Origin of the sequence: Pseudomonas paracarnis (assembly GCF_904063055.1) — a bacterium.
Classification (GTDB): domain Bacteria; phylum Pseudomonadota; class Gammaproteobacteria; order Pseudomonadales; family Pseudomonadaceae; genus Aquipseudomonas; species Aquipseudomonas paracarnis.
In genome coordinates this window covers 111,127-226,197 of the sequence record NZ_CAJFCN010000009.1, presented here as the reverse complement: position 1 = coordinate 226,197, position 115,071 = coordinate 111,127, and the positions used below count along the sequence as shown (strand labels likewise).

At 60.2% G+C, this 115,071-nt stretch carries 100 protein-coding genes, 1 tRNA gene and 2 pseudogenes (2 of these 103 cut by a window edge); 54 read left to right on the top strand and 49 right to left on the bottom strand.

What is annotated here, in order from left to right; all coding sequences use genetic code 11:
• Positions 1–700, bottom strand: partial view of an AmpG family muropeptide MFS transporter gene (locus tag JMV15_RS20150; protein WP_014719771.1) — the 5' portion only. Its footprint begins 833 nt before the window's first position; the window shows 700 of its 1,533 coding nt (coding positions 1–700); the start codon lies at positions 698–700; its stop codon lies off the left edge, out of view.
• Between the two features lie 43 nt (positions 701–743).
• Positions 744–1,058, bottom strand: coding sequence for an MGMT family protein (locus tag JMV15_RS20145; RefSeq protein WP_020301352.1), 315 nt, complete (start codon positions 1,056–1,058; stop codon positions 744–746).
• Positions 1,059–1,251: 193 nt separating this feature from the next.
• Between JMV15_RS20145 and JMV15_RS20140 the strand changes: the two genes are divergently transcribed.
• From JMV15_RS20140 to groL, 5 genes are all read left to right on the top strand, one after another.
• Positions 1,252–2,259 (top strand): DUF481 domain-containing protein, encoded by a 1,008-nt coding sequence (locus JMV15_RS20140; protein WP_014719769.1) that lies wholly within the window; start codon positions 1,252–1,254, stop codon positions 2,257–2,259.
• Positions 2,260–2,361: 102 nt separating this feature from the next.
• A complete protein-coding gene (locus tag JMV15_RS20135) occupies positions 2,362–3,093 on the top strand; it encodes a HugZ family pyridoxamine 5'-phosphate oxidase (protein WP_201491879.1) in 732 nt (243 codons plus the stop codon).
• A 66-nt stretch (positions 3,094–3,159) separates the two neighbouring features.
• Positions 3,160–3,636 carry an FxsA family protein gene (locus JMV15_RS20130; RefSeq protein ID WP_003193941.1) on the top strand — a complete coding sequence of 159 codons (477 nt, stop codon included), beginning with the start codon at positions 3,160–3,162 and terminating at the stop codon, positions 3,634–3,636.
• A gap of 247 nt (positions 3,637–3,883) precedes the next feature.
• Positions 3,884–4,177 (top strand): co-chaperone GroES, encoded by a 294-nt coding sequence (locus tag JMV15_RS20125; protein ID WP_003193940.1) that lies wholly within the window; start codon positions 3,884–3,886, stop codon positions 4,175–4,177.
• 50 nt (positions 4,178–4,227) lie between these two features.
• Positions 4,228–5,874, top strand: a complete 1,647-nt coding sequence (gene groL, locus JMV15_RS20120; RefSeq protein ID WP_038451395.1) for a chaperonin GroEL — start codon at positions 4,228–4,230, stop codon at positions 5,872–5,874.
• Between the two features lie 404 nt (positions 5,875–6,278).
• Here the strand turns inward: groL and JMV15_RS20115 are convergent, their stop codons facing one another.
• Together JMV15_RS20115 and JMV15_RS20110 are read right to left on the bottom strand one after the other, a co-directional pair.
• A complete protein-coding gene (locus JMV15_RS20115; RefSeq protein ID WP_038451393.1) occupies positions 6,279–7,004 on the bottom strand; it encodes a phosphatase PAP2 family protein in 726 nt (241 codons plus the stop codon).
• Positions 7,005–7,054: 50 nt separating this feature from the next.
• Positions 7,055–9,004, bottom strand: coding sequence for an LTA synthase family protein (locus JMV15_RS20110; protein ID WP_038451391.1), 1,950 nt, complete (start codon positions 9,002–9,004; stop codon positions 7,055–7,057).
• A 201-nt stretch (positions 9,005–9,205) separates the two neighbouring features.
• Here JMV15_RS20110 and colR point away from each other — a divergent pair, with 201 nt between their 5' ends.
• The 5 genes from colR (at position 9,206) to JMV15_RS20085 (ending at position 12,976) form a co-directional block, all read left to right on the top strand.
• A complete protein-coding gene (gene colR / locus JMV15_RS20105; protein ID WP_003193936.1) occupies positions 9,206–9,889 on the top strand; it encodes a two-component system response regulator ColR in 684 nt (227 codons plus the stop codon).
• Positions 9,879–11,159: a sensor histidine kinase gene (locus tag JMV15_RS20100; RefSeq protein ID WP_019817331.1), complete on the top strand. Its 1,281-nt coding sequence runs from the start codon at positions 9,879–9,881 to the stop codon at positions 11,157–11,159. Before colR ends, JMV15_RS20100 begins: the two co-directional genes overlap by 11 nt.
• A gap of 188 nt (positions 11,160–11,347) precedes the next feature.
• Positions 11,348–12,028, top strand: a complete 681-nt coding sequence (locus tag JMV15_RS20095; protein ID WP_019817332.1) for a class I SAM-dependent methyltransferase — start codon at positions 11,348–11,350, stop codon at positions 12,026–12,028.
• Between the two features lie 4 nt (positions 12,029–12,032).
• Entirely contained in the window at positions 12,033–12,752 is a 720-nt protein-coding gene (locus tag JMV15_RS20090; RefSeq protein WP_003193933.1) for a lipopolysaccharide kinase InaA family protein, read from the top strand.
• Positions 12,749–12,976, top strand: a complete 228-nt coding sequence (locus tag JMV15_RS20085) for a hypothetical protein (protein WP_003193932.1) — start codon at positions 12,749–12,751, stop codon at positions 12,974–12,976. The genes JMV15_RS20090 and JMV15_RS20085 overlap by 4 nt, the downstream gene beginning before the upstream one ends.
• A gap of 211 nt (positions 12,977–13,187) precedes the next feature.
• Here the strand turns inward: JMV15_RS20085 and JMV15_RS20080 are convergent, their stop codons facing one another.
• From JMV15_RS20080 to JMV15_RS20070, 3 genes are read right to left on the bottom strand one after another with little or no spacing between them, the layout of a single operon-like run.
• A complete protein-coding gene (locus JMV15_RS20080; RefSeq protein WP_038451389.1) occupies positions 13,188–14,285 on the bottom strand; it encodes a DUF1513 domain-containing protein in 1,098 nt (365 codons plus the stop codon).
• A gap of 2 nt (positions 14,286–14,287) precedes the next feature.
• Positions 14,288–15,352 (bottom strand): imelysin family protein, encoded by a 1,065-nt coding sequence (locus tag JMV15_RS20075; RefSeq protein WP_020301348.1) that lies wholly within the window; start codon positions 15,350–15,352, stop codon positions 14,288–14,290.
• A 31-nt stretch (positions 15,353–15,383) separates the two neighbouring features.
• Positions 15,384–16,823 (bottom strand): di-heme oxidoreductase family protein, encoded by a 1,440-nt coding sequence (locus JMV15_RS20070; RefSeq protein WP_038451387.1) that lies wholly within the window; start codon positions 16,821–16,823, stop codon positions 15,384–15,386.
• 140 nt (positions 16,824–16,963) lie between these two features.
• Between JMV15_RS20070 and JMV15_RS20065 the strand changes: the two genes are divergently transcribed.
• Positions 16,964–17,527, top strand: coding sequence for an NAD(P)H nitroreductase (locus tag JMV15_RS20065; protein ID WP_038451385.1), 564 nt, complete (start codon positions 16,964–16,966; stop codon positions 17,525–17,527).
• 135 nt (positions 17,528–17,662) lie between these two features.
• On the opposite strand, the gene JMV15_RS28780 is transcribed toward JMV15_RS20065, so the two are convergent.
• The 8 genes and pseudogenes from JMV15_RS28780 to gap form a co-directional block, all read right to left on the bottom strand.
• On the bottom strand, positions 17,663–18,418 hold the full coding sequence (locus JMV15_RS28780) for a methyl-accepting chemotaxis protein (RefSeq protein ID WP_370706227.1): 756 nt from the start codon (positions 18,416–18,418) through the stop codon (positions 17,663–17,665).
• 102 nt (positions 18,419–18,520) lie between these two features.
• A pseudogene (locus JMV15_RS28775) lies at positions 18,521–19,660 on the bottom strand (PDC sensor domain-containing protein); the annotation flags it as partial.
• 279 nt (positions 19,661–19,939) lie between these two features.
• A complete protein-coding gene (locus JMV15_RS20055) occupies positions 19,940–20,341 on the bottom strand; it encodes a YbaN family protein (RefSeq protein ID WP_014719757.1) in 402 nt (133 codons plus the stop codon).
• 169 nt (positions 20,342–20,510) lie between these two features.
• Positions 20,511–21,119, bottom strand: a complete 609-nt coding sequence (locus JMV15_RS20050; protein WP_014719756.1) for a biliverdin-producing heme oxygenase — start codon at positions 21,117–21,119, stop codon at positions 20,511–20,513.
• Positions 21,120–21,256: 137 nt separating this feature from the next.
• Positions 21,257–23,821, bottom strand: coding sequence for a TonB-dependent receptor (locus tag JMV15_RS20045; protein ID WP_038451383.1), 2,565 nt, complete (start codon positions 23,819–23,821; stop codon positions 21,257–21,259).
• A 115-nt stretch (positions 23,822–23,936) separates the two neighbouring features.
• Positions 23,937–24,905 (bottom strand): FecR family protein, encoded by a 969-nt coding sequence (locus JMV15_RS20040; RefSeq protein WP_038451381.1) that lies wholly within the window; start codon positions 24,903–24,905, stop codon positions 23,937–23,939.
• A 74-nt stretch (positions 24,906–24,979) separates the two neighbouring features.
• Positions 24,980–25,498 (bottom strand): RNA polymerase sigma factor, encoded by a 519-nt coding sequence (locus JMV15_RS20035; protein WP_003193922.1) that lies wholly within the window; start codon positions 25,496–25,498, stop codon positions 24,980–24,982.
• Positions 25,499–25,693: 195 nt separating this feature from the next.
• The gene (gene gap, locus JMV15_RS20030; RefSeq protein WP_003193921.1) at positions 25,694–26,695 is read right to left on the bottom strand and encodes a type I glyceraldehyde-3-phosphate dehydrogenase; all 1,002 of its coding nucleotides are present in this window, start codon (positions 26,693–26,695) and stop codon (positions 25,694–25,696) included.
• A gap of 221 nt (positions 26,696–26,916) precedes the next feature.
• Here gap and edd point away from each other — a divergent pair, with 221 nt between their 5' ends.
• The 4 genes from edd (at position 26,917) to JMV15_RS20010 (ending at position 32,028) form a co-directional block, all read left to right on the top strand.
• Complete coding sequence (gene edd / locus JMV15_RS20025) at positions 26,917–28,743, top strand: phosphogluconate dehydratase (RefSeq protein ID WP_014719752.1); 1,827 nt, start codon at positions 26,917–26,919, stop codon at positions 28,741–28,743.
• Complete coding sequence (locus tag JMV15_RS20020; protein WP_038451375.1) at positions 28,740–29,696, top strand: glucokinase; 957 nt, start codon at positions 28,740–28,742, stop codon at positions 29,694–29,696. Before edd ends, JMV15_RS20020 begins: the two co-directional genes overlap by 4 nt.
• 138 nt (positions 29,697–29,834) lie before the next feature.
• Positions 29,835–30,569: a response regulator gene (locus JMV15_RS20015; RefSeq protein WP_003193918.1), complete on the top strand. Its 735-nt coding sequence runs from the start codon at positions 29,835–29,837 to the stop codon at positions 30,567–30,569.
• On the top strand, positions 30,559–32,028 hold the full coding sequence (locus JMV15_RS20010) for an ATP-binding protein (RefSeq protein ID WP_014719750.1): 1,470 nt from the start codon (positions 30,559–30,561) through the stop codon (positions 32,026–32,028). The genes JMV15_RS20015 and JMV15_RS20010 overlap by 11 nt, the downstream gene beginning before the upstream one ends.
• Before the next feature lie 123 nt (positions 32,029–32,151).
• Here the strand turns inward: JMV15_RS20010 and JMV15_RS20005 are convergent, their stop codons facing one another.
• On the bottom strand, positions 32,152–33,081 hold the full coding sequence (locus tag JMV15_RS20005) for an AraC family transcriptional regulator (protein ID WP_003193916.1): 930 nt from the start codon (positions 33,079–33,081) through the stop codon (positions 32,152–32,154).
• A gap of 327 nt (positions 33,082–33,408) precedes the next feature.
• Between JMV15_RS20005 and JMV15_RS20000 the strand changes: the two genes are divergently transcribed.
• On the top strand, positions 33,409–33,750 hold the full coding sequence (locus JMV15_RS20000) for an antibiotic biosynthesis monooxygenase family protein (protein ID WP_003193915.1): 342 nt from the start codon (positions 33,409–33,411) through the stop codon (positions 33,748–33,750).
• A gap of 41 nt (positions 33,751–33,791) precedes the next feature.
• Entirely contained in the window at positions 33,792–34,037 is a 246-nt protein-coding gene (locus JMV15_RS19995) for a hypothetical protein (protein ID WP_019817340.1), read from the top strand.
• Positions 34,038–34,162: 125 nt separating this feature from the next.
• On the opposite strand, the gene JMV15_RS19990 is transcribed toward JMV15_RS19995, so the two are convergent.
• The 5 genes from JMV15_RS19990 to JMV15_RS19970 all read right to left on the bottom strand — a co-directional run bounded on the left by JMV15_RS19990 (position 34,163) and on the right by JMV15_RS19970 (position 41,803).
• Positions 34,163–34,795, bottom strand: coding sequence for a flavin reductase family protein (locus JMV15_RS19990; protein ID WP_038451372.1), 633 nt, complete (start codon positions 34,793–34,795; stop codon positions 34,163–34,165).
• A gap of 135 nt (positions 34,796–34,930) precedes the next feature.
• A complete protein-coding gene (locus JMV15_RS19985) occupies positions 34,931–36,250 on the bottom strand; it encodes an MFS transporter (RefSeq protein ID WP_014719746.1) in 1,320 nt (439 codons plus the stop codon).
• A 269-nt stretch (positions 36,251–36,519) separates the two neighbouring features.
• Positions 36,520–37,845, bottom strand: coding sequence for a sigma-54-dependent transcriptional regulator (locus JMV15_RS19980; RefSeq protein ID WP_014719745.1), 1,326 nt, complete (start codon positions 37,843–37,845; stop codon positions 36,520–36,522).
• Positions 37,839–39,605, bottom strand: a complete 1,767-nt coding sequence (locus tag JMV15_RS19975; protein WP_038451370.1) for an ATP-binding protein — start codon at positions 39,603–39,605, stop codon at positions 37,839–37,841. The genes JMV15_RS19980 and JMV15_RS19975 overlap by 7 nt, the downstream gene beginning before the upstream one ends.
• Before the next feature lie 674 nt (positions 39,606–40,279).
• The gene (locus tag JMV15_RS19970; RefSeq protein ID WP_003193907.1) at positions 40,280–41,803 is read right to left on the bottom strand and encodes a fumarate hydratase; all 1,524 of its coding nucleotides are present in this window, start codon (positions 41,801–41,803) and stop codon (positions 40,280–40,282) included.
• Positions 41,804–42,019: 216 nt separating this feature from the next.
• On the opposite strand from JMV15_RS19970, the gene JMV15_RS19965 reads away from it, so the two are divergent.
• Positions 42,020–42,961, top strand: coding sequence for an iron-sulfur-binding ferredoxin reductase (locus tag JMV15_RS19965; protein ID WP_069868748.1), 942 nt, complete (start codon positions 42,020–42,022; stop codon positions 42,959–42,961).
• A gap of 211 nt (positions 42,962–43,172) precedes the next feature.
• On the opposite strand, the gene pyk is transcribed toward JMV15_RS19965, so the two are convergent.
• Positions 43,173–44,624 (bottom strand): pyruvate kinase, encoded by a 1,452-nt coding sequence (gene pyk, locus JMV15_RS19960; RefSeq protein WP_003193904.1) that lies wholly within the window; start codon positions 44,622–44,624, stop codon positions 43,173–43,175.
• Positions 44,625–44,797: 173 nt separating this feature from the next.
• On the opposite strand from pyk, the gene JMV15_RS19955 reads away from it, so the two are divergent.
• Positions 44,798–45,172 (top strand): tetratricopeptide repeat protein, encoded by a 375-nt coding sequence (locus JMV15_RS19955; protein ID WP_003193903.1) that lies wholly within the window; start codon positions 44,798–44,800, stop codon positions 45,170–45,172.
• Positions 45,173–45,394: 222 nt separating this feature from the next.
• The gene (locus tag JMV15_RS19950; RefSeq protein WP_019821226.1) at positions 45,395–45,754 is read left to right on the top strand and encodes a PilZ domain-containing protein; all 360 of its coding nucleotides are present in this window, start codon (positions 45,395–45,397) and stop codon (positions 45,752–45,754) included.
• Between the two features lie 52 nt (positions 45,755–45,806).
• On the opposite strand, the gene JMV15_RS19945 is transcribed toward JMV15_RS19950, so the two are convergent.
• Genes JMV15_RS19945 through JMV15_RS19920 form a run of 6 tightly spaced genes read right to left on the bottom strand, consistent with a single transcriptional unit; the run spans position 45,807 to position 52,477 of the window.
• Positions 45,807–47,138 (bottom strand): DUF58 domain-containing protein, encoded by a 1,332-nt coding sequence (locus tag JMV15_RS19945; protein ID WP_014719741.1) that lies wholly within the window; start codon positions 47,136–47,138, stop codon positions 45,807–45,809.
• A gap of 7 nt (positions 47,139–47,145) precedes the next feature.
• Positions 47,146–48,141 carry an AAA family ATPase gene (locus JMV15_RS19940; RefSeq protein ID WP_032902736.1) on the bottom strand — a complete coding sequence of 332 codons (996 nt, stop codon included), beginning with the start codon at positions 48,139–48,141 and terminating at the stop codon, positions 47,146–47,148.
• Entirely contained in the window at positions 48,138–49,295 is a 1,158-nt protein-coding gene (locus JMV15_RS19935; protein ID WP_201491878.1) for a DUF4350 domain-containing protein, read from the bottom strand. Before JMV15_RS19935 ends, JMV15_RS19940 begins: the two co-directional genes overlap by 4 nt.
• Entirely contained in the window at positions 49,292–50,821 is a 1,530-nt protein-coding gene (locus JMV15_RS19930; RefSeq protein WP_032902737.1) for a DUF4129 domain-containing protein, read from the bottom strand. The genes JMV15_RS19935 and JMV15_RS19930 overlap by 4 nt, the downstream gene beginning before the upstream one ends.
• The gene (locus tag JMV15_RS19925; protein WP_201491877.1) at positions 50,808–51,788 is read right to left on the bottom strand and encodes a stage II sporulation protein M; all 981 of its coding nucleotides are present in this window, start codon (positions 51,786–51,788) and stop codon (positions 50,808–50,810) included. The genes JMV15_RS19930 and JMV15_RS19925 overlap by 14 nt, the downstream gene beginning before the upstream one ends.
• Positions 51,785–52,477, bottom strand: coding sequence for an RDD family protein (locus JMV15_RS19920; RefSeq protein WP_201491876.1), 693 nt, complete (start codon positions 52,475–52,477; stop codon positions 51,785–51,787). Before JMV15_RS19920 ends, JMV15_RS19925 begins: the two co-directional genes overlap by 4 nt.
• A gap of 167 nt (positions 52,478–52,644) precedes the next feature.
• On the opposite strand from JMV15_RS19920, the gene sbcB reads away from it, so the two are divergent.
• Complete coding sequence (sbcB, locus tag JMV15_RS19915; protein ID WP_019821233.1) at positions 52,645–54,072, top strand: exodeoxyribonuclease I; 1,428 nt, start codon at positions 52,645–52,647, stop codon at positions 54,070–54,072.
• 90 nt (positions 54,073–54,162) lie between these two features.
• On the opposite strand, the gene mvaT is transcribed toward sbcB, so the two are convergent.
• Positions 54,163–54,537, bottom strand: a complete 375-nt coding sequence (mvaT, locus tag JMV15_RS19910; protein ID WP_019821235.1) for a histone-like nucleoid-structuring protein MvaT — start codon at positions 54,535–54,537, stop codon at positions 54,163–54,165.
• A 350-nt stretch (positions 54,538–54,887) separates the two neighbouring features.
• On the opposite strand from mvaT, the gene purU reads away from it, so the two are divergent.
• On the top strand, positions 54,888–55,736 hold the full coding sequence (purU, locus tag JMV15_RS19905; protein WP_019821236.1) for a formyltetrahydrofolate deformylase: 849 nt from the start codon (positions 54,888–54,890) through the stop codon (positions 55,734–55,736).
• A gap of 123 nt (positions 55,737–55,859) precedes the next feature.
• On the opposite strand, the gene JMV15_RS19900 is transcribed toward purU, so the two are convergent.
• The 5 genes from JMV15_RS19900 to JMV15_RS28765 all read right to left on the bottom strand — a co-directional run bounded on the left by JMV15_RS19900 (position 55,860) and on the right by JMV15_RS28765 (position 60,940).
• Positions 55,860–56,969, bottom strand: a complete 1,110-nt coding sequence (locus JMV15_RS19900) for a lysylphosphatidylglycerol synthase transmembrane domain-containing protein (protein WP_201491875.1) — start codon at positions 56,967–56,969, stop codon at positions 55,860–55,862.
• Positions 56,957–57,709, bottom strand: a complete 753-nt coding sequence (locus tag JMV15_RS19895; RefSeq protein WP_014719731.1) for a DUF2334 domain-containing protein — start codon at positions 57,707–57,709, stop codon at positions 56,957–56,959. Before JMV15_RS19895 ends, JMV15_RS19900 begins: the two co-directional genes overlap by 13 nt.
• A complete protein-coding gene (locus tag JMV15_RS19890; protein ID WP_014719730.1) occupies positions 57,702–58,823 on the bottom strand; it encodes a glycosyltransferase family 4 protein in 1,122 nt (373 codons plus the stop codon). The genes JMV15_RS19895 and JMV15_RS19890 overlap by 8 nt, the downstream gene beginning before the upstream one ends.
• 227 nt (positions 58,824–59,050) lie before the next feature.
• Positions 59,051–60,058, bottom strand: a complete 1,008-nt coding sequence (locus tag JMV15_RS28770; RefSeq protein ID WP_408003999.1) for a methyl-accepting chemotaxis protein — start codon at positions 60,056–60,058, stop codon at positions 59,051–59,053.
• A gap of 114 nt (positions 60,059–60,172) precedes the next feature.
• Positions 60,173–60,940, bottom strand: a complete 768-nt coding sequence (locus JMV15_RS28765) for a cache domain-containing protein (RefSeq protein ID WP_408003997.1) — start codon at positions 60,938–60,940, stop codon at positions 60,173–60,175.
• A gap of 205 nt (positions 60,941–61,145) precedes the next feature.
• On the opposite strand from JMV15_RS28765, the gene JMV15_RS19880 reads away from it, so the two are divergent.
• Positions 61,146–62,624, top strand: a complete 1,479-nt coding sequence (locus JMV15_RS19880; protein ID WP_014719728.1) for a helicase HerA-like domain-containing protein — start codon at positions 61,146–61,148, stop codon at positions 62,622–62,624.
• Positions 62,625–62,628: 4 nt separating this feature from the next.
• Here JMV15_RS19880 and JMV15_RS19875 read toward each other — a convergent pair whose 3' ends face one another.
• The gene (locus tag JMV15_RS19875; protein ID WP_019821244.1) at positions 62,629–63,084 is read right to left on the bottom strand and encodes a DUF721 domain-containing protein; all 456 of its coding nucleotides are present in this window, start codon (positions 63,082–63,084) and stop codon (positions 62,629–62,631) included.
• A 306-nt stretch (positions 63,085–63,390) separates the two neighbouring features.
• On the opposite strand from JMV15_RS19875, the gene secA reads away from it, so the two are divergent.
• The 3 genes from secA to JMV15_RS19860 all read left to right on the top strand — a co-directional run bounded on the left by secA (position 63,391) and on the right by JMV15_RS19860 (position 68,432).
• Positions 63,391–66,126 (top strand): preprotein translocase subunit SecA, encoded by a 2,736-nt coding sequence (secA, locus tag JMV15_RS19870; RefSeq protein ID WP_014719726.1) that lies wholly within the window; start codon positions 63,391–63,393, stop codon positions 66,124–66,126.
• A 124-nt stretch (positions 66,127–66,250) separates the two neighbouring features.
• Positions 66,251–67,468, top strand: coding sequence for a bifunctional glutamate N-acetyltransferase/amino-acid acetyltransferase ArgJ (gene argJ / locus JMV15_RS19865; RefSeq protein ID WP_014719725.1), 1,218 nt, complete (start codon positions 66,251–66,253; stop codon positions 67,466–67,468).
• A 19-nt stretch (positions 67,469–67,487) separates the two neighbouring features.
• Entirely contained in the window at positions 67,488–68,432 is a 945-nt protein-coding gene (locus JMV15_RS19860) for a Nudix family hydrolase (RefSeq protein ID WP_014719724.1), read from the top strand.
• 140 nt (positions 68,433–68,572) lie between these two features.
• On the opposite strand, the gene JMV15_RS19855 is transcribed toward JMV15_RS19860, so the two are convergent.
• Genes JMV15_RS19855 through JMV15_RS19845 form a run of 3 tightly spaced genes read right to left on the bottom strand, consistent with a single transcriptional unit; the run spans position 68,573 to position 72,154 of the window.
• Positions 68,573–69,151 carry a cob(I)yrinic acid a,c-diamide adenosyltransferase gene (locus tag JMV15_RS19855; protein WP_014719723.1) on the bottom strand — a complete coding sequence of 193 codons (579 nt, stop codon included), beginning with the start codon at positions 69,149–69,151 and terminating at the stop codon, positions 68,573–68,575.
• A gap of 2 nt (positions 69,152–69,153) precedes the next feature.
• The gene (locus tag JMV15_RS19850) at positions 69,154–71,190 is read right to left on the bottom strand and encodes a sensor histidine kinase (RefSeq protein WP_014719722.1); all 2,037 of its coding nucleotides are present in this window, start codon (positions 71,188–71,190) and stop codon (positions 69,154–69,156) included.
• A gap of 46 nt (positions 71,191–71,236) precedes the next feature.
• Positions 71,237–72,154: a putative 2-dehydropantoate 2-reductase gene (locus tag JMV15_RS19845; protein ID WP_014719721.1), complete on the bottom strand. Its 918-nt coding sequence runs from the start codon at positions 72,152–72,154 to the stop codon at positions 71,237–71,239.
• 123 nt (positions 72,155–72,277) lie between these two features.
• On the opposite strand from JMV15_RS19845, the gene JMV15_RS19840 reads away from it, so the two are divergent.
• Together JMV15_RS19840 and JMV15_RS19835 are read left to right on the top strand one after the other, a co-directional pair.
• Entirely contained in the window at positions 72,278–72,763 is a 486-nt protein-coding gene (locus JMV15_RS19840) for a YajQ family cyclic di-GMP-binding protein (protein WP_003193880.1), read from the top strand.
• Between the two features lie 136 nt (positions 72,764–72,899).
• Positions 72,900–73,742 (top strand): mechanosensitive ion channel family protein, encoded by an 843-nt coding sequence (locus JMV15_RS19835; RefSeq protein ID WP_014719720.1) that lies wholly within the window; start codon positions 72,900–72,902, stop codon positions 73,740–73,742.
• Positions 73,743–73,925: 183 nt separating this feature from the next.
• Here JMV15_RS19835 and JMV15_RS19830 read toward each other — a convergent pair whose 3' ends face one another.
• Positions 73,926–75,224 carry an OprD family porin gene (locus JMV15_RS19830; RefSeq protein WP_014719719.1) on the bottom strand — a complete coding sequence of 433 codons (1,299 nt, stop codon included), beginning with the start codon at positions 75,222–75,224 and terminating at the stop codon, positions 73,926–73,928.
• Between the two features lie 740 nt (positions 75,225–75,964).
• Between JMV15_RS19830 and JMV15_RS19825 the strand changes: the two genes are divergently transcribed.
• Positions 75,965–76,390, top strand: a complete 426-nt coding sequence (locus JMV15_RS19825; protein WP_020302709.1) for an HIT domain-containing protein — start codon at positions 75,965–75,967, stop codon at positions 76,388–76,390.
• A gap of 3 nt (positions 76,391–76,393) precedes the next feature.
• The gene (locus tag JMV15_RS19820) at positions 76,394–76,600 is read left to right on the top strand and encodes a SlyX family protein (RefSeq protein ID WP_005790924.1); all 207 of its coding nucleotides are present in this window, start codon (positions 76,394–76,396) and stop codon (positions 76,598–76,600) included.
• Positions 76,601–76,673: 73 nt separating this feature from the next.
• On the opposite strand, the gene JMV15_RS28640 is transcribed toward JMV15_RS19820, so the two are convergent.
• Positions 76,674–77,276 (bottom strand): cold-shock protein, encoded by a 603-nt coding sequence (locus JMV15_RS28640; RefSeq protein WP_003193875.1) that lies wholly within the window; start codon positions 77,274–77,276, stop codon positions 76,674–76,676.
• 427 nt (positions 77,277–77,703) lie between these two features.
• Here JMV15_RS28640 and JMV15_RS19810 point away from each other — a divergent pair, with 427 nt between their 5' ends.
• The 23 genes from JMV15_RS19810 (at position 77,704) to JMV15_RS19700 (ending at position 98,828) form a co-directional block, all read left to right on the top strand.
• The gene (locus JMV15_RS19810) at positions 77,704–78,177 is read left to right on the top strand and encodes a Dps family protein (RefSeq protein WP_003193874.1); all 474 of its coding nucleotides are present in this window, start codon (positions 77,704–77,706) and stop codon (positions 78,175–78,177) included.
• Between the two features lie 181 nt (positions 78,178–78,358).
• Positions 78,359–78,712, top strand: a complete 354-nt coding sequence (locus JMV15_RS19805) for a ribbon-helix-helix domain-containing protein (protein WP_038451345.1) — start codon at positions 78,359–78,361, stop codon at positions 78,710–78,712.
• A 162-nt stretch (positions 78,713–78,874) separates the two neighbouring features.
• The gene (locus JMV15_RS19800; RefSeq protein WP_003193872.1) at positions 78,875–79,096 is read left to right on the top strand and encodes an FmdB family zinc ribbon protein; all 222 of its coding nucleotides are present in this window, start codon (positions 78,875–78,877) and stop codon (positions 79,094–79,096) included.
• A 108-nt stretch (positions 79,097–79,204) separates the two neighbouring features.
• On the top strand, positions 79,205–80,980 hold the full coding sequence (gene aspS, locus JMV15_RS19795; RefSeq protein ID WP_014719716.1) for an aspartate--tRNA ligase: 1,776 nt from the start codon (positions 79,205–79,207) through the stop codon (positions 80,978–80,980).
• Between the two features lie 135 nt (positions 80,981–81,115).
• Positions 81,116–81,862 (top strand): YebC/PmpR family DNA-binding transcriptional regulator, encoded by a 747-nt coding sequence (locus JMV15_RS19790; RefSeq protein ID WP_003193870.1) that lies wholly within the window; start codon positions 81,116–81,118, stop codon positions 81,860–81,862.
• A 171-nt stretch (positions 81,863–82,033) separates the two neighbouring features.
• Positions 82,034–82,558 carry a crossover junction endodeoxyribonuclease RuvC gene (ruvC, locus tag JMV15_RS19785; RefSeq protein ID WP_019821257.1) on the top strand — a complete coding sequence of 175 codons (525 nt, stop codon included), beginning with the start codon at positions 82,034–82,036 and terminating at the stop codon, positions 82,556–82,558.
• A 70-nt stretch (positions 82,559–82,628) separates the two neighbouring features.
• The gene (gene ruvA / locus JMV15_RS19780) at positions 82,629–83,240 is read left to right on the top strand and encodes a Holliday junction branch migration protein RuvA (protein ID WP_003193868.1); all 612 of its coding nucleotides are present in this window, start codon (positions 82,629–82,631) and stop codon (positions 83,238–83,240) included.
• The gene (ruvB, locus tag JMV15_RS19775) at positions 83,241–84,299 is read left to right on the top strand and encodes a Holliday junction branch migration DNA helicase RuvB (RefSeq protein ID WP_003193867.1); all 1,059 of its coding nucleotides are present in this window, start codon (positions 83,241–83,243) and stop codon (positions 84,297–84,299) included.
• 139 nt (positions 84,300–84,438) lie between these two features.
• Positions 84,439–84,894: a tol-pal system-associated acyl-CoA thioesterase gene (ybgC, locus tag JMV15_RS19770; RefSeq protein ID WP_014719714.1), complete on the top strand. Its 456-nt coding sequence runs from the start codon at positions 84,439–84,441 to the stop codon at positions 84,892–84,894.
• Position 84,895: 1 nt separating this feature from the next.
• Positions 84,896–85,591 (top strand): protein TolQ, encoded by a 696-nt coding sequence (gene tolQ, locus JMV15_RS19765; protein ID WP_003193865.1) that lies wholly within the window; start codon positions 84,896–84,898, stop codon positions 85,589–85,591.
• 23 nt (positions 85,592–85,614) lie between these two features.
• A complete protein-coding gene (tolR, locus tag JMV15_RS19760) occupies positions 85,615–86,067 on the top strand; it encodes a protein TolR (protein WP_201491880.1) in 453 nt (150 codons plus the stop codon).
• On the top strand, positions 86,067–87,140 hold the full coding sequence (tolA, locus tag JMV15_RS19755; RefSeq protein ID WP_003193863.1) for a cell envelope integrity protein TolA: 1,074 nt from the start codon (positions 86,067–86,069) through the stop codon (positions 87,138–87,140). The genes tolR and tolA overlap by 1 nt, the downstream gene beginning before the upstream one ends.
• 17 nt (positions 87,141–87,157) lie before the next feature.
• A complete protein-coding gene (gene tolB, locus JMV15_RS19750; RefSeq protein ID WP_032874245.1) occupies positions 87,158–88,438 on the top strand; it encodes a Tol-Pal system beta propeller repeat protein TolB in 1,281 nt (426 codons plus the stop codon).
• A gap of 55 nt (positions 88,439–88,493) precedes the next feature.
• Entirely contained in the window at positions 88,494–88,994 is a 501-nt protein-coding gene (pal, locus tag JMV15_RS19745; RefSeq protein ID WP_003193861.1) for a peptidoglycan-associated lipoprotein Pal, read from the top strand.
• Positions 88,995–89,000: 6 nt separating this feature from the next.
• Positions 89,001–89,831 (top strand): tol-pal system protein YbgF, encoded by an 831-nt coding sequence (gene ybgF / locus JMV15_RS19740; RefSeq protein WP_014719713.1) that lies wholly within the window; start codon positions 89,001–89,003, stop codon positions 89,829–89,831.
• 164 nt (positions 89,832–89,995) lie between these two features.
• Positions 89,996–90,643, top strand: a complete 648-nt coding sequence (gene queE / locus JMV15_RS19735) for a 7-carboxy-7-deazaguanine synthase QueE (protein WP_014719712.1) — start codon at positions 89,996–89,998, stop codon at positions 90,641–90,643.
• A 123-nt stretch (positions 90,644–90,766) separates the two neighbouring features.
• A tRNA-Lys gene (locus JMV15_RS19730) sits at positions 90,767–90,842 on the top strand.
• Positions 90,843–91,425: 583 nt separating this feature from the next.
• On the top strand, positions 91,426–93,120 hold the full coding sequence (gene leuA / locus JMV15_RS19725) for a 2-isopropylmalate synthase (protein ID WP_038451337.1): 1,695 nt from the start codon (positions 91,426–91,428) through the stop codon (positions 93,118–93,120).
• Between the two features lies 1 nt (position 93,121).
• Positions 93,122–93,862: an AraC family transcriptional regulator gene (locus JMV15_RS19720; RefSeq protein ID WP_014719710.1), complete on the top strand. Its 741-nt coding sequence runs from the start codon at positions 93,122–93,124 to the stop codon at positions 93,860–93,862.
• Between the two features lie 206 nt (positions 93,863–94,068).
• Positions 94,069–95,571 carry a TolC family protein gene (locus tag JMV15_RS19715; protein ID WP_038451335.1) on the top strand — a complete coding sequence of 501 codons (1,503 nt, stop codon included), beginning with the start codon at positions 94,069–94,071 and terminating at the stop codon, positions 95,569–95,571.
• Positions 95,568–96,740, top strand: a complete 1,173-nt coding sequence (locus tag JMV15_RS19710) for an HlyD family secretion protein (RefSeq protein WP_038451334.1) — start codon at positions 95,568–95,570, stop codon at positions 96,738–96,740. Before JMV15_RS19715 ends, JMV15_RS19710 begins: the two co-directional genes overlap by 4 nt.
• Positions 96,733–98,280, top strand: a complete 1,548-nt coding sequence (locus JMV15_RS19705; RefSeq protein ID WP_038451332.1) for an MDR family MFS transporter — start codon at positions 96,733–96,735, stop codon at positions 98,278–98,280. Before JMV15_RS19710 ends, JMV15_RS19705 begins: the two co-directional genes overlap by 8 nt.
• Positions 98,281–98,366: 86 nt before the next feature.
• Positions 98,367–98,828, top strand: a complete 462-nt coding sequence (locus JMV15_RS19700; RefSeq protein ID WP_038451330.1) for an SRPBCC family protein — start codon at positions 98,367–98,369, stop codon at positions 98,826–98,828.
• A 36-nt stretch (positions 98,829–98,864) separates the two neighbouring features.
• Here the strand turns inward: JMV15_RS19700 and JMV15_RS28425 are convergent.
• The 4 genes and pseudogenes from JMV15_RS28425 to JMV15_RS19685 form a co-directional block, all read right to left on the bottom strand.
• Positions 98,865–98,951: pseudogene (locus JMV15_RS28425) on the bottom strand (outer membrane lipoprotein carrier protein LolA); the annotation flags it as partial.
• Positions 98,952–98,997: 46 nt separating this feature from the next.
• Positions 98,998–101,421: a hypothetical protein gene (locus tag JMV15_RS19695; protein WP_038451328.1), complete on the bottom strand. Its 2,424-nt coding sequence runs from the start codon at positions 101,419–101,421 to the stop codon at positions 98,998–99,000.
• Between the two features lie 482 nt (positions 101,422–101,903).
• A complete protein-coding gene (locus JMV15_RS19690; protein ID WP_038451326.1) occupies positions 101,904–106,859 on the bottom strand; it encodes a hemagglutinin repeat-containing protein in 4,956 nt (1,651 codons plus the stop codon).
• A 106-nt stretch (positions 106,860–106,965) separates the two neighbouring features.
• Positions 106,966–108,636: a ShlB/FhaC/HecB family hemolysin secretion/activation protein gene (locus JMV15_RS19685; protein ID WP_231125724.1), complete on the bottom strand. Its 1,671-nt coding sequence runs from the start codon at positions 108,634–108,636 to the stop codon at positions 106,966–106,968.
• A gap of 517 nt (positions 108,637–109,153) precedes the next feature.
• Between JMV15_RS19685 and nadA the strand changes: the two genes are divergently transcribed.
• Positions 109,154–110,212 (top strand): quinolinate synthase NadA, encoded by a 1,059-nt coding sequence (nadA, locus tag JMV15_RS19680; protein WP_003193840.1) that lies wholly within the window; start codon positions 109,154–109,156, stop codon positions 110,210–110,212.
• A 135-nt stretch (positions 110,213–110,347) separates the two neighbouring features.
• Here nadA and JMV15_RS19675 read toward each other — a convergent pair whose 3' ends face one another.
• The 5 genes from JMV15_RS19675 to gcvP form a co-directional block, all read right to left on the bottom strand.
• Positions 110,348–110,836 carry an RDD family protein gene (locus tag JMV15_RS19675; protein ID WP_032902749.1) on the bottom strand — a complete coding sequence of 163 codons (489 nt, stop codon included), beginning with the start codon at positions 110,834–110,836 and terminating at the stop codon, positions 110,348–110,350.
• 94 nt (positions 110,837–110,930) lie between these two features.
• Positions 110,931–111,152 carry a cold-shock protein gene (locus JMV15_RS19670; RefSeq protein ID WP_014719702.1) on the bottom strand — a complete coding sequence of 74 codons (222 nt, stop codon included), beginning with the start codon at positions 111,150–111,152 and terminating at the stop codon, positions 110,931–110,933.
• Positions 111,153–111,544: 392 nt separating this feature from the next.
• The gene (gene gcvT / locus JMV15_RS19665) at positions 111,545–112,669 is read right to left on the bottom strand and encodes a glycine cleavage system aminomethyltransferase GcvT (protein WP_038451322.1); all 1,125 of its coding nucleotides are present in this window, start codon (positions 112,667–112,669) and stop codon (positions 111,545–111,547) included.
• A gap of 39 nt (positions 112,670–112,708) precedes the next feature.
• The gene (locus tag JMV15_RS19660) at positions 112,709–114,085 is read right to left on the bottom strand and encodes an L-serine ammonia-lyase (protein ID WP_020303147.1); all 1,377 of its coding nucleotides are present in this window, start codon (positions 114,083–114,085) and stop codon (positions 112,709–112,711) included.
• A gap of 160 nt (positions 114,086–114,245) precedes the next feature.
• Positions 114,246–115,071 carry the final stretch of an aminomethyl-transferring glycine dehydrogenase gene (gene gcvP / locus JMV15_RS19655; protein WP_038451319.1) on the bottom strand. It continues 2,012 nt past the right edge of the window, so the window shows 826 of its 2,838 coding nt (coding positions 2,013–2,838); its start codon lies off the right edge, out of view; it ends in the stop codon at positions 114,246–114,248.

Here is a 115,071-nt window from a genome sequence, read left to right as displayed (position 1 = left end):
ACACCAACTGGTGCATGAAACTGTAGCGGCCGGCCTGCAACTGGGTGCGCAGTGGCACATCAGGTTCACGCATGAGGAAGGTGGTGAGCAACGCCGGCACCATCAACACGCCGAACAGCACATAGGTGCCGGTCCAGGCCGAGTGTTTATAGTTGAAGCCGGTGGAGCCAAAGCCTTCGGCAAAGAACAGCGCGCCGGCCGTGGCCAGCAGGGCGGCAATGCGATAGCCGGACATGTAGCTTGCCGCCAGGGCGGCCTGACGGCTGTCGTCGGCGATTTCCAGGCGGTAGGCATCCACGGCGATATCTTGGGTGGCCGACGCGAAGGCGACGATCACCGCGATGGCGATCAACCAGGACAGGTGCTTTTGCGGGTCACAAAAACCCATGCCGATCAATCCGAGGATCACCAGCGATTGGGCCAGCACCAGCCAGGAGCGACGACGCCCCAGTTTACCGAGCAACGGCAAGCGCCATTGATCGAGTAGCGGCGACCAGACCCATTTAAAGGCGTAGGCCAGGCCGATCAGGCTCGCATAGCCAATGGTCTCGCGAGCCACACCGGCTTCACGCAGCCACACCGAAAGCGTCGAAAACACCAACATGTAAGGCATGCCGGCGGCGAAACCGAGCAACAACAGCACTAACGTCGAAGGGCTGGCATAGGCGGCGAGCGCGGCGCGCCAGGTTTTACGGGGCATGGGCTGGAGTCTGCCTCAGATTTGCGGAAACAAAGCGCGCACTCTAACCGCTGTGCTCTACCGGGCGCCAGCCATGACGCTGAATATCAACACGATTGTTCAGGATAGTGACGCCTTCGCTACGTAAACGCGCACGTTGTTCGTCGCCCGAGGCACTGCCCACCGGCAGGCTTATCCGACCACCGGCACCCAGCACCCGATGCCAGGGCAACCGCGTGTCTTGCGGCAACTGGCTCAGGGTGCGCCCGACCCAGCGGGCAGCACGGCCCAGACCCGCCAGGTGGGCCAGCTCGCCGTAACTCACCACGCAGCCTTCGGGCACCTGCGACAGCGTCAGGTACAGGGCGGTGCGGCGCATCTCGGCGGGGCTTTGTGGTGCATCTGCAGGTGGGATCACTGTGGAGATATCCGTTGAGATCGTCGTTGTTTTGTCAGAAACGTCTGTAAACATGACGATGAGTATTGAACTCAATATAAATCCTTGAGTCAGTTCTAGCCATGTAACACTATAACGCCCCTTTTTTCGCCTATCCTGAGCCCCGTACCTGCTTATGTTGTCCAGAACCCTGTTGTGCCTTGCTGTTTTCAGTGCTTCCACGCCCTTGCTCGCCGATACCGTCTGGTTGAAAAACGGTGACCGGCTCACTGGCAAGATAAAAGTCTTCGACGGTGGCAAGTTGCTGATCCAAACCACCTACGCAGGCTCCATTCCGGTGGACTGGAAGCAGGTCAAAACCCTGGAAAGTGACCAGGAGCTGCTGGTCAAGCAGGACGCCTACAGCGGTGAAAAGGCCAAGTCCTTGCAGGCATCGGATGACGGCAAGGTGGTGCTGGCCAATGGCGAGGCGCCCAAGACGGTGGAACTGGCAAGTATCCAACAGATCATGAAGCCCAAGCCCGTGATCGAAGACCTGGTGTGGAAGGGTAATGTCGACCTGGCGCTGGACTACAAACGCGCGGACAAAGACACCAACGACTACGATATCGACTTCAAGACCTCGGCCCGTCACGGCCAGTGGCGTCATACGGGCAAGGGCGAATATAACCGCGAGTTCCAGGACGACGTCACCACCACCGACAACTGGGCCCTGGAATACGACCTGGACCGTTTTATCACCGAGCACTGGTTCTGGCAGGGGCGCCTGACTTATAAGCGCGACAAGGTCGAAGACCTGGCGCGCCAGCGCACCGTGGGTACCGGCCCGGGCTACCAGTTCTGGGACGATGAGTTGGGCGCGTTCTCCCTCGGGTCGCTGGTCAACCGTACCGATTACGAATATGCCGACGGCGGCAAGGACAACTTCTACTCTCTGGCCATGAAGTGGAACTACAACCGCTACCTGGTGGGCAAGACCGTGGAGTTCTTCACCAACGGCGAATTGGGCAAGCCTCTGGACGGCCCGGCCGATTACTCCCTGGATGCCGAGATGGGCCTGCGCTACAAAGTCACCGAATGGGCGTCCCTCAATCTCAAGGCCGAGCGTGACGTCATCAGCGGCGACTCCGATAGCAGCTTGAGCAAGACCCGTTACACCGCAGGCTTCGGCGTGGCCTGGTAAATCGGCGTCGGCCACTCTGGCAACCTGCGCAGATATTGATTACCTTGTGTTGAGATCCATTCCCATATGCCATGGGCGGCGGAACACCCGAGGAGTCATCTATTGAGCACGCAGGTTGCCAAGAACGCCCGAGAGCTGTTGCTCAAGGAATACCGTGGGGCGCTCGCCACACAGTCCAAAGCCATGCCCGGCTTTCCCTTTGGCTCGGTGGTGCCCTACTGCCTGGACGAGCAGGGCCGCCCGCTGATCCTGATCAGCCGCATTGCCCAGCACACCCACAACCTGCAAAAAGATCCCAAGTGTTCGATGTTGGTGGGTGAGCGCGAGGCCGATGATGTGCAAGCCGTGGGGCGCCTGACCTACCTGGCCGAAGCCGAGAAGCTGGAAGACTCCGCCGCCATCGAAGCTGCGGCCGAGCGCTACTACCGCTACTTCCCTGATTCGGCCAACTACCACAAGGCCCACGATTTCGATTTCTGGGTGCTCAAACCCGTGCGTCACCGTTACATCGGTGGGTTTGGCGCGATCCATTGGGTCGACCAGTTGACCTTGGCCAACCCGTTTGCGGGCAAGGCCGAGCGCAGCATGATCGAGCACATGAACAGCGATCACACCAAGGCCATTGCCCATTACGTCGAGCTGGGCGGCTTGCCGACCACCGAGCCTGCACAGTTGGCCGGCATCGACAGCGAAGGCATGCACCTGCGCATTGGCCAATCGTTACATTGGCTAGGGTTTGCCGAGCCCTGCAATACGCCGACACAAGTGCGTGAAGCCCTGGTTTCATTGGCGCACGCTGAAGTCTGGCCGAAAAAAACCGCGGCTACTGCTTGAATTCACACAACGGCGACGTCATCTAAGGTGAACTGGCAAGGCATTCTTGCGTTGAGGAACCATTTGATGCGCCCTTTTTTATTGCTCTTTCTGCTGTTTCCGGTGTTGGAGCTGTTCGTATTCGTTAAAGTCAGCGGTGCGATCGGTTTCTTCCCGGCGCTGTTGCTGATCATCGTAGGCTCCATGCTCGGCGTCCTGGTGCTGCGTGTCGCCGGCCTGGCGACCGCGCTGCGTGCCCGTGAAAGCCTGAACCGCGGCGAACTGCCGGCCCAGACCATGCTTGAAGGCCTGATGATGGCCCTGGCCGGTGGCTTGCTGATCCTGCCGGGCTTTATCAGCGATGTGCTCGGCCTGGTGCTGTTGCTGCCGTTCACCCGCAAGCTGTTGGCCGGCAAAATGCGCCAGCGTGCTGAAGAGGCCGCGATGCGCCAGCGTGCGTTCGCCGACGACCTGCAACCCCGTGGCGGCCCGGCGCCGCGCCAACCCCTGGGGCGTGAAGGTGATGTGATCGAAGGCGAATTCGAACACCGCGACCCCAAGTAACCACTTCACTGGCACGGCACCTTCGGGTGCCGTGTTGCATTTACCCTTGAGCCGACACAAAAAATTTCATCCTCGGCCCCTTGTAATAAGCCTGGGCGCCCTTATGTAACGGTCACCGCAAGGTTTCTGGTGGTGACATCAGACAGACTTCCGCGTCTCGCCCCGCGAGCCGCGACCGGCACCGCCGGAATTTAACCCGCCGGAATTGATACCGGCCGATGAAAAACACAATTAGGAGAGATCGACAATGAAGCTTCGTCCTCTGCACGACCGCGTCGTAATCCGTCGCAGCGAAGAAGAAAAGAAAACCGCTGGCGGGATCGTTCTGCCAGGTTCGGCTGCTGAAAAAGCCAACCATGGTGTCATCGTCGCTGCGGGCCCAGGCAAAACCCTGGAGAACGGTGATGTACGCGCACTGGCCGTGAAAGTGGGTGACAAGGTTGTTTTCGGCCCTTACTCCGGCAGCAACACTGTGAAAGTAGACGGCGAAGACCTGCTGGTAATGGCTGAGAACGAAATTCTCGCCGTTCTGGAAGACTGATTTCCTCGCTCATTTTCCCGTTACTACAAAGTATTTAAGGAATATCGATCATGGCTGCTAAAGAAGTTAAATTCGGCGACTCCGCCCGCAAGAAAATGCTCACTGGCGTCAACGTTCTGGCTGACGCAGTAAAAGCGACCCTGGGCCCGAAAGGCCGTAACGTGATCATCGAGAAGAGCTTCGGCGCTCCGACCATCACCAAGGACGGCGTTTCCGTAGCAAAAGAAATCGAACTGGAAGACCGTTTCGAAAACATGGGCGCGCAGCTGGTCAAAGACGTTGCCTCCCGTGCCAACGATGACGCAGGCGACGGTACCACCACCGCTACCGTACTGGCTCAGGCTATCGTCAACGAGGGCTACAAGGCCGTCGCTGCCGGCATGAACCCTATGGACCTCAAGCGTGGCATCGACAAGGCGACCATCGCCATCGTTGCCGAGCTGAAAAACCTGTCCAAGCCATGCGCCGACACCAAGGCCATCGCTCAGGTAGGCACCATCTCCGCCAACTCCGACAGCTCCATCGGTGACATCATTGCCGAAGCCATGGAAAAAGTCGGTAAAGAAGGCGTGATCACCGTTGAAGAAGGCTCGGGCCTGGAAAACGAACTGTCGGTTGTAGAAGGCATGCAGTTCGACCGTGGCTACCTGTCTCCGTACTTCGTCAACAAGCCAGAGACCATGGTTGCCGAGCTGGACAGCCCGCTGATCCTGCTGGTCGACAAGAAGATCTCCAACATTCGCGAAATGCTGCCAGTACTGGAAGCCGTGGCCAAAGCCGGCCGTCCATTGCTGATCGTTTCCGAAGACGTTGAAGGCGAAGCCCTGGCGACCCTGGTTGTGAACAACATGCGTGGTATCGTCAAGGTTGCAGCCGTCAAGGCTCCAGGCTTCGGCGACCGTCGCAAGGCCATGCTGCAGGACATCGCCGTATTGACTGGCGGTACCGTTATCTCCGAAGAGATCGGCCTGAGCCTGGAAAGCGCCACCCTGGAAAACCTGGGTAGCGCCAAGCGCGTGACCATCTCCAAGGAAAACACCATCATCGTTGACGGTGCTGGCGTTGAAGGCGACATCGAGTCCCGCATCGCGCAGATCCGTGCCCAGGTTGCTGAAACCTCCTCGGACTACGACCGTGAAAAACTGCAAGAGCGCCTGGCCAAGCTGTCCGGCGGCGTTGCAGTGATCAAGGTTGGCGCTGGCTCCGAAGTTGAAATGAAAGAGAAGAAAGCCCGCGTTGAAGACGCCCTGCACGCAACCCGTGCAGCCGTTGAAGAAGGCGTGGTACCTGGCGGTGGCGTTGCGCTGATCCGTGCTCTGGAAGCCCTGACTGAGCTGACCGGCGACAACGCTGACCAGAACGTAGGTATCGCTGTACTGCGTCGTGCCGTTGAAGCACCGCTGCGCCAGATCGCTGCCAACTCCGGCGACGAGCCAAGCGTTGTGGTCAACGAAGTCAAGAACGGCAAAGGTAACTACGGTTACAACGCTGCGACTGGCGTGTACGGCGACATGATCGAAATGGGCATCCTGGATCCAACCAAGGTGACTCGTTCCGCGCTGCAAGCAGCATCCTCCATCGGCGGTCTGATCCTGACCACCGAAGCTGCGATCGCTGAAGCACCGAAGAAAGAAGGCTCGGCTGGCGGCGGTATGCCAGACATGGGCGGCATGGGTGGCATGGGCGGCATGATGTAAGCCAGCCTACCCGGCGCTATAAAAAGCCCCGCCTGCAGTGATGCAGGCGGGGCTTTTTTATGCACGGCTGTACCCACCCGACGGCGGCCTGACAGCCACGCTTATCTAACTGATGCACGGCGGTCAAAATGTGGGAGCTGGCTTGCCTGCGAAGACGGCCTGCCAGCCTGCAGGAATGTTGGATCAGAGCGCGTTCATATCCGTTAGTCGGGCAACGGCCATCTAGGGGCCGCCCTGACGGCGGCTAACCCGGCATCCTGCCGGGTTAGCCAGGAGTTCAAGCCTGCGTTCGGCCAGCGTGGTTATCGAGGTTGTAGTTGCCGTCGACCGCTGCAAAGTTGTGTCGATACTTATGGCCAATCGCAGGCAAGCCAGCTCCCACATTTGATCTTCGTTGCATTCGCTTAACTGACCGGCATTACGGCTTGCCGTGAAGGCCGGTACAGCAACAAGCAATACAGCCCCAGGCAGATCAGCCAGCAAAAGATCGCTGTCCACACATTGTGGGAAAAGAAATGCGCCCCTTGCAGCATACGGCTGACTGAAAACACGCTGCCCAGGCTGACAGCAAAGATGAACGCGTAGCGCGCCAGCCGCGGCCGTCGATCCCGCAGCGCGAAGAACCAGGCGAACAAGGCAAACCCGGTGGCTGCATGCCCGCCGGGCCAGCAGCGGCCGGGTTTATCGGTCGGCGGGCGCGGGCTGAGCAGTTCGCTGTAGGTTTCCTGGCCGCCGAACTCCTTGAGGCTCCAGGGGCATTGCACGGCGGTGATGGTTTTCAATGGCGACACGAACGCCGTCGCCATTCCCAGCGACAGCACCAGGCACACCAGTTCACGGCGGTACGGCTTGAGCCGCTGCAGGATGAAGCTGCCGACCAGACCCAGAATCGCCAGCACCGAAAACAGGATCACCAGTTGCTTGGCACGGTCATGCAGGATGTCTTCAAGGAAGAAGCTATAGCGGCCAATGAAGCCGCCAGCCTCTGCGCTATAGAAATGCCTGGCCAGGTCCATGTCCAGTGACGTCAGTTCAAGCAACAGCAAGGCCACCGCAGCGCTGGCAGGCAGGCCCAGGCACAGCCAAAAATCAAGCGGTTTGGAAACTGGTAAAGAGGAGGGGGATTTCATCTCGAACCTTGGTAAAAAAGCCCCGTGCTCACCTGCACGGGGCTTTTTGATTAGCGTTTGCTTAAGACTGGAGCCTCTTCCTTGGGCGCTTTCCAGCTCAGCAGTTGCTGTTTATAGTCATAACTGGCGGCCTGGTAGTAGGTGATCGCCCGTTGAATCAAGGGGTCATCGCTACCGACGCGCAGCTCCTGGCTCTCGCCCAAGGCCTGGTCGTGGCGACGCAAGCCTTGGCGCGGGCTGAGGATTGCCAGGTCCTTGCCATCGAACAGACCCAGGTGCTGGTAATTGCCCACCACTACCCGTGCAGGCAATGGGTTGTCTTGCAGCAGGTTGCGGCCAAAGAATGTTGATTCGTAGCTCAGGTTGAGCAGGCCCAGCAAGGTCGGCGCCAGGTCGATCTGGCTGGCCAGTTGGGCGGATTCCCGTGCGTCGATCAGCTTGGGCGCGTAGATAAACAGCGGAATCTGGTAGTTGGTGATCGGCAGGTCTTCCTTGCCTGCGCTGCCGGCGGTGTGGTCGGCGACGAACACGAAGATCGTATTATTGAACCACGGCTTCTGGCGCGCCGCCTCAAGGAACTGGCCGATGGCGTAGTCAGTGTATTTCACCGCGCCGTCGCGGCCCTTGCCGGACTTGATGTCGATACGCCCATCCGGGTAGGTATAAGGGCGATGGTTGGAGGTGGTCATCAGTTGCAGCAAGAACGGCTGTTGCTTGGCGTAGTCGGCGTCGGCCAGTTTCAAGGTCTGCTTGAACAGGTCCTCGTCCGCCATGCCCCAGGCGTTTTTGAATGAGATTTCTGACTCGGGCACGCTGCTCTGGTCCACCACCCGATAACCGTTGCCGCTGAAGAACGCGTTCATATTGTCGAAGTAACCGCGCCCGCCATAGACAAACACGCTGTCATAACCGATGGCCGAGAGCTGTTGCCCCAGGCTGGCGAACCCGCTTTCGCGGCCGATGCGCTTGACGATCGAACGTCCCGGCGTCGGCGGGACTGCCAGGGTAATGGCTTCCAGGCCTCGGTCGGTGCGCGTACCGGTGGCGTAGAAGTTATTGAAGTACAGGCTCTGTTGGCGCAATGCATCCAGATTGGGCGTGAGGTTGCGCGCATCGCCATTGCTGCCCATGTACTTGGCGCTGAAGCTCTCGATGGTCACCAGTACGATGTTGGGCTTGCGCAGTGTGCCGGGGTTGGTGATGGCACGGCGAATATCCAGCGGGTCCGGGTCGATAAAGCGGGCGTTGGGCTCACTCAGTTCGGCGCGCAACTGCTTGGCGACGACGTCGGTCGGCAGGCTTTTGTAGAACTGGGTGTAATCCAGTTCGTTGTTACGGAAGGCGGCGAAGAACTGATAAGGCCCGTTGCTGGCCAATTCGTTGTTGTACGCGTTACCGCCTTGGGTGCGTGGGCTGTCCTGGCTGACCAGTTGCAGGCTGAGGCCGGCGAGCACCAGCAGGCCCAGGGCGTTGACCAAACGGCCACGCAGCGCAGGCACGGGCGCTGCCATCGCGGCATTGAAGGGCTTGCGCAGAGCCACGCTCAGAATCAGTGCAAGCATCGCCAGCAGGCTCAGCAGCTTGCCGATCGGGTAAGACTCCAGCAGGTTGTTCAGTACCTCATCGGAGTACACCAGGTAATCGACAGCGATAAAGTTGAAGCGCACGCCAAACTCATCCCAGAACAACCATTCGGCCACCGAGGTGAACAGCATGGCGAACAGGCTGACAGTCAGCACCGCTTGCAGGAACCAGCGATGGCCACGGCGGCGCCACAGGGCTGGCGGGCAGAGCAGCAAATACAGGCCAAGCGGCAAGGCTGCGTAGGCGAGGAAGGCCAGGTCGTAGAGCACACCTACGCCAAACACCGGCAGCAGGTTGCCGCCGACTTCATCCAGGTGAGTGATGAGCAGCACACTGCGGGTGAGCAGGAAAACCACTAACCAGGCCCCGGTGATCAATAGCAAATAACGCATTGGCGCGGTTTTGAAAAAACCCATGTCTATGTTCCTTAGATCAATGGGGGGCGATCTTCTTCCTGAGGCTGTAGTCAGTTTGTGAAGCTATAGTGAAAAACTTGTTTGGCTCTAAAAACAGTTGAAAAGCTTTATCGGCGGGGCTCTGCGCTCTATCCCTGAGCCCCGCTTGGCCTTAAGCTGCGCGAGCCAACACGGCCGTTACCGCGTACGGAGACACTGCCCATGCGAATTCTATTGGTTGAAGACAACCGCGATATCCTCGCCAACCTGGCCGACTACCTGGGGCTCAAAGGCTACACAGTGGACTGTGCGCAGGACGGTTTGTCGGGCCTGCACCTCGCGGCCACCGAGCATTACGACCTGATCGTGCTCGACATCATGTTGCCCGGCATCGATGGCTACACCCTGTGCAAACGCCTGCGCGAAGACGCGCGCCGCGACACGCCGGTGATCATGCTTACCGCTCGCGACCAACTGGACGACCGGCTGCAGGGCTTCAAGTCTGGCGCCGATGACTACCTGCTCAAACCCTTCGCCTTGTCGGAACTGGCTGCGCGTATCGAAGCGGTGTTGCGCCGTGCCCAGGGTGGCGGGCGTCGTGCCCTGCAAGTGGGTGACCTGAACTACGACCTCGATACGCTGGAAGTCACCCGCGAAGGGCGCCTGCTCAAGCTCAACCCCGTGGGTCTGAAACTGCTCGCCGTGCTGATGCAGAAAAGCCCGCACGTTCTGCGTCGGGAAGTTCTCGAAGAAGCCCTGTGGGGAGACGACTGCCCGGACAGCGACAGCCTGCGCAGCCATGTTCACCAATTGCGCCAAGTGATCGACAAACCCTTCGCCAAGCCATTGCTGCAAACGGTGCATGGTGTGGGTTATCGCCTGGCCGAGGGTCGTGATGGAGTTTAAGCAAAGCCTTGCCCAACGGATCATCATCGCCTTCGCCTTGATGAGTGCGTTGGTGGCGGGGGCCTTCGCCATCGGCATCATTGCGACCGTGCACCTGGTGGAAGAGAAGTTGATCTCGGCGGGCTTGGGCGGCGACTTGCAACGCCTGCTGTTGATGGACAGCGTCGAAGACTGGAACCATCGGCCGGAGCCGGACCAGCTGTTCTATTTCAGCGGCGGGCGTGGCGATTTTGAACTGCCCAAGGACCTGCGCCATCTGGACCCGGGGTTTCATGAGGTGTTTCGCGAGGCGCTGTCGTACCACGCCATGGTTGAAGTGGTCGATGGCCGACGTTATGTGTTGCTGCAAGACCAGAGCGATTTCGAAGAGCGTGAGCGCGTGCTGTTTGCGGTGGTGCTGGTGGGGTTTGTACTCAGCCTGGCGCTGGCGGCGTTCCTCGGCTGGGTGCTGGCCCGCAAGGTGATGGCGCCGGTGGTACGCCTGGCCCGCCAGGTCCGTCATCGTGACCAACTGTTGGGCCTGGCACCGCCCCTGGCGCCGGATTACGCCGCCGATGAAGTGGGCGAACTGGCGGTGGCGTTCGACGCCACCCTGGGGCGTTTACGCCAGGCGCTGTCACGTGAGCAATTGTTTACCAGCGATGTGAGCCATGAGCTGCGCACGCCCTTGATGGTCCTGGCCAGCTCCTGCGAACTGTTGCGCGAAAACCCGGCCATCGATCAGCGCGGTCGCAATCAGGTAGAACGAATTGCCCGTGCCTGTGAAGAAATGCGCGAGCTGGTGCAAACCTTCCTGATGCTGGCCCGCGCCAAACACGACGACGCTGCCAGTTCACCCCAAGGCAACCTCACCCAGGTGGCCGAAGACCTGCTCGGTATCTGGCGCGAGCCCATCGAGAAAAAAGGCCTGGCGTTGATCTACCTGCCGGGTAACCCCCTGGACACCCGCTACAACACCACCTTCTTGCACGCGGTGATGGGCAACCTGCTGCGCAACGCACTGCATTACACCGAGCACGGGTTTATCCGCCTGACCCTGGAGCCCAGTGGTTTCACGGTGGAGGACTCCGGTGTCGGGATCCCCGAAGAGAAGCGCGAAGCGATGTTCGAGCCGTTCGTGCGCGGTAGCGAGAAGCGTGGCGAGGGCCTTGGCCTTGGGCTCTCACTGGTGCAACGGATCTGCGAAAGCCAGGGCTGGAGCGTAAGCCTGAGCACTATGGAGCCCAATGGCTGCCGTTTTCACGTGGAGCTCAGCCCAGTCAAAACCTGACCCTTCAGTCTGTCGTTTTGCTGATGCAGACTGCCCGCTTTTCGGCGAAGATGGCCCGGTGCTACTGAATGTTTCTGTAAAGTCTTGAAATGTATGCAATTGGACAGGACAAGATTTTCACAACGAGTTGACCTGTTGATCACAGTTCGCTGCTTAAGGTCGTAGGCATCAGTTACTGGAGACGTAAGATGCCTTCCCCGATCAAGCTGGAATTTTCTGACAAGTACGACGATCAACACGCGCAGAAATATTTGCTCAAGCATCAGGACAATCTGGCTCGCCGGTTGTCCCACAAACGCGACGAGCAGTTGGCGCGCGGCGCATTGGCCATGGCCGGTGAGCCGGGCCTGGTGTTGGACCTGCCGTGTGGCGCTGGACGTTTCTGGCCGTTGCTGGCCGAAAAACCCAACCGTGTGATTATCGGAGCTGACAATTCGGCGTCGATGTTGAAGATCGCCACCGCTGCCCAACCGGCAGAGGTGGTGAAACGGGTACGCCCTTTGCAGACGTCTGCCTTTGATATCGATTTGCCAGATAACTCCGTCGACAGTATTTTCTGCATGCGCTTGATGCACCACATCGGTGATCCAGAGCATAGATTGACGATATTGCGCGAGTTTCAACGTGTTACCCGCGACAGCGTGATTATTTCGCTGTGGGTAGACGGTAATTTCAAGGCCTGGAAGCGCAAGCGCAGCGAAGTGCGTCGTCGCAAAAAAGGTGAGCAGGAAGGTTACCAAAACCGGTTTGTGTTACCGGCTGCTACTGTCGAGGCAGAATTCGAGCAGGCCGGTTTCCGTGTTCAGGAATCCCTGGACTTCATACCGCTCTACGCCATGTGGCGAGTGTATGTATTGCGCAAGAGGTAACAGGATGGCAGTTGAGTGCGTAGTAGGCAGTCATGTAGCTCCCGAAGAACGATTTGATTTTTTCTGGCGTCAACAGGGTGAATGGGTGGAAGAACCCAACCGTCGCCGTGGTGGTGAAAGTGGCGTGCAACGGGTCATAAGCCCTAATGGCCGTTTGCTCTATTGCAAGCGCCAGACCGGCCACATTTACCGCAGTTGGCTGCACCCCTTTGGGCGTCCGACCGTGCTGCGTGAGCGTGATGCCCTCAAAGGCCTGCGTTTGCTGGATGTGCGTGTGCCGGAACTGGTGTTTTGCGAGGCGCGTCGCGACCCGGAGCACCAATGGAAAGCCCTGTTGGTGACCGCGTCCCTGGACGGTTTCGACGAGATCGAAAACTGGTACGCCGCCGGTGGCCGCCAACAGTATGGCGAGGCGGTCCACGAGCGCCTGCTGCAAGAGTTGGCCGGCACCTTGGCTCGTATGCACAAAGGCCGCTGGCAACACGGTTGCCTGTATATCAAGCACATCTTCGTGCGGGTGACCGGTGAGCCTGATGCGGCGACAGTGGAAGTGGCCCTGCTGGATTTCGAGAAATGCCGTCAGCGCCTGACCGCTTATCGGGCCGCGTCCCACGATATGCTGCAATTGCGCCGCCATTCGTCGTGGAATGATACCGACTGGAAAAAACTCAGCTACTTTTACGAGACGGCGTTTGGCAGCGCTATCAAGGGTTTAACCAGATGAAGCTAGAAATAGCACGAGGTTTGTTTCTGGTCGGGGCATTGGGTGTTGCAGCCCTGGCCCTGGCGGTATGGGAACAACCTCGTACACAAGTGTTGAGTGCGGTAGACGGTGGCGGGCAATGCCTGCTGCCACGCATTGCCAAGACGAGTGTGGCGGCCAAGCCCGACCATGAATTGCTGTTATTCATGTTCGGCATGTCTCAAGCGATGAGGCCGCAAAGTTGAAACGATTGACCCCGAAAAGGGCCTTGCCATGCGAGGCCCTTTTTTTATGGTGCGCCAGGCATGATCATTCCCACGCTCTGCGTGGGAATGCCTCTTGAGACGCTCTGCGTCTCGTCCGTTAGCGCCAGTGACGCAGAGCGTCACGGGTTGCATTCCCACGCAGAGCGTGGGAACGATCAAGCCCGCTCCCACATTTTGATGTCGTCGGTCTTTAGACCAAGTGCAGGTGGTTATCCCAGAACCCTGCCGGTAACTCCAGTGGTGTTGCCAGTAACTTTTCCTGGCGGCAGTCATAGAAGCGGCAACGCCCCTGTCCTGATGTCACGATAAACCCATCCGCCACCGCACCCACCCCCGCACAGTCCGGCAAGGGCCCATCCAGGCGCAGTTCGGCGGTGTCCATGTCCCAGATAAAAAAGCGATTGCCACGAGGTGCTGTCAACGCCACCAGGCGCAGTTCGCTGTGCACCGCCACGCTGGCGGTGTAATGCCCCATCGCCTGCAACTGTTCATCCGCCACTGGGAACGCCACGAACGGCTGCCCCGGGCGCTTGATCGCCAGCAACTCGGAACGCTCCTGGGACGGGCCCATGAACTGTTGCCCGGTGAGGATGGTGCCATCGCTGGCGATGCCCATGTGCCGCACGCTGTTCATCTGCTGGGCCAGGGTTTCCTTGCTGATCAGGCTGCCGTCACGGCGCATCAGCACCAGGCTCGGCTCCATGGCGTTGAGGTTCATTTCTACCCGGCTTTCGGCTTCGGTGCGAATGCCACCGTTGGCCACGATCAGCGTCTCGCCGTCGGGCATCCACGAGACTTGATGCGGGCCGATGCCGTGGGTAGAGATCTCGCCGCTGTGCACCAGCCGCTCACCTTCGAACTTATACACCCCCAACAGGCCCCGACCGGGGTCGGAGGTGTCGTTCTCGGTGGCGTACAGCCAGTCACCGCTCTTGTGGATCACCGCATGCCCATAGAAATGGCGGTTGGCGTTCGAGGTGATAGTTTGCAGCAGCCTGCCGTCGCGCAGGTCGATCAGGTAGCTCTCGGTGCCTGGGCGACGGGCGACGAACAGTGCAATCGGCAAGGTCGGGTGGTTGATGATGTCATGGCAGCGCTGGCCGACCTGGGTGGCAAATACCGGCTTGCCATCCAGGCGATAGCCGACAGCGTAGTGCTTGCCGTCGGCATTATCGCGCGCCGACAGCAGCAGCGGGCCTTTGTCTTTGTGCTTGAACAGCGTCCAGCCACCCAAGGTGATAGCGCTGAGCAGCACGCTGCCCACCGCCAAAGCCTGTCGCCTGAGCATCATCAGTCACCGTCGTTGGCGTTAAAGCCCAGTTGGACGCCCAGCGCCTTGGCCAGTTCACCTTCATGCAGGCGATGGACTACGTTGAGGCTGTCGTAGATGTCGTTGAGTTGCTGGCGCCCGGCGTCGTCGTTCAACAGTTCGTTGAGGGTGCGCTGGTTGCTGGCGAACAGTTTCAGCGACGCTGCGTAGGCGGCGTCGATTTTCTCGGCCAGGGGCTTCTGGTCCGCCGGCAGCAGGCCACGCAGGCCTTTGTTATCGACGCCCACCCACACGGTCTGCGCTGCGGCGAGGCTGGCTTCCAGGCTCTGCAGGGACGACTGGCTGCGCCAGGCATCGGCCTGGAACGGTTGCGGGATGCCCTTGGTCTGGCGGCCCATTGGGGTGCCGAGTTTTTTCTTCAGGGTGTCCAGGGCGGTCACTTGCACGCGCAGCAGGTCGGCGATGGCTTCGTGGGAATCAGCGTAGCGCTGGTTCGGAAACTTGGTCATCTGCGCGAGCATGCCGTCGGTGCTGTTCCAGCTGGCCAGGATCTCTTCGGCCAGGACTTTCTGGCGCTCGCCGATGGCCATCAGTAACGGGCAATAGCGGGCTTTCTGGGCTTCGTCGGCGACGTCGGGCTTGGCGTCGTAGAGGATGTATTCGTAGGCCGACAGGCCCTGCACTACCACGCTGGATTTCGCCAGGGCCGCGGCGTCGATCTGCGGCTGGGCGCTGACCAGTTGCTCGACCTGGCGGCCGACCAGGTTCTTCTTGTCTGGCCAGAACTGCACCTGCCACGCCCGGTTGCCTTCGGCCAGCGGGCCGATCAGCAGCGGTTGCAGCTCGGCCCAGGCTTTTTGTGCGTGCAGGAAGTCAGCGCGGGCGGTGTCCAGGCTTTCCTTGCCTTGGCAGTAGGCCAGGGCGCTGACGGCCAACTGACGGTCGGCCTCAACCCAACGGCTGTAGGTCGGCAGGATCACTTGCTTGGCGATGGCTGCCGAGGTCACTGCTTGCGGGTCTTGGGGCGAGCAGGCGCCCAAGGCCAGGGCGGCGAGGCTGGTGAACAACAACTTGGGACGAAACATGTCGAGCTCCCTTCTGTAAGTGGGGCAAAGCTTATAAAGAATTCAGGAACGCCAGCAACGCGGCACGCTGCTCGGCATTGAACGACAACACATGTTGCTGCGCCGCTTGGGCTTCACCGCCATGCCACAGCACGGCTTCAAGCAGGTTGCGGGCGCGGCCGTCATGCAGGAACTGGGTGTGACCACTCACGGTTTGCGTCAGGCCAATGCCCCACAGCGGCGGGGTGCGCCAGTCGCGGCCAGTGGCTTTGAATTCGCTACGGTTGTCGGCCAGGCCTTCGCCCATATCGTGCAGCAGCAGGTCGCTGTAGGGGCGAATCACCTGGTTGGCCAGTTCAGGTTCGGCTGCATTGGCGGCGGTGGTGAAGCTGGGCTTGTGACAGCCTTGGCAACCGGCCTGGTAGAACAGGTTCTTGCCGGCCAGCACTTGCGGCGTATCAACGTCCCGACGTGCGGGCACCGCGAGGTTGCGGGTGTAGAACAGCACCAGGCGCAGGATGTTATCGCTGACTTCCGGTTCACCCTGCGGGCCATTGCCGTTGGGCGCCTGTTTGCAGGCCACTTGGGCGTCGGTGCAGTCATCGAAGGGTCTCAGGGACGTGGTGAGGCCCATATCACCAGAAAACGCGTGAACGTTTTGTTGATTGAGGTTGGGCTGCCCGGCTTTCCAGCCAAAACGCCCGAGGACAGTTTTGGCCTGAGCGTCATCCCAGACCCAATTGGCGCGGCCGACAATAGCCTCTTTGTCGGCGGTCTTGGGGTCTGTGTTGCGCAGGATATCGGCATCGCTGATCGCTTCGAGCAGGCCCAGGCCGATCATCGGCGGGGCGATACGCGCCGAGAAGCGTGTGCCGGGGTGCATCGGGCCGTAGCCGAGTTGGGTGATCTGCAGGTCGGGCTTGCGTAATTCAATCACCGTACCGTCCTTGAATCTGACGTTGACCGGTGTGTAGTCGACCCGCACCTTGCCTTCCGGCGCAACGCCGGGCACCGCCATGTCCTGGAGTTGCCCGCCGTAGACCGGCTCGGGTACCACGCCGATCTGTTCGATGAGCTTGGCGTAGGCTGGCTGCTCTGTAATAGAGGGATGGATGGACAGGCGCACCAGCATCGACACGGCATTGGGCGCGTCGGGCAGCGGCGGGTGGCCACGGCCATCCTTGATATGGCAGTTCTGGCAGGCGTTGGTATTGAACAGTGGGCCCAGGCCATCGCGCGCCGTGGTGGTGGACGGCGCAATCACCCACGGGTTGCGAAAGAAACTGTTGCCGACGCTGAAGTCCAGGCGCCGCGTCGGCGCGAGGTTGGCCGAGGGCAGGGAAAAGGCGTTCTGGTCGCGCTTGTTTACCGTCGCCGCGCCACCGGCCCGCGATTCACCCGGCTCTGCTTTCGTGAAGCGAGGGGCGTCATCGCAAGCAGTCAGGCTTAAAGCCATCAACGCTGCAGGCAGGTACAAAAGCGCACGGAACATCGAGATTCCTGGACGAGGGCAGAAAATTAAGGCGCAAAGTCTAACAGGGCAGGGCAGATTGAATAAGAGCAATTATCGTTTGGTGGCATCCCGATTCTTTCCCGCTAGAATGGCTGCACATTTTTTTATGGAGGTGGCCAATGCAGGCTCTCGACGCTTTGCTCAACCGTGTTTCCGTGCCCCGTTTGCTCGACCCGGCACCGACCCAGGAGCAGCGCGACCTGCTGTTCGCCGCCGCCATGCGCGCGCCCGATCACGGTCAACTGCGCCCGTGGCGTTTCCTCACCGTCGAAGGCGCAGCCCGTGAACAGATGGGCACGCTGTTGGCCGAAGCCGCCCGCCTGCAAGACGCCGACGCACCGCAAGCCGCCATCGATAAAGCCCAGAACGGCCCGCTGCGTGCGCCGCTGGTGGTGGTGGTGATTGCACGTGTGCAAGAGCATTTCAAAGTGCCCAAGTCCGAGCAATTGCTGGCCGCCGCCTGTGCGGCCCACGGCATTCTGCTGGCGGCGTATGCCCAGGGTATTGGCGCGGTGTGGCGTACTGGCGAATTGTCCTACTCGGCCCATGTCGCCAAAGGCCTGGGGTTGGCGGCGAATGAAGAAGTGATTGGCTTTCTCTACCTGGGCACACCGCAGAACCCACCGCGTACGGCGCCGAAGGAAGACCTGACGCCGTTCGTCCAGGCCTGGCCCGGCCGGTAATTCACCGCTGTTCTGCTCTATGTGAGAGCTGGCTTGCCTGCGATGGCATCGACTCGGTTTCACAGATACACCGAGTTGTCTGCATCGCGGGCGAGCCCGGCTCCCACCCAGATGTTTAGTGTTTTCAGAACCGAGTCAGACCCTGAACTGATCCATCAACTTCATCTGCTGGCTGGCCAGCGCATTGAGCTGGCTGCTGATCGCCGCCGACTCGGTGGCCTGGCCCGTGAGGGTTTCGGTCACGGTGCGAATCGCCGAGACGTTGCGGTTGACCTCTTCGGCCACCGCGCTCTGCTGTTCGGCCGCGCTGGCGATTTGCAGGTTCATGTCGCTGATCACGGTGACCGCGTCGCTGATCTTGCCCAGGGCTTGCACGGCTTGATGGATCTGCCCGGCATTGCTCTGCGCCTGATGCTGGCTGGAGTGCATGGTCGCCACTACGCCACGGGTGCCGCTCTGGATACGCTCGATCACCAGGCGGATTTCTTCCACAGAGTCCTGGGTGCGTTTGGCCAGGTTGCGCACCTCGTCGGCCACCACCGCAAAGCCCCGTCCGCTTTCCCCGGCGCGTGCCGCTTCAATCGCCGCATTCAACGCCAGCAGGTTGGTCTGTTCGGCAATGCTGCGGATCACCTCCAGCACTGAACCGATTTGCTCGCTGTTGACCGCCAGGGCTTCGACTTCGCCCACGGCTTTGCTGACTTCGTCGGCCAGGGTGGTGATATCGCGGGTGCTCTGCTCGATGATCGACATGCCTTCGCGAGCCGACTGGTCGGCGCCGCGTGCCGCGCTGGCGGCATTGGAGGCGCTGTTGGCCACGTCGTGGGCGGTGGCGCTCATTTCGTTCGACGCGGTGGCGACCTGGTCGATTTCACGGAACTGCACCTGCATGCCTTCGCTGGTCTGGCGCGCAATGGCGGACGACTGATCGGCCGTCCCACGAGCTTCGGTGATGCTTTGCTTGATCTGCGCAATGGTCGGCTGCAGCTTGTCGAGGAAGCGGTTGAACCAGTTCACCAGCTCGCCCAGTTCGTCCTTCTTGGCGTAGGCCAGGCGCTGGGTGAGGTCGCCGTCACCGCTGGCGATGTCCTTGAGCATGGCGGCCACGCTATTGATAGGGCGGGTCACGCCAGTAGCGGTCAGCCAGATCAACAGCAAGCCCAGCAGGCCAGCGGCGGCGGCCACCAGCAGGGCTTTTAGCGTGCCTGTTGCCTGGGCCTCGTCGAGTACGGCTTGCAGTTTTTCGTTGTCGGCCAGCATCACCGCTTTGGGCAGCTTGATCACCACGCCCCAGGATTTGGCACCGGCAATCGGCTTGAGCGGGTACACGGCACGAATGGTGTCGTCCTGCTCACGGATCACCGGACGGTCATTGGCCAGCAGTTGCACGATCTCCTTGCCTTCGGCGCCGATGCTGTCGATCAGGTTCTTGCCGACTTTGGCTGGTTCACCGCTGTAGGCGGCGATCAGGCCGGTGCTGGACAGAATCTCCAGGTGGGCGGCACCGTTGAACAGGTCTTTCTGCGCAGCATCGGTGGTCGCTTGCAGGGCGGTGAGGGCGATGTCCACGCCGACGACACCGATGACTTTGCCGTCGACGATCAGCGGCAGGGAAATGGTAGTCATCAGTACCGGTTTGCCGGCCACCGTGTCTTCGTACGGGTCCAGCAGGCACGTACTGCGCGTGTCCCGTGGGCAGGTGTACCAGATGTTGTAGGGCGTGCCGCTGAGGTTGAGGGTGGTCTTGGTCAGGTCATCTTCGACCATGATGGTGTTCTGGCCTTCGCCGCCAGCACGACTCCAGTAGCTGGAAAACCGGCCTTTTTCATTGGAGACGCGTGCCTTGTCGTCGATGAATTCGCTGTCCTTGCCATCCAGCCCGTTGGGTTCGAACGACAACCAGATGCCCAGCACTTTGGTGTTGCGCTCGAACGCGGTTTTGACGCTGCGGTTGAGCTCTTCACGCAGGGCCCCGGCTTCAAGGGCGCGTTGGGTGCCCAACTGACGCAGGTCTTTGATCTGGTCGGCCAGGGCTGTGACCACCAGCAGGTTTTCGCCGAAGGTCTGCTGCAAGTGGCCGGCCTGTTCGGCCGCTTTGGATTGCAGCAACTGCTCCACGCTGGCGGTGAGCATTCGTGAGCTTGAATCACTGACCAACCGATCGTTCTGGTTGGTGTTGTAGATATTGATGCCGACCACCAGTGCAATCACACCCAGCAGGCACAGGCCGGACAGCAACACGATTTTCAAGCGGATGGAGAGGGTGTCGAACATAGGTTCACTCACGAATGGACTTGTTGGAATGCACGCAGAAGAGCCAAGTCCATTCGGCGCCGTACCTGAAACATCGGCGTCACAAATCAATTCATGAGAAATAGGCGATGAGCGGTAGGAAAATGCCTACACCGGCCGTTATACGGGGCGTGCGAGCTGCTCGGGGCGGGACCAGATCCACAGGTTGCCCAGGCTCATCCCGGCAATCGCCAGGTACACCGGCCAGCCGTGATCGAGCATCACCAGCATCAGCACGGCGCACAGCAACATGCTCACCGTGGCGCTGACCTTGGCGCGGCGGGCGATGATCTTGCCATTGCGCCAGTTGGACAGGATCGGCCCGAACAGGCGATGGTTTTCCAGCCAGGCGCTGAGGCGCGGCGAGCTTTTGGTGGCGGCCCAGGCGGCGAGCAAGATGAATTCGGTGGTGGGCAACCCCGGTATGACAATCGCCACCAAGCCGATCCCCAGGCTCACGTAGGCCAGCAGGCCAAAGAGGACTTGGGCGATTTTGGAGGAGGATTGGGGTTTGCCGGTCATGCTGCAGTTTTCTGGTGGGAAGGTTTACACATTATCAGCCATGAAATGCACCCAAGTGTGGGAGCTGGCTTGCCTGCGATGGCGGTGTATCAGGTTAAATATCTGGAGCTGACCCACCGCCATCGCAGGCAAGCCAGCTCCCACATTGAACCGCTGATTACCAGAACACTTACGCCAGTTCTGGGGCGCTAGCGTACGCCTGTTCCAGCAACACGGTGAAGCGCACAAACGCATCAATCGCGCCTTTTTCCACGGCAGCTTCTTCTTCGGCACTGAATGCCAGGCCGTCGAGGGTGCGGGTGAAGCTTTTCCAGCCTTCGGCGCGACCACCGGCCGGCTCGCCCAGGTGGCGGGCACCGAAGGTTTCGCTCAGGCCCAGGCCCACGGCGCGCTTGATCAGGAACGCAGCGCCCAGCTTGGAGCCTTCGGAGACGAACAGCCAGCCCAAAGCTTCGGCTTTGCTGGGGTTATTCACCGCACCGGCAACCGGGGCCGGGATTTCGGTGTCCAGGTCTGCCAGGTCGAGCTTGGCCGCTTCGGCGCGGCAGCGGGCGGCCAGGTCAGGGATGATCTGGTTCAACTCGGCATCGTTGTACAAGGCCACCAGTTCCGATTGGAACAGGTACTGGGCCACCACGAAACGGGCGAAGTTGGCTTGGGTTTCGAACGGCGCGTGAGCTTTCACCAAGGCGTCGAGCTTGGTGTGCGGCGCGTTGGTGATCTGGTTCAGGCGTTGGGAGCGCAGGCTTGGGCGTTCTGCGGTGGAAGAAGCGGTCATGAAAAAAGTCCTTGAGAAGAGAAGCGCCTGGGCGCCCTGAAGAGAGCTGTTATCAACTAGACGAACAAGAAGACGCGGCACAGTAAAAAATCCTCACCTCGCCGCGGCTGCAAGGGCGGCGAGGTGAGGCGGATGGGTCAGATGTCCCAGATCACGTTGATCGCAAAGTTGCGACCGGGCTGGGTCAGGCGGTCGAGGTTGGCCGGGCCGGTCACACCGGCTTCGCCGACGCTGTCGTAGCTGCGCACGTCATCCCAGTTCCAGTACTTCTTGTCGGTGAGGTTGTAGAGGCCGCCGTTGACGGTCACGTCTTTGCTCACCTTGTAGTAAGCGGTCAGGTCGAGGATGCCGAAGCCCGGGGTCTTGAACGGGCCGTCGGTGCCGCCGTCGGGCGCGTGGAAGGTGGTGCTGTCGACGCGGTTCTGTTTTTTCACCACGGTCCAGCTCACCAGGCCACCGTAGTTGTCCTGGTCGTAGCCCAGGCCAAACACGCCCTTGAGCGGGTTGACGCTGTTCAGCGGTTCGCCATTGTCGTCGTTGCGACCATAGGTGTAGGCAACCGAGCCTTGGGTATACAGGCCCTTCGGCGCGCCGAAAGTATCCAGGTTCAGGCGGCCCTTGGCTTCCACGCCCTTGATGGTGGCGCGCTTGATGTTGACGGCCTGGAACTGCTCCACGGTGCCGCCGACCACGGCGCTGTCTTCGTCGATAAAGTCACGGTACTTGTTGTAGTACACCGCAATATCGAAGGAGCCTTCGTCGAATTTGCCACGAATCCCGGTTTCGATGCCTTTGCTGGTTTCCGGCTTGAGGTCGGGGTTGGGGGCGACGGTGTAGCCGATATCGAGGTTTTCGAAGCGACCGTACAGGGCCTTGGCGGACGGCGTGCGGAAGCCCTCGGCGTATTGGCCGAACCAGGTGTAGTTGTCGGTCAGGGCATAGGTAAGGCCAAACTTGGGCGTGACGCGGTTCCAGGTCTTGTCTTTGCCATCAACCGCATATTCACCGGTGGGGTTGACGGTGCTGAGGAACTCCTGGGTCAGCTTGGGCTTGAGCCGGGTGTAGTCATAACGCACGGCGGGCAGGAAGGTCCATTTGTCCCAAGTGATCTGGTCCTGGGCGAACAGCGAGTAGGTATTGATGGTCGGGTCGGGGAAGTCGCTGGCCTTCTTCACGCTGTCGCCGGGTGACGGGCTGGGCGCGCCGATGGCGGTGCAGCCGGCGCCAATGGCCAGGCACGAGGCCGAGCCTTCGCGTGAGCCGGTGACTTTCTGCTGCTTGAGGGTGGTGCCGTAGGTCACTTGGTGGTCGGTTTCGCCGAGGCTGAATGCTTTGTCCAGTTGCGCGTCGAAGACCCACTGTTTTTCTTCGTAAAGGGTGTCGCGGGTACGCAAGACGCGACGGCCGGCCTGGTAGATTTCGGCGGTGGTCTGGTCGGTCTTGGCGATCTGGTAGTTGAGGCTGGTCTTGATGCGGTCGGCAATCGGCGACTCCAGGGCGAAGGTGTTTTCCAGGCCGAAGCGCTCGCGGGTAATGGTGTCGTTACCGCGACGGTCGCGGTACAGGTTCATGCCCCGACCACCGATGAACGGGCCGCCCACTGCGTTTTTCAGATTGACGTCGCGGTCATCCTTGAACTTCTCGTAGGTCAGGCCCAGGCGGTTGTCATCGCCATAGTTCCAGCCCAGCTTGGCCAGCACGTTGGTGGTGCGCGCATCTTCCGGGTTGGCGCCGGTACGGGCCAGGCCGGTGGCGTTGTTGCCATCGTAGGATTCGGTTTCGTGGCCATTGCGCTGGCTCAGGTGCAGCAAACCGTCGAAGTCTTGCACACGCCCGGCGAAGGTGCCGGAGGTCAGCCAGCTCTCGTCGGCGGAGCTGTAGCCGGTCTTCAGGCGGGCACCGACGTCCTGGCCTGGCTTGATGATGTCATCCGGGTCGAGGGTGAAATAACTCACCGCGCCGCCGATGGCGCTGCTGCCGTACAGGGCCGAGGCCGGGCCGCGCAGGATCTCCACGCGCTTGACGATTTCCGGGTCGACGTAATTGCGGCGGGTCTTGGCGTAAGGGCCGTTGAAGAAATTGTCCGGCACTTCGACGCCATCCACCTGGGTGAGGACGCGGTCGCCGTCGATACCGCGAATGTTGTAGCCCCCGTTACCCGAGCGCGTACCGGCGCCGCCTACGGAGACGCCGGGTTCGTAGCGCACCAGTTCACGGATGTTGTTGACGTGCTGGCGGTCCAGTTCTGCGCGGTCGTGCACGCTGACGGTGCTCGGTACACTGTTCACATCCTGTTCATTGCGGGTGGCGCTGATGGTCACCTGTTGCAGGGCGAGGGCGCTGCCGGCGCTACGTTTTTCCAGCACGATGTTGTTGGTGCCCAGTTTGCGATAGCTCAGGTTGGTCCCCACCAACAGCCGCTCGAGGGCTTTTTCCGCTGGCAGCGGGCCGCGCACGCCAGGGGACGACACGCCCTGGCCCAGTTCGGCCGGCAGGCCGACTTGCCAGCCGGTCACTGCGGTGAAGGCGTTGAGTGCCGACACCAGTGGCTGCTGTTCGATGCTGAACGTGTAGTTGGCGTGGCTGCGAGCGGCAGGTTCCGCTGCGGTGGCGCTCATGACGGGCGCACCAGCCAGCAGGATCGCGGCGGTCAGCAAGGACAAAACGGGCGAAGCAGACCGGCGGTTGAAACGAGAGGACATCGAGAGCGCTCCGGGATACGAATCTTATAGTTGCGAACCGAACCAAATAGGAATCAGTTGCATTGGCTATAACGAGACGTATCGCCGGTTAACATCGAGTAAAAATAATTCTCATTTAGTTCAGGATCACCAGCGCCGGGTACTCCGACAGCTTGGCCGAGGTGATGTGAGCCAGAGAGCGCACCACGTCCAGGGGCTGGTCGAGGCGGTAGTTGCCGGTGACGGCGACGCTGGCCAACTGCTCGTTGTTGTTGACGATCCAGCCGGGGTAATAGCGGCGCAGCTCAGCCAGCACTTCGCTCAGCGGGCAGTTTTCGAATACCAGCCGGCCCTGCACCCAGGCCAGATCCTTGCTGGGGTCGAGCTTGGCCGGTTGGCCGAAACCCTTGGGGCCGATGCGGATGCTTTCACCGGCGCTCAGGCGCACGCGGGCATCGTCGAACGTGTTGCTCAGGTCGACATCGCCGCGCTGCACTTGAACCTGGGCTTCGCCATTGAGGTAGCGCACGGCAAAGGCGGTGTCGCGCACGCTGGCGCGCACCGGGCCCGCGTCGATCTCCAGCGGCAGGCCACGGGTGGGTGCTATTTCAAAGTACGCTTCGCCCTGGTAGAGGCGGGCAATGCGCTGGTGGTCCTTGATGGTGCTGGAAAACGCCGAATTGGTGTTCAGCAGCACCTTGGAGCCATCGTCCAGTTGCAGGCGCTGGCGCTCGCCCACCACCGTCAGATGGTCGGCCTGCAAACGCACCGGCAGGTTGCTGAAACTGAACAGGCCGACCAGTAACACGGCGGCGGTGGTCAGGGGTTTCCAGTGCGGTCTGATCCGGCGCCAGCCGCTGGGCTTGCGCGGTGCGGCGAGGGCCACGGCGGCGCTGTGTACCGGCGCGTCACCCCAGGCGGCCTGGGCCTTGCTGAAGGCGTGGACATGCGCCGGGTCCTGGGCCAGCCAGGCGTCGAACGCGGCCTGCTGCCCAGGTTGCGGGCACTGCAAGGCGATCAGCCAATCGAGGGCTTGGTCCATGGCCGCGTCTTGCAACACCTCATGAGCCAACGCATGGGGGCGCAGTTTATTCGGGTCCGTCACGGTGTTCCTCGGGTCTTCGCCACGTTTTATTCATTTTTCCTACAGCTTGGATCGACACCTCTGTCGGGTGAAGCTTAAGGCTGATCCAGCCGTTCGGCCACACCCACACAGATAGCCATGATCAATTTGAGTTCCTTTTGCACCGTGCTCAAGGACACGCCCAATTGATCGGCAATCTCTTGGTAGCTGCAACCGTGCAGGCGGCTGAGGATGAAAATCCGCTGCTGGCGGGCGCTCAACTGGCCGAGGCTGACACTCAGGTGCTCCAGCAGCTGCTCTGCCTGGGTAGCTTCCTCCGGCGTGCTGGCCGGCGCGGCGACGCTTTGCAGGACATCCAGTGGGACATCCTCCTGCAGGGTACGCGCCTGAATCCTGCGCGAACGCAAGTGATCCAGCGCCAGGTTGCGGGCTGTCTGGTAGACAAAGGGTTCAAGGTGGTCGATTGGCCGCTCGCTCAGGGCCCGAGTCACGCGCAGGTAGGTTTCCTGCAACAGGTCCTCGGCAGTGCTGTGGTTATGCACCATGCGTTGCAGAGTTCGTAGCAGGATCACCCGTTGGGTGAGGAAGACGTGGTTGAAGCGAGATTGGCTCACAGTGATACCAGACCGATTTGCAGTGAATGATAATGCTTATCATCAACTGAAATGGCAAGTGGCTATTTCTGTGGATTGCCGCTCGTTCCCATGCTCTGCGTGGGAACACATCCTGTGACGCTCCGCGTCACAACGGAGCGTCCAGGGTGGCATTCCCACGCAGAGCGTGGGAACGATCTGGTCGATCTTGTGGAGTTACTCGGCGTTACACAACGCCAGGCAGTTATCCAGCATACGGTTGGAGAAGCCCCACTCGTTGTCATACCACGCGAGCACTTTGAGCAATTTGCCGCTGACCTTGGTGTGATTAGCGTCGAAGATCGACGACAGCGGGTTATGGTTGAAGTCGCTGGAAACCAGCGGCAGGGTGTTGTAGCCGAGGATCTTCGAATGCTGGCTGGCGTGTTTGAGCAGGGCGTTGACTTCATCGGCCGTGGCTTCTTTCTTCAACTGCACGGTGAGGTCCACCAGCGACACGTTGATCACCGGTACACGCACCGCCATGCCGGTCAGCTTGCCTGCCAGTTCCGGCAGCACCAGGCCCACCGCTTCAGCGGCGCCGGTCTTGCTCGGGATCATGTTCTGGGTGGCCGAACGCGCGCGGTACGGGTCGGTGTGGTACACGTCGGTGAGGTTCTGGTCGTTGGTGTAGGCGTGAATAGTGGTCATCAGCCCGCTTTCGATGCCCAGCTCGCGATGCAGCACCTGGGCGACCGGCGCCAGGCAGTTGGTGGTGCACGATGCGTTGGAAATGATCTGGTGGGATTGACGCAAAATGTCATGGTTTACCCCGTAGACCACAGTCGCGTCCGCGCCTTTGGCCGGGGCGGAGATGATCACCTTGCGCGCGCCAGCGCTAATATGCGCGGCAGCTTTGTCACGGTCGGTGAACAGGCCGGTGCATTCGAACACCACGTCAATCTTGTGCGCAGCCCACGGCAGGTCGGCGGGGTTGCGAATGGCACTCACGGCAATCCGGTCACCATTGACGGTCAGGCTTTCCTGATCGTGGGCAACCTCTGCGTCGAAAGTGCCGTGTACGGTGTCGTACTTGAGCAGATGGGCATTGATCGAACTGTCGCCCAAATCGTTGATGGCGACGATCTGCAGATCCTGGCGATAGCCTTGGGTATACAGTGCGCGCAGGACATTACGGCCGATACGGCCAAAACCATTGATTGCGATTCGAAGAGTCATCGGAAAGTGCCTGTCGTCGATTTGTTGTAAGAATTACAAGATTATTCGCATAAAAATAGAAAACAAGCCTTTTTAGTGGCAATATTTTGTTCAATCTACAACGAGTGACCTGAATCAACTGGTCCGATGATCCAAACGACCCCCTGCCATCCCATGAGCCGTGGGCGTTTGATCAGCATAGACTCTCAGGTCGCCACATCCGTTAGCCTGGAGTTCTATACATGCATCCCCGCGTTCTTGAGGTCACCGAACGGCTTATCGCCCGCAGCCGCGCCACCCGCGAGGCTTACCTTGCGCTCATTCGCGGCGCAGCCAGCGACGGTCCGATGCGCGGCAAGCTGCAATGCGCCAACTTCGCCCACGGCGTGGCCGGTTGCGGCACCGAAGACAAAAACAGCCTGCGCATGATGAATGCCGCCAACGTGGCAATTGTTTCTTCTTATAACGACATGCTCTCGGCGCATCAGCCCTACGAGCATTTCCCCGAACAGATCAAAAAGGCCCTGCGCGAAGTCGGCTCGGTCGGTCAGTTCGCCGGCGGCACCCCCGCCATGTGCGACGGCGTGACCCAGGGCGAGCCGGGCATGGAACTGAGCCTGCTCAGCCGTGAAGTCATTGCCATGTCCACGGCGGTAGCGCTGTCCCACAACATGTTCGACGCCGCGCTGATGCTGGGCATCTGCGACAAGATTGTTCCTGGCCTGATGATGGGCGCGCTGCGCTACGGCCACCTGCCGATGATTTTCGTGCCAGGCGGGCCGATGCCCTCGGGTATCTCCAACAAGCAGAAGGCCGATGTGCGCCAGCGCTATGCCGAAGGCAAGGCCAGCCGCGAAGAACTGCTGGAATCGGAGATGAAGTCCTACCACAGCCCCGGCACCTGCACTTTCTACGGCACCGCCAACACCAACCAGTTGCTGATGGAAGTCATGGGCCTGCACTTGCCCGGCGCTTCGTTCGTCAACCCGTACACGCCGCTGCGGGATGCGTTGACCCGTGAAGCTGCGCACCAGGTCACGCGTTTGACCAAGGCCAATGGCAACTTCACGCCGATTGGCGAGATTGTCGACGAGAAGTCCATCGTCAACTCCATCGTTGCGCTCAACGCCACTGGCGGCTCCACCAACCACACCCTGCACATGCCGGCCATTGCCATGTCGGCAGGCATCATCCTGACCTGGCAGGACATGGCCGACCTTTCCGAGGTGGTGCCGACCCTGTCCCACGTGTATCCAAATGGCAAGGCTGACATCAACCACTTCCAGGCGGCGGGCGGTATGTCGTTCCTGATCCGCGAACTGCTGGAAGCCGGCCTGCTCCACGAAGACGTCAACACCGTGGCCGGCAAGGGCCTGAGCCGCTATATCCAGGAACCTTTCCTGGTGGATGGCGAACTGGTCTGGCGCGACGGCCCGATCGAAAGCCTCGACGAAACCATCCTGCGCCCGGTGGCCCGTGCGTTCTCGCCGGAAGGCGGCTTGCGCGTGATGGAAGGCAACCTTGGCCGTGGCGTGATGAAGGTTTCGGCGGTAGCGCCGGAGCATCAGGTTGTCGAAGCGCCCGCGGTGGTGTTCCAGGACCAGCAGGACCTGGCCGATGCCTTCAAGGCTGGCCTGTTGGAAAAAGACTTTGTCGCGGTGATGCGCTTCCAGGGGCCGCGCTCCAACGGCATGCCGGAACTGCACAAGATGACCCCGTTCCTGGGCGTGTTGCAGGACCGTGGTTTCAAGGTGGCGCTGGTGACAGATGGGCGAATGTCCGGCGCGTCGGGTAAGATCCCTGCCGCGATCCACGTCAACCCCGAAGCCCAGAGCGGCGGGCCGCTGGCGCGGGTCCAGGATGGCGATATCATCCGTGTGGATGGCGTTACCGGCACCCTGGAGCTTAAGGTGGACGCCGAAGTATTTGCAGCGCGCACGCCTGCCACGGGCCTGTTGGGCAATAACGTGGGAGCCGGTCGCGAGCTGTTTGCATTCATGCGCTTGGCCGCAAGCTCCGCAGAGCAGGGCGCCAGCGCCTTTACCTCTGCCTTGGAGACGCTTAAGTGAAGCTTGCGCTGGTCGGTGACATCGGGGGGACTAACGCCCGTTTTGCGTTATGGCGGGATCAGGAACTGCATTCGATCCGCGTGCATGCCACGGCGGATCACGGCAGCCCTGAAGAGGCGATCAAGGTCTATCTCAAAGAGGAAGGCCTGGAAATCGGCGACATCGGTGCGGTGTGCCTGTCGGTGGCCGGGCCGGTGAGTGGCGATGAATTCAAGTTCACCAACAACCACTGGCGCCTGAGCAAAACCGCGTTTTGCAAGGCCCTGCAGGTGGATGAACTGTTGCTGGTCAACGACTTCTCGGCCATGGCCCTGGGCATGACCCGGCTCAAGCCCGACGAATTCCGCGTGGTCTGCGAAGGCACGCCGGAGCCCTTGCGCCCGGCCGTGGTGATCGGCCCAGGTACGGGTCTTGGTGTCGGCACCTTGCTGGACCTCGGCGCAGGCCGTTGGGCAGCATTGCCGGGGGAGGGTGGGCATGTCGACCTGCCCCTGAGCAGCCCACGGGAAACCCAGCTGTGGCAACACATCTACAGCGAGATCGGGCATGTCAGCGCCGAAACCGCGTTAAGCGGCGGCGGCCTGCCGCGGCTGTACCGGGCGATTTGTGCGGTGGATGGGCACGAGCCGGTGCTCGACACCCCCGAAGCCATCACGGCGGCGGGCCTGGCCGGCGATCCGGTGGCGATGGAAGTATTGGACCAGTTCAGCATCTGGCTGGGCCGGGTGGCGGGCAATAACGTCTTGACCACCGGTGGACGCGGTGGCGTGTACATCGTGGGTGGGGTGATACCGAGGTTTGCCGACTTCTTTATCGCCAGTGGTTTCGCTAAAAGCTTCGCGGATAAAGGCTGCATGAGCGACTACTTCAAAGGTATTCCAGTGTGGTTGGTGACGGCGCCGTATTCCGGGCTGACTGGGGCGGGTGTGGCGCTTGAGCAAGCTTTTGCATAGGTCATAATGGCGCCATCGCAGGCAAGCCAGCTCCCACAGTCTGGAATGCATTCCAAGTGTGGGAGCTGGCTTGCCTGCGATGACGGCCTAAAGCGCACCCGATGATTTAAGCCAGGCCATAACAACAAGGAGGCCCCCGTGAGCGTAATCAGTAAATCCATTCTCCTCGTCGACGACGACCAGGAAATCCGCGAATTGCTGCAAACCTACCTCAGTCGCGCCGGCTTCCAGGTCCGTGGCGTGTCCGACGGTGCGGGGTTCCGCCAGGCAATGAACGAGGCGCCGTGCGACCTGGTCATCCTCGATGTCATGTTGCCAGACGAAGACGGCTTCAGCCTGTGCCGCTGGATTCGCCAGCACCCGCGCCAGGCGCAGGTGCCGATCATCATGCTCACCGCCAGTTCCGACGAAGCCGACCGCGTGATCGGCCTGGAGCTGGGCGCCGATGACTATATCGGCAAGCCGTTCAGCCCCCGCGAGTTGCAGGCGCGTATCAAGGCACTGCTGCGCCGCTGCCAATTCGGCCAGGAGCGCAGCAGCGGCGGTGATGTGTGGGTGTTCGATGAATGGCGCCTGGATATGATCAGCCACCGCTTGTTTCATGTGGATGGTGAAGAGGTGATCCTCTCCGGTGCCGACTTCGCCTTGCTCAAGTTGTTTCTCGACCACCCGCAACAGATCCTCGACCGCGACACCATCGGCAACGCCACCCGTGGCCGCGACCTCATGCCCTTGGACCGTATCGTCGACATGGCCGTCAGCCGCTTGCGCCAGCGCCTGCGCGACACCGAGAAACCTCCGCGGCTGATCCGCACCGTGCGCGGCAGCGGCTATCAACTGGCAGCCAGCGTGGTTGCCGGCAATGCCCACTGAAGCGCTGAACGAACGCCGTCGCCGCTTCCCGGTACCCCGCTCGCTGCTGGGGCGCATGTTACTGCTGACCTTACTGGCGGTGCTGTTCGCCCAGGCGCTGTCCAGCGTGATTTGGGTGTCGCAATTGCGCGCCACCCAGCTTGAGGGCTTGGTCACCAGCGCCCGCAGCCTAGCGCATTCAATGACTGCCAGCGTGAGTTACTTCCGGTCGCTGCCGGTGGCCTATCGCCCGTTGGTGCTGGACCAATTGCGCAGCATGGGCGGCACGCGTTTTGTGGTGACCCTCAATGATCGCCCGCTGGACATGCAGCTATTGCCCGAAACCCCACGCAAGCAGGCGGTGCTGGTGGCAGTGGATGAAGTGCTGCGCCAGACCCTGGGTGCCGACGTGCATATCTCGGTGGAGTTCGTCAGCGCCGAAGACCTGCGCATCTTCAATGCCGGCCTGAAGCTCGACGAACTGCCACGCTCCTGGGCCCATTACGCGTTGACCCTGGAGCCGGTGAACCCGCCGGTGCTGGTCACCCAGATCCAACTGGCACCCGGTGAATGGCTGTACATCGCCTCGCTATTGCCCGAGCCCTACACCAGCCTGGAAGAGCAAGGCCTGCCGTCCCAGCAGGTGTGGTTCATCGTGCTCACCAGCGGTTTTCTGCTGCTGTTCATCGGCCTGCTGGTGCACTGGCAAAGCCGACCGCTCAAGCGCCTGGCGCGAGCGGCGCGGGACATGTCCCTGGGCGCCGATGTGGAGCCGGTGGCTGAAGGCGGCGGCAGTGAAGTGGTGGAAGTGGGCCGTGCGTTCAATGCCATGCGTGAACGCATCAGCCGTTACCTGACCGAGCGCAGCCAGTTGTTCAGCGCGATTTCCCATGACCTGCGCACACCCATCACCCGCCTGCGCCTGCGCGTGGAATTGCTGGAGGACGAGAACCTGCAAAACAAATTCGGCCGTGACCTGGATGAACTGGAATTGCTGGTCAAGGGCGCGTTGCAATGCGTGAAAGACACCGACATCCACGAAAACATCCAGCCGGTGGACCTCAACCACGTCCTCGAATGCCTGGTGGAGCCATACCTGGCCCCCCATGGCAATGGCCGAGTGACCCTCGATGGCGCGGCGCTGTCAGCCTACCCAGGCAAGCCGCTGGCGCTCAAGCGTTGCATCGGCAACCTGATCGACAACGCGCTGAAGTACGGGCAGAACGCGCATTTGCATATCGAGGACGATGGCGCGCAGTTCATTCTGCATGTGGATGACGAGGGGCCTGGTGTGCCGCAGCAGCGGCTGGAACAGGTATTTGAACCGCACTTTCGACTGGCCGGCCAGCAGCAGGGTTACGGGCTGGGGTTGGGCATTGCGCGCAATATTGCCCATAGCCATGGGGGCGAAGTGAGTTTGCAGAACCTGCGCGAAGGCGGCCTGCGCGTCACCCTGCAACTACCAAGAACCTTGGACTAACAAACACCTGAGATCAAATGTGGGAGCTGGCTTGCCGGCGATAGCGGTGGTTCAGTTGACTCATTAGTGACTGACACACCGCCATCGCAGGCAAGCCAGCTCCCACATGTTGCTCTGCGTACATCAGATGCTCTGGCGCAACCGGGCCAGGTCGCGCAGCGGCGGCGCACCGAACAACCGGCTGTACTCCCGGCTGAACTGGGACGGGCTTTCATACCCCACCCGATAGCCCGCCGCCGAGGCCTCCAGCCCTTCGGCAATCATCAGCCGCCGGGCTTCCTGCAAGCGCAGTTGCTTCTGGTATTGCAGCGGGCTCATGGCCGTGATCGCTTTGAAGCGATGGTGCAAGGTCGAGACGCTCAGGTTCACTTCCTTGGCCAGGTCGTCGATACGCAGCGGCTGTTCATAGTTGCCGTTCAGCCAGGTGATCGCCTGGCTCACCCGATGGCTCTGGCTGTTAGCCACAGCGATTTCATACAGGCGATAACCCTGCGGGCCACGCAGCAAGCGGTAGAGAATTTCACGGTTGATCAAGGGCGCGAGCATCGCGATGTCTTTAGGCGTGTCCAGCAAGCGGGTCAGGCGCAGCACCGCGTCGAGCAGTGCGTGATCGATGCGGTCGACGTACATGCCTCGTGAGGTCGGGCGCGAGGGCACGCCCATCGGCCCGGCCTCTGCGATCAGCGCGGTGAGCTGCGCCGGGTCGATATTGATACGCACCGAGAGGTTCGGGTCCTCGGCGGTGGCGTCAATAATGCGGCCGGCCACCGGCATCGCCACCGAGAACACCAGGTAGTTGAGCGGGTCGTAGGCAAAGATCTCGTCGGCCAGGCGCACTTCCTTACTGCCACTGGCTAGGATGCACAGCGCGGGTTCCACCAGCACCGGCATGAAATCCCGGGGCGCGTTGTGGCGGTTCAGGTACAGCGAGGTGATCGCCGTGCCGTAGGAGCCGTCCTCCCAGGTATGGCGGTGCACGATACTGGCCAGCTCGGCGCGTTGTTTCTCCATCTCGGCATCGAGGGGAACGGGCTTGGATTCGGGCGACGGCATGGGGCGTCCTCTACACGCGGCTTTGATGGGCTCAGCTTAGCGGCGGCTTTTCAAAAAGTGTTACGTCGATTCTGCAGCATCCTTGCCTGATCCTGCGAGATCGCGTGAATCAGGCAAGTACGCAGCCTGTCATCTGCCTGAAACATGGGGCCTGGGCCTGGAATAAATTCTGAGACCGAACGTCCTCCCTACGCTTCTCGCAGGATTGTGCAATAAGCCTGCAGGAATTGACTAACCGCGCTTACCGCCGCGCCGTTATCTTTGATCCTGTGGCAACACGCCCTCATTGTGCTTGCCGAGCATCACTTCTCAACGGGAGAGTCGAACATGTCCACCCCCATTCCCGCGAGCCATATGGCCTTTATCCGCGCCCGTAGCGGGTGCAGCACCGAACTCGGTGCACGCTTGAGCAGTTTGATCGAACCGGGTCGCCAGGCCCAGGGTTGCCTGCAATTCTCGTTGCAGCACTCCCAGGTCGACCCCGATGTATGGCTGGTATCCGGGTTCTGGAGCAGCGAGCAGGCCATGAGCGCCTACTTCAACTCTCCGGCCCTGATGATCTTCACTGAGCTTCTGAACGACATGGTCGTGCGCAGCATGGACTTCCAGACCTTCACCGACGCATCGGCGGCACAGGCCTACGGCGAGTACCTGCAACTGGCCGGTTAACGGTTAGAATGGCCGACTTTCCATTGGCCAGGACTTGCAACATGGCACGTAAACAATTTGCCCACCACGAAGCCGTTTCCGCCGTAGTACCGGGCGAAGGTGGCTACAGCGCCGCCGTCGCCGTCAAGGCACTGGATGGCATGGGCGCACCCAGGTTTCACAAGATCCTTGATGGGCAGACGTTCAAGACTGCGTCCGATGCCGATGATGCGGCGACGTTGCAACTCGAGCATCTGGTCGATGTGGATGCAGAAGGTCAACTGACCTGGGCGACTGCTGAACGCTGAGGCAGCACACCTAACCAATGTGGGAGCTGGCTTGCCTGCGATAGCGGTGTATCAGTCACTCTTGGGTTAACTGACCCACCGCTATCGCAGGCAAGCCAGCTCCCACAGTTTTGATTGCATTGCAGTCAGGGTTTGGTGGCGCCTGGGCGGTACATCTTGAACAGCGCTTCTGGCCCCAGCTGGAAATAATCCGCCGGGCCACCCCCGCGTAAAATCGGCTCGGCGGCAGCGGTGTCGTAGATCCCGTCCTTGAGCAACCATTTGGCGATGTGCACCGCAACCACCTCGCCCAGCACCAGCCAGCTCGGCACCAACTGTTGGTCGGCACGTTGCAGCTGGATGATCTGCGTCACCTTGCACTCGAACGACACCGGGCTCTCGCCCACCCGTGGTACGCCAACGATTTTCGAAGCCACCGGCGTCAAGCCGGAGAGTTCGAATTCATTCACCTCGGGCGATACGGCCGCGCAACTCTGGTTCATCTGCTCGGCCAGCGGGCGGGTGGCCAGGTTCCAGACGAATTCGCCGGTCTGTTCGATATTGTTCAGGCTGTCTTTACGCCCGACACTGGAAAACCCAATGATCGGCGGAATGTAGTTGAATGCGTTGAAGAAACTGTAGGGCGCCAGGTTCAGGCGGCCTTCGCGGTCGTGCGAGGAGATCCAGCCAATCGGGCGTGGGCCGACGATGGCGTTGAACGGGTCATGGGGCAGGCCGTGGCCGTTGGCGGGTTCGTAAAAGTGGATATCGTCGGACATCACCTGCTCCATATGGAATTCTGGGGCACGCATCATAACGAATGTGGGAGCGGGCTTGCTCGCGAATGCGGTGGGTCAGTTGATACAACTTTGACTGATCCTCCGCTATCGCGGGCAAGCCCGCTCCCACATTTTTTAGTCGGTGGTGATGCGTGAGTGTTTACGCGTGTCTTTCATGGTCACGTAGACCATCAACGACACGGCGATACACGCGGTCACGTACCAGTAGTAGCCCGTTTCCATACCGATGCTCTTGAACCACAGCGCGATGTATTCAGCGGTACCGCCGAAGATCGACACGGTCAGGGCATACGGCAGGCCCACGCCCAGTGCGCGGATTTCGGTCGGGAACAGCTCGGCCTTCACCACGGCGTTGATCGAGGTGTAGCCGCTGACGATGATCAGCGCCGCCATGATCAGGAAGAACGCGCCCCACCAGCTCTGGATGGTGTGCAGGGTGGTGAGGATCGGCACGGTGAACAGGGTGCCAAGCACGCCGAAGGCGATCAGGATCGGGCGGCGGCCGATTTTATCCGACAGCCCGCCGATGATCGGTTGCAGGCACATGAACAGAAACAGCGTCGCCGCCGAGATGGTGGTGGAGTCGGAGATGCTCATGCCGACCGTGTTCACCAGGTATTTCTGCATGTAGGTGGTGTAGGTGTAGAACGCCAGGGTGCCGCCCATGGTCAGGCCGACCACGGTCATCAGTTCCTTGGGGTGACGCATCAAGGTGCGCATTGCGCTTTCCTTGGCTTTTTCTTTCTTGGTGAACGACTCGGTTTCTTCCATGCCGCGACGCAGGTACAGCGCGACCACTGCGCACAGGGCGCCGATGGCGAACGGGATGCGCCAGCCCCAGGCGTACAGTTGTTCGGTAGTCAGCACCTGTTGCAGCACGATCAGCACCGCCAGCGCGATGAGCTGGCCGGAGATCAGGGTCACGTACTGGAAGCTTGAGTAGAACCCGCGACGTTCCTTGGTGGCCATCTCACTGAGATAGGTGGCAGAGGTGCCGTATTCGCCGCCGACCGACAGGCCCTGCAGCAGGCGGGCAAACACCAGCAGGATCGGCGCACCGATACCAATGATTTCATAGCCTGGGCTCAGGGCAATCAGCAGCGAGCCGAAGCACATCAGGTACACCGAGGCCATCAAGGCTTTTTTACGCCCGACTTTGTCGGCGTAGAGGCCCATCAGCCAGCCACCGATCGGGCGCATCAGGAAGCCCACGGCGAAGATCGCGGCGGTGTTGAGCAGTTGGGCAGTGGTGTCGCCTTTGGGGAAGAAGGCTTTGGCGAAGTACAGCGAGAAGGCGGCGTAGACGTACCAGTCGTACCATTCGACCATGTTGCCGACCGATCCGCTGAAGATCGACTTGATGCGGCTGGAGGTGGTGCGCTCCTGCGCTTTTGCGGCCGTCGATCCCAGAGGCACGGTGTTGGAGTTATCCATTGAAGGATCCTTCATCTAGTTGTTTTTATGGAGCGGCGCGTGCGCAGCCTGTTGGGGCTATAGCAGGAGCTGTGCCAGGTAGAGGAAGGCCCGCAATAGAAGGGTTGCGGGATTTTATTGAGCGGAAAGTCGCTGATGGTTTTTGGGTGATGAGCGGAAATCCGCTTATGGCTGCCGACGCCATCGCAGGCAAGCCAGCTCCCACACCTGCTGTGTTCACAGACCAAAATGTGGGAGCGGGCTTGCCCGCGATGGTGATCCAAATATCGCTACACAAACATCTCCCTTACCAACCCATGCCGCTGCATCTTCTCATTGAAGGTACGGCGCGGCAGTTGTAACTCGGCCAGCACCGCCTTGATATCGCCCTTGTGACGCGTCAACGCGGCCTTCAGGCAGTGTGCCTCGAACGCTTCTTGCTGCGCTGCTAACGACTGCCCGGCCTCGATCCCTTGCGGTTCCGGCTCGTCCAGCCCCAACACCTGGCGCTCGGCGACGTTGGCCAGTTCGCGCACATTGCCCGGCCAGTCATGGCTGAGCAGGCGCCCCAACTGTGGCCCACTCAAGGGCTCGACCTGGCGGCCCAGACGCTCGGCGGCGCTTTGCGCAAAATGCTCGTACAGCAGCGGAATATCTTCGCGACGTTCACGCAATGGCGGCAGGCGCAGTTGCGCGACGTTGAGCCGATAGGCCAGGTCTTCGCGAAAGCGCCCGGCACGGGCTTCTTCCAGCAGGTCGGGCTTGGTGGCAGCGATGATGCGCAGGTCCACTTGGATACTCTGGTTGGAGCCCAGCCGCTCCAGCTTCTGTTCCTGCAATACGCGCAGCAATTTCACTTGCTGGGCCAGGGGCATGCTTTCGATTTCATCCAGGAACAAGGTGCCGCCGTGGGCATATTCCAGTTTGCCGATGCGTTTGCCGTGGGCGCCGGTGAAGGCGCCGCTTTCATGTCCGAAGAGTTCGGCTTCGAACAACTGCTCGGGGATTGCCGCGCAATTGAGGGCCACGAACGGCTTCTTTGCGCGTGGGCCGAAGTCGTGCAGGCAGCGGGCGACCAACTCCTTGCCGCTGCCGGTTTCACCGCGAATCAGCACATTGACCGGCAAACTCGCCAGGTCCAGCACTTGGCGGCGCAAGCTTTGAAGGCCCTTGGACACACCCAGCAGGCTGGACTCCAACTGCGCGCGATGATCGGCCTGTTGATGCAGGCGGCGGTTTTCCAGGATCAGGCCACGCTTGTCCAACGCCCGGCGCAGGCTGTTGAGCAAGGCGTCGGGGCTGAAGGGTTTTTCCAGGAAGTCGTAGGCGCCGTCGCGCATGGCTTCGACGGCCATTGGCACGTCGCCATGGCCGGTGAGCAAAATCACCGGCAAATCGGCATCGCGGCGCTGCACCTCGGCCAACAGTTCAAGGCCGCTGAGCCCTGGCATGCGCACGTCGCTCAGAATCACCCCGGCAAAGTCCTTGGGCAGTTGCGCCAGGCACTCTTCGGCGCGGCTGAACAGCTGCACGTCAAACCCCGACAGGCTCAGCCATTGCTCGACGGCCGTGCGAATACTGGCTTCGTCATCGACCACAATCACCGCGTTCAACATAGGTCTGGCGTCTCCAGGGCGATAGGCAGGGTCAAGGTGAAAGTCGCGCCATCGCCACGGTTGGCGGCACTCAGGCGTCCGCCCAGTTCATGCACGATAGCGTAGGACACCGCGAGTCCCAAACCGAGCCCGTCGCCCACCGGTTTGGTGGTGAAAAACGGGTCGAACACGCTGCTCAAATGTTCTTCGGCAATCCCGCCGCCGCTGTCGCAGACGCTCAACTGCCACAGCTGCTGATCGGCGTGCAGGCGGATTTCCAGGCGCTTGCGCGGTTTGTCGGCCATGGCGTCGAGGGCGTTGCGCAACAGGTTGATCAGCACCTGTTCCAGGCGGATCGCGTCGCCACGTACCCAGGCCGGGCGGGTGAGGTCCAGCACCACACCGATGGCTTCGTCACGCAGGCGCGCGTCGAGCAGGTGCAAGGATTGGTCAACCACCGTCGCCAGGTCCAGCTTTTCGCGCAGGCCACTGGGGCTCTTGCGCGCGAACGTCTTGAGGTGGCCGGTGAGCGCGGCCATGCGCGTGAGCATGTCATCCAATGGCGTGAGCGCCTTGTAGGCATCGTCCACGCGACCATGGTCGAGCAGCAGCCGCAGCGTCGCCAGTTGCATGCGCTGGGCGGTCAGCGGCTGGTTGATTTCATGGGCGAGGGCGGCCGACATCTGCCCCAATGCCGCCAGCTTGGCCGACTGCACCAGGCCATCCTGGGCGGTGCGCAGCGCCTGGGTGCGTTCTTCGACCAATTGCTCCAGTTCTTCACGGCTGCGCTGGCGCAAGCGGGCCAGGCGCCAGCGCTGGCTGAGGAACAGCACCAGGAACACCAATGCCAGCCACGAACCCGCAGCGGCAAGGCCCGCGTTACGTTGGTCTTCAAAGGCAAACTGGGGTTTGCGCAACAGGTGCAGGGTCCAACCTTCGCGCTTGAGCGGCAGCGACTCCCAGATGTAATTGGCGTTGCCGTCGGGGCCGTTGACGCGGATCAAATGGCTGTTTTCGTCAAAGCGTTGCAGGGGCTGGGTGTCCAGCGGCTGCAGTTGCTTCTTGTCGTATTGGCGGGTGGTCTTGAGTTCAGCCAGGTCATTTTCGGACAACGGCCGCAGGTTGCGATAACGCCAGCCCGGCTGGTTGGCGATAAACACGATGCCCCGCGCATCGCTGACCAACAGCAGGTCATTGCCCTGGGCCCACTCGCGCTCCAGCTCGGGGAACTCCAGCTTGACCACCATGGCGCCGAGGAACTGCTCGTGCTCATCCACGACCGCACTGGAAAGAAAGTAGCCCGGAATACCCGTGGTCACGCCCACTGCATAAAAGCGCCCGGTGCCGTGGCTCAAGGTCTGGCTGAAATACGGCCTGAACGCGTAGTTGTGGCCGACATAACTGCTGGGCAGGTTCCAGTTGCTGGCGGCCACGGCCAGGCCGGTGCGGTCCATCAGTTCCAGGGTCGAAGACTGCGCAGCGCCGTTGATGCGCTCCAGCTTGCGGTTGAGCCGGTCTTGCGTGGTGGCGTCCAGCGGGCCCTTCAAGGCGCTGATCATCTCCGAATCCAGCGCCAGCACGGCGGGCAGGGCACGGTAGCGTTCGATCAGGGTGTGCAGCGAGTTGGCATACAGCGCCAGCTGCTGATTGGCACGGGCGGCGTCGTCTACCAAGGCCTGGCGTTCGGCATGGCGCGTGGCCAAGGCGGCAGCCAGCACCGCACCGGCGATGATCAACAGAGAATAGAAGGTCAGGCGCAGGGGGCGAGGGATCACGATCATACGATGATGAACAGGCACGGTAAGGGGCGAGCACCATAGCATGGGCAGCTCATATCTTGTGACCAAGGAGCTTGTGGGGGAGCTGGCTTGCCTGCGATGACGGCCTGACAGCCGACATCTATCTACCTGACACCCCACGATCCAACTGTGGGAGCTGGCTTGCCTGCGATGACGGCTTGCCAGCCGACGGCTATCTACCTGACACCCCACGATCGCAATGTGGGAGCGGGCTTGCTCGCGAAGGCGGCCTGACAGCCGACCGGGATGTGGGATCAGATTGAGTACATATCCGTTAGTTAGGTAACGGCCACTTAGGGTTCCGCCCTGACGGCGGCTCACTTTGCAAAAGCCGGGATGCCGGCCCAGGCCAAAGTAAGCAAAACGCTCTTGCCCCACCACTCGGCACCTCGCCTAGGCTCGGTGTGCCCGAACGCAGGCTTGAATCCGTGGGCCGCCGCCACGCGCCATCCATGGCGCGGGGCGGCTAACCCGGCGTCCTGCCGGGTTACCCACGAATTCAAGCCTGCGTTCGGCCAGCGTGGTTTAACGGGGCGCCTGAGATCAAGATCAAAAGCAGATCAAGAGCAAGATCAGGAGCAGTCCCTTGCTCCAGGCATAAAAAAGGCGACTGGGCCGTGGGGCCGCAGTCGCATTTATTTTTTTGGATGAGGTGCTTACTGCACTTCTACCGCCAGGCTGTCACTGATCTTTTTCTGCCAGATGGCAGGACCGGTGATGTGGACGGATTCACCTTTGCTGTCTACTGCAACGGTGACCGGCATGTCTTTGACGTCGAACTCGTAGATGGCTTCCATGCCCAGTTCGGCGAAGGCAACCACGCGCGACTTCTTGATGGCCTGGGCCACCAGGTAAGCGGCGCCGCCCACGGCCATCAGGTACACGGCCTTGTGATCCTTGATCGCTTCGATGGCGGTAGGGCCGCGCTCGGATTTGCCGATCATGCCCAGCAGGCCGGTTTGCTCCAGGATCTGGCGGGTGAACTTGTCCATCCGCGTTGCAGTGGTCGGGCCCGCTGGGCCAACCACTTCTTCGCGCACCGGATCAACCGGGCCGACGTAGTAGATAAAGCGGCCCTTGAGGTCCACCGGCAAGGTTTCGCCCTTGTTCAGCATCTCGACCATGCGCTTGTGCGCCGCATCGCGACCGGTAAGCATCTTGCCGTTGAGCAGGACGGTTTCGCCCGGCTTCCAGCTCTGCACTTCTTCCGGGGTCAGGGTGTCGAGGTTGACGCGGCGAGCCGATGGGCCGGCTTCCCAGACGATTTCCGGGTAGGCGTCCAACGGTGGCGCTTCCAGTGACGCCGGGCCCGAGCCGTCGAGCACGAAGTGCGCGTGACGGGTGGCGGCGCAGTTGGGGATCATGCACACCGGCAGGGACGCGGCGTGGGTCGGGTAGTCCATGATCTTCACGTCGAGCACGGTGGTCAGGCCACCCAGGCCCTGGGCGCCGATGCCCAGTTGGTTGACCTTCTCGAACAGCTCCAGGCGCATTTCTTCGATACGGTTTTGCGGGCCGCGCTTTTTCAGCTCGTGGATGTCGATGGACTCCATCAACACTTCCTTGGCCATTACCGCGGCTTTCTCGGCGGTACCGCCGATGCCAATGCCGAGCATGCCCGGTGGGCACCAGCCGGCGCCCATGGTCGGAACAGTCTTGAGCACCCAGTCGACGATCGAGTCGGACGGGTTGAGCATGGCCATTTTCGACTTGTTCTCGGAGCCGCCACCCTTGGCCGCCACGTCCACTTCCACGGTGTTACCCGGGACGATGGAATAGTGGATGACCGCAGGGGTGTTGTCCTTGGTGTTCTTGCGGGCGCCGGCCGGGTCGGCGAGGATCGAGGCGCGCAGGACGTTTTCTGGCAGGTTGTAGGCGCGACGCACGCCTTCGTTGATCATGTCGTCCAGGCCCATGGTTGCGCCGTCCCAGCGCACGTCCATACCCACGCGCACGAACACGGTGACAATACCGGTGTCCTGGCAGATCGGGCGATGGCCGGTGGCACACATGCGCGAGTTGATCAGGATCTGGGCGATGGAGTCACGGGCTGCCGGCGATTCTTCGCGCAGGTAGGCTTCGTGCATGGCCTGGATGAAATCAACGGGGTGGTAGTAGGAAATGAATTGCAGGGCGTCGGCAACGCTCTGAATCAGGTCGTCTTGCTTGATCACGGTCATGAGTCGCGCTCCTCTATAAGGGAACATTCAATAAAGATGGCCTCAGTGTTGCATCGGTCGGCTGAAGCCATCTTTCCAAGGCACGCCAGAATGGTGCAGGCGCGACGCTAAAAAGGCGCGGCAGTATAACCCGGCACGGTGGCCGATACACCCGACTATGGTCAAACTGTCGCAGGCATGATTCCCTGTGCGCGCTCCTTATGATCGAGTCTTTATATGCCTGAACTGTATGTCGGCGAACGCCACTGGTCGGTCACCCCCGGCAGCAACCTGCTGGATGCCTTGAATCAGGCCGGTGTGGCCGTGCCCTTCAGTTGCCGGGCCGGCAGTTGCCATGCGTGCCTGGTGCGTTGCGAGGGTGAGGTTGACGACCAGCAGCCCGAAGCCCTGAGCCCGACGCAGCGCCAGCAAGGTTGGCGCCTGGCGTGCCAGTGCCGGGTCATTGCGGACCTGAAGGTCGACGCGTTTGATCCCCAGCGCGATGGCTTGCCCGCCCAGGTGGTGGGCGCCGATTGGCTGAGTTCGACGGTACTGCGCCTGCGCCTGCAACCAGAACGTGCCCTGCGGTACAGGGCCGGGCAGCATTTGGTGCTGTGGGCAGGGCAGGTGGCACGCCCTTATTCCCTGGCGAGTTTGCCCCAGGAGGAGCCGTATCTGGAGTTCCATATCGACTGCCGTCAACCCGGTGCCTTCAGCGATGCCGCGCGACAGTTGAAGGTCGGTGATCCTGTATGCCTGGGCGAACTGCGGGGTGGAGCGCTGCACTATGATCCTGACTGGCAATCACGACCCTTGTGGCTGCTGGCCTCCGGTACTGGCCTGGGCCCCTTGTGGGGCGTGTTGCGCGAGGCACTGCGCCAGGATCATCAAGGCGAGATTCGCGTGATTCACCTGGCCCATGAGGCCGAGGCTCATTATCTGGCTGAACCCCTGGCAGCGCTTGCCGCGCAACATGGGCACCTCACCGTGGAGCTATGGACCGCGGCGCAGTTGCAGCAGGCATTGGCGCAACTGCGGCTGGTTTCCCGGCACACCCTGGCCTTGCTTTGCGGGCACCCTGCCAGCGTCGAGGCCTTTTCCAAGCGCTTGTTCCTGGCGGGACTGCCGCGTAATCAATTGCTGGCGGATGTGTTCCTGGCTCGCCCTTTTACGTTATGAAAAGCCTGGTCAAGTCGGTATCGGAGCTTATCGTCCGGAGCCGATGACGCCATCGCAGGCAAGCCAGCTCCCACAGTAGACCGAGTTGTCTGACTATTGTGGGAGCTGGCTTGCCTGCGATGAGGCGCTGAAATTCAACACAGTGGCCTGCACTGAAATGCAAAAAGCCCCGCCATTCACAGGGCGGGGCTTTTGTTTTTCAGCTTGTCACTCAGACCTGCGGGTCGCCCACATGCAGGATCTTCATGCCATTGGTGCCACCGGTGGTGTGGTAGCTGTCGCCCTTGGTCAGGATGACCCAGTCGCCTTTCTCCACGACGCCGCGTTTGACCAACTCGTCGATCGCCTTCTGGCTGACTTCGTTCGGTGCCAGCGACGCCGGGTCGAACGGGATGGTGTACACGCCGCGGAACATGGCCGCGCGGGCCTGGGCTTCGCGGTGTGGGGTGAACGCGTAGATAGGCACCGAGGAACGGATGCGCGACATGATCAACGGCGTGTAGCCACTTTCGGTCAAAGCGATGATCGCTTTCACGCCCGGGAAGTGGTTGGCGGTGTACATGGCAGCCAGGGCGATGCTCTGGTCACAGCTTTCGAAAACCTTGCCGATGCGGTGGCTGGAGGTCTTGCTGGTCGGGTGCTTTTCGGCACCGACGCAGATACGCGCCATGGCCTGCACGGCTTCCAGCGGGTACGGGCCGGCGGCACTTTCAGCCGAGAGCATCACGGCGTCGGTGTAGTCGAGCACGGCGTTGGCCACGTCGGACACTTCGGCACGGGTCGGCATCGGGTTCTGGATCATCGACTCCATCATCTGGGTCGCAACGATCACCGCTTTGTTATGACGGCGTGCGTGCAGGATGATCTTCTTCTGGATACCGATCAGCTCGGCGTCACCGATTTCCACGCCCAGGTCGCCACGGGCAACCATCACGGCATCGGAGGCCTTGATCAGGCCGTCGAGGGTTTCATCATCGGCCACGGCTTCAGCACGCTCGATCTTCGCTACCAGCCAGGCGGTACCGCCGGCTTCGTCGCGCAGCTTACGGGCGTATTCCATGTCGGCGGCGTCGCGCGGGAAGGACACGGCGAGGTAGTCCACTTCCATTTCGGCGGCGAGCTTGATGTCAGCCTTGTCTTTTTCAGTCAGGGCCGGCGCCGTCAGGCCACCACCGCGACGGTTGATGCCTTTGTGGTCGGACAGCGGGCCGCCGATGATCACGGTGCAATTGAGTTCGGTCGGCGTGGCGGTGTCGACGCGCATGACCACACGGCCGTCGTCCAGCAGCAGTTCGTCACCGACGCCGCAGTCCTTGACCAGGTCCGGGTAGTCGATGCCCACCACGTCCTGGGTGCCTTCGGTCAGCGGGTGGCTGGTGGAGAAGGTGAACTTGTCACCGATCTTCAGCTCGATCCGCTTGTTGGTGAATTTGGCGATACGGATTTTCGGGCCTTGCAGGTCGCCCAAGAGTGCAACGAAGCGGCCATGCTTGGCGGCGAGGTCACGCACCAGCTTGGCGCGAGCCTTGTGCTCGTCCGGGGTGCCGTGGGAGAAGTTCAGACGGGCGACGTCCAAACCAGCCAGAATCAGCTGTTCGAGGACTTCCGGCGAGTTACTGGCCGGGCCAAGGGTGGCGACGATTTTGGTACGACGGACGGACATGCACGGACTCCTGAGTTCAAGCGCTGGGGAAGGCTACTATGCTCTTTCGTTGTAGTCATTGTTCGTTTGCACTACTTATCGACGATTGGCTTGTTTTGGCTGCGGTTGAATGGGCAAACGCCTTGAAGATTTTCGACCAGGGGTCGATACACTGCACAAGACAGGAGAACCCCATGCGAATTTTGCTCGTTGCTGCCCTGGCCGTCAGTGTTGTCGGCTGTACCCGCTGGTCGATGGACCACCATTTGAACAACGCTTACCGTGCCTATGGGGTCGGTGATTGCCAGCGTGTCACCCTGGAGTTGTCCCAGGTCGATCGCGAGAGCCGTACCCGCCGCTACGTGCAACCGGAGGTTTCGATGTTGCGCGGGCAGTGCCTGGAACGCCAGAAACTGTTTGTCGATGCCGCACAGACCTATCAGTTCATCATCGGCCACTACCCGTCGAGCGAGTACGCCTATCGAGCCCGTGCGCGGCTCGATACCTTGCAGCAACTGGGGCATCTGCCGGCTGCAGGCCTGGCAAAACCAAGGCCTGCGTCGTTGTAATGGTATTTGTCATTTTATAGCTGGCCTGTCGCCAGTCTTGGGCTAATCTTTGAATGTCTGTTTGTGCAGTTTCCCATTCGAACGGATGCAAGGCCCGGATTCGGCAGCTGTTTGGTGACAAGCGGTAGGTTTTGTCACACCGAAATCCAGGGAGAGCGAGCGATTGCTTGTTCCGAATCACTGGCACGGCCAGATTTTTGGCTATTGGATGGCGACTTCACCATGTTTACCGAACGACGGATCGAGCGGCATCAACTGCCGTATTTTCTGCAGGTGTTCAATCGTATTACCGACAAGCCAATCGGCTATCTTGGAAATGTGTCTGAAAACGGTCTGATGCTGATCAGCTCGTTACCCATGATGACCGAGGTGGATTTCGAGCTGCGCTTGAAAGTGCCGGTGGCGCAAGGCGAGTTCAAGGCGATTGACCTCACGGCAACCTGCTTGTGGAGCCACGAGGATGTCACCCCGCAGCATTACGACTCGGGGTTCAGCGTGCTTGAGGCGCCCGAGGAATACCGGCACCTGATCAACGCGCTGTTGCAGTACTTCAGCTTTTATCCTTTGCAGGCCTCTGTCTGAATTATGCGTGGGGTCGTGGCCGTTTCCTGGCCATACCCCTGCGCAGTCATCCTCAGAATACCCCGGCCTTTTTCCACTCCAGATAGCGTGTGACCAGCCCGGCACCCAGCGCCGATGGCAAGGTATCGAGCACCGACAGCCCATGGGCACTCAAGCGATCATGGCGTTGGTTGCGGGTGTTGAGGTAATCGATCGTGCCGCTGTAAGCCAGGGCTTCGGGCAATGTCTGCACAGGCGTCTGACGTAGCTGGTCGAGGACCTCTTCCCTCAGGCTGGCCACCAGTACCCGGTGATGCCTGCCGATACGCTGGACGGCAGCCATCAGCGCTTCATCCTCCTCATCCCGCAGGTTGGTGACGATGATCACCAGCGCCCGGCGTTTTTGACGTGCCAACAACTGGCTGGCGGCCGCCTGGTAGTCGGCGGTTTTTCGCGTGGTCTGTAGGTCATAGACCGCATTGAGCAACAGGTTCAATTGGCCACTGCCCTTGACCGGCTTCAGGTAGCGCGGCTGGTCGCTGGCGAACGTGCACAGCCCTACCGCATCGCCCTGTCGCAAGGCGACATAGCTCAGCAGCAGGCAGGCATTGAGCGCGTGATCAAAATGGGAAAGTTCGTCATCCTGGCTGCGCATGTGCTGGCCGCAATCGAGCATGAACACGATTTGCTGGTCGCGTTCGTCCTGGTATTCCCGGGCAATGGGCGTTCGTTGGCGGGCGGTGGCTTTCCAGTCGATCTGACGCAGGCTGTCACCTTCACGAAACTCGCGCAGTTGGTGAAATTCCAGGCCCAACCCTCGCCGCTGATGTTGGCGCACGCCCAGTTGGCTCAGCCAGTTATCCACACCCCGTAACTGCGCACCGTATAAGCGCGCGAAATCCGGGTAAACACGGGTGGAATCGCGGGTGTCGACCCATCGTCGTGCCGACCACAGCCCCAATGGGCTGGGCAGCAGCAGCTCGCAGCGACTGAAATGGAAGTGCCCGCGCCGCAAGGGGCGCACGCGATAGCCCAGCTCAGCACGTTCACCGGGGCGTAGTTGAATGAATTGAGGCAGGTTCTCCACAGCCAGGCCATCGGGCACGTGATCGAACACCTGCACGGTCAGTGGTTGCGGGTAGTCGTGCTCCAGGCACAGGCGTATTTCTTCCCAGCGCCCCAGCGCCAGGCTGCCGGGCAGTGTCCTGTATACGCGGACCGAGGGGCGGCGGCGCAAGCGTGCGGCATCCAGCATCGCCAGCAGCAACAGGGCCAGCAGCAGGCCCCAGGCTACCGAATGCAAGGTGGCGGGCACTTTGAACTGCAACGCTGCCGAAGCGCCCAACAAGATGTTCAAGCCGAGCAGAACGCCCAGCCAGGTCAGCAGCAGACGAGTCGGTTTCATGGCCGCGTCATTGCCTTGGTGCCGCAATCTGGTCGAGTAACTGCTGGAGCACCTGGTCGACCTCCAAGCCGTCGATGTCCAGCTCTGGTGCGATGCGTACCCGGTGACGCAGTACCGCCAGGGCGCAGCCCTTGATGTCATCGGGGGTGACGAATTCGCCACCGCGCAACAGCGCACGGGCACGGGCACCGCGTACCAGAGCGATGGAGGCCCTGGGGCCGGCACCGATGGCCAGCCCCGGCCAACTGCGCGTGGCACGGGCCAGGCGCACGGCATAGTCGAGCACCTGTTCATCCAGTGGCAGGTCACTGGCAATTTGCTGCATCGTTACTACGTCCTCGGCTTGCAGCACAGTACGCAACGGCTGTACCTCCAGCATGTCGGCCTTGGACGAGCGCGTCACTTCGCGGACCATATCCAGCTCTTGTAGAGCATCCGGGTAGTCCATTCGCACCTTGAGCATGAAGCGGTCCAGTTCGGCCTCGGGCAGTGGGTAGGTGCCTTCCTGTTCGATAGGGTTCTGGGTCGCCAGGACCATGAAGGGCTGGCCGATGGGCAACGCCTCGCCCTCCAGGGTCACTTGGCGTTCCTGCATGGCCTCCAGCAGCGCTGCCTGGGTCTTGGCGGGTGCACGGTTGATCTCGTCGGCCAGCAACAGGTGGGTGAACAACGGCCCCTTGCGCAGTTTGAACTGTTCGGTCTGCAGGTCGTAAACGGCGTGGCCGGTGACATCGCTGGGCATTAGGTCCGGGGTGAACTGGATGCGGGCGAAATCACCGCCAAAGCAGCGGGCCAGGGCCCGTACCAGCAAGGTCTTGCCCAGGCCAGGCACGCCTTCAAGCAGGACGTGGCCGCCTGCGATCAGGGCGGTGAGCACGTCGTCAATCACCGGGTCCTGGCCAATCACGGCCTTGCGCAATTCCACGCGCAGCGCCTGGGCCTGCTGGCTGGCCTGCTGAAGGTTTTCGGCGGTCAGGGCGGTGGCCAGTGGAGAGTCGCTCATAAGGCATTCCTGAGGGTTTGCAGGTGCGCCACCTGACGGCTGAAGTCGGCGCTGGAAAGCCGCTTCAGCGCAACGGGCTCAAGCGCCTGGCTGATGATGTGAGGGGGTTGTCGCGTAAGGTGTTCCAGCACTTGGCGTTGCTCTGACGCATCGAGGTGTTCGAACCCTGGATGGCGTCGCCGGGCTGCGCGCAGGATGTCGTGTCGCAAGGCTTGCAACAACGTGCCCTGGCCGCTGCGGCGCAATAGGAAGTCCGCGCTGGCCTGCAAGTGTTCCTGCAGCTGGCGACGTGCCTTGGGCGCCGGTGTCTGGATCGGGCCCTGGCGCATGCCTGCCTGCCACAGCCCCAAAGCAAGCAGCGCAACCAGGGCGACGAGGGCCTGGGGGAAATAACGGAGCAACAGAGTAAACAGATCGTCTGTGTCGCTGTTGAACAGCAGGGTGACGTCAGTGCCCTGGTTCAGGTACCACAGCAACCAGGCGTTATCATGGTTGCCGATATCTGTGGTTTTCCATAGGTCGCTGTCGGTGATCACCGTGACGCGACCTTGCCCCAGGTCGAGTTGCATCAGGTGGCTGGACTGGGCGCTGTTGGCGGAAAACTGCGCCAGGTGCTTGGGGTCGGTGAGGTTGAAGTAAGTGTCAAAACTAAAGTACGCCGGTGCGGTTTCGTTGTCGACATAGAGCTTGGTCAGATCCGGTTTGGTTTTTTTACGCGGTGGCACGGGTTCGTCGAAGGTGTCGCTCAAGGTTTGGCGGATAGTGAGGCGATCAAGCAGCAGGTCACCGCTTGTGCCGGCTTCTTCATCCCATAATGCCTCGGCGACCAAGAGCAGGTGGCCACCGGCTTTTGCCCAGCCCAGCAGTTGGTCGACCTGGCGTGGGGTCATGTGGCTGCGCTCTCCCAGCAACAACAGGCTATGGCCTTTGGCGGGCAGTTCGGCGAGTCGTTCAAGGCCCTTGGCGTGTGCCACGACCAAGCCGTGCTCGCGTAGAAAGTGCTCGGCGGCCAGATAGGGATTGGCGCGAGCCTCTGGCGACGGGCCCCGGTCAACCACTTCCTCGTAGGGAATTGCCTTGTGCCAGGCATATAAGCCGCCCGCACCCACCAGGCACGCCAACAACAGCGCTGTCCACAATAGCGCGCGATTCATTGGCCCGCTCCGTCACTGAAAAGAGCACGCCAGTCGCTGCACAGTTTTTGTTGGGCTGAAGAAGGCGGCAGACGGTGACCATAGGCCAGGTTTTGCCAGTGGCGTGTCAGTTCGTCGCTGAACGCCAGTAACTGCGGTTGTTGCAAATGATGAACACGCTCCAGTACCTGCCCCTCGGTATCGGCGCTTGTCAGTGGCAGGTCGAACTCGTGCAACAGCCGGCTGAGCAACCCGCGATACAGCAGGCCTAGGGCTTCCCGTGGATGGGTGGGCCATAGTTGTTCGGCGGTGCTGGCGATGTCTTCGGGCAATGTCTCGGTGCCCAGTTCCAGCCCGAACAACTGAGCGGGAACGGGCGAGGGAGCGGCCGTGCGAGTAGGCCCAAGGCGGCTGACGAACGTGCGCAACCATTCACGGTAACGCCAGCACACCAGGGCCAGGCCGCCAATCACAAGGCTCCAGAGCAGTATTTCCAAAGTTTTGGCGACGTATTTGAAGGTGTCGCTGTTAAGGTTGTCGAGCAGTGCCTGGAGCCAGCCAGGTAATTTGCCGTCGCCCGTGGCCTTGTTTTTAACCGGCGCTTTTTCTTCGCCAAACCGATAGCGTGTGACGGTTTCCGGGTTCTTGAAAGGTGGCTTTTCCAGCAACGCCTGGATGGATTGGCTGGCGGCCTGGGTGCTAAGTGGCTTATGGGCTGTGGTTTCATCTGCCATGGTCGGTGGGCTGATGTGTAGCAACGCCAGGCCAACCACCAGCAACAGCAGCGGTGCGACATTGCTCAGGCGCTGGCGCAGCCGACGGAATACCAGTTCCAGGTCCCAGGCCTCCAACACTGTGCGGCGGTTGAGGTACAGGCTGAAGCCACAGGCGACGTAGATGGGTTCCCAGAACACCAGGACCAGGGCATAGAAGGCATTGCTCAGGTGCTCAAGCCAAAGCACGTCCGAGGCTGACGCGAATATTAGCCGTTGCCAGTCCCAGTCCAGTTCAACCTGTTGCGGGATGAAGAGATAGAACAGGGTCATGCCGCCAAACCAGAGGCCGATTTCCATGTGCACACCGATGGTCGTCAGCCAGCGTGCGGCGCCAGCGTTACGTTGCAGCAACACTCCAAGGCGTCGTTGACGTGCGTCACCGTCCAGGCCTTCCAGTTGGCTGACGGGCAGGGTGAAGCTGCGGCTCATGCTCAGCCGCCGCCACGTCAGGCTTGCGAACAGTTGCCCCTTGAGCAATTGCGGCCACTGGCGAACGGCCTGTTTGAGGCTGGGGGGCTCACCAAACAGGGCCTTGGACAGAATGTACAGCGGCAAGCGGTCGAAGGCCGGCTTGAGCCACCAGAACAGGAACATGACCAAAGACGGGTAATTCCAGAGCAGCACCGTCAACAGGCTGAATACCGGCAAGCTTACGAGCGCCCAACTGCCCATCAGCAGGACACGGTGTTCCCTGGCCATCAGTACGCCCAGGTCCATGGCTTCCCAGGAAGTACGCGGGCGAATCACCACGCTGGCGTCAGTCAGGCGCATGGCGACTCCGCCCGGCCAGGGACAGGTAAGCGGCCACCAGCAGCCAGAGCGCGGCGCCTACTGCGTATTTGATCCAGGGCTCAATGCGAGTGGTTGAGGACCAGTAGGCTTCGATAAAGGCTGCGATCAACAGGAACACCATGACACCGCAAAGCATCCGTACGCTTTTGCGGGCGGCCAGGCGCAGGGCCTCGCTGCGTGCCAAGCGCCCGGGGACAACCAGTGACCAGCCCAGTTGCAAACCTGCGGCACCGGCCAGCGTGATGGCGCTCAACTCGAATGCGCCGTGACCAATGACAAACGACCAGAAGGTCTGGCCATAGCCAATGTCGGTAAGGTGCCCGGAGACTGCACCTATGACCAGGCCGTTGAAAATCAGGAAGAACACACTGCCCAGGCCGAACAACAGGCCGGCGGCAAAGGTCTGGAAGGCGATGCCGATGTTGTGCATCACGTAATAGCCAAACATCATCCAGTCTTCGCTGGCGGCCCGTTCGGCAGCACGGCCCAGACGGCTGGCGTCGGGGTTGTACATGCCCTGCATGTCGGCCACCTGCTGGGGGCTGATGATGCTGTAGATAAGATCGGGGAACAGGTACACCAGCAGGGCTATCCCCACCAGGCTGCCAAAGAACAGCAGGCCAGCGATCAGCACGAAGCGCCATTGTTCGCGTACCAGGTGCGGGAAGTCGGCGAGAAGAAACGCCAGTATGTTTGCCGTCAGTTGGCTGCGATGGCGATACAGTTGTTGATGGCCGCGCAGTGCCAGTTGTTGCAACGTGTCGACCAGGTAACTGCTATAGCCGCGTTGCTGAGCCAGGGCCAGATGTTGGCACAGGCGTCGATATTGATGCGGGAAGTCGGCAACATCGGCGGCCTTGGCTTTACCTTGCTCCAGTTGTGTCAACTGCTCGGCGAAGGTATGCCATTGGCGCTGGTGGCGGCTTTCAAAAAGGCTCTGCTTCATGTCGGCCCCAACAAACCACGGGCTACCCCGTTGAGTTGCTCCACGGCGCGCGGCGCAGACACCTGCAGGGGCTCTGCGAGGATGGCGGCCAGTTCATGCACCCGTTCGGCCGAGAGTTCGGCCTGGCGTTCGGCGAAACCGAAGATGGCCCTCTGTTCGCTCAACTCCAGTGCGAAGGGTAGGCGCAGGGCGGGCGCTTGAGGGATGCTTGGGCGTACCAGCGGCAATTCCCGGTAGACCACCAGCGTACCGGCGGCCAGGTCGCCGAGCCGCTTGAAGTGCGGATGTTGCAGGCAACTGATCGCGCCCAGGAAATAACCGAAGGGCAGCATGTCGACAAAACGCAGCAGGTTGCGGATCAGCGATGCCGACCAGCCAATGGGCGTGCCGTCATCTTGTACCACGCGCAGCCCCATGACCTGCTTGCCTGGCGAGCAGCCCTGGTTGAGCACTTCGAACAACACCATGTACCACCAGCTCACCAGGAACAGCAGCAGCGAACCCAGCCCGATCCCCACATTGCCGAGCAGCGCCAGCGGCACCAGCAGGATACCCATGATGATCCCGCGCACGCCCAGGTCGAATGCAAACGCCAATGCCCGGGAGGGCAGGCCAGCAGGGCGCAGGGGCAGGTCGATGCCCTCGGGCGTTTCTATCTGATAGTGGGTATCCAGAGGGGTTGATGGCATTGCGATCCTTGGCACTGCGAGGCGACTTGAGAGACACGGATGCTAGCAGTGTCGAGGATGGAAGCAACCACCCGAGGTTTTTCTGGATATTTATACAGTAAGGTATCGCTGGCCCCGGACGCCTTGCAGCGCCTAGACTTTGTCGGTCTTCAGCACAGGAATAGCCCGTGACCTCGATTTTCTGGTACGACTATGAAACCACCGGCATCAACCCGCGCAACGATCGCCCGCTCCAGGTAGCCGGTATCCGCACCGACCTTGAGCTCAATGAGGTCGGTGCGCCGATCAACCTTTATTGCCAGCCCAGCGACGATATCCTGCCTCATCCGGCAGCGTGTGCGATCACGGGTATTACGCCGAGTATCCTCGCTGAGAAGGGCCTTGCCGAAGCCGATTTCATGACTCGGGTGCACGCCGAATTGGCCGCGCCAGGTACCTGCGGCGCCGGCTACAACACCCTGCGATTCGACGATGAAATGACGCGCTACAGTCTGTACCGCAATTTTTTCGACCCCTATGCGCGCGAGTGGCAGGGCGGCAACAGTCGCTGGGACTTGATCGATGTGATGCGCACCGCCTACGCCCTGCGGCCGGAGGGCATCAACTGGCCCGAGCAGGAAGGGCGCGTGACCCTCAAGCTCGAACGCTTGACAGAGGCCAACGGCATAGACCACGGCCAGGCCCATGACGCGTTGTCGGATGTGCGTGCAACCATCGCCCTGGCGCGGTTGGTCCGGGAGAAACAACCGAAGTTATATGAATGGTTGTTTCAACTGCGCAGTAAACAACGGGTCATGGATCAGGTGCGGTTGCTGCAACCGATGGTGCATATCTCCGGGCGTTTCTCCGCCGAACGCCATTACCTGGGCGTGGTCTTGCCCCTGGCCTGGCACCCACGCAATCGCAATGCCTTGATAGTCTGTGACCTGGGGCTCGATCCGCAAGGGCTGTTGGACCTGGATGCGGCGACCCTGCGCCAGCGTCTTTACACGCGCCGCGATGAGCTGGCCGAAGGTGAGCTGCCGGTTCCGCTCAAGCTACTGCATATCAACCGCTGCCCGGTGGTTGCGCCGTTGAAGGTGCTGCGCCCGCAAGATCTTGAGCGCCTGCAACTGGATAAGGAGGCTTGCCTCGCGCGGGCGCTGCGACTAACTGACGCACAGGAAGTTTGGCGGGACAAGTTAGCGGCCATTTATGCCGAGGAAGACTTTGCGTCGAACGCGGACCCGGAGCAGCAGCTCTACGAGGGTTTTATTGGTGATCGTGACCGCCGTTTATGTGAGCAAGTTCGCATGGCAGAGCCCGCGCAATTAGCCCGTCAGCAGTGGCCGTTCGATGATCATCGTTTGCCGGAATTATTATTTCGCTACCGGGCGCGTAACTTTCCTGAAACCTTGAACAATGACGAGCAACAACGCTGGAAACTTTTCTGTCAGCAACGTTTGTCGGAGGCGCAGTGGGGGGCGCCGAATACCCTGTTGGCATTTAAGCAGGCGCGTGAGGAGTTGGCGGTTAGTGCTACATCGTTTCAGTGCCAGGTGCTGGCGCAATGGCAGGACTATGTGGATTCATTAGCGGCGCGCTTGAGTCTGTAAGCGCATAACTACAGAATATTCAGACAATAAAAAACGCCAGCAAGCTGGCGTTTTTCATGTGTGACGTATCGGGTGAACGTCCGACCGGGCTTAGCCCAGCAGGGTTGCCCAACCTTCAACTACGTCACCGCCCCACTTGGCTTTCCACTCTTTCAGAGTTTTGTGGTTGCCACCTTTGGTTTCAATCACTTCGCCGTTGTGTGGGTTTTTGTATTGCTTGACCTTGCGAGCACGCTTGGTGCCGGTAGTTTTCACAGCGCCGCGCGGTGCTTTAACTTTCGACTCTGGATCCAGCAGCGCGATGATGTCACGCAGGGATTTGGAGTATTCACCCATCAGGGTGCGCAATTTGCCTTCGAATTCCAGCTCGGTTTTCAGCTTGTCGTCTTCGGACAGGTTCTTCAAACGGGCTTGCAGCTCTTTGATAGCTTCTTCGGTGGCGCGGTATTCGTTGATCAGTGACATGTGGACTACCTTATGTAGAACGCTGAATGACAGGGTGAGTGGCCTAATAATAGTCAGGCAATTTCATCAAGTAAACATTTAAGACGTTATTCAGGTGAATGACATTGAATGTGTGTGAGAAAACCTGGCCGATGAGTTAATTAGTCAGCGTTAAGCGCAAAGATAATCGCGTTAATTTTTTGCTACTGACCTCAGCATGCCGTTGTACCGTCATATAGCGGTGGTAAAACCTTACACGATTAAGGGGGGGGCCACGGCCATGCCTCAAGATAAGGTGCAAGGGAATACTGCAGTTTTTCTGCGTAATCGCTAGAATAGCGGCCTTTGTGAAGTTCTGGAGTTTCCCCCTAATGCGCACTTTTCGGCTGGTGATTGCTTGCCCGGACCGGGTTGGCATCGTTGCCAAGGTCAGTAACTTTCTGGCTTCCCATAATGGCTGGATCACCGAGGCGAGCCATCACTCGGACGATCTCAGTGGTTGGTTTTTCATGCGTCACGAAATCCGTGCCGATACGCTGCCCTTTGGCCTGGAAGCATTCCGCGAGGCGTTTGCGCCGATTGCCGAAGAGTTTTCGATGACCTGGCACATCACCGATACAGAGCAGAAGAAACGCGTGGTGCTGATGGCCAGCCGCGAATCCCACTGCCTGGCAGACCTGCTGCACCGCTGGCACAGCGACGAACTCGATTGCGAGATTGCTTGCGTGATCTCCAACCACGATGACCTGCGCAGCATGGTCGAATGGCATGGCATCCCTTATTACCATGTGCCGGTCAACCCACAGGACAAGGAACCGGCATTTGCCGAGGTGTCGCGTCTGGTCAAGCAGCATGATGCAGATGTAGTGGTGCTGGCGCGCTACATGCAAATCCTGCCACCGGAACTGTGCCGCGAATACGCTGGCAAGGTGATCAACATCCACCACAGCTTCTTGCCGTCCTTTGTCGGTGCCAAGCCGTATCACCAGGCTTCCCTGCGTGGCGTGAAGCTGATTGGTGCAACCTGCCACTACGTGACCGAAGAGCTGGACGCCGGCCCGATCATCGAGCAGGACGTGGTGCGCGTCAGCCACAGCGACAGCATTGAAGACATGGTGCGCTTCGGCCGTGACGTCGAGAAGATGGTGCTGGCCCGTGGCTTGCGCTATCACTTGGAAGATCGCGTGTTGGTGCACGGCAACAAGACCGTGGTCTTCTGACCCAGCGATTTTGATTGAAAGACACCGGGGCCTGGAGGTAAAACTCTCCAGGCCCTTTTTTATTTCTGTTTCAGGAGATTCACATGAGCGACCCTCTGGATAAAGCCACCTCACGGGCGCCTGCTACCTTGGGCGAGGGCTGTTTGAGCCGTTACGACCCGGACGCGCTGGATGCCGAGGATGGTACTGATTTTCCAGGCGCGGCGCGTTTATGGGAGCAGACACAGGCGCAGGACCAGCCGCCTGCCGCCCCTGAAAAAGACGCTTGAGCAGCGGTTTGCCGACCATCAATAGAAACACTGGCGCACCGGCCAGCAAATAGAAGTAGTAGGTCACCGCGCGCCAGATCAGAATTGCCGCAGCCGCTGTGGATGTGCCCACCATGGGCGCCAGCAGTGCCGCTGACGTCAATTCCGCAGCGCCGGCCCCGCCTGGCGCCAGGCTGAACTGCCCCGCAGTCAAGGATAACATCTGGATCAGAAAGCTCCAGGCCCACTGTACCTCGCCCCCCAACCCGCGCAGCGCCAGGTACAGCACGCTGTAACGCAGCAGCCAATGCAGGCTGGTCAGCGCAAAGACCCCAAGCAAGGTGCTCCGGGGTAGTTTCAGGGTGGCGCTGAACGCCGCAAGAAAACGCAGCAACCGGCGTGCCCAGCGTCGGCGGCTGGTAGCGCCGACCTTCATGGCCTTGAGTGCCAAACCCGCCAGGCGAATCAGCCGCCGGTGAACATGCACCACGGCCCAGCCACTGATTACCCCACCCACCATCGACACGGCGCTAAGCCCCAGCAACCACTCCAGACGCGGGCTGAGGCTATGGAACAGCGCATACAGCAAGATCCCCACCAGTGCGCAGAGAAAAAACATCAGGTCGCTCAATTGGTCCATGGCGAACACCGCGCTGCCATGGGCGGGGCGGATACCATTGCGCGCCAGCAGGGCCATCAGGGTCAACGGCCCGCCGCTGCCGCCGGGAGTTGCACACATGGCGAATTCAGTGGATATCACCACGCCAAGGCTTTTGAGCGGCCCTAACTGGCCGCGATGCTCGCCAAGCAACAGGCGGATGCGCAGGCTGTTGATCAGCCAGCAGCCGATGATCATGGCGAACATCCCCAGTAACTGGGGCAACGGAAACTGGCGCAGGCGCGCAATGCTTTCGCCGCCGCCCAGCCACAATGGAATCACCAGCGCCACCAAGAGCGCCAACACTAACCAGATCAGTCGGCCCATGGCTGCGTCGCCAGCCAGGCGGCCTTGGTTTGGGGGACGCGCCCCGCGTTGAGCAGGCGTTGCAGGGTGTCTAGCCAATAATCGCGGGAAAACCTGTGGCGCATGTCCACCGGATGCAAACCCAGTCGGATCAGCGGGGCGGCCTGCCATCGCTGTTCACGGCGATCAGTGAGGATTTTGGACAATCCCCGGCGCCATGCACTGCGGGCGCTCCACACCAGGCCAGGGGCGTTGATAGGCGTGAAGTCCGGTAGGCGATAAAAATGTTGTGGGTCGCTGGTGTAGCTCAGCGGCAACTGGCGCAATGCCTGCCGGGTGCCATCGCTCATCAACCAGGCTGGCGCAACAAAGCCATGCAGCGGCCAGCCATTGCGCTGGAATACCTCAATGCCGGCGGTCAACCGCCGCAACGCCTCGGCTTCGGACAGCTGGTAAAACTCGCCTTCGTGGGTATAGATGCGTCGCATAAACCATTCTTTTGGCGTACGCGGCCGAGGTTGGTCGTCGCAATGGTAATAACCATGCAAGGTGAGTTCATCGCCCTTGGCGACACGGCTATCGAGCAGGCGCCGAAAATCGCGGTGGGCGGCCAGGTCGTCATGGTGATGGAAGTCCGGCACCACCAGCCAAGTGATGGGCACGTCGCCCAGTGCATCGACGGCCTCGACGAAGGGCCGGTAGTCGGCCCAGGTGTGCGGTGCCACGTCGTGCAGTACCAGCATCAGCGCGCGCTCAGCCATGGGCGAGCATCGGTTCATGGCTGCCCAGCACGGCGCAGTAATGCCCCAGCAGGCTGTCGACTACTGTGTCCCACGCATAATGCTGCTCGACATGGCGCCGAGCCTGAGCACCCAGGCGTCGGCTGTCGGTACTGAACAACTCGCGCACCGCATCGGCCATGGCCTTGGGGTTGTTTGGCGCACACAGCACGCCACAACGCTCGTCGATAATCTCGGTAAAGGCCCCGGCCGCCACGGCGACCACTGGAATACCGCAGGCCATGGCTTCCAGGATCACCAGGCCGAAGGTCTCCTGGTCGCCACCATGCAGTAAGGCGTCGGCGCTGGCCATCAGCCGAGCGACATGTTGGGCGGGCCGGAATCCGTCAATCACGGTGACATTGTCTGGCACGCTGGCCGGCATGCCGGAGCCCACCAACAGCAAGTGGTAGCCTTCCCCCAGGCGTTTCATGCAGTTGAGCAGCACCGGCAGGTTTTTCTCCTTGGAGCCGCGCCCGGCGAAGATCAGTAGTCGAGTGTCTTCGCCAATCCCCAGTTCGGCGCGCAGGCCGGGGTCACGTACCTCAGGGGTGAAGGTTTGCAGGTCTACACCCAGGGGTTGCACGAAGACATTTCTGACGCCAAGCCCGGTGAGCTTGTCGGCCATTACCTGGCTGGGGGCGAGCACTCGGTCGAAATTCCCATAGAGTTTGCGCACATAGGCTTCAACATTGGGGGTAAACCAAGGCCCCATGCGATTGCTCACCAGCAGTGGCAGGTCGGAGTGGTAAAAGCCGATGACCGGCACATCCAATTGGCGTCGGGCATCCAGTGCGGCCCAGGCGGTCAGGTAAGGGTCGCCAACTTCGATCAGGTCAGGCTGTAAATCGTGCAGGACATTTCGCCAAGGCGCCAAACGAAGGGGGAAGCGATAGCCTTTGCCGAAGGGCAGGGCGGGCGCCGGTACTTTGAAGATGCCGTCCTGCTCGCTCAAGTGTGCACCGGGTATCAACAGGCTGTGGCGAATGCCCGGCTTGAGCGCCAGACGCCGGTGCTTGGCGTCAAGGTAAGTGCGTACGCCACCGCTGGCCGGGGCGTAGAACATGGTTATGTCAGCGATATGCACGATGAACATCCCTCCGATCCATTGCTCTCCCTAGATGGACCTGAGGTAAGGATAGATGTTCGATTGGGATTGGTGTGTTATGCCGGTCTGTTAAACGCAGGTCCCCTGTGGGAGCGGGCTTGCTCGCGAAAGCGGTGAATCAGTCAGTACATCTTCAACTGATAGACTGCTTTCGCGAGCAAGCCCGCTCCCACATTGGATCGCATTGCGTTCGCTGTAATGGTCGGTATTGCCCCTCAGATCCGGAAGCTGCCCACCAATTGCTTCAAACGCGAGGCCTGTTGTTCCAGGTCCGAGCAGGCGCGCAAGGTCGATTGCAGGTTTTCCACCCCTTCCTGGTTGAGGGTGTTGATCTCGGTGATGTCCATATTGATCGACTCCACCACCGAGGTCTGTTCTTCAGTGGCGGTGGCGACCGACTGGTTCATACCGTCGATCTCGCCAATGCGCTGGGTCACGCTGTTCAGGCGCTCGCCGGCCAGGTTGGCGATTTCCACGCTGTCCAGGCTGTGGCGTTGGCTTTCGCTCATGGTAGTCACCGAGTCCCGGGCGCCCACCTGTAGCTCTTCGATCATCGTCTGCACCTGTTGCGCCGACTCCTGAGTGCGATGAGCGAGGTTGCGCACTTCATCGGCCACGACCGCAAAGCCACGCCCGGCTTCCCCGGCGCGCGCCGCTTCGATCGCCGCATTGAGCGCCAGCAGATTGGTTTGCTGGGAAATGCTGGTGATCACCTCAAGAATCTGGCCGATATTCACCGTTTTGCTGTTAAGTGCTTCGATATTGGTGCTTGAGGTGCTGATCATGCTGGATAACTGCGTCATCGCCTTGATATTGCGTTCAACCACCTGCTGGCCGTCTTCGGCCAAGTGCCTGGTATCGCTGGCCTGACTTGAGGCTTGGGCGGCGTTGCGTGCGATCTCCTGGGCCGCGGCCCCCAGTTGGTTGATGGCGGCGGCGACGCTGTTAGTGCGGTTGGCCTGTTCGTCGGAGTTGACCATCGACGAGTTGGAGGCGCTGACCACCCGCAGGGCCACTTCATTGACGTGCTCGGTGGCTGAAGACACTTCGCGAATCGAGGTATGAATGCGCTCGACGAAGCGGTTGAAAGCATTGCCCAGGGTGCCGAATTCATCATTGTTCTGGATGGTCAGGCGGCGGGTCAGGTCGCCTTCACCGTCGGCAATGTCCTGCATGGCTCGGGTCATCAGGTGCAAAGGTTGCAGCAAGACGCGGATGAGCATGCCGAGCAGGGCGATGATGATCACCACCGCGATGATCGTTGCGATCACCGCCGAGGTGCGAAACTCACTGAGCATGGCGAAAGACTTGTCTTTATCCACCGAAACGCCCAGGTACTAGTTTACCGAGGGCAGGCCCTTGATCGGTGTAAACGTCACGATATTGGTCTTGCCGTTGGCTTGCACTTCGCTGAAATCGCCGCTGATCTTCGGCGTGTCTTTTGGATAAACGTCCGCCAGGGTCTTCATCACCAGGGCTTTATCCGGGTGCACCAGCACTTTGCCGTCGGCGCTGACCAGGAACGCATAACCCATGCCGCCAAAATCCAGCGCGCCGATGTTGTCCACCAGGGTCTGCAGGCTCAGGTCGCCGCCGACTACGCCGATGCTCTGGCCACCCTTGGCGCTGGGCGTGGCGACAGAAATGATCAGTTGCCCGGTCGCCGCGTCGATATAGGGTTCGGTCAGGGTTGAACCGTTGCTGGCCTGGGCGCCCTTGTACCAGGGGCGAACACGCGGATCGAAGCCGTCGGGCATCTTGGTGTCAGGACGAATGGTGAAGGTGCCCTGGCTGTCACCGACGTAGGTGGCCATGAATGACGAGGTCAGCGCTTTCTGTTCCAGCAGGCTGGCGACCACGCTTTGTTCAGGGTTGATGGCGATGTTCTGTGCGGCGTTTTCCACCAGGGCGATACGCCCGGTGAGCCAAGTCTGGATGTTGCTGGCGGTGACGTCGCCCATCTCATGCAGGTAGTTATTGAGGTCGTCACGAATCGCGTTGCGCTGCAGGTAGTCGTTGTAGAGGGTAAACAACGCGAAAGCGGCGATGACGATAAGGGAGGCTGCAAGCAGGATCTTGTGGCTGAAGCGCAGATTTTTGTTCATGGCTTGAAGGGTCCGCTAAGGTCTTAATATCCGAGGCGCATCCTATGCGGGAGGCGCAAAATGGCAGCGTCAAAAAAGGTGTGGTATTTCTGGTGATAGCTCCGTTGGTCCATATCGGAATTATCTGACCGTTTTTTAGTCTTTGTCGGGCTTACATCCGTCTATATCGACCTCGCGGCACTAAAGATTAACCATAGGTGACGAAATGCCTGACTCCACACAACTGCTTATCGGTGCTGGCCTTGACGGCCTGCCCATCGCCCAGTCCATGCGCCTGGCCAACCGTCATGGGTTGATCGCTGGCGCCACGGGCACCGGCAAGACCGTCACCTTGCAGCGCCTGGCGGAAGCCTTCAGTGATGCGGGTGTGGCGGTGTTCGCTGCCGACATCAAAGGCGACCTCTGCGGCCTGGGCGCCGCCGCCAACCCCCAGGGCAAAGTGGCCGAGCGCATCGCCGGTATGCCCTTCCTTAATTACACGGCCCAGGCGTACCCGGTCACCCTGTGGGATATCCACGGCCAATCCGGTCATCCGTTGCGCACCACCATCAGTGAAATGGGCCCGCTCTTGCTCGGCAGCCTGTTGGAGCTCACCGACAGCCAGCAATCGGCGCTCTATGCGGCGTTCAAAGTGGCCGACCGCGAAGGCCTGTTGCTGCTGGACCTCAAGGACCTCAAGGCACTGCTCAATCACCTGCGCTATCACCCGGAGCTACTGGGCGAAGACGCCGCCTTGATGACCACCGGTTCCAGCCAGGCCTTGTTGCGGCGTCTGGCAGTGCTGGAGCAGCAGGGCGCCGAAGCCCTGTTTGGCGAGCCGGCCCTGCAATTGGAGGATATTTTGCAGCCCGCCAGTGATGGGCGTGGGCGCATCCACCTGCTGGACGCCAGCCGCTTGGTGCATGAAGCGCCGAAGGTCTACGCGACCTTCCTGTTGTGGCTGCTGGCAGAGTTGTTCGAACAATTGCCGGAACGCGGCGATGCCGACAAACCGTTGCTGGCGTTGTTTTTCGACGAGGCGCACTTGTTGTTCGCCGATACGCCAAAAGCCTTGCAGGAGCGCCTGGAGCAGGTAGTGCGCCTGATCCGTTCCAAAGGCGTCGGCGTGTATTTCGTCACCCAATCGCCGGGCGACTTGCCGGATACGGTGCTGGCGCAACTGGGCCTGCGCATCCAGCACGGTTTGCGCGCGTTCACTGCCAAAGAACAGAAGTCCCTGCGAGCGGTGGCGGACGGTTTTCGTCCCAACCCGACATTCGATACCTTGTCGGTGCTTACAGAGTTGGGCACTGGTGAGGCCTTGGTGGGAACCTTGCAGGAAAAGGGCACGCCGGAAGTCGTCCAGCGCGTACTGGTTGCTCCTCCGCAATCGCGGATCGGGCCGCTCACCGAAGCCGAACGTAAAGCGTTGGTTGCCAGCTCGCCGCTGTTGGGGCGCTATGACAAGCCGGTGGATCGTGAGTCTGCCTATGAAGTGCTGATGGCCCGCAAGGAGCTTGGGCCTGCCGAGCAGGCTGCTCCGGCCGCCGAAGAGCCGAGCTTTACCGACAGGGCCGGTGCCTTCCTGGGGACCACGGCGGGCAAGGCGTTGAAGTCAGCCATGCAGCAGGCCGCCAATCAGATGGGGCGCCAGTTGGTGCGTGGTCTGCTGGGTTCGTTATTGGGCGGCAGCAAACGCAAATAACGTTTCAGGCTTTGGGCCGGGCATGGGCGGCCAGCCGTTCCAGGGCGGCGCGCAAGCCCGGGTCGTTGATCCCTTCGGCGGTGGCCTGAAGGGTTTCGGCGGCCGTTTCCGACAGGTCCAGGGTATGCCCCACTGCGCCTTGCGGCACGGTGGGTGGCTGTACCTTGAACTGAATGCGCGTCAAGCCGGCGAATTCTTCAAACGCCATCAACTGGCGCTGCAAGCGTTTTTGCTGATAACGCAAGCGCGTGGCCCAATGACCATCGGTGACAATTAATAGCAGATTGCCTTCTCGCCAGGACGCCACATGACAGTGCTCACGTGCGGCAGGTTGCAGCTGGCTTTCCAGCAGGCGTTGCAAATGGCCCAGGCGTTTGGCATGGCCAAAGATGGCTTTCAACGGCTTGGCTTCGCGAAGCAACACGCCGGGCGCGCGGGCTGTAAGAGGGCGAAATGCCATGTTTAGACACCTTAGGTAACAGAGCGGTTATCTTAACAGAAAGCGCCGGTACACCCCGCGGCCGTGCCTCGGCTGGGCTTTGCCCATGAAATCAATAAGTAACTTCTGCGCTCCATGGGTTGAAGTTCGCGCAAAAGCCCTTATTTTAAACAGGCCCTCTCACAGCGCCGTGCCTGCCTCGGGGAACAACGCCACTTTCCTCACCCACGATTCCGGGTAGAATGCGCGTTCGCAATGCGGCCGTGAGGGCTGCTCGGGCCACTCACGGTGCGCCCTCCATCCCTATGTGTGGAAGAACCTGCCGATATGTTTGCGCCTTTGTTAAAGAAACTTTTTGGAAGCAAGAATGAGCGCGAAGTCAAACGCATGCTCAAGACGGTGCAGCTGGTCAATGCCTTCGAAGAGCAGATGGTTGCTCTGTCGGACGAGCAATTGCGCGCCAAGACCCAAGAGTTCAAGGCCCGCATAGCCAAAGGTGAAACCCTCGACAAGCTGCTGCCCGAAGCCTTTGCGGTCGCCCGTGAAGCCGGTAAGCGCGTCATGGGCATGCGCCACTTCGACGTCCAGTTGATCGGCGGCATGACCTTGCATGAAGGCATGATTGCCGAAATGCGCACCGGTGAAGGCAAGACCCTGGTGGCAACCCTGGGCGTTTACCTCAACGCACTGTCCGGCAAGGGCGTGCACGTTGTGACGGTGAACGACTACCTGGCTCGCCGGGACGCCAACTGGATGCGCCCGCTGTATGAATTCCTCGGCCTGACCGTCGGCGTGGTAACGCCGTTCCAGCCGCCGGAAGAGAAGCGCGCCGCGTACGCCTGCGACATCACCTACGGTACCAACAACGAATTCGGTTTCGACTACCTGCGCGACAACATGGCGTTCAGCATGGATGAAAAATTCCAGCGTGAACTCAACTTTGCCGTGATCGACGAAGTCGACTCCATCCTCATCGACGAAGCCCGTACCCCGCTGATCATCTCCGGCCAGGCCGAAGACAGCTCGCGCCTGTACACCGAGATCAACAAGTTGATCCCGCGTCTTGAGCAGCACATCGAGGAAGTGGAAGGCGTGGTGACCAAAGAAGGTCACTTCACCATCGACGAGAAGACCCGCCAGGTCGAACTCAACGAAGCCGGTCACCAGTTTGTCGAAGAGATGCTGACCCAGATCGGCGAATTGGCCGAAGGTGAAAGCCTGTACTCGGCGCACAACCTGGGCCTGTTGACCCACGTGTACGCTGGCCTGCGCGCCCACAAGCTGTTCCACCGCAACGTCGAGTACATCGTGCAGGACGGCCAGGTCGTGCTGGTTGACGAGCACACCGGTCGTACCATGCCCGGTCGTCGTCTGTCCGAAGGCCTGCACCAGGCCATCGAAGCCAAGGAACACCTCAACATCCAAGCCGAAAGCCAGACGTTGGCGTCCACCACTTTCCAGAACTACTTCCGTCTGTACAACAAGCTGTCCGGCATGACCGGTACGGCCGACACCGAAGCGTTCGAATTCCACCAGATCTACAACCTGGCCGTGATGGTCATCCCGCCGAACAAGCCGTTGGCGCGTAAAGACTACAACGACCTGGTGTTCCTGACCGCCGAAGAGAAATACGCGGCGATCATCAATGACATCAAGGATGGCATGGCCAAGGGCCGTCCGATCCTGGTGGGTACCGCCACCATCGAGACCTCCGAGCACGTGTCCAACCTGCTCAACAAGGAAGGTATCGAGCACAAGGTACTGAACGCCAAGTTCCACGAAAAAGAAGCCGAGATCATCGCCCAGGCCGGTCGCCCAGGCGCATTGACCATCGCCACCAACATGGCCGGTCGTGGTACCGACATCCTGCTGGGCGGCAACTGGGAAGTGGAAGTGGCCTCGCTCGACAACCCGACGCCTGAGCAGATCGCCCAGATCAAGGCCGACTGGCAGAAGCGTCACCAGGCTGTGCTGGAATCCGGTGGCTTGCAGGTGATCGCGTCCGAGCGTCACGAATCGCGCCGTATCGACAACCAGCTGCGTGGCCGTGCCGGTCGCCAGGGTGACGCCGGTTCCAGCCGTTTCTACCTGTCGCTGGAAGACAGCCTGATGCGTATCTTCGCGTCGGACCGGGTGAAGAACTTCATGAAAGCCCTGGGCATGCAGTCCGGTGAGGCGATCGAGCACCGCATGGTGACCAACGCCATCGAGAAGGCCCAGCGCAAAGTAGAAGGCCGTAACTTCGACATTCGTAAGCAACTGCTTGAGTTCGACGACGTCAACAACGAACAGCGTAAAGTGATTTATCACATGCGTAACACGTTGCTGGCCGCCGACAACATTGGCGAGACCATCGCTGATTTCCGTCAGGACGTGCTCAACGCCACTGTCAGCGCCCACATCCCGCCACAGTCCCTGCCTGAGCAGTGGGATGTTGCCGGCCTGGAAGCGGCATTGAAGAGCGACTTCGGTGTGGACTTGCCGGTTCAGCAATGGCTGGACGAAGACGATCACCTGTACGAAGAAACCCTGCGCGAAAAACTGATGGCCGAGCTGCTGGCGGCGTACAACGAGAAAGAAGAGCAAGCGAGTGCCGAAGCACTGCGCACCTTCGAAAAACAGATCGTATTGCGCGTGCTGGATGACCTGTGGAAAGACCACCTGTCGACCATGGACCACCTGCGTCACGGTATCCACCTGCGTGGCTACGCCCAGAAGAACCCGAAGCAGGAGTACAAGCGCGAGTCGTTCACGCTGTTCTCCGAATTGCTGGATTCGATCAAGCGCGATTCGATCCGCGTGCTGTCCCACGTTCAAGTGCGTCGCGAAGACCCGATCGAGGAAGAAGCACGCCTGCGTCAGGAAGCCGAAGCACTGGCGGCGCGCATGCAGTTCCAGCACGACGAAGCGCCGGGCCTGGATGAGCCTGAAGCATTGGGTGAAGAGGTCGATGTGGCCCTGGCCCAGACCCCGGTTCGCAATGACCAGAAGCTGGGCCGCAACGAGCTGTGCTACTGCGGTTCGGGCAAGAAATTCAAACACTGCCACGGCCAGATCGAATAAGATTTTCGCCTGACGCTGCAACACCCCGCGCCGCGACCGGCCTTTGCCGTCGCGGCGTTTTGCCATTAATTCCCACCGTCGATAGCGACGGCACAGACATCACCTATTTTTAAGGAGCGCATTCATGGCTGTTGGTCTTGGTCCTTTGCCCACGTTGCACCCGGTTGCCGGTTTTGAACTTGGTATCGCTTCGGCCGGCATCAAGCGCCCGGGGCGCAAGGATGTGGTGGTGATGCGCTGTGCTGAAGGCTCGACCGTAGCGGGCGTGTTCACCCTCAACGCCTTTTGCGCCGCGCCGGTGATTCTGGCCAAGCAGCGCGTGGCCGGGTCGATTCGCTACCTGCTGACCAATACCGGCAACGCCAACGCGGGCACCGGCGAGCCCGGCCTGGTGGCGGCGGCGCGCACCTGCGCCAAGCTGGCCCAGTTGACCGGCGTCGATGCCAGCCAGGTGTTGCCGTACTCCACCGGTGTGATCGGTGAGCCGCTGCCGGTGGAAAAAATCGAAGGCGCCCTGCAAGCCGCGCTCGATGATCTGTCTGTGGATAACTGGGCGGCTGCGGCCACTGGCATCATGACCACCGACACCTTGCCCAAAGGCGCGAGCCGCCAGTTCGTGTATGAGGGCGTGACCATCACCGTCACCGGTATCAGCAAAGGCGCAGGCATGATCCGCCCGAACATGGCCACCATGCTCGGCTATATCGCCACCGACGCCAAAGTTTCCCGTGATGTGCTGCAACGCCTGATGCTGGACGGCGCCAACAAGTCGTTCAATCGCATCACCATCGACGGTGACACCTCCACCAACGACTGCTGCATGCTGATCGCCACCGGCCAGGCCAACCTGCCGGAAATCACCTCCACCGAAGGCCCGTTGTTTGCGGCGTTGAAACAGGCGGTGTTCGAAGTGTGCATGGACGTGGCCCAGGCCATCGTGCGTGACGGCGAGGGCGCGACCAAGTTCGTCACGGTTGAAGTCAACGGCGGCGGCAACCATCAGGAATGCCTGGATGTGGGCTACACCGTGGCGCACTCGCCGCTGATCAAGACCGCGCTGTTTGCTTCGGACCCGAACTGGGGCCGTATCCTCGCGGCTGTCGGCCGTGCCGGCGTGCCGGACCTGGACGTGAGCAAAATCGACGTGTTCCTGGGTGACGTGTGCATCGCCAGCCGTGGCGCCCGCGCCGAAACCTACACCGAAGCCCAGGGCTCGGCGGTGATGCAGCAGGAAGAAATCACCATCCGTATCGAACTGGGTCGTGGTGACTGCAGCGAAACCATCTGGACCACCGACCTGTCCCACGAGTACGTGAAGATCAACGCGGAATACCGTACCTGATACCAAGAGGAAACTGGCGGTGAAACGAGTACATGTAGCAGCAGCGGTGATCCGCGGTGTCGATGGCAGGATCCTGCTGGCGCGCCGTGCCGATACTCAGCATCAAGGCGGCCTCTGGGAATTTCCCGGCGGCAAGGTGGAGGCTGATGAGTCGGTTGCCACGGCCTTGTCCCGTGAATTGCAGGAAGAGCTGGGCATCCAGGTCACCACGGCGCGGCCGCTGATCAAGGTGCAACATGACTATCCGGACAAGCAGGTATTGCTGGATGTCTGGGAAGTCTCGGCTTTTACCGGCGAGCCCCATGGCGCTGAAGGGCAGCCGTTGGCGTGGGTGGCACCGCGGGACCTGGTCAACTATGAATTCCCGGCGGCGAATGCGCCGATTGTCGCCGCGGCACGCTTGCCCGCCGAGTACTTGATCACCCCTGGCGAGCTGGAGACCCCGACGCTGTTGCGCGGTATCCAGAAGGCTATTGCCGGTGGCATCAAGCTGGTTCAACTGCGTGCGCCCAACGGCTATGACCCCAAATACCGTGACCTGGCGGTGGATGCGGTGGGCCTGTGTGCTGGCAAGGCGCAACTGATGCTCAAGGGGCCGTTCGAGTGGCTGGGGGATTTCCCTGCTGCGGGGTGGCATATGACCTCGGCGCAGTTGCGCAAATACGCAAGCAAGGGCCGGCCGCTGCCCAAAGACCGCTGGTTGGCGGCGTCTTGCCACAACGCGGAAGAACTGGCGCTGGCAGAGTTGATGGACGTGGATTTTGTCACGCTGTCGCCGGTGCAGCCGACTCAGACCCATCCGGATGCGCAGCCGTTGGGTTGGGAACAGGCGGCTGAGTTGATCGCCGGGTTCAGCAAGCCGGTGTTTCTGTTGGGCGGGGTTGGGCCGGCGCAGCGGGAGCAAGCTTGGGAGGCTGGTGCGCAAGGTGTGGCAGGTATTCGGGCGTTCTGGCCGCAGGTGTGATGAGCGTTCCCACGCTCTGCTGATCGTGCTGATCGTTCCCACGCTCTGCGTGGGAATGCCTCCTGCGACGCTCTGCGTCACGCTTTGGGACGCGGAGCGTCCGTTGATGCATTCCCACGCAAAGCGTGGGAACGATCTGCTCAGTGTGGCTTGGCCGCCGCCTGCCACAACACTTCCGCAACACCTTGGCGTTTGGCAATCACCCTGGCCGCCACAAACAGCAAATCCGACAACCGATTGATGTACGCCAACCCCACACCCTCCAACGGTTCCACCGCATTCAGGTGCTGACAACGGCGTTCGGCGCTGCGCGCCAGGCTGCGGCACACATGGGCTTGAGCGATCAACGCTGAACCGCCAGGCAGGATGAAATTCTCCAGCGGCCCGACTTCCTCGTTCCAGCGATCAATCGCAGCCTCCAGCCGATCCACTTCCGCCGCATTCAACGCCTTGTACACAGGCATGGCCAGCTCACCGCCCAAGTCAAACAGACGGTGCTGGCAAGGCGTGAGCACTTCAATCACATCCTTCAACCCCGGATGCTTGCCGCTTTGTTCTTCAAGGTTAGCCAACAGCAGGCCGAGTTGGCTGTTCAGCGTATCCACCTCGCCAATCGCTTCCACGCGTGGATGGTCCTTGGGCACGCGGCGGCCGTCGCCGAGGCCGGTCTCGCCTTTGTCGCCGGTACGGGTGTAGATCTTCGACAGGCGAAAGCCCATGGTCAGTGCTCCAGTTGGGTAAGTTCAGTGGGGGGCAATTGGCTGCCGGCCAAAGGCAGGCGCAAGGTAAAGCAGGTGCCCTGGCCCAGGGTGGAATGCACTTCCATCTGGCCCTTGTGGTTGTTGGTGATGATGAAATACGACACTGACAGCCCAAGCCCGGTACCTTGGCCGATTTCCTTGGTGGTAAAGAACGGTTCGAACGTGCGTTTGCGCACGTTTTCGCTCATGCCGATGCCGTTGTCTTCCACCTGGATTTCCGCCCACGGCGGGTTGAGGCGGGTGCGCAGGATGATGCGCCCCGGCTCGCTGTCGTCCTCGCGCAGGTGAATGGCCTGGGCAGCGTTTTTCAGCAAATTGAGCAGCACTTGCTCCAGCTCGTTGGCGGTGCCGGGCACCGGGCCCAGTTGCGGATCGAACTGGCGGATGATCGCCTGGCCCTTGAAATCGAAACCGATGGTCAGGTCAAAGTCGTTACCGGCGATTTCCACGGCCTGGTCGATCAGCGCCGGCAAATCGCAGGGCGCCATCTGGCGATTGCTGCGGCGGCTGAAGCTGAGCATGTGGGTAACGATTTTCGCGGCACGCGCCCCGGCCTGCTGAATGCCGTCGAGCAGTTGCGGGACTTCGCGGCCTTGCAGGTATCGGTTGACCGTCTCCAGCTCGATGCCCACCTGTTCGGCAAGTTCAAGGTTCTTGGGCAGCTCGGGGGACAGGCGCCGCCGAATGTTCTGCACGTTATGCAGGATCGCGCCCAACGGGTTGTTGATCTCATGGGCCATACCTGCGGCCAGGCCGCCCACGGAGAGCATTTTTTCCGATTGCACCATCATTTCTTCCAGGGAGAGGCGCTGGGTGATGTCGTCGATTCGGATCACCACACCGCGCCCGGCGCCGCCCATCAACGGGTAGAACGTCAGCGCATAATGCTTGGGCTCGTCGTCCTTGATCCAGGTGACCCGTTCTATCCGCTCCACTGTGTGCTGCTCCACGGTGGCCTTGATCTGTGGCAGGTACGGCTTGAGCGGCTGGAAGGCCAGGAACACCGGCTGGTTCAGGGCTTCGTCCAGACGCGTACCGGAGAGGGCGGTAGCTTCCTGGTTCCACTGGGTGACATAGAGTTGTTCGTCCAGGGCGATCAGCGCCGAGGGCATCGAGTCAATGATGCTGTTCAGGTAGTTCTGGAAGCCCGTGAGCTTTTTCTCGATCTTGCTGCGTACCTGGACTTCCAGTTCCAGCTTGCGGTTGGTATGCCGGGTTTCTTCGGCCAAACCCTGGGCCTGGTCATACGCGGCCTGAGAGTCGTCGCGCGCGCGTTTGAGCTGCTGCTCGCGAGCTTCGATGCGCGACAACATGGTGTTGAACGCTTCGGCCAGGCTGCCGATTTCATCACGGTTGCCACGCCCGGCGCGTAAAGCGTAGTTCTCCTCGCGGGTCACCTGGCGGGACAGTTCTTCAAGTTCATGAATCGGTCGTGTGATCAGGCGTTTTATTTGCCGGGCGATGACCAGCCACAGCAACACACTGAAAATCAGGATGCCCAGGCTCGCGGTCAGCGTGCCGGTATAGAACGCCACCGGCAGCTCACTGCTGGCCACCAGCAACAAATGCCCCGAAGGCTGAGTGCCACGGGGCAGGGTGATGATCTGGTTGCTGCGAAATTCGGTGAGGCGCCACGCTTCGATATGCCGGTAGTGGTCCGGCAGGTGCAGGCGGTCGCCGTGCTGCATCTGCGCCAGGCGGTTGCCTTCGCCGTCGTACAGCGCGGCGGCGCGCAACGGTGAATAGCTGGTCAATTCATTGAGCAGCGCCTCGGCCTTGGTCGGGGACTCAAGCGCCTCGGCGGCGAGCGAGGGGTTGGACACCAGTCGACCAATAGCCTGCAAGGCCTGGGGGGCCATGCTTTCCTGGGAGATCCAGTAGGCGGCGCTGATAAACGTCAGGTTGGCCACCAGCAATACGGTGGTGAGAAGCACCAGCAGGGCCGCCAGCAGTTTTTGTCCTACTGGTAGATTTTCAAGACGCTGGCGCAGTGGCATCAGAGTTTTCCCAGGTGATAGACAGGTAGGCAGGGTAGCGCGTGCCTCAGTCGCTGGCCAATCCGCGTGCAAGCAGATGCGCCACCAACCGCGTGTGTACCTGTTGCAGGTGCGGCGCTGCCAACTGATGGCGGGCCGCGGCCTGGCAAGCGTAGCCCAGCAGGTAACTGATCTCGGTGCGTCGGGCGTTGGCGACGTCCTGGTACATGGAGGAATAGTTGGCGGCGGTGGCCTGGATCACCCGCTCGACTTCACTGTGCAAGTCCTGTGCAGCCGCAGGCTGGCCACAGCGCTCCAGCAGTTCGGCCAGTTCGGCGCAGAGCGTGGCGACCTCGCAGTGGTGGGCGCTCAAACCGCCGTTGCGGCAGTGGTACAACACGGTCAGTGGGTTGATGGCGCAATTGAGCGCGAGCTTGCGCCACAGGCGCGTCAGGATATCGGTGGCCCATTCATGGGGGATGCCTGCCGCTTGCAAATCATCCAGCCACAGCGGCGGGGTGGGATGGCTCGCGTCCCCCAGCCAGGTGTAGCCATGGCCGGCAAATACCACCCGCCAATCGCCATCGCGAAATGCGCCCTCGGTGCTGGAGGCAAAGATGCAGCGCGCCGACGGCCATTGCGCAGCCACGGCGTCCTGGCTGCCGAGGCCGTTTTGCAGCAGGATCAATTCGGCGTCCGGCGCCAGTCGATGCTGCAACTGTGCGATGGCGCTTTGAGCGTCGTAGGCTTTGCACGCTACCAGCAGACGCCGAATCGGCTCCGAGCTATCAGGCGTTTCGCCGATGACCGGATAAGTCTGTTCCACGCCGTGCTCCACCAGGGTCAGCCCTTTGCCTGCGCGATAGCTGGCCAGGCGCGCCTGGTTACGCAGGATCAGCCTGACGGGCACCCCCGCGCGTGCCAGCCGCGTGGCCCAGAGGGTGCCCAGGCTGCCAGCGCCAAGAATATGCCAGGGGGTCGACATCAGTGTGTACTCCATAAGGTCGCCAGCGGTGAACGGCGCGAAAGAACCGCTATAATGCCCCGGCATTTTAGCTCGGGCGCGCTCCATCTCTACTGAGCCCGCCCCTTATATTGGAGAAATCACATGCCTTCGTTCGACGTGGTATCTGAACTGGACAAACACGAAGTCACCAACGCCGTCGAGAACGCCGTCAAGGAACTGGACCGTCGCTATGACTTGAAAGGCAAGGGCAGCTTCGAATTCAAGGAAAAGGAACTGACCGTCAACCTGACCGCTGAAGCCGATTTCCAGCTGGAAGCGATGATCGAGATCCTCAAGCTGGCCCTGGTCAAGCGCAAGATCGACGTGCAATGTCTGGAAGTCAAAGATGCCTACGCCTCCGGCAAGCTGATGAAGCAGGAAGCCGTGCTCAAGGAAGGCATCGACAAAGAGCTGGCCAAGAAGATCGTGGCGCATATCAAGGACGCCAAGCTCAAAGTCCAGGCCGCCATCCAGGGCGAGCAGGTTCGCGTCACCGGCAAGAAGCGTGATGACCTGCAAGAGGCTATCGCAGCTCTGCGCGCCAAGACTTTCGACATGCCGCTGCAGTTCAATAACTTCCGCGACTGATGGCACTTTGGGGAACCTGTGGGCACTTTTGACGTCCCACGCCCCAGCAGCAGTGCCTACCATTGAGCCCTTCGGGGCTCAATTGCGTTTTCAGGCAGTCAATACAGCCTTATCGCCGCACAACAGGAGAAAGTAGATGGATTTGAACGCTGAAATGGATCACCTGATCAAGACCTCCCAGTCTTGGCTCCCCATGATCATGGAATACGGCAGCCGCGTATTGCTGGCGTTGGTCACCCTGGCCATCGGCTGGTGGCTGATCAACGTCTTGACTCACCGCGTGGGCCGTCTGCTGGCCATGCGTAACGCAGACTTGGCACTGCAACACTTCATCACCAGCCTTGCGAACATCGCGCTCAAAGTCATGCTGGTGGTCAACGTGGCCTCGATGATCGGTGTGGCAACCACCTCGTTCGTTGCGGCGATCGGTGCCGCTACCCTGGCTATCGGCCTGGCCTTGCAAGGCAGCCTGGCGAACTTTGCCGGCGGCGTGTTGATTCTGTTGTTCCGCCCGTTCCGTATCGGTGACTGGATCGAAGCCCAGGGTACCTCGGGTACCGTCGACAGCATCCAGATCTTCCACACGGTGCTGCGTACCGGCGACAACAAGACGGTGATCATTCCCAACGGCAGCCTGTCCAACGGCCTTATCACCAACACCAACCGCCAGCCGACCCGCAAGGTCGTGTTTGACGTGGGTGTGGACTATGAGGCGGACCTGCAAAAGGCCCGTGAAGTATTGCTGGCTCTGGCCGAAGACCCGCGTGTACTGAAGGACCCTGCCGCCGTGGCGGTGGTGTCGACCTTGGGCGACAGTTCCATCACCGTCTCCCTGCGTTGCTGGACCAACACTCCGGATTATTGGGACGTGATGTTTATGCTCAATGAACTGGCGCGTGACCGTTTGAAAGCGGCCGGGATTGATATTCCGTTTCCGCAACGGGTTATTCGGGTGATGCAGGAAAGTGCGCCGAAGTAACTTGGCGCGATGCTATCGAAGTTGGCCGAAAGGTCAGCTTTGAAAAAACTAGTTACTTAGCTTGCTAGTTGTTTTGTTGGTTGAAGTAAAACTGCAATAAAAAAGCCGCTCCCTGTTTAAACAGAGGAGCGGCTTTTTGTTTAAGGCCGAGGCCTCAAGTCATCGTTGTAATTGAACCGGCAATTACAAGATGTTCAGCGGGTAGTTGGCGATCAGACGCAGCTCGTCGATCGACGGCGAACCGTAGTACACGCCATCACCGGAACGGTAAGTCGCTTGACGCAGGCGCAGGCTCAGGTTTTTCGCCGGGCCGCTCTGGATCACGTACTTGGCTTCGATGTCGCGTTCCCACTCTTTGCCGTTCGAGGTGGTGCCGGTGTTGGCGCCGCTACCGGTGACGTAACGGGTCATGAAGCTCAGGCCCGGAATGCCAAAGGTCGCCATGTTGATGTCATAACGCGCCTGGTAGGACTTTTCGCCTTCGGCGTTGAAGTCGGAACGGGCGATGGAGTTGGCCAGGAACACAGTGCCGCCGCCGTCTACGCCGTAACCGTAGTCGCCGTCACCGGTGACTTTCTGGGCTGCCAGGGTGAAGGTGTGAGCACCGATGGTGTACGCACCCTGCAAGCTGAAGGCGCGGTTGTCGAGCTTGGTCACGCCATCTTTCTCTGCGCGTTGCAGGCCGGCGCCGTCGCTCTTGGTGTCGTAGATGTTGAAGTCCAGGGCGAACGACTGATCATCGCTCAGGGCGTGGGTCCAGTTCAGGTTGCTGTAGTACTTGCGGAAGTAATCTTCGGTTTTCGCGTAGTACAGGCTGCCGGTGACTTCTGGAGTGAAGGCATACACACCGCCGACAAAGTCGGTTTTGGTCAGGCCCAGGCTGTCGTGGTAGGTCTGGTTCTGCGCGACGCTGGAAGTGAAGTGACCGCCTTCAAGCTTCAGGCCCTTGATTTCGTTGCTGGTGATGGAGATACCTTGCGGCAGCTCTGGCAGCAGGCGGCTGTCGTCGGAGGCAAACACTGGGGCTGTGGTGTATTGGTCACCGATTTTCAGCACTGTGTTGGAGATGCGGAACTTCACCGCGCCGCCGCCTTTGGAGTAGTCGTCTTGCGAGCGACCATCGGAACCGGTTGGGAACAGGCCGGTGCCGGCGCGGCCCTTGCCGCTGTCGAGCTTGACGCCCATCAGGCCGATCACGTCGACACCGACACCAATGGTGCCCTGGGTGAAGCCAGATTCGTAGAGGGCATTGAAGCCCAGGCCGGTTTCTTCAGCACGGCTTTTACGCTTGCCGTTGACGGTGCTGTAACCGCCCCCTGGCTCATTTCGAAAGTCACGGCTGAAGTACAGCGCGCGAGTATTGATGCTGAACGTGCTGTCTTCAACAAAGCCCTTGGAATCGTCCTGGGCGGACGCCATTGCGAACTGCGAGGTGCCTGCTGAAACAGCCAGGGCGATCATGCTCCACTTCATCACGCGCATCGTGATTTGCTCCTTTGGTTTTAGGAAGAGTACTGCCGTCCCACCTGTATTTTTATCTGGGCGGCTCTTTCTTTTTGTGTCGGCGCAAAGTTAGCTCACGCAGACCCTATTGACGATACTTACTCAACTATCCTTTCAGCTTCTTTACGAGGCTGTCGTAAATCGCTAGATCCATGTCGCAAATTCACAGCCCAAAATGTATCCAGGCTGACAACTTCAATGCTGTTTTCAGACTTCGTTCAAAGTTTGAACACTTCCCTGATACACATTGAAACGCCACTGTTTTTATCGCGAAACACCTGTGTCCAGACGGGTGCCGTTGCCGACGATATGGAGGTGAATGCAACAAGCGTGCTCAAACCGCTGACCGAATGTCATTTTTTCGTGAAAAGTGTGATGAACCTGTAAAAACCGCATAAGCACGGGGGGTTTACGCCATTTGGGTTGGGCTTGACGCCAGGGTGTTACCCCGGTTCGGTGGTACCTGAATGCTGTACCTGGGTAAAACGTTACCGGTTGACCCTTATCAGTGGGTAATCGGCGGATCCCTTTGAGGCACAGGTGGGTCATTTTGGTGCATCCCGTTGAGGCCCGGCCTAGCGTTGCTCTCTTGAGTTACTGCCTCTAAAGGGTGCATTTTTTTGCCCGGCTGCCTCAAGGCCGCCAGCATTGCCCGTGAAGCCTTGGGCATTCGAAGGTATGCTGGGCACCTGTTACCGACCTGCCGAACGGAGTGCCACGTGTTCGCCTTAGATCAACGCCTGCAACAAGATACCTTGGCCATTGGGGACTTCCCGCTCTGTCGCCTGCTGCTGTCCAATGACGCCAATTACCCCTGGTTCATTCTGGTGCCACGCATCGACGGTATCAGCGAAGTGTTTCAACTGGATGTCGCCGATCAACAAACCTTGTGGCAAGAAACGACAGCCTTGGCGCAGTTGCTCAACGAGGGCTTGGCGGCCGACAAAATGAACATCGGCGCGTTGGGTAACGTGGTCAGCCAGTTGCATGTGCATGTGATTGTGCGCAAGCGCGACGACGCCGCCTGGCCAGCCCCCGTGTGGGGCAAGCACCCGGCCCAGCCCTATACCGAAGAGCAGGTGGCCGCGATTCGCAGCCGATTGCGTGAGCTATTGCCTGCCGACTTCATCTTTACCCAGGACTGAACCATGGACCTGCAAGAACGCGTCACCGACCTGGAAAGCCGCCTGGCCTTCCAGGACGACACCATTGAAACCCTCAATGACATTCTGGTCACCCAGCAGCGGGCCGTCGAACGCCTGCAATTGCAGATGACTGCACTGCTCAAGCGCCAGGAAGAAATGGGCGGGCAATTCGAGTCATCCGAAGAAGAAGCGCCGCCGCCCCACTATTGACTGCGCACGCAATAAAAAACCGCGACCCAGCCAAGGCTGGATCGCGGTTTTTTTTGCTGCGAAAGCTGGGGAATCAGCGACGCGGCAGGGCAGCGATGACGTCTTCGGCTTGCAGGCCCTTGTCACGGTTCATCACCGAGAACTCCACGCGCTGGCCTTCGACCAGGACGCGATGGCCTTCGCCACGAATGGCTCGGAAGTGGACGAAGATATCGTCGCCCGAATCGCGGGAAATGAAGCCGAAGCCCTTGGAGGTGTTGAACCACTTGACGGTCCCGGTATCCCGGTTGGTCATGTCATAGTTTTGCGACGCGGCCGCTGGAGACGAGCGGTAGAAGCTGATGGCCAGGTGAAGAACGATGGCGACCACAGCAATCACCAGGCTGAGCAGGATGGCCGGATGGCCCCCGACTTCAGGCATGGGCGCCAGGAGGGTAAGGGTTTGTACGACAACAGTCAGCACCAGCAGCGCACTGACCAGGTTTTGCAGTTGATGACGCGTGCCTTTGTTCCAGTAAGGGATTACCGGTGCGAGCGTCAGGTTAAGAAGGCCGAACAAGGCCAGGTACAGGGCGTCGTGTTGTTCCAGGTAGGGCAGGCTTTCAGGCTGCAGGCTCGGAATAAAGGACAGCAGCAACGCTGCAACGCCCGTTAGCAGGTGGACGATTTTCAACATTTTGGTTAACTCACGTTAAGACGGATCACAAGGAAGAGCTGACTGGCACGGTTCGCTTCTGAACAATGGGAGGCGTTGAGCACGTGCGCGGGTATCAGCCTATGTGACGTGCCGCAGGAATAAACGGCAGCCACACCGCGTCTATTTAACAGCAAAGGCTGTGCCTACTCAAATCAAGCATTTCGGGGTGTTGCCACGGTCACGGCATTTCTGCGTCAAACGCTTGTCCTAGACAGGTGCGGGATTTTTTCAGTGGCAGCCAAGACCCTTCCTACAGGTAAACAGGCTTGCCAACTCAGATCTCGCAGGCGGTGCGGGGCGATTTGCCGCATGCCGTCCGAGTGTGTCGGGCTGCACGTGGCGCACTCTCTTGCTAGAGTGGAGCTGCACCTGATCAATGAATGCTCGTCAATTGAAGGGGAAACACATGGCAATCGATATTGGTATCAGTGAAGAAGACCGTAAATCCATCGTCGACGGACTTTCCCGCCTGCTCTCCGATACCTATGTTCTGTATCTGAAGACCCACAATTTCCATTGGAACGTCACAGGCCCCATGTTTCGTACACTGCACCTGATGTTCGAAGAGCAGTACAACGAGCTGGCGCTGGCAGTGGACTCCATTGCTGAGCGTATCCGTGCCCTGGGCTTCCCGGCGCCGGGTGCCTATTCGATTTACGCCCGCCTGTCTTCCATCAAGGAAGAAGAGGGTGTGCCGAGCGCCGAAGAGATGATCAAGCAGTTGGTCGCCGGCCAGGAAGCAGTCACGCGTACCGCGCGGGGCATCTTCCCATTGCTCGACAAAGTCAGTGATGAGCCGACGGCGGACCTCTTGACCCAGCGTATGCAGGTTCACGAGAAAACCGCGTGGATGCTGCGCTCCCTGCTCGAAAACCAGTAATCGTCGAACCCTGGCGGCGCCTTTTGGGCGCCGCCTGCTGGTTTCCCTGCGCTTCCTGGCGTTGTCCTACGACTAACAACTCCCCGTCTTCTGGCTGCTCTGTGCTGGCTGCTGTTTTATAGGCCCATCGTCCAATGGGAGAAACCTGTTGGCTGTTGTTTGGCAATGGAGTGTCAGCTGTATGTCACGTGGAGTGAGTAAGGGAGTGATGGAAACCTGTGGTTTTCACAAGATAAAGGTCGACCCTTTTGCCAAGGGTTTTGATATGGGGCTCGCCAAGCCACTGTCCCGGTCCGTCAGGCTCAATGGGTTTTCTACCTGCCTGCGGCTTGAACAGATCTATTGGAACATCCTGACGGAAATCGCCAGGCTCAATACCTGTTCGGTCAGTGCGTTGTTGTCCTACGTCGATCGGGAAGTGCATTTGCGTTACGGAGGCGTGAAGAACTTCAGTGGGCTGGTGAGGGTGGTGTGCGTGGTCCATGTGCTCAAAGGCCGGGACGCCCTCACGTCCGCGGACACGCTCGCGCAGTAGTGCGGTGGTCGGTCCGTCATCCCGGCGGGCCGGGCCCTGGGCACAAAGCCGGCTGCGCTGTGTTGATTTACCAGATATAATCCCGCGCTTTGCTGCGCATGCCGGGCTTTAAGCACAGGGCAGGGCGTGGCGCTGTAACGATCTGATCGCCGAGACATCTCCATGCCCATGTACGACTATCAATGCGCTTCCTGTGGTCATCAGTTGGAAGCCATTCAGAAGATCAGCGCCGCGCCGCTGGTCGATTGCCCTGCCTGCCAGGCACCTGAGTTGAAGAAGATGTTGTCCATGCCGGGCTTCCGCCTGAGCGGCAGCGGCTGGTACGAGACCGATTTCAAGACCGGCGCCAAGAAGAACCTGGCGGGCGGCGACAAAGCAGACTGAGTTGAACTCTACGCGCAGGCTCCTGCATTATCCGTCCCCTGCTTTAATGTACGGTGACGAGGCGGGCCTGCCACCGAATTTCGAATTACGAGAAGTGAAACCACGACCATGATGCGCAGCCACTATTGCGGCCAACTGAACGAGACCCTGGAAGGTCAGGAAATCACCCTTTGCGGATGGGTTCACCGTCGCCGCGACCACGGCGGGGTGATCTTCCTCGATATCCGTGACCGTGATGGTCTGGCCCAGGTGGTGTTCGACCCGGACCGCGCCGAGAGTTTTGCAGCCGCCGACCGCGTGCGCAGCGAATACGTCGTCAAGATCACCGGCAAGGTACGCCTGCGTCCGGCCGGTGCCGTGAACAAGAACATGGCGTCCGGCGGCATCGAAGTGCTGGGCTATGAGCTGGAAGTGCTGAACGAGTCGGAAACCCCACCGTTCCCACTCAACGAATACTCCGATGTGGGCGAAGAAACCCGCCTGCGCTACCGCTTCCTGGACTTGCGTCGTCCGGAAATGGCCGAGAAGCTGCGCCTGCGTTCGCGCATGACCACCAGCATCCGCCGCTTCCTGGATGAAAACGGCTTCCTGGACGTCGAAACGCCGATCCTCACCCGGGCCACCCCGGAAGGCGCGCGTGACTACCTGGTACCGAGCCGTACCCATGCCGGCAGCTTCTTCGCCTTGCCGCAATCGCCGCAGCTGTTCAAGCAACTGCTGATGGTGGCCGGTTTCGACCGCTACTACCAGATCGCCAAGTGCTTCCGTGACGAAGACCTGCGCGCTGACCGCCAGCCGGAATTCACCCAGATCGACATCGAGACCAGCTTCCTCGATGAAAAAGAGATCATGGGCCTGACCGAGCAGATGATCCGCAACCTGTTCAAGGAAGTGCTGGGCCTGGAGTTCGGCGAATTCCCGCACATGACTTTCGAAGAAGCCATGCGCCGCTACGGTTCCGACAAGCCAGACCTGCGTAACCCGCTGGAACTGGTGGACGTGGCCGACCAGCTCAAGGACGTCGACTTCAAGGTGTTCAGCGGCCCAGCCAACGACCCTAAATGCCGCATCGCCGCCCTGCGCGTGCCTGGCGGCGCGAGCATGCCGCGCAAGCAGATCGACGATTACACCAAGTTCGTCGGCATCTACGGTGCCAAGGGCCTGGCTTACATCAAGGTCAACGAGCGCGCCAACGGCGTCGACGGCCTGCAATCGCCGATCGTGAAAAACATCCCTGAAGCCAACCTGAACACGATCCTTGATCGCGTCGGTGCGGTTGACGGCGACATCGTGTTCTTCGGCGCCGACAAGGCCAAGATCGTCAGCGAGGCCCTGGGCGCGCTGCGTATCAAACTCGGCCACGACCTGAACCTGCTGACCTGCGAGTGGGCGCCGATGTGGGTTGTGGACTTCCCGATGTTCGAAGAGAACGACGACGGCAGCTTCAGCGCCTTGCACCACCCGTTCACCGCACCGAAGTGCTCCCCGCAAGAGCTGGAAGCCAACCCTGCAGGCGCGCTGTCCCGTGCCTACGACATGGTGTTGAACGGTACTGAACTGGGTGGCGGTTCGATCCGTATCCACCGCAAAGAGATGCAACAAGCGGTATTCCGCCTGCTGGGCATCAACGAAGCGGAACAGGAAGAGAAATTCGGCTTCCTGCTCGACGCCCTGAAATACGGCGCGCCGCCGCACGGTGGCCTGGCGTTCGGCCTGGACCGTCTGGTGATGCTGATGACCGGCGCCCAGTCGATCCGTGAAGTGATCGCCTTCCCGAAAACCCAGAGCGCTGCGGACGTCATGACCCAGGCGCCGGGTGTGGTGGATGCCAAGGCCTTGCGCGAGCTGCACATCCGCCTGCGCGAGACGCCGAAGGCTGAGTAAGGCTGCAGCGTGAAAGCGCGATAAGGTTGTACGCAGTCAAAAAGGCGCATCTTCGGATGCGCCTTTGCGTTTAAAAGAGGGAAATCTCGCCTGGGGCGGGATTGATAAGGTTTCTAGAGAATTCGGAGTTGTGTTATGGCTGGCCATTCCAAGTGGGCGAACATCAAGCACCGCAAAGAGCGTCAGGATGCCAAGAAGGGCAAGATCTTCACCAAGTGGATTCGCGAACTGACCGTCGCGGCCCGCCAGGGTGGCGGTGACCCGGGCTCTAACCCGCGTCTGCGCCTGGCGCTGGACAAGGCGCTGGGCGCCAACATGAGCCGCGACATCATCGACCGCGCCGTGGCCCGTGGTGCTGGTGCGGCCGACACCGACGATATGGTCGAGCTGACCTATGAAGGCTACGGCCCGGGCGGCGTGGCGGTGATGGTCGAATGCATGACCGACAACCGCAACCGTACCGCGGCAGCCGTACGTCATGCGTTCAGCAAGTGCGGCGGCAACCTCGGCACGGATGGTTCGGTGGCCTACCTGTTCGAGCGCAAGGGGCAGATCACCTTCGCACCGGGCACCGATGAAGACGCGCTGATGGAAGCCGCAATGGAAGCGGATGCCGATGACGTCGTGACCAACGAAGACGGCTCCATCGACGTGTTTACCTCGTTCGCCAGCTTCTACGCCGTGCGCAACGCCCTGGAAGCCGCTGGTTTCAACGGCACCGACGCAGAAATCGTGATGCTGCCGACCACCAGTGCCGAACTGGACCTGGACGGTGCGCAGAAGGTGCTGAAGCTGCTGGACATGCTTGAAGACCTGGATGACGTGCAGAACGTGTATTCGAATGCTGACATCCCTGAGTCTGTGGCCGAGCAGCTCACTTAAGAACGATGAATAGCCACTGTGGGAGCTGGCTTGCCTGCGATAGCATCACCTCGACTTGACAGAAGCACCGAGGTGCACGCATCGCAGGCAAGCCAGCTCCCACAGGGGTTCTATGCTGTTACACAAATGTGTGCCTGGCACATACCTTTGTAAATCCAACCCGCAGGCGTTATGACTTTAATCCTAGGTATCGACCCCGGTTCGCGCATCACCGGATTTGGCGTGGTGCAGCAGACCCCGCGTGGCTGTGTGTACGTCGCCTCGGGCTGCATCCGCACTGGCGCAGGGGAATTGGCCGAGCGGCTGCAGATCGTCTATCGCGGCGTGCGTGAAGTCATCCAGACCTACGGCCCGGTCACCATGGGCATCGAAAAAGTCTTCATGGCCAAGAATGCCGACTCGGCGTTGAAGCTTGGCCAAGCCCGTGGCGCCGCCATCGTGGCGGGTGCCGAGGAGGGCATGGAGATCGCTGAATACACCGCGACCCAGGTCAAGCAGGCCGTGGTCGGCACCGGTGGCGCCAACAAGGAGCAGGTGCAGATGATGGTCATGCACATGCTCAAGCTCACTTCAAAGCCACAGATCGACGCCTCGGATGCCCTGGCCATCGCCATTTGCCATGCCCATACCCGCTCCAGCCTGTTGCCTCACGGCTTGGGCGCAGCACGTAGTCGTGGCGGGCGCCTGCGTCTCTGATAGCATCAGCGCAATCGTTATTTTTGCGGTCAGGCTCCGATCTGACCCCCCAGCTTTAAGGATCTGAACCGTGATTGGACGCTTGCGCGGCACCCTGGCTGAGAAACAGCCGCCGCACCTGATTCTGGATGTGAATGGGTTGGGTTATGAGCTGGAAGTGCCCATGACCACCTTGTATCGCCTGCCGTCGGTCGGCGAGCCGATAACCTTGCACACTCATTTAGTGGTGCGCGAAGACGCGCAACTACTCTATGGTTTCATCGGCAAGCGCGACCGCGATTTCTTCCGCGAGCTGATTCGTCTCAATGGCGTGGGGCCCAAATTGGCCCTGGCCTTGATGTCGAGCCTGGAAGTGGATGAGTTGGTGCGTGCTGTATCGGCCCAGGATACCTCGGCCCTGACCAAGGTGCCGGGCGTCGGCAAGAAAACTGCCGAGCGCTTGCTGGTCGAGCTCAAGGACCGCTTCAAAGCCTGGGAGGTGGTACCGAGCATGTTCGCCTTGGTACCGAACCAGCCGGATATGCCGGCGGCCCAGGTCGCCAGCGCCGAAAGCGATGCGGTCAATGCGCTGATCTCCCTGGGCTACAAGCCTCAGGAAGCCAGCAAGGCCGTATCGGCCATCAAGGACAAGAACCTGAGCGCTGAAGACATGATTCGCCGTGCCCTGAAGGGAATGATTTAAGTGATTGAAGCCGATCGTCTGATCGCGGCCACCGGCCCGCGTGACCGTGAAGAAGTCCAGGACCGGGCCATCCGCCCGCTGAGCCTGGCCGAATACATCGGCCAGCCCACCGTGCGCGAACAGATGGAGTTGTTTATCCAGGCCGCGCGCGGGCGCAGTGAGTCCCTGGACCACACCTTGATCTTCGGCCCGCCCGGGTTGGGCAAGACCACCCTGGCCAATATCATCGCCCAGGAAATGGGCGTGTCGATCAAGTCCACCTCCGGCCCCGTGCTGGAGCGTCCTGGAGACCTGGCGGCGCTGCTGACCAATCTTGAACCCCATGACGTACTGTTTATCGACGAGATCCATCGGTTATCACCGATTGTCGAGGAAGTGCTGTACCCGGCGATGGAAGACTTCCAGCTTGACATCATGATCGGTGAAGGCCCGGCGGCCCGTTCGATCAAGCTCGACCTGCCGCCCTTTACCCTGGTGGGCGCGACCACCCGTGCGGGCATGCTGACCAACCCGCTGCGAGACCGTTTCGGCATTGTTCAACGTCTAGAGTTCTATAGCACCGCCGATCTGGCGACCATTGTCAGCCGGTCGGCGAGTATCCTCGGCTTGCCCCTGGACCCGGAAGGCGCCTTTGAAATCGCTCGACGCGCTCGCGGTACGCCACGAATTGCCAACCGTTTGCTGCGCCGCGTGCGAGACTTTGCCGAGGTGCGTGCCAAGGGCCACATCACCAAGGCCGTGGCGGACCTTGCCTTGAACCTGCTGGATGTGGACGAACATGGTTTTGATCACCAGGATCGACGCCTACTTTTGACCATGATCGAGAAATTCGACGGTGGCCCGGTGGGCGTGGACAGCCTGGCCGCAGCCATCAGCGAAGAGCGCCATACCATTGAGGATGTGCTGGAACCGTACCTGATTCAGCAGGGCTACATCATGCGAACCCCGCGGGGCAGGGTCGTGACGCGTCATGCTTACCTGCACTTTGGGCTAAACATTCCGTCACGATTGGGAGAGATGCCCGTGGTAGACGAATTCCTCGATGCGGTAGACGATTAAAAAGCTTACGCCGGACGATTTATCTGAGCTTTGTGCTGTCCCAGTGTCTGGCGTCGTCATTTGATTCACTGCAAAAGCGTTCAGGAATGAAAAAACAGTTGCCCAGCCAATTGGCAACCTGAGGAGTAAGCACTAGAGTATGCGCGCGCAAAACGGGGATCAGTCGTTCGCACATCGCTGTCGCGTTTATTACGAGGACACCGATGCCGGCGGCATCGTTTATTACGTCAATTACCTGAAATTCATGGAACGGGCTCGAACCGAGCGGCTGCGGGAGTTGGGTTTTGCCCAGTCCGAGCTTGTAGGCGAGGACCTGTTATTCGTCGTGCATTCCAGCGAGGCGCGGTATTACGCGCCGGCGCGACTGGACGATGAGTTGCTGGTCAGCGCTGAAGTCATCGAATTGAACCGTGCCAGCCTGCGTTTCAAACAGCAGGTCAGGCGGGCCACGGATGCAACGCTGCTCTGTGAGGGGCAGTTCCTGGTGGCGTGTGTGCGCACCAACAGCTTGAAACCTCGGGCCATTCCCGAAACTCTACGCGCGGCCTTTGCCGCCGTGAGCGGCGCGGGTCAACAATCAAAGCAGGAGATTTAGCGTGGAACCTACCGTCGTCGACCATTCCTCCATGTGGAGCCTGGTCAGCAATGCCAGTGTCGTGGTTCAACTGGTCATGCTGACACTGGTAGCCGCATCGGTTACCTCTTGGGTCATGATTTTTCAGCGCAGCAACATGTTGCGCGCCGGTCGACGTGCCCTGGAGAGCTTTGAAGAGCGCTTCTGGTCGGGTATCGACCTGTCCAAACTGTACCGCCAGGCCGGCAGCAACCCGGACCCGGATTCGGGCGTCGAGCAGATCTTCCGTGCCGGCTTCAAGGAGTTCTCGCGCCTGCGCCAGCAGCCGGGTGTCGATCCTGAAGCGGTGATGGAAGGTGTGGCCCGTGCCATGCGCGTGGCCATCTCCCGCGAAGAAGAGAAGCTTGAGCAGGGCCTGCCGTTCCTCGCCACCGTGGGTTCCGTCAGCCCGTATATCGGCCTGTTCGGTACCGTATGGGGGATCATGAACTCCTTCCGCGGCCTGGCCCAGGCGCAGCAAGCCACACTGGCCACCGTGGCCCCGGGTATTGCCGAAGCCCTGATCGCCACCGCGATCGGCCTGTTCGCCGCTATCCCCGCAGTAATCGCCTACAACCGTTTCGCCGCAACCAGCGAAACCTTGATCGGCCGTTACTACACCTTCGCCGATGAATTCCAGGCGATCCTGCACCGTAAAGTGCACACCAGCGAAGAATAAGCAGGTAATTCCCAATGGCTTTAATCGCTCGAGCTCGCAAAAAGCGCAAGCCGGTCGCCGAGATGAACGTAGTGCCTTACATCGACGTGATGCTGGTGCTGCTGGTGATCTTCATGGTGACCGCGCCGATGCTCAACCAGGGCGTGAAGGTTGATCTGCCCAAGGTTTCCAGTGAAGCCTTGCCGCAGGACAACAACACTCAGGTCCTGACCATTTCGATCAAGGCTGACAAGACCTATTACTGGAATCTTGGCAGCGAAGTCGAGACGCAAAAGCAGCAGGACAAGGCCCTGACGTTGCCGGCCATGACCGATGCTGTGACCAAGATCATTCGCTCCGGCAACGAAGGCGGCAAGCACACCCAGGTGTTTATCCGGGGTGACAAATCGGTCGACTACGGCTCCGTCATGGGCGCCATGGGCGGGCTGCAGAAGGCCGGCGTCGGTAACGTTGGCTTGATTACCGAGGCGCCCTGATGCAGCAACAGCGAGAGCCGTCCGCCTCGGAAAGCTACTTCTGGCCTGGCGTGTGGGCAATAGCCCTGCACGTCCTGGTGTTCGGCATGCTGTTTGTCAGCTTTGCCATGACCCCGGACCTGCCGCCAGCCAAGCCGATCGTGCAGGCGACCCTGTATCAGCTGAAATCGAAAAGTCAGGCCACCACCCAGACCAATCAGAAGATTGCGGGTGAGGCCCAGAAGTCGGCTGCGCGCCAGACTGAAGTCGAGCAGATGGAACAGAAGAAGGTCGAGCAGGAAGCGGTGAAGGCTGCTGCGGAACAAAAGAAAGAAGAGGCGGCTCAAAAGGCCGAGGAATCGAAAAAGGCTGACGAAGCCAAGAAAGCCGACGAGGCGAAAAAGGCTGATGAAGCCAAGAAAGCCGAGAAAGCTGCCGAAGCCAAAAAGGCCGAAGAGAAACAATTGGCTGATATAGCCAAGAAGAAATCGGAAGAAGAAGCCAAAAAGGCTGCCGAAGAAGAGGCCAAGAAAAAGGCCGCTGAAGAAGCCAAGAAAAAGATAGTCGAAGACGCGAAGAAGAAAGCCGCCGAAGACGCCAAGAAAAAAGCTGAAGCAGACGAGGCGAAGAAGAAAGTCGCCGACGAAGCGAAGAAGAAAGCTGCCGCCGACGCCTCCAAGAAGAAGGCCCAGGAAGCAGCACGCAAATCCGCCGAAGAGAAAAAGGCCCAGGCCCTGGCAGATTTGCTTTCCGACACGCCGCAGCGTCAGCAAGCCTTGGCCGATGAGCGTGGCGATGAAGTCGCGGGCAGTTTCGACGACCTGATTCGGGCGCGGGCAGCGGAAGGCTGGACACGTCCACCTTCGGCACGTAAAGGCATGACAGTAGTGCTGCAGATCGGCATGTTGCCGGACGGTACGGTGACTTCGGTCAGCGTGGCCAAGTCCAGTGGTGACGGTTCGTTCGACAGTTCGGCGGTTGCCGCGGTCAAGAATATTGGCCGGTTGACCGAGATGCAGGGAATGAAACCAAGTGACTTCGCTCCCTATCGTTCATTCAAGATGACATTCACACCTGAGGATCTAGCCTTGTGAGAAACCTTCTTCGAGGAATGCTTGTCGTTATTTGCTGTATGGCAGGGATAGCGGCGGCGGATGAAAAGAACATCCTGGTTACCAGCGGCAGTGATCGGGCCACACCGATTGCGGTAGTTCCGTTCGGTTGGCAGGGCGGCAGCGTGCTGCCGGACGACATGGCCCAGATCGTCAGCGACGACCTGCGTAACTCCGGTTACTACGCGCCAATTCCAAAAGGCAACATGATCAGCCAGCCAACCCAGGCCAGCGAAGTCATCTTCCGTGACTGGAAGGCCGTCGGTGCCCAGTACCTGATGGTCGGCAGCATCACGCCGGCCGGCGGTCGCCTGCAGATCCAGTACACGTTGTTCAACGTGGCCACCGAGCAGCAGGTGTTGACCGGCAGCGTATCGGGTACCGCCGAGCAACTGCGCGACATGGCCCACTACATCTCGGACCAGTCGTTTGAAAAACTCACCGGTATCAAGGGGGCGTTCTCGACGCGCCTGTTGTACGTCACCGCTGAGCGTTTCTCTGTAGACAATACCCGCTACACCCTGCAGCGCTCGGACTACGACGGTGCTCGTGCCGTGACCTTGCTGCAGTCCCGTGAGCCAATCCTGTCGCCCCGCTTCGCGCCGGATGGCAAGCGTATTGCCTACGTATCGTTCGAACAGCGTCGTCCGCGCATCTTTGTGCAGCACATCGATACTGGCCGTCGTGAGCAGATCACCAACTTCGAAGGCCTCAATGGTGCGCCAGCCTGGTCGCCGGATGGTTCGCGCCTGGCTTTCGTGCTGTCCAAGGACGGTAACCCGGATATCTACGTGATGAACATGGCCTCGCGTCAACTCTCGCGTGTGACCAGCGGCCCGGGCATCAACACCGAACCCTTCTGGGGTAAGGATGGTTCGACCATCTACTTCACCTCCGACCGTGGCGGCAAGCCTCAGGTCTACAAGGCAAATGTGAACGGCGGCGGTGCGGAACGTGTGACCTTTATTGGTAACTACAACGCCAACCCCAAGCTTTCGGCCGATGAAAAGACGTTGGTGATGATTCACCGTCAGGATGGTTTCACTAATTTCCGGGTTGCGGCCCAGGATTTGCAGCGCGGAACCGTAAAAATCCTTACAGATACCAACCTTGATGAGTCAGCCACTGTTGCGCCCAACGGCACCATGGTAATCTACGCCACCCGCCAGCAGGGCCGGGGAGTCTTGATGCTCGTGTCCATCAATGGACGCGTAAGGCTCCCACTTCCTACCGCACAAGGCGAAGTCAGAGAACCATCCTGGTCCCCTTACCTGAACTGACGCGGCGCTACAAAAAGAAGTACTTAACACACTGGGGTTCATTAGGAGTTTCACGATGGAAATGCTGAAGTTTGGTAAGTTTGCTGCTCTGGCTCTGGCTCTGTCCGTAGCCGTTGGTTGCTCCTCTAAAGGCGGCGACAATGCCGGTGAAGGCGCAGCTGTTGATCCAAACGCTGGTTACGGCGCCAACACTGGTGCGGTCGACGGCTCCCTGAGCGAAGAAGCTGCTCTGCGCGCAATCACCACTTTCTACTTCGAATACGACAGTTCGGACCTGAAGCCAGAAGCCATGCGCGCTCTGGACGTTCACGCCAAGGACCTGAAAGCTAACGGCGCTCGCGTTGTTCTGGAAGGTAACACTGACGCCCGTGGTACTCGTGAGTACAACATGGCACTGGGCGAGCGTCGTGCGAAAGCCGTTCAGCGCTACCTGGTACTGCAAGGTGTTGCTCCAGGCCAACTGGAACTGGTTTCCTACGGTAAAGAGCGTCCAGTTGCAACTGGCAACGACGAACAGTCGTGGGCTCAGAACCGTCGCGTCGAACTGCGTAAGTAATTCGTCATGCGAACGTGCCGTCGTGCTCTGACTGTATTGGCTCTCAGCTTCGCACCGCTTGCGGTGTGGGCTGCGGTTCCTGTAACGGATAGCAACTCAGGCTATAACAATAGCGGGAGCAGTTATCCGCCAGCAGGTTATGGCACGAACGGCGCCTATGCGGGGGGAGCGGCTACGTCCGCTCCCTCGGCACAGGGCGAGCTGTTCAACCAGCTGCAACGCATGCAGGATCAATTGGCCCAGCAACAAGGCGCCATTGAAGTGCTGCAGAACCAGGTGAACCAGCTCAAGCAAGAAGGCCTGGAGCGTTACCAGGATCTTGATCGTCGTATTGGAGCCGGTGTTGCACCTGCCGCTACTCCTGATAATTCTGCTGCCGGTGGCGCGCCAAGCGCCGCTGCCGGTGGCGCAGCAGCAGGGGCCGCCGCGGCTGCCCCTGCCGCCAGCAGTGAACCGGGTGATCCGGCGAAGGAAAAACTGTATTACGATGCAGCCTTCGACCTGATCAAGGCCAAGGATTTCGATAAGGCCAGTCAGGCCTTCACCGCTTTCCTGCGCAAGTACCCCAACAGCCAGTACGCGGGCAATGCCCAGTACTGGTTGGGTGAGGTCAACCTGGCAAAGGGTGATTTGCAGGGCGCGGGCCAGGCTTTTGCCAAGGTCAGCCAGCTGTACCCCAAGCACGCCAAGGTGCCGGATTCGCTGTACAAACTCGCTGACGTAGAACGCCGCCTGGGTCATACCGACAAGGTCAAAGGCATTCTGCAGCAGGTGGTTGCCCAGTATCCGGGTACCTCCGCGGCGCAGTTGGCCCAGCGGGACCTGCAACGCTTGTAAGCAATGCAGCCCGTTCAGAAGAAACCCGCGCTTGTCGCGGGTTTTTTCGTTAGAATCCACGCCCTTTTATGAAACACGCTTCATGGGGTTGACGCGTTGGCGCAATCCCTTGAAGTGCCTGACGGAGGCGGACAGCCTGTTTAGCTGTTACGCCCGTGGCGACTATGCAAGACACATTACGTATTACCGAAGTCTTTTACTCGTTGCAGGGTGAAACGCGCACTGCTGGCCTGCCCACCGTATTCGTACGGCTCACCGGCTGCCCATTGCGTTGCCAATACTGCGACAGCGCCTACGCCTTCAGCGGCGGTACCGTGCGCACCCTCGACGACATCCTGGAACAGGTTGCCGGCTACCGGCCGCGCTACGTCTGCGTGACGGGCGGTGAGCCATTGGCGCAACCCAATGCCATCCCATTGCTCAAGCGGCTGTGTGACGCGGGTTACGAGGTCTCACTGGAAACCAGCGGCGCCCTGGACATCTCTGCGGTCGACCCGCGTGTCAGCCGAGTGGTCGACCTCAAGACCCCGGACTCCAAGGAAGCCCACCGCAACCGCTACGAGAACATCGACTTGCTGACGGCCAACGATCAGGTCAAGTTCGTCATCTGTTCCCGCGACGACTATGACTGGGCGACCTCCAAGCTGATCCAGTATGGCCTGGAGCGTCGTGCGGGCGAGGTGCTGTTCTCGCCCAGCCATCACGACCTGAATGCCCGCGACCTGGCCGACTGGGTAGTGGCGGACAATTTGCCGGTGCGCCTGCAATTGCAGCTGCACAAGTACCTGTGGAACGACGAGCCAGGGCGCTGATCAGGCGGCTGCGAGAGGCGTTCTACCCACCGAATTACCGTTCAAATGCGTTTTTTCTGATTTATTTCAAATAAGGTGTTGAATAATCCTTAGAAATCAGTATTATACGCGCCACCACACAGCGGGTCGTTAGCTCAGTTGGTAGAGCAGTTGGCTTTTAACCAATTGGTCGTAGGTTCGAATCCCACACGACCCACCATTTTTGGCGGTTTAGAAAATCCGGAAGGCCCACGTAAGTGAGGATTTCCGGGTTTTTTTTTGCCTGTTATTTGGCATCACCGACTGGACGGTGAGCCGTCCCTTGCTCAGATTCCCGCTCTCGTCCAAAAAAAAAGTCCTGTCAGTACTTTGAAAGAGCGAACTATAGAAAAGGGCTCAGCTAATCGGCTGATATGAATAAAGAAAAATAAAAAGGACCGACCTTGATTCACGGTGACCTGTCCCGTCCTGTGCGTAACCCACAGGTATCAAATCACGTGTGTTTAGAAATCCCGAGAGCCTCACACCAGTAAGGCTCTCGGTTTTTTTTTGCCGTCAGAAATGTTTTCCCTGGCTCCTTGCCGGTAACTCGTGCTTTTAAGTCTTCGATTGTTGACTTTCATGCCTTTGCGCAATTTTTTTTGGTTTTTTCAGTCTGCTTGGGTTTTTTTTGGTTTTTCTTATTCCACAAACTCAACAACGCAATTTGTATCAAACTATGTTCGTTTAGTATTGGATCCAATCAGTCGGCATCGCCGACGGTGTGTCTGACACAAACAAACTGCTGAAAAAGGAGAAACGCCATGATGCTCAAGGACCCTTCCCGCAAATATCGCCACTTCACCACGGTCAACCTGCCGGATCGCACATGGCCCAGTACTGTCCAGGTTGCCGCTCCTACCTGGTGCAGTGTGGATATGCGCGATGGCAACCAGGCGTTGATCGAGCCGATGAATGCCGAGCGCAAGCGGCGTTTCTTCGATTTGCTGGTGAAGGTCGGTTTCAAGCAGATCGAGGTGGGCTTTCCTGCCGCTTCGCAGACCGACTTTGACTATGTCCGTGAGCTGATTGAAAGCGGTGCGATTCCTGATGATGTGACGATTCAGGTCATGACCCAGGCGCGCAGCCACCTCATCGAGCGCACGTTTGAGGCGTTGAAGGGCGCGCCTCGCGCCATCGTGCATGTTTACAATGCGACGGCGCCGGTGTTCCGGGACGTTGTCTTCAATGTGGACAAGGCGGGCTGCATCGAGATTGCTACCCAGGCAACTCGGGAGATCAAGCAGCACATGGACGCAAACCCCGATACGCAGTGGACGTTCCAGTATTCCCCGGAAACCTTTTGCTTCACCGAGCTGGATTTTGCACTGCAGGTGTGTGAAGCGGTGACAGATACGTTCGGCCCGACCCCGAGTAACAAGATGATCCTGAATCTGCCTACCACTGTGGAGGTGTCTACCGCCAATGTCTTCGCCGACCAGATCGAATGGTTCTGCCGGCACTTCAGTCGCCGGGACAGTGTGGTCATCAGCGTGCATCCGCACAATGATCGGGGCACTGGGGTCTCCACCGCGGAGCAGGCGTGCCTGGCTGGTGCCGAGCGTGTCGAGGGCACGTTGTTCGGTAACGGTGAGCGCACTGGCAACGTAGATATCCTCACGTTGGCGATGAACCTCTACACCAGCGGCATCGATCCGCAGTTGGATTTCTCCGACATCCTGCACGTCCAGCGTGAGGTGGAATTCTGCAATCAGTTGCCGACCCATCCTCGTCACCCTTACGCCGGTGAGTTGGTGTTTACCGCATTCTCCGGCTCGCACCAGGACGCGATCAAGAAAGGCTTTGCGGCGCGCCAGGCCAATCCACAGGGCATGTGGGAAGTACCGTACCTGCCTATCGATCCTGCCGATATGGGCCGTAGCTATGAAGCGGTAATTCGCGTAAACAGCCAGTCGGGCAAGGGGGGCGTGGCCTATCTGTTGGAGCAGCACGGCATTGTGATGCCGCGTCGCTTGCAGATGGAGTTCAGCAGCCTGGTACAACAGGAAGCGGATGGCTCCGGCCAGGAAATCAGTGGCGAGATGATCCTTGCCTGCTTCACCCGGCATTACCTGGAGCAGGGCAAGCCTTACGCGTTACGAGCCCCCAAACTGGTGAGCGAGGGCGATGTGACTTACCTGGAGGCCACCCTTGAACAAGGCACACAGCGCATCGACTTGAGTGGCGAGGGCAACGGCCCGCTTGCGGCGCTGGTCGATGCGTTTGCCCAACGTGGCATTCATTTTGATATCGCCGATTACCACGAACATGCCACCCGTGACGGTGCCCAGGCTGAGGCGTTGGCCTATGTGGAAATTCGCGTGGGCAACCAGTTGCTGTTCGGCGCCGCTCGTGATGGCAGTAGCCTGCTCGCTTCCCTCAAAGCGGTCACCAGTGCGGTCAATCGTGCATCGCGCCTGGGCTTGCTCAGCCTGGTGAATGCTGCGGTGCCGTCCTGAGATGAACGCGCATACCGCATTGGCGGCACTTGCCGGTAATTATGGCCACGGTGACATCGTGGCCTCGCATCGACATGACGAAGGCCAACTGGTCTACGCCATCAACGGTGTGATGCTTGTGTCGGTGGAGGAGACCACCTGGGTGGTACCTTCCGGGCATGCGCTGTGGGTGCCTTCAGGTTTGGAGCATCAGATCCGCATGACCGGCGAAGTGCGCATGCGCACTTTGTTGATCTCGCCGGGAGCGCACCGTCGTTTGACGGAGGAATGCGAGGTCATCAGGGTTTCACCCTTGTTGCGCGAGCTGATTGTGGCTGCGGGCGATGAGCCTGACAGCCAGGCGGCGTCGTTGCGTCATGTGCAGATTGTGGAGCTGATTTTCTCGGAACTTGACCGTGCGCAAAGGGTGCTGGCTCACGTGCCGATACCGGACGAGCCGAGGCTCAAGTCACTGTGTGCGGACTTTATCGACAACCCTTCTCAGGAGTCGAAACTGGAGAGTTGGGCGGTGCAGCTCAATATGAGTTCACGCACCCTGGCTCGGCTGTTCCAGAAAGAGTTGGGCATGAGTTACGGCGAGTGGCGCAAGCGCACGCGGCTGCTGCTCAGCATGCAGCGGCTTGCCAGTGGCGCTTCCATCCTGGAAGTGGCATTGGAGCACGGTTACCAGAGTCCGAGTGCATTTACCGCGATGTTCAAACGCACCATGGGCTACACCCCGAGTAACTGTCGCTTGGTCTGAATCTACCTGGCGATAGCACCACCTCCTTTTGAACATGGCCCCGCCTCCAGGCAGGGCCATGTTTACCTGTGCCTGGTGGAGCCTGCGGCCCAGAGGGCGCGCCGGCACATTGTCCCAATCGAAACGATGGTTGTCTGGAACTCGGGAGATGCGCAACCGGTTGCTCTCTTACCCTGCGTCTCTACTTGGCATTCTGGATTTCTTCGATGGGTTCGCCTTCTCTTTTCCCACGGCATTGCCGTCTTTCGCTGCTTGGCATGGCGGTGGCGTTATTGGCGGGTTGTTCGTCCTGGGTCGCCCATACACCGGCACAGCCACATCCGGAACGCATCAATGCCCTGAGTCACCTGCCCCAAGGTGTCTCGGCCCAAGCGTTACCTGAGCGCTGGTGGCAGTTGTACAACGATCCGCAACTCGACGCGCTGGTGCAAAAGGCCCTGCTGCACAACCGCGACCTGGCGGCGGCCCAGGCCCATGTGCAGGCGATGCTGGCCGGGATCCAGCAGGCCGATGCCGAGCGCTGGCCGTCCACCCAGGCGTCGCTGGGGGCCGCTTATGGCAAGACGGCCGATGACCAGACGCTGGCCAAGGCCACCGATAGCCATGCGCCGTCAGAGTGGGCATTCAACCCAGGCTTCGAGCTGGCTTATCAAGTGGATGTGTGGGGCCAGGTTCAGCGCACCATTGAACGTGCCCACGTGCAAACCGCAGCGGCGCAGGATGCCGAAGACTTGCTGCGCATCACGGTCGTGGCGCAAACCACTCGCGCCTATGTGAATGCCTGCGCCCTGGGCGCGCGTGCCAAGGTCCAGCGCCATTCGTTGGACGTGGTCGCGCATAGCCTGGCGTTGACCGATCGCCAGCGCCAGGCCGGTGTGGTGACAGACCTTGAATACAGCCGCATGCAAGCCCTGCAAGGCGAAACCCAGGCGCTGCTGCCGATGTTGGAGGCGCGTCGACAAGCCGCGCTCTACGAATTGGCCATGCTGACGGGCGTCGCTGATCTTGAACAAGGCTCTGGCGCCGCAACGTGTGAAGTGGTGCCACAACTCAATGCCGAGTTACCGGTGGGCGATGGCTGGCAATTATTGGCACGCCGCCCTGACGTCCGGCAGGCCGAGCGCGCGTTGCAGGCGGCCACGCTGCAAGTGGATATTGTCCAGGCCGACCTGTACCCCAAGGTGACGTTCGGTGCTTCAGTGTCCTCCTCGACCAACAAACCCCATGAGCTGGGGGACAACCGTGCGGTGATGTTCGGCATCGGCCCGCTGATTACCTGGCAGTTCCCTAATTGGCAGGCCAACCGCGCGCGAGTCAAGCAGGCACGGGCACTCGAGCAGGTGGAGGTCGCACAGTTCGAGGCCAGCGTCCTCAAGGCCCTCAAGGAGGTGCGCCAGGCCCTGGCGTTGTACGACGGCGAGCGGCAGCGCCACGCGGCCTTGAGCCGGGCGCTGTACAGCAGCCGCCAAGCCTACAAGTTGGCCCAATTCAACTATGACGCAGGTTCTATCGACTTTCTCGACGTGCTGGACAGTGAGCGAGAACTGATCCGCTTGCAGGCCACGCGCGCCGACGCCGATGGCCAGTTACTGCAACGCCAGATCGGCCTGTTCCGTGCCCTTGGCGGCGGTTGGCAGTCCGGCGCCGTCGTAACCCCGGCCGCTGCGCCCACCCATGCGTCCATCCCTTCTTCCGGTACCCAGCCATGAATATCGCCGTTGATGAAAAAACTGCAGTCCAGGACGAGCAGGAGAATGTGCTCGAGCAACTCATGCATGCGCGTAAGCAACGGCGAAAAAGGAACCTGATCCTGCTGGGCGGCGCCGCGCTGTTGATCGCGGCGGTGGTGTTCGGCGTGTATTGGATGACCGTCGGCCGCTACCTGGAGCAGACCGATGATGCGTATGTGCGGGCCGACTGGATTCCCATCAGCCCGAAGGTCTCAGGCTACGTGGCCGAGGTGATGGTAGAGGACGATCAGCCGGTCAAGGCGGGGGATGTGCTGGTGCGCATCGAGGACCGTGACTACCAGGCCCGTTTGGCACAAGCCCGCGCAGAACTGGCCGAGACCCAGGCCTCGGTGGCGGCGCAAGAGGCCAACTTGAAAGTCACTGACAGCCTGATCGCCCAGCAAAAGGCCGGCGTTGCCCAGGCTGAGGCACACGCCCGCAGTGTGGCCGCTGAATTGCGCCGCGCAGGTCTCGACCAGCGTCGCTACGAAGGTTTGGTGCGCGAACACGCCGCCAGCGCACAGCGTCTGGAAACGGCCGCCGCCAGTTACACCCAGGCCAACGCTGCGGTGGAAATTGCCAAAGCGATGCAGCTGCAACAGGAAACCCGCTTGACCGTGGCCGTCACCCGCCGTCAATGGGCCCAGGCCTCGCTCCAGCAACAGATAGCCCGGCGCAGCCAGGCTGAGGCGCAGTTGAACCTGGCGACGCATGCCCTGGAAGACACCTTGATCCGCTCACCCATTGACGGCGTGGTGGGGCAGCGCAAAGTGCGTACCCGCCAATACGTCGCGCCAGGGTTGCCGCTGCTGGCGGTGGTGCCCTTGCAGCAGGCTTACGTCGTGGCCAACTACAAAGAAACCCAATTGCGCGATATGCGTGCCGGCCAACCGGTGGATATCAGCGTCGACAGTTATTCGGGACGCAAGCTCAAAGGCCATGTGGTGAGCTTCTCGCCAGGCTCTGGAGCGGTGTTCGCACTGTTGCCGTCGGATAACGCCACCGGCAACTTCACCAAGATCGTGCAACGCTTTCCAGTGAAAATCGTCATTGATGAGCATGACGAAGGCGGACCTATCCTGCCGGGCATGTCGGTCATCACCACGGTGGACACCCGCCCAGATAAGCAGGGCGCTGCACATGACTGAAGCGGCTGAAAAGAGCGTCTCCTTTCGCGCCTGGGTGGCCGTGATCGGTGGGCTGTTCGGTTGTTTCATGGCCGGCATGAACGTGCACGTGACCAGCGCCGCGCTGCCGGAGATCGAAGGCTCCCTGGGGGCGACGTTCGAAGAAGGCTCGTGGATTTCCACCGCCTACCTGGTCGCGGAAATCGTGATGATCCCGCTGACCGCCTGGTTGGTGCAGGTGTTCTCTCTGCGGCGTGTGATGCTCGTGGGCTCGTTTGTGTTTTTGGTGGCGTCCATTGCCTGCTCCTGGGCGCCCAACCTGGAAGTGATGATCATCATTCGGGTGATCCAGGGCGCCGCCGGCGCAGTGCTGATTCCCTTGTCATTCCAGCTGATCATCACTGAACTGCCGCCCAGCAAGATCGCGATGGGCATGGCCTTGTTCGCGCTGTCCAACAGCGTCGCCCAGGCCGCCGGGCCGTCCATTGGTGGCTGGCTGACCGATGCCTATTCCTGGCGCTGGATCTTTTACCTGCAACTGGCCCCCGGCATTCTCTTGCTGTTGGCGGTGGCATGGTCGATCGATGCCAAGCCCATGCAGTTGAGCCTGCTCAAACGCGGCGACTGGGGCGGGATCATCGCCATGATCGTCGGCCTGGGTGGCTTGCAGATTGTGCTGGAAGAAGGTGGCCGCAAGGACTGGTTTGGCTCCGATTTCATTGTGTGGATGTCACTGGTGGCCGGCGTGGCCCTGGTGTACTTCGTGCTGTCGCAGTTGTATGGCAGTCGCTCCTTCATCAACCTGCGCCTGCTCAAGAGCTACAACTTCGGCGTGGCCAGCGCAGCGATGTTCATCTTTGGCGGGGCGACTTTCGGCCTGGTGTTCCTGGTGCCCAATTACCTGTCCCAACTGCAGGGCTACAACGCCCGGGAGATTGGCATCAGCCTGATCGCCTACGGCATGGTGCAGCTGGTACTGGCGCCGTTCATGCCGCGCCTGATGAAGTGGCTCAACCCGAAACTGATGGTCGCCAGTGGCTTTTTCATTATGGCCCTGGGGTGCTACCTCGGCGCGCACCTGGACGTGGACAGCGCCGCCAACGTGATTATTCCGTCCACCGTGGTACGGGGCATCGGGCAGCCGCTGATCATGGTGGCGCTTTCCGTGCTCGCGGTGTCTGGCCTGGCCAAAGATGAAGCCGGCTCCGCCTCGGCCTTGTTCTCCATGCTGCGCAACCTGGGTGGTGCCGTGGGTACCGCGGGCCTGACGCAGATCGTGGCCATGCGCGAGCGCTTTCACTCTGAGCGGGTAGGGGAGTCGATCACGCTGTTTTCCCCGTCCTTTCAGGAGCGCCTGCGCGCCAGCATGGCTGACAGCGAGGCTTTTATCTTCAACCAGCTATTACCCGCTCAACAGCAGGTCCTTGAGGGCTTGATCCACACCGTGCGTCGTGAGGCGTACCTGATGGCCTACAGCGATGCGTTTTATGTGTCCTGTATTGCGTTGATCGTGTGCGGGGTAGCAGCCTTGGCATTACGGCAGTCAGCCAAGAGCGGATAACCACGCCAAGCAGGTGTTGAACTTGTACAGCCCACTGCATTTGGTAGGCGCCCACTATCCGCCCTTCGGAAAAAAGGAGTTCTCTCATGCAACAACCCGATACCCTGGTTCGCAACCCGGTGGGCAACCCTGTCGTCGCCAGCGTCAGCGTGAAGGGCGATGCTCGCAGTGTGTGGAATGTCGTCGGAGATTTCGCCGGTTTCGCGAAGTTTATTCCGGCCTTGTCCCATATCGAGATGACGGGCGAGGGCGTGCGTTCGGTACGCAAAAAGCTGTTCAAGGACGGCAATGTGGTGATCGAGCAACTCAACAGCCATGACGACCAAGCCATGACCATGACCTGGTCGCTGATTTACACCTCGCTGAACATCGGCAACCTGTGGGCGCTGATGGAGGTGGTGCCACAAGGCCCGAACCAGAGCCTGGCGACCTGGACCATCATTGGTCAGCCCTACACGGGCGGCAAGGAAGACGTACCGGCGTTCGAAGCCTTCCTGCAAGGCTTTGCCGATGACGCGATGAAGAACGTACAGGCACTCTTCAACTGACATGACGCGCAGGGTGGCACGCTGAGAATGTGCCTAGGTAGGAGCGAGCTTGCTCGCGAAAAACCTGAGGGCGCCGCGTACTCTCAACATGCCAGCGTCATCGTTAACGTCTTTCGCGAGCAAGCTCGCTCCTACAGTGGGGTGGGCCTTCCCCGACAGTGCCCACCGTTTATGGTTTTGGAAAGGTCTCGGGTTTATAAGTAAAAGCCCACCATTTAAACGGATTCCAATGGGGGTTTTTCTTTGCCGGTTTGAAGTTTCTGTTTTTTGCCATTTCTCGGGAGACGTATTTTTCCGCTTCGGATCTGGCCAATGCCTTATCAGCGTCAGTCAGTGGAGTGTTCTGATTTTTTTTCAGGGTGTCCAGATAGATATTTTCTACTTTTACAATCGCAGCATTTATATCTTCCGGTACTAGGTTGGCGGTGAGGGTGCCGCTATAGCCCTTGACAGGGCGCCCTATGAGCTTCTGAAACTCCGCCGCGAAGGACGCATCTCCACCACTTGCAGAGTCACATGACAGTAGCCTTACGTTGTCAAACGTTTCCGGGTAAATGCCCGAGTCATGAAGTGTCTGAAGTAACTCTTGTGGCGTATTGAGTTTTCCGTTGTATGAAACTTTCGAGATGCCAGTAGCCGGGTCGACGCTTCCGTGCACCAGGATGTTGAGTCGTTCTTGACGGCCGTTTTTGTTGAAGTCGGTAAATGTATAAAGTTTTTCGTCAAGGGAATTTAGCTCGTTAAGCTCTCCACTTAGTACTACGTTTTTATCCACAGTGGAAAAAAGCGCTTCGCCGGTCGGTAAGTTCTCTACGGATGTCAGAAGTGAGCGCTTACTGTTTGGTATTTCGATTGTCGGAGGGACACCTTCACTGACGTGTGGTGTATCCGGTTCGCTTGGTGCGGTATTGGCGACGGAGGACACGTCGCTGTCATTCGCGGCGTTTACTTTCCTCACGAAATCAAAACGGTTGCTTTGCTCATTGTATTTCCAGCCGTAATGTTCGCTGCCAGCGATAGTCGATGCGGAGGGTGCTTCGCCCAACCCAGCCTCAGCTCCAAATGGTGCGAGTTCGTGCGCCAGCTGCAAGCCCGATATCACTGCAGCCGCTGTGCCGCCAACACGATCGTCGGCGGTCATACCATAAATGGAATCATGGGTACCGAAGACAATATTGCCCGCGTTTCCAAGGATGGGCACATAGCCGAAGGTGCGCCCCCATAATTCTTTGGCTTCCTTCCACGTTTGCTTCGAGGAACCAAATACCTCTGTTTGATCGGCCCACACGGCATTGTTGGCGTTGATCTTTTGATAATTGCTGGCAATGCCAGATTTCAGATCTCCAAATTTTAAATGGTAGGTTTTCTTTCGCGATTGAGTGTAATTAAATAACTCTCTAACCGGAATCTGTTTGTCGCTGAGTAGATTTTTGCGTCCCGGATAGTGCGCATGATTACCCTCAATCAAATTTTCGAGCACACTGCTCGCTGATGGCCAATGAGCATCCTTTCCGCCTTGTCTGTCTTCGGCGTTAAAGCTGGCTTTTAAGGCATCACGGTTGTCTTTGGCCCAACGAGCAAAATCATCGTCTCCGCGTATTTCGCTGACTGTGCCGTTCTTCAAGTCGAGCATCAGGCCTTGATTGGGGCGGGTGTCATAATTGTCGTGATAGTTGACATAAGGAATAAACGCATACCCGGCCAGTGGATAACCGTATATGTTGGGTATGACGACATTTCCCTTATTGTCTAGCGTGCGTTCAACGGCTGATCGGCCTTCAGGCGATAGCATTTTATACGCATCTTTGTCGTTACGCAGGCCTTGCAAAGTTCCCAGCACAACATAAGCATCGGCTTTTCCCGAGTGCTTCGCCAATTCGCCCGTCTCGTCGCTCATGGTGGAGGCGACATCATCTTGCCAATGATTTTGTAGCTTCGCACCCAGCGCTTCCAGATCGTTGATCTTGCTCCGGTCTTGCGGCTTGATTTCCATGGTCTGGAAGTTGAGCAGGCCACCTCCCGGTGGTTTATCGTGCTTAAGAGCACCGGCTGCAATTTCCCATGCAAAATAGGTGCGTGTATCGGTGTTGGTCTCGACTTCCGGCTTCCATTTTCCAACGTAACTTTTGAAGGTTACAGTGATTTTTTCATGCGGGTCGAACCCGGCAGCCAATAACCCGCCGCTGAAATAACCGGCAGGCTCCAGGAACGGGCGAGTTTTCTGGAACCTGATATTACTTTCGTTTTCTTCACCGCTTTCTTCTATTTTCTTGATTTGCGTGACAACACGGTCGGCGTAAGCGTCAATCCTCTGTAGCTGTTCCTGGTGCGTATAACTTGCTGTGTGAGGGGAAACGCTGACAGAGCCATAAATGACTCCCTTGGCGAAATCTAACTCATGGTCGGGGGCGGGCGCAGGGATCGGTTTTTGTCCCAGCCCCAGCTTTTTATCTTCCGAGGCGCTCGGCGCGTCCGGAAGTGTATTTTTGACTGGCGGTGCATCGTCAATTGCCCGAGTGGAGCGACGGTGTTCAGCATTTGTTGTATGGGGATAGTTGCTGAGTGGCTGTGGCACGGGCGAGAATATATTCATTGCTGGGTCACTTTATTTATATGAGATCAACGATATAGCTTTAAACGCAGTCGTTCGGCGGGCGTGTGTGCACTGCACTAACATGCCATACCCTTTTAACGGGCTCACTGTTTAACCTCTGTTTATGGTTATAGACGCCAAAGGGAAGCGCTGAATTTTCTGGTGCGTCCGTCTGTCGAGCTTATTTTCTCTTGTTTGAAAATATCCGCATGAGGTTAGTTTTTTGTTGGGTGGTTGAGGTCTGTGAAAGGTTCCACTTTCTGGGTGTGCTTTGTTTGTAAGAACGCGATCATAAGGACCAACCTACAGCGACCCGAGAAAAAGCGTACAACTGAGCGCGCCGGCTGGCACGCTGAGAATGTGCCTGTGGAGCGAGCTTGCTCGCGAAAAACCTGAGGGCGCCGTGTACTCCAAGCATGCCAGCATCATCGTTAACGTTCTTCGCGAGCAAGCTCGCTCCTACAGTGGGGTGGCTTTACCCTTTAGTTGATGGCCTGATCAATCCCCGCCTGCAAGGCCTGGCTCTCACTGTGCCCACCCGCTCGCAGCGGGCCCAGATTTAAGGCTTGGTCCTTGCGCGTGGCGTCGTCGTGTTTCTGGGTCAGTTCGTCCTTGGCGCCCAGGGCCAGGTTGACCGGTGACTTCGAAACGTTCAGCCCGACATCGGCACGGTAGTCGCTGCCGGCCAGTGTGGTTGCAGTCACCTTGGAGCCACCCAGCTCAACCTTGCCATTGGGCGCACTGATCCGCGCGCCCGTGAGCTGGGTATCACCCTTCACCTGCAGGTTGACGCCCTGGCTTGCGCGAATGCCTGACGCCTGGGCGACGCTGTCCTTGACCACATGGCTGACGTCCAGATACAGGGTCGGGGTGTAGCTGGTGTTGCCGCTCTTGTCGCCGAACAACACGCTTTCGGCGGTGTTGGCCACCTTGCTGCCGGTGGTGTCTTTGCCACTGACGGTGTAGCTGTCGCTGGTTTTTGGCCAGACCTTATCCTTGAAGCCAGACAGGCGTGTGCCCAGGGCGTCGGTCTTGTCTGCCAGGTAAGCCTTGGCCTTGTCCACGCGAGTACCGAAGGCGCCACGGGGTTGCGGGTTCACGTCGTAGCTGCCACTGCGGGTGAGTTTTTCGCCCAGGCGTTCCTTGGCATTGACCACGCTGTTGACCACGCTGTCCTTGGCCGAAGCCAGGTGCCCGGTGCCTTTGTCGACGACGTTCTCCAGCTTGTCGCGATGCTTGTCGAACGCACCTTCAGCCTTGGCTTGTACCTTGTCCTTCAGGGGGCCGCTGGTTTTGGCCAGCTTATCCACCACCCCCGGCTGGTTCTTCTCGACATCCAGCCTGGCGTCAACATTCACCTGGGTGCTGTTGACGTGGTCCTTGCGGCTTTCGACGACGAGGTCGCCGCCCACCGTGCCGTGCACCTTGTCGGCGTCGATACGCGCTCCGGCCAGATGGGTATCGCCGCCACTGTTGAGGGTGACGTCACCCGCCGTGATCACGCTGTTGTGCTGCGTGGTGCCTTGCAAGTGATCCACATCGACCTTGGCCCGCGCATTGATGCCGCGCTGGGTCTTGGGTGTCTCATGTTCACCGGCGTCGGCCAAGGTGGTTTTGCCGATGCTGGCGCCTGCGCCCAGGGTCACGCCCCAGCTGTTATGGGCCTGGGTCGATTGTGCGGACTCTTGCAGGATGCCGCCGTTTTGCGCATCCAGGCTAACGCTGGCTGCGCTGACCTGAGTGCCCTGCAAGTGGATGGCATCGGTTGCCTCAGCGCCACTGGCGAGGCTGACCTTGCCGCTGCTGTGCAATTGCCCGACGACCGCGCTCTTGTCGTTCTCCGCCACTTTACCAATATTGAAATTGGCGCTGAGGCTGCCGGTCTTGCTGCTGCTTTCGGCGCTGCTGGTCTTGCCGGCACCGAGGGTCAGACCGCCGCCCAGGTTGCTGCCGTTGCTGACGTGGCTGTCGGTGGCGGCTTGCAGGTCCAGCTTGCCGCCGGCATTGAGGCTGATATCGCCAGCCTTTGCGCCCGTGCTGCCGATCTGCGTGCCTTGCAGGGTCATGTCTGCGCCGCTGCTGAACTGAACGGGGCCGCTGCCTTGAATGGTCGCGACCTGTGCCTGGCTGTTCTGGGTGTCCAGGCGCTTGTTATCCAACTGCACGCCGGCACCGAGGTTGATGTTGCTGCCATTCGCACCGGGCGCGGTGCCCACCGTCAGTGAGCCGTTGCCGCGCAGCGTGCTGCTGTTTTTGCTCTGGGTGTTGGTGGCCTGGTTGAGCGCCAGCTCACCGCCGGTCTTGAGGTTAACCCCGGCCTGGCCGCCGTCGAACTGGCTGCCTTCATAACGGGCATCGCCCTTGGCCTCGATGCTCACGCCTTGGCTGGCCACATAGCTGCCGAGCACCGCCGTGCTGGTGGATTCGCGCACATCGCTGCTGCCGCCCAGGCCGCTGCCGCGCACATTCACGTCTTCGCCGGTGGTGGTATAGACCCGCACGCCAGCCTTGGCGTCCACGCTTTGCTCGCTGCTGCTGTGGGTGTTGGCCGCTGCCGTGGCCAGGTGCTCGCCGGCCTTGATGTTCAGCCCGCCCTCGGTGGCGCGGTACTGGGTGCCCTCGTCCTGCAACGTGCCGGCTGCATTGACCTGCACCGCGGCGCCACTGAACTGGCTGACCACGGCGGTGCTGTCTTGCGTTGTGCCGGTTTTGTTCGTGTGCCCGACTTCCACATCCAGGCCGACATTGGGTTGCTCGAACGCGTCCAGCAAACCGGGCTGATGGAACTTGGCCTGGGCCACGCCCTCGACGGCTTTTTCGATCGGGCGGGTAATGCCTTTGTATTCCACATTGGCGCCAACATCGGCGGTCCAGCCGTTTTCCTTGTGGGTGCTGGTCTCGGTGGAATGGGCAGCCTGGTTGTCGATCTGACCCGCGTTGACCTGCAGTTCGGCGCCGGCCTTGGCCTGTGCACCCTCGCTGGTGAAGGTGTTGCCAGCGTTGATGGTCAGCTTGCCGGTCGCGGCCACGGTGCTGGTTTGCGCGGTGGTTTTTTCAGTGGTGTCTTGGCTGCTTTGGTGGCTGAACTGAGCGCCACTGCCTGCCCGATCAATGCCGCCGGTGTAATAGAAACTGCCGCCGGTGGTGGTGGTGTCGACGGCTTCGGTGCGCTTGTCGTGGGCGGCCAACAGCTCGACGTTGTTGCCGCTCAGGGTGGCATCGCCTGCGGTTGCCTTGAGGTCCGAACCCTGGATGCTCACATCGCCACCGGCCTTTACTACGACACTGCCGCCCTTGAGGCTGGAACCCTGCTGCTGGGTGGTGTCGGTCTTGCGGGTTTGCTGCTGGTCTTCATAGCTCAACCCCGCACGGTACTGGCGGCTGACGCCCTCGGTTTCCTTGGCGTAGCCATCGAAGCCACGGCTATGGGTGCGAGTGGTGTCGTGGGTGGTGTTCTCGGCGGCAACGACCTTGATATCGCCCTTGGCATCCGCTTGCAGTTCACCCGCGGCGGCTACCTGGGAGCCACTGACGGTGATGTCCTTGGCACTTTGCAGCTTGAGGTTGCTGTCCGAGCGCAGGTCGCTGGCAACCACGGTGCTGTCCTTGAGGTTCTTGCGGCTTTCATCCTTGGAGAGGCCGAAGAATTTGCTGTCATTGTTGTAGCGGTTGTCGTGGGAGCTGTCCTGGACGCCGTCGATCACCAGCGAACCTTTGTCGCTGATGACATTGGCCTGCTTGCCGCCACGGGCCTGGCTACCGCTGATGCGCACGTCGTCGGCCTTGACGATCAGCTTGCCGTCGGCGTTGACCTTGCTGCCGGTGTTCGACGTCTTGCCCTGGTCACCGTCGCCTTGCTTGCCGAAGAAGCTGCCACCGGTGAGGTCGCCGGAGTAGGCGTTGTCGCGGCTGCTCTGGGTACGGCTGGCGCTGGTGATTTCCACGTGCCGGGCGGCCAGTTGAATATCGCCGGGGGTTTTCAGCTCGGCGCCTTGCACTTGCAGCTTCTGTTGGCTGGTCAGCTCTAGTGTCTTTCCGGCCTTGAGGCTGCTGGTGATGCTGCGTTGTTCGCTGCTGGATTTATCCCAGTTGGCTTTCCACAGGTGTTTGCGATGGTTGCCCTGGTCGCGGCTTTCATGGGTTTCGGTGGCGGCGTTCACCTGAAGGTCTGCGCCGCTGTCGACGCGCAGAGTGTTGCCCGCTTCCACATGGCTGGCTTTGATCTCGGTGTTGGCGCCGGAAGACAGCGCCGCGTCCTGTTGCGCCACGACCTTGTTGCCGTGCTGGCGCGAGTCTTTGTCGGTGGTGGTGCGGTCGTAGGTTTCGTAGGTGAACAAGAAGTTGCTGTTGTTCCACTGCTCACGCTTTTCCTGGAGCTTGCGGCTTTCCAGGCTGCTGAGGGTCAGGTTGCGGCTGGCGTCGAGTTTGACGTTGCGCCCGCTGACGTCGGTGGCGGCCAGGTTCAAGTCCTTGGCACTGTGCAAATCGACATCGCCCTGACGGCTGTGCACGCCAGCGCGGGTGGCGTCGAGGCTGTCGGCATGCACTTGGCCGCTGATGTCGAGGTCGCCGGCCGAACTGATCTTCACCCCGTCAGTGCCTTGCACCTGCACACCGCCCACACGCACACCGGCGCCCTCGGCGGTGCTGATGATGTTGATGCGCCCGGCCTGCATGGCGCCGAACAGGCGTGCGTCGATGCGTTGGTCCTGGGTCTTGCTGGCCGGGTCGACCTGGCGCACTTGCCCGCTAGCGAAATCGACCTGATTACGGCCCACCGTGAGGTTCAATTGATCGCGGGCGCTGAGGCGACCTTCGCTGTCGATGCGCGGCGCGATCAGGTTGATAGAGCCCTCGCGATTGTGCAGGCCCTGGCCTTGCACTGTCAGTTGGCCGTTGGCATCGCGGGTGCTCAAGGCTTGCAGCTTGCCGTCGTTGAGTTCAGGGCGGCCGACCACCAGGTTGGCATTGGGCGTGTTGATGAAACTGCCGCCATTCACCGAAATGCCGTTAGGGTTGGCCAGCACGTAATCGGCTGCCTGGCCAAAAATCTCCTGGGCGCCATTGAGGGTCGAGGCGTTGCGGCTGATCACTTCATTGAGGATCACGCTCGCCGCCTGGCCCTGGAACTGCGGGTTGGCTGCCAACTGCCCGGCGAGTTGGGACTGGCCAGCCTGCAAGGCGTTGTTCAACACCAGGCCCTGGCGGTCGACGTTGTAGTCCAAAAACTGGTTATGGGACAGGCCACCGGCGTTCGGCGCGACGATGTTGACGATGGGTACACCGCCCTGGTTTTGCAGTTGCGGCGTGCCGCCAGGGCCTTCGACGACGGTCAAGCCTGCGGCGAGCGCGAGTTGCGGCAGCAGGAACAGGCTGGCGATGGCCCAGCGCAGTTTGCCCTGGGGTGAAAGGTGGAAGCTGTGTGGAGTAGTCGGCATAAATAATCTCGCTCTGTGTTGGCTGATCCACGACGCGCGTTGTTCGTTGCAACGCTGCTGGAGTGGCCAGGTACGGCGGTGACTCAGGCAAAAAACGGGTGTGAGCTCATATCTGCACGCTAAGGCGCGTCAGCCAGACCTCCGGCTCCTGGCGAAAACCTGTAGGGGTGTTGAGGTTGCGTTGGTAGTCGACGTCGAGCTGCACGTTCTTCCAGCTCAGGTTGAGCCCCGCGCTGGCGCCGCTCAGGCGTTGGCTCCGGGCACCGTGTTCGTGCTTGACCCAGCCGTTGTCCAGGCCCAGGCGCGGGGTGAGCTTCACCGGCAAGTCAGTGTTGAGCGGCAGGCGCAAAGTGTTGCGCCATACCGTGCCAATGGCACCGGAAGTACTGTTTTCGCGGTAGCCGCGCACGGCCGAGTCGTCGGTGATCAGCAGTTGTTCGATGGCGGGCAATGCATCCGGGCTGTACTGCACCGATAACTGGCTTTGCCACTGCCATGGCTGCGCTGCCCATTGGCCGTTGCGCCATTGGGTGAGGTTGGCGCGGTACTTTTGAAACTGCGCCTTGGGCCGGTTTTTCTGCACCTGGCTGGCATCGCGATCGGCGCCGAACCAGGTCAGGCCCTGGGCGTAGTTGACGTCCAGGTTCCACACCGCACTGTTGAGCCAGAACAGGTTCAGGCCCGCTTCGGCCACGGTCAGCGTCGGGCTCTGGATGTCCAGGTGTACCTTTTGCAGGTAGCTGTCGACGTCTTTGTAGGCCAGTTGCAGGTTGGCGCTCAGTTGGTGGCCCTGGTCGCGCCACAGCACACGGTCGCTGCGCAGGCTGACTTGATCGGTGCGGCCACTGTTGTAGAACGTGGTGCGGCTGAGCTTGAACGGCGAGCGGTATTCGGCATGGCTGGCGAACAGGCTGTAGGTCCAGTAACCGTAGGGGATCGAGTAGAACAGGCTGTGGCTGCGGCTGTAGCGCGGCCCATGGTTGAGCGTGTCGCTGAAGCTCAGGTTGAGCGAGTCGTTGATTTGCAGTGGGCTGTCCAGGCTCAAGTTGATTGCATTGCGATCCCGCCCGGTGCCGGCGCTGCCGAGGTTATCCACCCCCAGGCCCAGGGCCCAGCGCGAGGCGCTGCTGCGCGTGCGCAGGATGATGCGCGAGGCGCCCGCTGTGCTGCCTGGGGCGATGTCGGCGGTGAGGTCGACCGAGCGCAGGCGGTTGAGCTGGTCCAGGCCCTGTTCCAGGTCTCGCAGGTTCAGTGGTTTGCCGAGCATGCCGGGGAATGCCCCGCCCAATGACACCGGCAGGCTCTGGTCGGCCAGCTCGATGGTCTCCAGGTAGCCTTCTTCGACGTGAATATCCAGCGGCTGCCCGGCGGTGGGTGCACTGATCAGGTAGGGGCGGCTGGCGATATAACCGGCCTCGACATACAGCCGCGTAATCTCGGCCAGCAGGCGGTTGATCTGGGTGACGCCCATGCAAGGCGCCACGTAGGGCTCGATGTGTTTGTCCAACTCGGCACGGCTGAACAGCGTGACCCCGGCCAGGCGTGTACCGCTCAAGGGCCAGCAGTGTTCATCCTTGGCGATGTCCGTGGGCAAGGCCGGTGTGGCCGCTGGTGTACCGAAGCTGCCACGTTGCATCTGGCGTTGGCGCTGCTCCAGTTGTAGTTGCTGCAGGTCGCGTTGCTGTTGTTGCTGCAAGCGCAGGGCTTCCTGGCCTGGCTGCGGCACCTCGGCGCCAGCCACGGGCAGCGCCCACAGGCAGAGCAGGGCGATGCCCAGATTACGGATACAACACAAGTGTCCGGTTGAGAGCTGATTTGGCACTCGACATCCTTAACGTAGAAATACACACGATCCATACCGTCTGAGCCAGCGTTGAACTCAGCGGTAGTTGCCCTACTTGAGTGAGTGGTCGACGGTTTGTTACATCGCTGTAGGATTTATTACACAAGACGTAAGAAAAATCGCGTAATTCAGTGCTTAAATGCACAAAATTAGGGCGCGCCAGGGTGTGGGGGGCCTGATATTCCTGATTTTTCAGGCGTGTGGGAGGGAAAGGGGCGGTTTTGATTGTTGTGCAGGCATCGCCTAATCGGCGTGTCGCGGCCAGGGATCGGGCACTTGGCCGGTCACCAGATTAGGCTTTTGAATCCATTGGATATTCTGTAGCCTTGCGCAGCTTTAAGCTTTACCCGTGCTTGATGAACAAAAACACTTCGTCCGGCGGCGCCCGAAGGGCTCCGGAGCCGGTGGTACACTCGACTTTCGCGCTACTGCGCCTGCAGGTCTTGCGAACATGACGCACATTTCCGAACGCCTACTGGTTCAAGCCCACCTCGACGCCAAGCAGCCCAAGGTGCTCAGCGCTGCTGAAGAGGCGAGCCTGCGAACCGCCATTGCCGCCGAGCTCAAGGCTCAGGACGCGGTGTTGGTTGCCCACTTTTATTGCGACCCGGTGATTCAGGCCCTGGCCGAAGAAACCGGTGGCTGTGTTTCCGACTCCCTGGAAATGGCGCGCTTCGGTGCCGCCCACCCTGCCAAGACCGTACTGGTGGCTGGCGTGCGTTTCATGGGGGAGACCGCCAAGATCCTCACGCCTGAAAAACGCATCCTGATGCCGACCCTGGAAGCCACCTGCTCCCTGGACCTGGGTTGCCCGGTGGATGAGTTTTCCGCGTTCTGCGATCAACACCCCGAGCGCACCGTGGTGGTGTACGCCAACACCTCGGCGGCGGTCAAAGCCCGGGCGGATTGGGTGGTGACCTCCAGCTGCGCGCTGGAAATCGTCGAAAGCCTGATGGACAACGGCGAGACCATTATCTGGGGCCCGGACAAACACCTGGGCACCTACATCCAGCGCCAGACCGGTGCCGACATGCTGCTGTGGGACGGTGCCTGCATCGTCCACGAAGAGTTCAAGTCCAAGCAGCTCGAAGACATGAAGGCGCTCTACCCGGATGCAGCGATCCTGGTGCACCCGGAGTCACCGACTTCGGTGATCGAACTGGCGGACGCGGTGGGTTCCACCAGCCAGCTGATCGCCGCAGCGCAACGCTTGCCGAACAAAACCTTTATCGTCGCCACCGACCGCGGCATCTTCTACAAGATGCAGCAGCTGTGCCCGGACAAAGTCTTCGTCGAAGCGCCTACCGCCGGTAACGGTGCAGCCTGCCGCAGTTGCGCGCATTGCCCGTGGATGGCGATGAATACGCTGGAGCGCACGTTGCAATGCCTGCGCGAGGGCAGTAATGAGATCTTCGTGGAACCGGCGGTGATTCCGCAGGCGGTACGGCCGCTCAAGCGCATGCTCGACTTTACCCAGGCAGCACGGTTGAAACTGGCCGGCAACGCCTGATCCTCAGGCTGAGACAAATCAAAATGTGGGAGCCAGCTTGCCTGCGATAGCGGTGTAACAGTCACAGGTGTTTTGACTGCAAGACCGCTATCGCAGGCAAGCCAGCTCCCACAGTTGATCTGTGATGCGCTTGAGTTACTTCTTTTGCTTCGGGATTCGCACCAACTGCGTATCCGAATAGATGTCATGCCAGCTGCGTTTGTGTTTATCGAACAACGACCAGATAAACCCCAACCCCACGCACAGCCATGACGCAATCGACACCACAAAACGCAACAGTGCCTGCCACAGGCTGATCCGCGACCCGTCAGCGTTCTGCACGCGCACGCCCCACACCTGCATGCCCAGGGTTTGCCCCGAATGGGTCCAGAACTTGGCGAAGAACCCGAACAGCACGAACAGCAGCAGAGTCGACAGCAACGGGTCACCGTCCAGCGCGCCGGACTCGGTGAGCGTGCGCATCTTCGCTTCGCCCACGAAGGCGATCCACACCAACTTGTAGATAAACGCGGTGACGATCAGCAGGGCGGTGCACAGCAGGAAATCGTAGAACATCGCTGCCAGGCGACGGCCCAGGCCAACGGCGGGGAATTCGCCCTGGGGGCTCAACAGGGGTTTGGACATGGCAGGGCTCTCTGGAGAAAGCACGCAGTTTACGCAATGGCGCCCATAAAAAAGCCCCTGATGTCATATCAGGGGCTTTTTGTCGCAGCAAGGATCAGCCTTCTGCTTGTACTTCGTCAGCCTGCAGGCCTTTTTGCCCTTGTACTGAAACGAAGGTGACCTTCTGGCCTTCCTTCAGGCTCTTGAAACCGTTGCCCTGGATAGCGCGGAAATGCACGAACAGATCCGGGCCGCTTTCAGGAGTGATAAAACCAAACCCTTTCTCGTCGTTGAACCACTTGACGGTACCGCTCTGACGTCCACCTTTATCCGACATTTTCTTCTTTCCTTTGACGCTAAAAATTAATGACAGCCCCTTTCACACGAAAGAGTACTGGGCTGGGTTGCAGGAAAGTAAGAGACGTCGAACGGGTTGTAGCAAACTACTTGAGCTACTGCCCAGGTCCAGGTTCCAAGCGACCCATGCAAACACAGTGGGCAAACTCTACGCCAACTAATATGAAAAAAACAAGCCCTTGTGCAGGCCCTTGTTTTATTGGGTCTCATGACACTTTGTTGAATGTTCTGATACCGGCTTATTCGATAGAGTTATTCACTTGTTATAGGGCGTCAGCTATAAAAAGCCTATCGTGAATGCACTGTTTTATGGCGGTTGCGTTACAGTTCAGTGCACATTAACGCAACCGCGTTACTTATAGAAACAGTCAATCAGCCACGGTAGTAACGTTGCGGAACGAATGGCATTTTACTTACACGCAGTGGCACCTTTTTCCCACGTACCATTGCGCTAACTTCGGTATCCAATGCGACAAATGCGCTGTCCAGGTAACCCATCGCCAGCGGGCCGCCCAAGGTTGGGCCAAAGCCTCCACTGCACACGCTGCCGATTACCGTACCCTGTGCATCGACAATTTCAGCGCCTTCACGCACCGGGGTACGCTCCTGCGGCAGCAGGCCTACGCGTTTGCGCGCCACCCCGGTTTGCTGTTGGGTGAAGATGCGGTCGGCGCCAGGGAAGCCGCCGGCCCGTGCGCCATCGGCACGCCGAGCCTTGGAAATCGCCCACAACAGGCTGGCTTCGATTGGCGTGGTGTCGGTGTTCATGTCGTGGCCGTACAGGCACAGGCCGGCTTCCAGGCGTAGCGAATCGCGGGCGCCCAGGCCGATGGCCTGCACTTCGGTTTCGGCCAGCAGGCTGCGGGCCAGGCTCTCGGCATTGGCCGCCGGCACGGAGATTTCAAAGCCGTCTTCACCGGTGTAGCCGGAGCGGCTGACGTAGCACTCCACGCCCAGCAAACGCAGGGTGGCAAATTGCATGAAGGTCATCTGGGTGACTTCAGGGGCCAGGCGCGCCAATACTTTCACTGCCGCAGGGCCTTGCAGGGCCAGCAGGGCCCGTTCTTCGAACAGCGGTTCGATGGTGCATTGGTCGCCGATATGTGTACGCAGGTGCGCCAGGTCCTGGTCCTTGCAGGCGGCGTTGACCACCAGGAACAATTCGTCGTTGCCCAGGTTGGCGACCATCAGGTCGTCGAGGATGCCGCCTTGCTCGTTGGTGAACATCGCATAGCGCTGCATACCCACTGGCAGGTCGATGATATCGACGGGCACCAGGGTCTCCAGGGCCTTGGCGGCATTCGCGCCGGTGAGGCGGATCTGGCCCATGTGGGAAACATCGAACAACCCGGCCTGTTCACGGGTATGCAGGTGTTCCTTCATCACGCCCAATGGATACTGCACCGGCATGTCGTAGCCGGCGAAGGGCACCATGCGCGCGCCGAGTTCGAGGTGCAAGGCGTGCAGAGGAGTTTTCAACAGGGTTTCGGTGGACATATTCAGCTCCTGAAAAACGTGCCGACGCGCTTGTGGGCGTCAGCACTCGATAATGTTGACCGCCAAACCGCCACGGGCGGTTTCCTTGTATTTGCTTTTCATGTCGGCGCCGGTCTGGCGCATGGTGCGGATGACCTTGTCGAGGGACACAAAGTGCTGGCCGTCGCCACGCAGGGCCATGCGCACCGCATTGATCGCCTTCACCGAGCCCATGGCATTGCGCTCGATGCACGGCACCTGCACCAGCCCGCCAATGGGGTCGCAGGTCAGGCCGAGGTTGTGTTCCATGCCGATCTCGGCGGCGTTTTCCACTTGGGACACGCTGCCGCCCAGCACTTCACAGAGTGCGCCTGCGGCCATGGAACAGGCCACGCCGACTTCGCCCTGGCAACCGACTTCGGCGCCTGAGATCGAAGCATTTTCCTTGTACAAAATGCCGATGGCGGCCGCGGTGAGCAAAAAGCGCACCACACCGTCTTCGTTCGCGCCGGGGATGAAGCGCATGTAGTAGTGCAGCACGGCGGGAATGATCCCAGCCGCGCCATTGGTGGGCGCAGTGACCACGCGCCCGCCATTGGCGTTTTCTTCGTTGACTGCCAGCGCATACAGGTTGACCCAATCGAGCACCGACAGCGGGTCGCGCAGCGCCGACTCCGGGTTCTTGCACAACTGCCGATGCAAGGCCGCCGCCCGGCGCTTGACCTTCAAGCCTCCGGGCAAGATACCTTCGTTGCGACAGCCGGCATCGACGCAGTCCTGCATGACTTGCCAGATCTTCAACAACCCGCTGCGGGTTTCGGCTTCCGGGCGCCAGGCACTTTCATTGGTCAGCATCACCTGGCTGATAGACAGGCCATAGGTGGCGCAATGGCCGAGCAAGTCCTTGGCGTGTTTGAACGGGAAGGTCAGGGGTGTGGCGTCTTCGACGATACGGTCGGCGCCCGCCGCGTCTTCATCCACCACGAAACCGCCACCGACCGAGTAGTACTCGCGGCTACGGGTCTGAATGCCGGCGGCGTCAAAGGCACGAAAGATCATGCCGTTGGGGTGATAGGCAAGGGGCTTGCGAATCATCGCCAGGTGTTCTTTCTCGTTGAACGCAATGCTGTGTTCGCCGAGCAGGTTGAGGCGCCCGTCACTGCGCATCTGCGCCAGGCGTGCAGCCACGGTTTCGGTATTCACGGTGTCCGGATGTTCGCCTTCCAGGCCCAGCAACACAGCCTTGTCGCTGCCGTGGCCTTTGCCGGTGGCGCCCAGCGATCCATAGAGTTCCACCTTGATGCCGCAGGTGGCGTTGAGCAGGTTGTCACGCTTGAGCCCCTCGACGAATCGAGCGGCGGCACGCATCGGGCCTACGGTGTGGGAACTGGAGGGGCCAATGCCAATTTTGAACAGGTCGAACACGCTAAGGGACATGGTTGTTCTCCGGTTTCTTATTATTTTCTGAGGAGGACTCGGTCAATGTGGGAGCCGGGCTTGCCCGCGATAGCGGTGGGGCAGACAACATCACTGTCGGCTGATACACCGCTATCGCAGGCAAGCCAGCTCCCACACTGGCCGCGTATCTCCCGTCAGATCAGGCGTAGCTCTCGATAGAAGGGCACGCACACACCAGGTTGCGATCGCCAAACACGTTGTCAACCCGGCCAACCGGCGGCCAGTACTTGCCTTCGATCAATGAAGCCACCGGGTACACCGCTTGTTCACGGCTGTATGGGTGGCTCCATTCGCCCACCAGTTCAGCGGCGGTGTGCGGCGCGTTTTTGAGTGGGTTGTCGTCTTTGTCCAATGTGCCGTTTTCCACCGCGCGAATTTCTTCGCGGATGGCGATCATGGCGTCGCAGAAGCGGTCCAGCTCTTCCTTGGATTCACTTTCGGTCGGCTCGATCATCAAGGTGCCGGCCACCGGGAACGACATGGTCGGTGCATGGAAACCAAAGTCGATCAGGCGCTTGGCCACGTCGTCCACGCTGATGCCGCTGCTGTCTTTCAACGGGCGCAGGTCCAGGATGCATTCGTGGGCCACCAGGCCATTGCTGCCGGTGTACAGCACGGGGTAGTGCTCTTCCAGGCGGCGGGAAATGTAGTTGGCATTCAGGATCGCCAACTGCGACGCGCGCTTGAGGCCGGCGCCGCCCATCATGCTGATGTACATCCAGGTAATCGGCAAAATGCTCGCGCTGCCGAACGGCGCGGCGCACACCGCGCCCTCTTTGCGCTCCATGGCCGCGTGGCCGGGCAGGAATGGCGTGAGGTGCGACTTGACGCCAATCGGGCCAACGCCCGGGCCGCCACCGCCGTGGGGAATGCAGAAGGTTTTGTGCAGGTTCAGGTGGGACACGTCGCCGCCGAACTTGCCCGGTGCGCACAGGCCGACCATCGCGTTCATGTTGGCGCCGTCG

Excerpts from the sequence above, each read along its gene's own strand:
- JMV15_RS19890 (WP_014719730.1), bottom strand. The coding sequence starts at position 58,823 with ATGTTCATCGTGCATATCGCTGACATAACCATGTTCTACGCCCCGGCC.
- mvaT (WP_019821235.1), bottom strand. The coding sequence starts at position 54,537 with ATGTCACTGATCAACGAATACCGCGCCACCGAAGAAGCTATCAAAGAG.
- JMV15_RS19845 (WP_014719721.1), bottom strand. The coding sequence starts at position 72,154 with ATGTCGACCCCCTGGCATATTCTTGGCGCTGGCAGCCTGGGCACCCTC.
- JMV15_RS19955 (WP_003193903.1), top strand. The coding sequence starts at position 44,798 with ATGCGAATTTTGCTCGTTGCTGCCCTGGCCGTCAGTGTTGTCGGCTGT.
- JMV15_RS20080 (WP_038451389.1), bottom strand. The coding sequence starts at position 14,285 with ATGCTCAGGCGACAGGCTTTGGCGGTGGGCAGCGTGCTGCTCAGCGCT.
- JMV15_RS19800 (WP_003193872.1), top strand. The coding sequence starts at position 78,875 with ATGCCCATGTACGACTATCAATGCGCTTCCTGTGGTCATCAGTTGGAA.
- JMV15_RS20095 (WP_019817332.1), top strand. The coding sequence starts at position 11,348 with ATGCCTTCCCCGATCAAGCTGGAATTTTCTGACAAGTACGACGATCAA.
- JMV15_RS20070 (WP_038451387.1), bottom strand. The coding sequence starts at position 16,823 with ATGTTCCGTGCGCTTTTGTACCTGCCTGCAGCGTTGATGGCTTTAAGC.
- JMV15_RS20140 (WP_014719769.1), top strand. The coding sequence starts at position 1,252 with ATGTTGTCCAGAACCCTGTTGTGCCTTGCTGTTTTCAGTGCTTCCACG.
- JMV15_RS19935 (WP_201491878.1), bottom strand. The coding sequence starts at position 49,295 with ATGAATCGCGCGCTATTGTGGACAGCGCTGTTGTTGGCGTGCCTGGTG.
- JMV15_RS19895 (WP_014719731.1), bottom strand. The coding sequence starts at position 57,709 with ATGGCTGAGCGCGCGCTGATGCTGGTACTGCACGACGTGGCACCGCAC.
- JMV15_RS20100 (WP_019817331.1), top strand. The coding sequence starts at position 9,879 with ATGGAGTTTAAGCAAAGCCTTGCCCAACGGATCATCATCGCCTTCGCC.
- ruvC (WP_019821257.1), top strand. The coding sequence starts at position 82,034 with ATGACTTTAATCCTAGGTATCGACCCCGGTTCGCGCATCACCGGATTT.
- JMV15_RS19880 (WP_014719728.1), top strand. The coding sequence starts at position 61,146 with ATGCCTGACTCCACACAACTGCTTATCGGTGCTGGCCTTGACGGCCTG.
- JMV15_RS19875 (WP_019821244.1), bottom strand. The coding sequence starts at position 63,084 with ATGGCATTTCGCCCTCTTACAGCCCGCGCGCCCGGCGTGTTGCTTCGC.
- JMV15_RS20000 (WP_003193915.1), top strand. The coding sequence starts at position 33,409 with ATGTCCACCCCCATTCCCGCGAGCCATATGGCCTTTATCCGCGCCCGT.
- ybgF (WP_014719713.1), top strand. The coding sequence starts at position 89,001 with ATGCGAACGTGCCGTCGTGCTCTGACTGTATTGGCTCTCAGCTTCGCA.
- tolB (WP_032874245.1), top strand. The coding sequence starts at position 87,158 with ATGCTTGTCGTTATTTGCTGTATGGCAGGGATAGCGGCGGCGGATGAA.
- JMV15_RS19900 (WP_201491875.1), bottom strand. The coding sequence starts at position 56,969 with ATGGGCCGACTGATCTGGTTAGTGTTGGCGCTCTTGGTGGCGCTGGTG.
- queE (WP_014719712.1), top strand. The coding sequence starts at position 89,996 with ATGCAAGACACATTACGTATTACCGAAGTCTTTTACTCGTTGCAGGGT.
- JMV15_RS19670 (WP_014719702.1), bottom strand. The coding sequence starts at position 111,152 with ATGTCGGATAAAGGTGGACGTCAGAGCGGTACCGTCAAGTGGTTCAAC.
- JMV15_RS19995 (WP_019817340.1), top strand. The coding sequence starts at position 33,792 with ATGGCACGTAAACAATTTGCCCACCACGAAGCCGTTTCCGCCGTAGTA.
- JMV15_RS19985 (WP_014719746.1), bottom strand. The coding sequence starts at position 36,250 with ATGGATAACTCCAACACCGTGCCTCTGGGATCGACGGCCGCAAAAGCG.
- JMV15_RS19695 (WP_038451328.1), bottom strand. The coding sequence starts at position 101,421 with ATGAATATATTCTCGCCCGTGCCACAGCCACTCAGCAACTATCCCCAT.
- JMV15_RS19660 (WP_020303147.1), bottom strand. The coding sequence starts at position 114,085 with ATGTCCCTTAGCGTGTTCGACCTGTTCAAAATTGGCATTGGCCCCTCC.
- JMV15_RS19830 (WP_014719719.1), bottom strand. The coding sequence starts at position 75,224 with ATGCGCGTGATGAAGTGGAGCATGATCGCCCTGGCTGTTTCAGCAGGC.
- JMV15_RS19700 (WP_038451330.1), top strand. The coding sequence starts at position 98,367 with ATGCAACAACCCGATACCCTGGTTCGCAACCCGGTGGGCAACCCTGTC.
- JMV15_RS19805 (WP_038451345.1), top strand. The coding sequence starts at position 78,359 with ATGTCACGTGGAGTGAGTAAGGGAGTGATGGAAACCTGTGGTTTTCAC.
- JMV15_RS19855 (WP_014719723.1), bottom strand. The coding sequence starts at position 69,151 with ATGGGCTTTCGCCTGTCGAAGATCTACACCCGTACCGGCGACAAAGGC.
- JMV15_RS28765 (WP_408003997.1), bottom strand. The coding sequence starts at position 60,940 with ATGAACAAAAATCTGCGCTTCAGCCACAAGATCCTGCTTGCAGCCTCC.
- purU (WP_019821236.1), top strand. The coding sequence starts at position 54,888 with ATGCGCACTTTTCGGCTGGTGATTGCTTGCCCGGACCGGGTTGGCATC.
- JMV15_RS20115 (WP_038451393.1), bottom strand. The coding sequence starts at position 7,004 with ATGAAATCCCCCTCCTCTTTACCAGTTTCCAAACCGCTTGATTTTTGG.
- edd (WP_014719752.1), top strand. The coding sequence starts at position 26,917 with ATGCATCCCCGCGTTCTTGAGGTCACCGAACGGCTTATCGCCCGCAGC.
- JMV15_RS20125 (WP_003193940.1), top strand. The coding sequence starts at position 3,884 with ATGAAGCTTCGTCCTCTGCACGACCGCGTCGTAATCCGTCGCAGCGAA.
- JMV15_RS19710 (WP_038451334.1), top strand. The coding sequence starts at position 95,568 with ATGAATATCGCCGTTGATGAAAAAACTGCAGTCCAGGACGAGCAGGAG.
- JMV15_RS19675 (WP_032902749.1), bottom strand. The coding sequence starts at position 110,836 with ATGTCCAAACCCCTGTTGAGCCCCCAGGGCGAATTCCCCGCCGTTGGC.
- JMV15_RS19920 (WP_201491876.1), bottom strand. The coding sequence starts at position 52,477 with ATGCCATCAACCCCTCTGGATACCCACTATCAGATAGAAACGCCCGAG.
- JMV15_RS20045 (WP_038451383.1), bottom strand. The coding sequence starts at position 23,821 with ATGTCCTCTCGTTTCAACCGCCGGTCTGCTTCGCCCGTTTTGTCCTTG.
- leuA (WP_038451337.1), top strand. The coding sequence starts at position 91,426 with ATGATGCTCAAGGACCCTTCCCGCAAATATCGCCACTTCACCACGGTC.
- nadA (WP_003193840.1), top strand. The coding sequence starts at position 109,154 with ATGACGCACATTTCCGAACGCCTACTGGTTCAAGCCCACCTCGACGCC.
- pal (WP_003193861.1), top strand. The coding sequence starts at position 88,494 with ATGGAAATGCTGAAGTTTGGTAAGTTTGCTGCTCTGGCTCTGGCTCTG.
- aspS (WP_014719716.1), top strand. The coding sequence starts at position 79,205 with ATGATGCGCAGCCACTATTGCGGCCAACTGAACGAGACCCTGGAAGGT.
- JMV15_RS19940 (WP_032902736.1), bottom strand. The coding sequence starts at position 48,141 with ATGAGCGACTCTCCACTGGCCACCGCCCTGACCGCCGAAAACCTTCAG.
- JMV15_RS28640 (WP_003193875.1), bottom strand. The coding sequence starts at position 77,276 with ATGTTGAAAATCGTCCACCTGCTAACGGGCGTTGCAGCGTTGCTGCTG.
- JMV15_RS19705 (WP_038451332.1), top strand. The coding sequence starts at position 96,733 with ATGACTGAAGCGGCTGAAAAGAGCGTCTCCTTTCGCGCCTGGGTGGCC.
- JMV15_RS19720 (WP_014719710.1), top strand. The coding sequence starts at position 93,122 with ATGAACGCGCATACCGCATTGGCGGCACTTGCCGGTAATTATGGCCAC.
- gap (WP_003193921.1), bottom strand. The coding sequence starts at position 26,695 with ATGACTCTTCGAATCGCAATCAATGGTTTTGGCCGTATCGGCCGTAAT.
- JMV15_RS19835 (WP_014719720.1), top strand. The coding sequence starts at position 72,900 with ATGGATTTGAACGCTGAAATGGATCACCTGATCAAGACCTCCCAGTCT.
- JMV15_RS19980 (WP_014719745.1), bottom strand. The coding sequence starts at position 37,845 with ATGTTGAACGCGGTGATTGTGGTCGATGACGAAGCCAGTATTCGCACG.
- JMV15_RS20055 (WP_014719757.1), bottom strand. The coding sequence starts at position 20,341 with ATGACCGGCAAACCCCAATCCTCCTCCAAAATCGCCCAAGTCCTCTTT.
- JMV15_RS19850 (WP_014719722.1), bottom strand. The coding sequence starts at position 71,190 with ATGCCACTGCGCCAGCGTCTTGAAAATCTACCAGTAGGACAAAAACTG.
- JMV15_RS19965 (WP_069868748.1), top strand. The coding sequence starts at position 42,020 with ATGCCTGAACTGTATGTCGGCGAACGCCACTGGTCGGTCACCCCCGGC.
- pyk (WP_003193904.1), bottom strand. The coding sequence starts at position 44,624 with ATGTCCGTCCGTCGTACCAAAATCGTCGCCACCCTTGGCCCGGCCAGT.
- JMV15_RS20050 (WP_014719756.1), bottom strand. The coding sequence starts at position 21,119 with ATGACCGCTTCTTCCACCGCAGAACGCCCAAGCCTGCGCTCCCAACGC.
- colR (WP_003193936.1), top strand. The coding sequence starts at position 9,206 with ATGCGAATTCTATTGGTTGAAGACAACCGCGATATCCTCGCCAACCTG.
- JMV15_RS20090 (WP_003193933.1), top strand. The coding sequence starts at position 12,033 with ATGGCAGTTGAGTGCGTAGTAGGCAGTCATGTAGCTCCCGAAGAACGA.
- JMV15_RS20110 (WP_038451391.1), bottom strand. The coding sequence starts at position 9,004 with ATGGGTTTTTTCAAAACCGCGCCAATGCGTTATTTGCTATTGATCACC.
- JMV15_RS19810 (WP_003193874.1), top strand. The coding sequence starts at position 77,704 with ATGGCAATCGATATTGGTATCAGTGAAGAAGACCGTAAATCCATCGTC.
- JMV15_RS20005 (WP_003193916.1), bottom strand. The coding sequence starts at position 33,081 with ATGCCGTCGCCCGAATCCAAGCCCGTTCCCCTCGATGCCGAGATGGAG.
- groL (WP_038451395.1), top strand. The coding sequence starts at position 4,228 with ATGGCTGCTAAAGAAGTTAAATTCGGCGACTCCGCCCGCAAGAAAATG.
- JMV15_RS19840 (WP_003193880.1), top strand. The coding sequence starts at position 72,278 with ATGCCTTCGTTCGACGTGGTATCTGAACTGGACAAACACGAAGTCACC.
- JMV15_RS20145 (WP_020301352.1), bottom strand. The coding sequence starts at position 1,058 with ATGCGCCGCACCGCCCTGTACCTGACGCTGTCGCAGGTGCCCGAAGGC.
- JMV15_RS28780 (WP_370706227.1), bottom strand. The coding sequence starts at position 18,418 with ATGCAGGTGCAGTTCCGTGAAATCGACCAGGTCGCCACCGCGTCGAAC.
- gcvT (WP_038451322.1), bottom strand. The coding sequence starts at position 112,669 with ATGTCCACCGAAACCCTGTTGAAAACTCCTCTGCACGCCTTGCACCTC.
- JMV15_RS19690 (WP_038451326.1), bottom strand. The coding sequence starts at position 106,859 with ATGCCGACTACTCCACACAGCTTCCACCTTTCACCCCAGGGCAAACTG.
- JMV15_RS19790 (WP_003193870.1), top strand. The coding sequence starts at position 81,116 with ATGGCTGGCCATTCCAAGTGGGCGAACATCAAGCACCGCAAAGAGCGT.
- JMV15_RS28770 (WP_408003999.1), bottom strand. The coding sequence starts at position 60,058 with ATGCTCATCCGCGTCTTGCTGCAACCTTTGCACCTGATGACCCGAGCC.
- JMV15_RS19930 (WP_032902737.1), bottom strand. The coding sequence starts at position 50,821 with ATGCGCCTGACTGACGCCAGCGTGGTGATTCGCCCGCGTACTTCCTGG.
- argJ (WP_014719725.1), top strand. The coding sequence starts at position 66,251 with ATGGCTGTTGGTCTTGGTCCTTTGCCCACGTTGCACCCGGTTGCCGGT.
- JMV15_RS19950 (WP_019821226.1), top strand. The coding sequence starts at position 45,395 with ATGTTTACCGAACGACGGATCGAGCGGCATCAACTGCCGTATTTTCTG.
- ybgC (WP_014719714.1), top strand. The coding sequence starts at position 84,439 with ATGCGCGCGCAAAACGGGGATCAGTCGTTCGCACATCGCTGTCGCGTT.
- JMV15_RS20065 (WP_038451385.1), top strand. The coding sequence starts at position 16,964 with ATGCAGGCTCTCGACGCTTTGCTCAACCGTGTTTCCGTGCCCCGTTTG.
- tolA (WP_003193863.1), top strand. The coding sequence starts at position 86,067 with ATGCAGCAACAGCGAGAGCCGTCCGCCTCGGAAAGCTACTTCTGGCCT.
- secA (WP_014719726.1), top strand. The coding sequence starts at position 63,391 with ATGTTTGCGCCTTTGTTAAAGAAACTTTTTGGAAGCAAGAATGAGCGC.
- JMV15_RS19975 (WP_038451370.1), bottom strand. The coding sequence starts at position 39,605 with ATGATCGTGATCCCTCGCCCCCTGCGCCTGACCTTCTATTCTCTGTTG.
- JMV15_RS19715 (WP_038451335.1), top strand. The coding sequence starts at position 94,069 with ATGGGTTCGCCTTCTCTTTTCCCACGGCATTGCCGTCTTTCGCTGCTT.
- JMV15_RS19945 (WP_014719741.1), bottom strand. The coding sequence starts at position 47,138 with ATGAAACCGACTCGTCTGCTGCTGACCTGGCTGGGCGTTCTGCTCGGC.
- JMV15_RS19970 (WP_003193907.1), bottom strand. The coding sequence starts at position 41,803 with ATGACCGTGATCAAGCAAGACGACCTGATTCAGAGCGTTGCCGACGCC.
- JMV15_RS19990 (WP_038451372.1), bottom strand. The coding sequence starts at position 34,795 with ATGTCCGACGATATCCACTTTTACGAACCCGCCAACGGCCACGGCCTG.
- JMV15_RS20075 (WP_020301348.1), bottom strand. The coding sequence starts at position 15,352 with ATGTTTCGTCCCAAGTTGTTGTTCACCAGCCTCGCCGCCCTGGCCTTG.
- JMV15_RS19925 (WP_201491877.1), bottom strand. The coding sequence starts at position 51,788 with ATGAAGCAGAGCCTTTTTGAAAGCCGCCACCAGCGCCAATGGCATACC.
- JMV15_RS20085 (WP_003193932.1), top strand. The coding sequence starts at position 12,749 with ATGAAGCTAGAAATAGCACGAGGTTTGTTTCTGGTCGGGGCATTGGGT.
- JMV15_RS19820 (WP_005790924.1), top strand. The coding sequence starts at position 76,394 with ATGGACCTGCAAGAACGCGTCACCGACCTGGAAAGCCGCCTGGCCTTC.
- JMV15_RS20130 (WP_003193941.1), top strand. The coding sequence starts at position 3,160 with ATGCGCCCTTTTTTATTGCTCTTTCTGCTGTTTCCGGTGTTGGAGCTG.
- JMV15_RS20010 (WP_014719750.1), top strand. The coding sequence starts at position 30,559 with ATGCCCACTGAAGCGCTGAACGAACGCCGTCGCCGCTTCCCGGTACCC.